The following is a 115343-nucleotide window of genomic DNA, read 5'->3' on the forward strand; positions in this document are numbered from 1 at the left end:
ACTTTTATGTAACCCATGTGGGTGACCCGTACAGATTTGCGTCGGGTCAGCAGATCAGGTCGCTTCGGTAAAGTCCACCAGCCGCACCGGGCGGCGGAAGCCGGCGGTCAGTACTGCCAGGTACGCAAGACCCAGCGCAAACCAGCACAGGCCAATCACCAAGGTAAGCGCCGACAGGCTGGTCCACAGCCACAGTGTCAGCCCCAACCCCACCAGCGGCACCAGGCCATAGCTCAGCAGCCCTTTGAGGCTGCGCTGCGAGGCATCGTCCACCAGGTGGGTCTTCACCACCGCCAGGTTCACCGCCGAAAACGCCACCAGCGCACCAAAGCTGATCAGCGAGGCAAGGGTCGCCAGGTCGATCACCAACGCCAGCAACGAGAACGCCGAAACCAGCAGAATGGCGAACACCGGCGTGCCAAAGCGTGGTGACAGGTAGCCGAACGTTCGCTGCGGCAGCACCTTGTCACGGCCCATGGTGAACAGAATGCGCGACACCGCCGCCTGCGAGGCCAGCGCCGAGCCCAGGCTGCCGGCCACATAGGCCGCAGTGAAGAAGTTGGCCAGGAACTGCCCGCCCGCCTTGAACATCACCTCGTTGGCCGCCGCATCGGCATTGGCAAAGGTGGTGCCCGGCAGTACCAGTTGGCTGACATAGGCCAGTACGGTGAACAGCACGCCGGCGAACAGGGTGGTGAGGATGATTGCCCGTGGCACATCGCGGCGGGCATCGCGGCATTCTTCGGCCAAGGTCGAGACAGCGTCAAAGCCGAGGAACGACAGGCACAGCACCGCCGCACCAGCCATCAGCGCGCCGAAGCCCGGCTGCGAACCGTCGCCCAGCAGTGGCGAAAGCAGGTCGAGCGGCTGGCCGGCCAGGGACTGGCAGGACAGGGCGACGAACACCACGATGAAGACGATCTGTGCGCCGACGATCAGGTTGCTGGTCTTGGCCACAGAGTGAATGCCGACCACATTGAGCACCGTGACCAGGGCAATAGAGGCCAGCGCGATCGACCATGCGGGGATGGCCGGGAAGGCGATGTTGAGGAACAGGCCGATCAGCAGGTAGTTGATCATCGGCAGGAACAGGTAGTCGAGCAGCAGCGACCAGCCGGCCAGGAAGCCAACGTTCGGGCCGAAGGCCATGTTGGTGTAGGAGTACGCCGAGCCCGCGACCGGGAAGCGTTTGACCATGAAGCTGTAGGAGGTGGCGGTGAACAGCATGGCCACCAAGGTGACGATATAGGCGCCGGCCGTGCGGCCACCAGTAAGTTCGGTGACGATGCCGTAAGTGGTGAAGATGGTCAGCGGGACCATGTACACCAGGCCGAAGAACACCAGGGCGGGCAGGCCGAGGACACGGCGGAGCTGGACGGGGGTGGAGCTGGGTGTGTTGGCCATCGTTCGATCCAGAGCTTTTTTGTAGTTGTGCTTTGGTCGATTTTTATCCACTTAGGTGGGGTGTGACAAAGAAGTAATCCTAATGCTGATTATTAGCCAGGTTTTTAATCGGATTCTGTAAAGCCTGTTCCGGCCTCTTCGCGGGTAAACCCGCTCCCACAGGGGACTCACAGGTCTTGAGTACTGCGCAGTACCTGTGGGAGCGGGTTTACCCGCGAAGAGGCCTGGTCAGGCAATGGAAATCTCAGCCCATCTCCACCCGCAGCTGCTCGATCCGCAAGTCCTTCTCCACCCACAACTGGTTCACCCAGGCCTGCACGGTCTGCCTGAACTCAGCATCATTCTCGTAATCCCCCGCCCACAGCATCGGGTCCAGTTCACGCACACGAATGTCGATAATCACCCGGCTGATGCTGCCATTGAGCAAATCCCAGAAACCCGGCGCCTTGTTGCCGGGGTAGACGATGGTCACGTCCAGCAAGGCATCCAGTTGCTCGCCCAATGCCGCCAGCACGAACGCCACGCCACCAGCCTTGGGCTTGAGCAGGTAGCGATACGGCGATTGCTGCTGCTGACGCTTGGCCTCGGTGAAGCGTGTGCCTTCCAGGTAGTTCACCACGGTCACCGGCTGGCGCTTGAACAGTTCACAGGCAGCCTTGGTGATTTCCAGGTCCTTGCCTTTCAGCTCGGGGTGCTTCTCCAGGAAGGCCTTGCTGTAGCGCTTCATGAACGGGTAATCCAGCCCCCACCAGGCCAGGCCCAGCAGTGGTACCCAGATCAGCTCCTTCTTCAGGAAGAACTTGAAGAACGGTGTACGGCGGTTGAGGCTCTCGATCAGCGCCGGAATATCGACCCAGGTCTGGTGGTTGCTGACGGCCAGGTACGAAGTGTCCTTGCGCAGGTTCTCGACGCCGCGGATATCCCACTGGGTAGGAATGCACAGGGCAAAGATAGCCTTGTCGATCTCCGACCAGGTCTCGGCCACCCACATCACCGCCCATGAGGCATAGTCACGCCCACGCCCCGGCAGCACCAGTTTGAGCAGGGCGAAGACCAGCAGCGGGCAGATCAACACCAGGGTGTTGAGCAGCAGCAGGGTGGTAGTGAGGATGCCGGTCAGCAGGCGACGCATAAAGAGACTCTTGTTGTGGGAGATAAACGGTTGGCAATGATAAGCAGGGCAGTGGCCTACGCCAAATTTCCAGTGCCCTGCGGCGAGGACAAATGTTTCACATTATGTTGGTTAGGCTTGTGACAGCGAACCTATCCTGCCAGTGCAGTCTAAGCACTGACCCTCCTCAAGGAAGCTTGCCTGTGAAACCTCTGCTTGCCCTGCTGTCGTTGTTGGCGCTGCCGGTCATGGCCGCCGAGCCCACAATCTATGGCCGTTACGAGAACATAGCCCTGCCCGAACTGGGCGAAACCCTGAAAGCCAAGATGGATACCGGTGCCTTCACCGCGTCGCTGTCGGCCAAGGACATCGAGCTGTTCACCCGTGATGGCGACGAGTGGGTGCGCTTCCGCCTGGCTACCAAGGACTCGGACGGCAAGGTGTACGAGCACAAGGTCTCGCGCATCAGCAAGATCAAGGGCCGTGCCGATGAAGAGGAGGAAGGCGATGCGCCGGAAATCTCCAAGCGCCCGGTGGTCGACCTGGAGCTGTGCCTGGGGGATGTGAAGCGCACCGTCGAGGTCAACCTGGTGGACCGCAGCAGCTTCAACTACCCGCTGCTGGTGGGCTCCAAGGCTTTGCGCGAGTTCAAGGCGGCGGTCAACCCGGCCAAGAAGTTCACCGCTGGCAAGCCAGGCTGCTGATCGCAAGCCACCTGTACCGGCCTCTTCGCGGGCATGCCCGCTCCCACAGGGATGGCGCGTATCCTTGTGGGCTGCGCGATACCTGTGGGAGCTGGCTTGCCTGCGATGGGCCGCATAGCGGCCCCACGATCTCAGCGCTGATGCAGAAATCGCCGGGGCCGCTCTGCGGCCCTTTCGCGACACAAGGCCGCTCCTACACAATAGTGCGTCGCCATAGATATCTGCACAGGCCCGGACGCCATGCCCCACATCCTCATCGTCGAAGACGAAGCCGCCATCGCCGACACCCTGGTCTACGCCCTGCAGGCCGACGGCCATAGCACCGAATGGGTAACCCTGGGCGGCGCCGCCCTCGACCAGCAGCGCCAGCGCCCGGCCGACCTGGTCATCCTCGACATCGGCCTGCCCGATATCAGTGGCTTCGAAACCTGCCGCCAGCTGCGCCGCTTCAGCGAAGTGCCGGTAATGTTCCTCAGCGCCCGCGACGGCGAAATCGACCGGGTGGTGGGCCTGGAAATCGGTGCAGACGACTATGTGGTCAAACCCTTCAGCCCGCGTGAAGTGGCGGCGCGGGTACGGGCGATCCTCAAGCGCATGGGTCCCAGGGTCGAGCCCGCTGTCGAGGCCACGCTGTTCCAGCTCGACACCTTGCGCATGCAGATCACCTACCGCGGCCAGCCACTCCCCCTTACCCGTCACGAATTCCGCCTGCTGCAATGCCTGCTCGAGCAACCGCAGCGGGTATTCAGCCGCGAACAGCTGCTGGACGCCGTGGGCGTGGCCTCTGACGTTGGCTACGAGCGCACCATCGACAGCCATATCAAGAGCCTGCGCGCCAAGCTGCGCCAGGTGGCCAGCGATGCCGAACCGATCCAGACCCACCGTGGCCTCGGCTACAGCTACAGCCCGGACCATGCCTGATGCGCCTGGGCATCCGGATCTTCCTGGTGTACTTCCTGTTCGTCGGGCTGGCGGGCTACTTTCTGCTCAACACGGTGCGCGAACAGATCCGACCGGTGGTGCGCCAGTCCTCGGAAGAAACGCTGGTAGACACCGCCAACCTGCTGGCCGAGATCCTGCACGATGACGTCAAGGCCGGCACCCTGAACCAGAGCCGCTTGCCCGAAGTGCTCAAGGCCTATGGTTCGCGCAGCCCGGGTGCGCAGATCTGGGGCCTGGCCAAGAACCAGGTCAGCCACCGCATCTATGTCACCGATGCCAAGGGCACCGTGCTGCTGGACTCCAGCGGCGAGGACCTGGGCAAGGACTACTCGAAGTGGAATGACGTGTACCTGACCCTGCGTGGCCAGTACGGCGCCCGCTCCACCCGCAGCGACCCCGACGATGAAAGCACTTCGGTGATGCACGTGGGCGCGCCGATCATCGACGATGGCAAGATCATCGGCGTGGTCACCGTGGCCAAGCCCAACAGCTCGCTGCAACCGTACATCGACCGCTCCGAACGGCGCTTGCTTACCCTGGGCCTGGGGCTGATTGGCCTGGGCCTGCTGATCGGTGCCGCGTTGTCGTGGTGGCTGGCGCGCTCGTTGCGCCGGCTGGCCCGCTACGCCCAGGCGGTCAGCGAGGGCGAGCGTGCCGCCCTGCCGCACTACAAGGGTGGCGAACTGGCACACCTGGCCCAGGCGGTCGAGCGCATGCGCACGCAACTGGAGGGCAAGGCCTATGTCGAGCGGTATGTGCATACCCTGACACACGAGCTGAAAAGCCCGCTGGCGGCCATTCGTGGTGCGTCCGAGCTGTTGCAGGGCGATGATATGCCGGCTGACCAGCGGGCGCGTTTTGCCGGCAACATCGAGCGCGAGAGCGAGCGTTTGCAGCAGATGATCGAACGCCTGCTCAACCTGGCCCGGGTCGAGCAGATGCAGGCGCTGGAGGATGAACAGCAGGTGGCGCTGGCGGCGTTGGTGGACGAGTTGCTGTTGGCCCATGCGGCGCGTATCGAAGGTGCCGATTTGCAGGTGCGCCAGCGGGTGCCGGCTGGCTTGCGCTTGTTGTGTGACCCATTCCTGATGCGCCAGGCGCTGGCCAACCTGCTCGACAACGCGTTGGACTTCACCCCGGAGGGAGGCGCGCTGTTGTTCGACCTGGAGCGCGATGGCGAACGGGTGGCGCTGAGTGTGTTCAACCAGGGGCAGGCGATACCGGCCTATGCCATTGGGCGGGTGAGCGAGCGGTTCTACTCGCTGCCGCGGCCGGGGAGTGGGCGCAAGAGCACCGGGTTGGGGCTTAATTTTGTGGCCGAGGTGATGCAGCTGCATGGCGGGGCGTTGGCTGTGGATAACGTCGATGGAGGGGTGCGGGTGAGGTTGTGGCTGCCGGTGCGGCGTATCAGCTGACATTGCCGGGGCTGCTGCGCAGCCCAATCGCCGGCAAGCCAGCTCCCACAGGTTTTCGCAGGCCTCAGGCAATGTGCATAACCTGTGGGAGCTGGCTTGCCGGCGATTGGGCCCTTGAAAAACACACAATCTCCACACCATCTCCCCGAAGCCTCCACGCAAGGCGCAGACACTGCGCCCACTGCCACAGGAGGCCCCATGAACAAGACCCTCGGTTTCAAACTCGGCATGATCGCCGTATTGATCTTGCTGCTGCTCGTCCCGCTACTGCTGATCAGCGGCCTGATCGGTGAACGCCAGGCCCTGCGCGACAATGTGCTCCGCGATATCGCCCAGAGCGCCAGCTTTGACCAGCAACTCAGCGGCCCGCTGCTGGTGGTGCCCTACCGCAAGTACCAGCGCCGCTGGATCGAAAAGGACGGCGAGCGCACCCAGGAAACCAGCACCATTGCCGGCCACCTGTACTTCCTGCCGGAAACCTTCCACGCCGACCTGGGCGTGGACACCGAACTGCGCGCCCGTGGCATCTACCAGGCCCGGCTGTTCCACGCCAAGGGCCGTATCAGTGGCCGCTTCAAGCTCCCGGAACGTTGGGGTATCGAAAAGGACTTCGACGACTACCGCTTCGACAAGCCGTTCCTGGTGGTAGGCATCAGCGATATCCGCGGCATCGAGAACGGCCTGGAGCTGAGCATGGGCGAGCAGAAAGTGCCGTTCGAAGCCGGCACCCGGCTCGACTGGATGCGTGGTGGCGTGCACGCCAGCCTGCCGGGGCTGGACGGCCTGCAGGCGCGTGAATTCAGCTACGGTTTCGATCTTGCACTGCAAGGCACCGGCCAGCTGCACGTGGTGCCGGTGGGCCGCACCAGTGCCGTGGACCTGCGCGCCAACTGGCCGCACCCGAGCTTCGTCGGCAACTACCTGCCCAGTCGTCGCGACATCGACGCCCAGGGCTTCAGTGCCCACTGGCAGACTTCGTTCTTTGCCACCAACCTCGAAGACGCCCTGCGCCAGTGCGCCACCGCCGGGCAGTGTGCGGACTTCAGCGAGCGCAGCTTCGGTGTCAGCTTCGTCGACCCGGTGGACCAGTACCTGAAGAGCGAGCGGGCGATCAAGTACGCCTTGCTGTTCATCGCCCTGACCTTTGCCGGCTTCTTCCTGTTCGAAGTGCTGAAGAACCTCAGCGTGCACCCGGTGCAGTACATCCTGGTGGGGGTGGCGCTGGCGTTCTTCTACCTGCTGTTGCTGTCGTTGTCCGAGCACATCGGCTTTGGTTTGGCGTATGGGCTGTCAGCTTCGGCATGTGTGCTGCTGATCGGCTTCTACCTGAGCCATGTGTTGCGCAGCCTGGGGCGTGGGGTGGGCTTTGCGGTGGGGTTGGCGGCGCTGTACGCGCTGCTCTACGGGCTGCTGAGTGCCGAGGACTATGCGCTGTTGATGGGCTCGTTGCTGTGCTTCGGCCTGCTGGGGGTATTCATGGTGCTGACCCGGCGGCTGGATTGGGCCCGGGTGGGGAGGGCGGCATGAGGGAGGACAGAGAGATCGGGCGGTGGCTGGCCCTCAGGATCGGGCAGCTGTTTCCTGTGATACCGAAGTGAGGCGGGGCTGCTTTGCAGCCCAATCGCCGGCAAGCCAGCTCCCACAGGTACAGCGCAGGATTCAAGAGCTGTGAGTACCTGTGGGAGCTGGCTTGCCGGCGATAGCGGCCCGTCAGGCTGTCGGTGCTGTTGCCACCATCGACGGCCGCTTGGCCACCTCGGCATACCACGCCGCCAATCCAGGCTGGTGTTCACGCCAGCCAAACTCTGGCTGGCGCAAATCCAGATACCCCAGCGCACAGGCCACGCCGATCGCTGCCAGGTCGAACCCGGACATCAACTCGGGCAAATGGTCCTGCTCCAGATTGGCCAGGCTACGGCGGATCTTGTCGCCCTGTGCCTGCAGCCAACCATTCCAGCGCTTGTCTTCAGGGCGCAGGAAGCTCTCATAGCGGCTCGACACCGCCGCATCCATGATGGCATCGGCCTGCGACACCAGTGTCATGCGCCGCCAGCGCGCCGAGCCTTCGCGCGGCAGCAGCGGCAGGCCGACGTGCTGCAGGTCGAGGTACTCGCAGATCACCCGGCTGTCATGCAGCACGGTGCCGTCTTCCAGGCGCAGGGCCGGGATCTTGCCGATCGGGTTGTCCTGGTTGAGCTGTGGGTCACCGCTGACCGGGCTGATGTTCACCGGCTGCAGCTGCACGCGCTCAAGCTGGCCAGTCTCGTGCAACACCACCATGACCTTGCGCACGAAAGGCGACAACGGCGAGTGGAACAGAGTCATCGTGCTCATGCTTCAGTTACCCTGCAGGCTCGGTGGCAGGCACACGCCGGTACCGCCGATACCGCAGTAGCCGTCCGGGTTCTTGGCCAGATACTGCTGGTGGTAGGCCTCGGCGAAGTACACGGTCGGTGCCTGGTCGATTTCGGTGGTGATCTCGCCGAAGCCGGCCTTGTTCAGTTCGGCCTGGAAGGCGTCGCGGCTGGCCTTGGCCTGTTCCAGCTGTTCAGGGCTGGTGCAGTAGATGGCCGAGCGGTACTGGGTGCCGATGTCGTTGCCCTGGCGCATGCCCTGGGTCGGGTTGTGCAGCTCCCAGAACATTGCCAGCAGCTCGCGGTAGCTGACCTTGTCCTTGTCGAACACCACCAGCACCACTTCGGTGTGGCCGGTCAGGCCCGAGCAGACTTCTTCGTAGGTGGGGTGGGGAGTGAAGCCGCCGGCGTAGCCGACCACTGTGCTGACCACACCTTCACGCTGCCAGAAGCGACGCTCGGCGCCCCAGAAGCAACCCAGGCCGAAGATGGCGAAGTCGATGGCGCCTTCGAAGAAAGGGCCGAGCAGCGGCGTGTCTTTGAACACGTAGTGGAACTCGGGCAGGCTCATTGGCGTTTCGCGGCCAGGCAGGGCCTGTTCCGCGGTTGGCATGACGTTTTTGTTCACCAGGATTTCCGAACGCAGGACCATGGCCGTTCCTCTGTGTTTATTCAGTTGGATAGGTGGTGGGGCCATCGCCGGCAAGCCAGCTCCCACAGGGATATCACAGATTTTGAGATATGAGCGGTCCCTGTGGGAGCTGGCTTGCCGGCGATAGGGCCCGAATGGGCTCTATAGTGCCCGAGGTTTGCGCGGCTGTCAGGCCACCGGGCCACGCGGATAGCGCTTCAGCCGTTCAGCCAGCTCGCGCCCCGGAATCGGCCGGTCGAACAGGTAGCCCTGGCCCACGTCGCAGCGGTGCCGGCGCAGGAACGCCAGCTGCTCCGGCGTCTCGATACCCTCGGCCACCACCTTCAGCTTGAGGTTGTGAGCCATGGCCACCACCGCCGAGGTGATTTCCATGTCGTCCTGGTTGTCCGGGATCTCGTTGATGAAGCTGCGGTCGATCTTGAGGATGTCGATCGGAAACTTCTTCAGGTAGCTCAGCGACGAATAACCGGTGCCGAAATCGTCCATGGCCAGGGTCAGGCCCAGTGCCTTCAGCTCATCCAGCTGGCGGTGGGTGTCTTCGGTGGCCTCCAGCAGCAGGCCTTCGGTCAGCTCCAGCTCCAGCAAGTGCGGGGGCAGGGCCTCTTCCTCGAGGATGGTGCTGATCGACGCCACCAGGTCCGGGTCGGAGAACTGCTTGGGCGACAGGTTGATGGCCACATGCAGGTTGCCCATGCCGGCCTCGCGCAGTTGCTGGCTCATGCGGCACGACTGGCGCACCACCCATTTGCCGATGGGGATGATCAGGCCGGTTTCTTCCGCCACGCTGATGAACTGGTCCGGGCGGATCATGCCGCGTTCGGGGTGGTTCCAGCGCAGCAGTGCTTCCAGCCCCAGCAGGCGGCCGCTGCGCAGGCACAGCTTGGGCTGGTAGAACACCTCCAGCTCGTTCTGGGTCAGGGCGCGACGCAGGTTGTTCTCGACGAACAGCTTGTAGCTGGCTTCGGCATTGAGCACTTCGGTAAATACTTGCACCTGGTGCTTGCCGTTGGCCTTGGCCTTGTGCAGCGCCAGGCCGGCGTTCTTCATCAGGCTGGCCGGGTCGGCGCCATGCAGTGGCGCGCAGGCCAGGCCCACCGAGGCGGTGACGTTGATCAGCTGGTTGTCGACGAACATCGGCTTGTCGAGGGTGCGCAGCAGTTGCTGGGCGACGCCCTGGCCATCTTCCAGGCTGGTGTCATCCAGCAGCACGGCGAACTCGTTACTGGCAAAGCGCGCCAGGATACCGCCGGTGTGCAGGCTGTTGCGCAGGCGCCGGGCCAGGCTGATCAGCAGCTTGTCGCCGGTCTGGTGGCCGAGGCTGTCGTTGATGCGCTTGAAGTTGTCGATGTCCACCAGCAGCAGGCACATCGAGTACTCGCCATCGCGGGCAAAGCGCTCGTCCAGGCTGCGGATGAACGCCGGGCGGTTGCCCAGGTTGGTCAGGTTGTCGGTGTAGGCCAGGCGCTCGATGCGCTGCTGGGCCAGCTTGGTCTGGGTGACGTCTTCGTAGATGCCGATGTAGTGGGTCAGCTCACGGTTGTCGCCGTATACCTTGGAAATCGACAGCTGGCCCCAGTAGGGCTCGAGGTTCTTGCGCCGGCTCTTGAACTCGCCCTGCCAGCTGTTGCCCATGGCCAGGCTCGACGGCGAGTCGAACAGCAGCTCGCTCAGGTTCTCCAGCGCCGGCAACTCGCCCAGGTGGCGGCCTTGCACTTCCTCGGTGCTGTACTGGGTGATGGCGGTAAAGCTGGGGTTGACGTACTCCACCACACCGTCGCGGTTGACCAGCAGGAAGGCGTTGGCGCTCTGCTCGACCGCACGCTGGAACAGGTGCAGGGCGCTGGCGGCGGTGCGCCGGTTGTGGTTGGTGATGACCTGGGCGAACTGGTCGGCCAGTTCGCCGGCAAAGGCGATTTCGTCCGACTGCCAGGCCCGTGTCTGGCCGGTCTGTTCCAGGCACAGCACGCCGACTACCTGGCCATCGACACGGATGCTGGCATCGAGCATGGCCTTGTTTTCCGGGCACATACTTCGCGCCAGGGCGCGGGTGCGTGGGTCGTGGCCGGCATTGTGGGCGTCGATGGCGCGGCTGGCGTGCAGCGCGTCGAGATAATCGGGGAAGTGGCTGGCATCGATGGCTTCGGGCTGGCGGTGCTCTTGCGCGTCCCGGTACCAGGCGATGATCGGCTCCAGGCGCTGGTCTTCCAGGTGCCAGATGCTGGCGCTGTCGACCTTGTAGATCTCGCAGGCGCTCTGGGTAATCAGCTGGGCGGCTTCCCGCAGCGAGTTCCCGGCGCTGTAGCGCTGGCGGGCCAGGCGCAGGATCAGGTCCTGTTGGCCACGTACCCGGTCCAGATGCTCGAGTTGTTCCTGCTGCGCGCGCTGGTTCAGTTGCAGGGCCAGTTGCAGGCGGTTGTTGCGCGATTCCAGGTCGCTGGCACCGGCTTCGCCAGTATCTTCAGCTTGGTCGTCGAGCACGCTCAGGTAGCCGCGCAACAGGTGGCGGTTGTGCTGCTTGTAAGCTTCCCCAGCTTCCAGCAGGCGTAGCGATGCAGTTGGTGTGTGCAAGGTGTAGCGCACGCGGTAGTAGCCGCGCTGGGCCAGTTGCAGCTGGATCTCGTCGTGCAGCCGGTAGCGGGCCTCGGGTTCCATCAGGCTGGCATAGGGTGCGTCTACCAGGGCGCACAGGTCGCCGGCGTGCAGGCCGAACTGGCGCTCGCAGGCCGGGTCGAGGTAGAGCATGGTCCAGCTGGCTTCGTTGAGCCTTTCGAAACGCAGCATGCCGAGCCGCGAGGGCACGGGTAACTGCGTGACGACCTCGGCCGCCACACGGCTGGCGGCATCGGGTTGGCTTTTCATCGAAGACTCGCTTGAAGAGGAAACGCGGCCTTGGGGGCGGCAGGTCTGGCAAGGTTGCATCATGTCCCGGGGGCTGGCAAGCAGCCATGCGTGATGCTGTGGACGGGTTATCGGCTGGCGGGTGGGAATCTGTAGTCTGGCTGATAGTTCCGGGGCCGCTTTGCGGCCCATCGCAGGCGATCGCGGTACCTTGTAAGAGCGGCCTTGTGTCGCGATAGGAGGGCAAAGCCCTCCCGGCTTTCTCAAGGCAAAAAAAAAGCCCCGCCAATCGACGGGGTTGAGGTACGAGCGTGGCAGCTCGAAAAGGGTACTGCCCCTCGCGGGGAGGGGCAGTGGGCTGCCTTACAGCAGCATGGTGCGGATATCGCCCAGCACGTCGCCCAGGCGCTTGGTGAAGCGCGCGGCGGCAGCGCCGTTGATCACACGGTGATCGTAGGACAGCGACAGCGGCAGCATCAGCTTCGGCTGGAATGCCTTGCCATCCCATACCGGCTGCATGGTCGCCTTGGAGACGCCCAGGATAGCCACTTCCGGCGCGTTGACGATCGGCGTGAAGCCGGTGCCGCCAATGTGGCCGAGGCTGGAGATGGTGAAGCAGGCGCCTTGCATCTCGTCGGCCGACAGCTTCTTGGTGCGGGCTTTTTCGGCCAGCGCAGCCGCTTCGGCAGCCAGTTGCAGCAGGCTCTTCTGGTCGACGTTCTTGATCACAGGGACCAGCAGGCCGTCCGGGGTGTCCACGGCAAAGCCGATGTGCACATACTTCTTGCGAATGATGGCCTTGCCGCTTGGCGCCAGCGAGCTGTTGAAGTCCGGCAGTTCCTTGAGCAGGAAGGCGCAGGCCTTGAGCAGCAGTGGCAGCACGGTCAGCTTCACGCCAGCCTTCTCGGCCACGGCCTTCTGCGCAACGCGGAAGGCTTCCAGCTCGGTGATGTCGGCGGAGTCGAACTGGGTCACGTGCGGCACGTTCAGCCAGCTGCGGTGCAGGTTGGCAGCACCGACCTGCATCAGGCGGGTCAGGGCCACTTCTTCCACTTCACCGAACTTGCTGAAGTCCACGGCAGGGATCGGCGGGATGCCGGCGCCACCGGTTGCGCCAGCGGCTGCCGGTGCTTCCTTGGCCTTCTGCATCATCGCCTTGACGTAGACCTGCACGTCTTCTTTCAGGATGCGGCCGTGCGGACCGGTCGCGGCAACCGCGCCCAGGTCGACGCCGAATTCACGGGCCAGCTGGCGAACCGCCGGGCCTGCGTGAACCTTGGCGTTGCTGCCGGCAGCCGGTGCGGTAGCAACCGGTGCAGGGGTAGCAGCCGGGGCAGCAGCGGCAGGTGCGGCGGCCGGAGCCGCCTCAGCCTTGGCCGGGGCAGCAGCAGCGGCAGGTGCCGGAGCTGCAGCCGGGGCAGCGCCCGCGACTTTCAGCTTGAAGATCAGGTCGCCGGTGCCGACTTCGTCTTCCAGCTTGCACAGGACTTCTTCGACCACGCCGGCAGCCGGCGACGGGATTTCCATGGAGGCCTTGTCGGACTCCAGGGTAATCAGCGACTGGTCGGCTTCGACGGTGTCGCCGACCTTGACCAGCACTTCGATGATCTTGGCCTTGCCCGACGAGCCGATGTCCGGCACGTGGATGTCCTGCACGCTGGCGGCAGCCGGGGCTGCTGCCGGAGCAGGGGCAGGGGCGGCTTCGGCGGCCGGAGCCGGCGCAGCAGCCTGGGCCGGGGCTGCGGCCGGGGCCTCAGGTGCCGCAGCAGCGGCGCCCTCGGCTTCCAGGACCAGCAGCTCGTCGCCTTCTTTCAGGCGGTCGCCCAGCTTGACCTTCAGCTCCTTGATGACGCCGGCTTTCGGGGCCGGGATCTCCATGGAGGCCTTGTCGGACTCCAGGGTCAGCAGGCTCTGGTCAGCCTCGATACGATCACCGACCTTGACGAACAGCTCGATGATTTCACCTTCACCGCTGCCGATGTCAGGTACGCGAATGAGTTCGCTCACTTAAAAATACTCCTCAGCAGTCCAGTGGGTTGCGCTTGTCCGGGTCGATACCGAACTTGACGATAGCGTCTGCAACAACCTTTGGTTCGATCTCGCCGCGGTCAGCCAGGGCTTCCAGGGCAGCCAGCACCACGAAGTGGCGGTCGACTTCGAAGAAGTGACGCAGCTTCTTGCGGCTGTCGCTGCGACCGTAACCGTCGGTACCCAGGACCTTGAACTCTTTGCTCGGTACCCACTGGCGAATCTGCTCGGCGAACAGCTTCATGTAGTCGGTGGAGGCGATGACCGGGCCCTTGCGACCGTTCAGGCACTGCTCGACGTAGGTCTGCTGTGGCTTCTGGCCAGGCTTCAGGCGGTTGGCGCGTTCCACGGCCAGGCCGTCGCGACGCAGTTCGTTGAAGCTGGTGACGCTCCACACGTCGGCACCGACGTTGAACTCTTCACGCAGGATCTTCGCTGCTTCGCGGACTTCGCGCAGGATGGTGCCGGAGCCCATCAGCTGTACATGGTGCGCGGCTTCGCGGGTGTCTTCTTCCAGCAGGTACATGCCCTTGATGATGCCTTCCTCGACACCGGCCGGCATGGCTGGCTGCTGGTAGGATTCGTTCATCACGGTGATGTAGTAGAAGATGTCCTGTTGCTCTTCGGTCATCTTCTTCATGCCGTCCTGGATGATCACCGCCAGCTCGTAGCCGTAGGTCGGATCGTAGGTGCGGCAGTTCGGGATGGTGCCCGCCATCATGTGGCTGTGACCGTCTTCGTGCTGCAGGCCTTCACCGTTCAGGGTGGTACGGCCGGCGGTACCGCCGATCAGGAAGCCACGGGTGCGGCTGTCGCCAGCGGCCCAGGCCAGGTCGCCAATACGCTGGAAGCCGAACATCGAGTAGAAGATGTAGAACGGCAGCATCGGCTGGTTGTGGCAGCTGTACGAGGTACCGGCAGCGATGAACGACGACATGGCGCCGGCTTCGTTGATGCCTTCCTCGAGGATCTGGCCCTTCTTGTCTTCGCGGTAGAACATCACCTGGTCTTTATCGACTGGCTCGTAGAGCTGGCCGACCGACGAGTAGATGCCCAGCTGGCGGAACATGCCTTCCATACCGAAGGTACGGGCTTCGTCCGGGATGATCGGGACGATGCGCTGGCCGATTTCCTTGTCCTTGACCAGCTGCGCCAGAATACGCACGAAGGCCATGGTGGTGGAGATTTCGCGGTCGCCCGAGCCGTCCAGGATCGCTTTCAGCGTTTCCAGTGGCGGGGTCGGTACGCTGAAGCTCTTGGCGCGGCGCTGTGGCACGAAACCGCCCAGGGCAGCACGGCGCTCGGCCAGGTACTTGGCTTCGGCAGAGCCTTCTTCCGGCTTGAAGAACGGCAGGTTCTCCAGGTCGGCATCCTTGACCGGGATGTCGAAGCGGTCACGGAAGTGACGCAGGCTGTCGACGTCGACCTTCTTGGTGTTGTGCGCGGTGTTCTTGGCTTCGCCGGCACCGGTACCGTAACCCTTGATGGTCTTGGCCAGGATGACGGTAGGCTGGTCCTTGTGGTTGACCGCCTGGTGGTACGCCGCGTAGACCTTGTACGGGTCGTGGCCGCCACGGTTGAGCTTCCAGATCTCTTCGTCGGACAGGTCTTCGACCATGGCCTTGAGCTCTGGGGTGTTGAAGAAGTTCTCACGAACGTACGCGCCGTCTTTGGCTTTGTAGTTCTGGTACTCGCCGTCGATGACTTCGTCCATGCGGCGCTGCAGGGCACCGTTGGTGTCCTTGGCGAACAGTGGGTCCCAGAAACGGCCCCAGACGACCTTGTTGACGTTCCAGCCACCGCCACGGAACACGCCTTCGAGTTCCTGGATGATCTTGCCGTTGCCGCGAACCGGGCCGTCGAGGCGCTGCAGGTTGCAGTTGATGACGAAGATCAGGTTGTCCAGCTTCTCGCGGCCGGCCAGGGCGATTGCACCCAGGGATTCCGGCTCGTCGCACTCGCCGTCGCCCATGAAGCACCAGACCTTCTGCTTGCCGGCCGGGATGAAGCCGCGGGCTTCCAGGTACTTCATGAAGCGTGCCTGGTAGATGGCCTGGATCGGGCCCAGACCCATCGAAACGGTCGGGAACTGCCAGAAGTCAGGCATCAGCCATGGGTGCGGGTACGAAGACAGGCCGTTGCCGTCCACTTCCTGACGGAAGTTGTTCATCTGGTCTTCGTTGATGCGGCCTTCCATGAACGCACGGGCGTAGACGCCTGGCGAAGCGTGGCCCTGGAAGAAGATCAGGTCGCCGCCGTGTTCTTCGGTCGGGGCCTGGAAGAAGTAGTTGAAGCCGATGTCGTACAGAGTGGCGCTGGAGGCGAAGCTGGAGATGTGTCCGCCCAGGTCCGAGTCTTTCAGGTTGGTACGCATGACCATGGCCAGGGCGTTCCAACGCACCATCGAGCGAATGCGGCGTTCCATGAACAGGTCGCCAGGCATGCGTGCTTCGTGGGTGACAGGGATGGTGTTGCGGTATGGCGTGGTGATCGCATACGGCAGCTGGGAGCCACTACGGGTGGCCAGCTCGCCCATACGGGTCATCAGGTAATGAGCGCGGTCTTCGCCTTCTTTGTCGAGGACCGACTCCAGGGCATCCAGCCATTCCTGGGTTTCGATTGGATCGAGGTCTTGCATGGCTTGCTCCAGGGCGGAAAGGCAACCAGAATCGATTGCCTGAGATTGCGACTGGCCTTATGGGCAGACGTCGTGAATTCTTGGATTACCGGGGTGTCCTCCGGCGCCGTGTAGTTTTACTACATTTGCTTTCGCATTTCATGCTTTTACACGACACGAGTAGTAGTAAAACTACATTTGTGCGACGTTTCGTCGCATGCTGGCTTGTGAGGAAAAACGTTCATGTTGGTTGGCATTGTGTCGCGAACGGGTAACTCTTGATGTTTGTTGCCAATTTTTCGTTTCTTTCAGCTATTTCCAACTTTTGTACGACAGTCCAACCGTGGTCCGGCTTCCCCTTGGCCGCTTCTTCCCCTCTATTTCACGCCGATCAAGGATAGACCATGCGCCTACCTTTGCCGTCCGATCTGCCCGCTACCCTGCAGCCGCTGGTCGCGCGCAACCAGCAATTCATCAGCGATGCGGTGGCTGCCCACCCGGAACTCGACCTCCAGGCCTGGAGCCCGCTGCACCGGCAACAGTTCGACCAGGTAGCCGCCGCCAGCGACTTCGTGCTCGGCCTGGTCCGGCGCGAGCCGGCCATGCTGTTCGGCCTGCTGGCCAGTGGCGAGCTGGATCGGCGTTACGCCGCGGGTGAACTGCGCGGGCACATCGCTGCAGCCGCCCAGGCGGCGCAGAGCGAGGACGAGCTGGCGCGCAACCTGCGCCGCGAGCGCAACCGCCAACAGCTGCGTATCATCTGGCGCGACATCACCCGCCAGGCCGCGCTGGGCGAAACCTGCCGCGACCTGTCCGACCTGGCCGACGCCGCCATCGATGAAGCCTACCAATGGCTGTACCCGCGCCACTGCCAGCAGTTCGGCACGCCTGTCGGCAACCGCAGCGGCCAGCCGCAGCACATGGTGGTGCTGGGCATGGGCAAGCTGGGCGCGGTGGAGCTGAACCTGTCGTCGGACATAGACCTGATCTTCGCCTTCCCCGAAGGCGGCGAAACCGAAGGGGTGAAGCGCTCGCTGGACAACCAGGAGTTCTTCACCCGCCTGGGCCAGCGCCTGATCAAGGCGCTGGACCCGGTCACCGTCGACGGTTTCGTGTTCCGCGTCGACATGCGCCTGCGCCCGTATGGCTCGGCCGGCGCGCTGGTGCTCAGCTTCAATGCCCTTGAACAGTACTACCAGGACCAGGGCCGTGACTGGGAACGCTACGCGATGATCAAGGCGCGGGTGGTGGCCGGCGACCAGGCGGCCGGCGCGCAGCTGCAGGAGATGCTGCGGCCGTTCGTGTACCGCCGCTACCTGGACTTTTCCGCGATCGAAGCGCTGCGCACCATGAAGCAGCTGATCCAGCAGGAAGTGCGGCGCAAGGGCATGGCCGACAACATCAAGCTGGGTGCCGGTGGCATTCGCGAGGTGGAATTCATCGCCCAGGCCTTCCAGCTGATCCACGGCGGGCGCGACCTCAGCCTGCAACAGCGGCCGCTGCTGAAAGTGCTGGCCACCCTCGAGGGGCAGGGCTACCTGCCGCCAGCCGTGGTCGCCGAGTTGCGCGAGGGTTATGAGTTCCTGCGCTATACCGAACACGCCATCCAGGCCATCGCCGACCGCCAGACGCAGATGCTGCCGGACAGCGAGACCGATAAGGCGCGGGTGGCCTACATGCTCGGTTATGCCGACTGGCAAAGCTTCCATGACCAGCTGACGCACTGGCGTGGCCGCATTGACTGGCACTTCCGCCAGGTGATCGCCGACCCGGATGATGAAGACGGCGAGGGCGAGCTGGTGGTGGGTGGCGAATGGTCGCCGCTGTGGGAGCAGGCGCAGGATGAAGATGCCGCTGGCCGTCAGCTGCAGGAGGCCGGTTTCCAGCAGCCCGCCGAAGCCCTGCGGCGCCTGGCCGCGCTGCGCTCCAGCCCGCAGCTGCGTTCGATGCAGCGGATTGGCCGTGAGCGCCTGGACGCCTTTATTCCGCGGTTGCTGGCTCAGGCTGTGGAACATGACAACCCCGACCTGGTGCTCGAGCGCGTGCTGCCGCTGGTCGAGGCCGTGGCACGCCGTTCCGCCTACCTGGTGCTGCTCACCGAAAACCCCGGCGCCTTGCGCCGCCTGCTGACCCTGTGCGCCGCCAGCCCGTGGATTGCCGAGCAGATTGCCCGCTACCCGCTGCTGCTCGACGAGCTGCTCAATGAAGGCCGCCTGTTCAGCCCGCCACTGGCGCCGGAGCTGGCCAGCGAACTGCGCGAGCGCCTGACGCGCATCCCCGAGGACGACCTGGAACAGCAAATGGAGGCGCTGCGCCACTTCAAGCTGGCCCATAGCCTGCGCGTGGCCGCCTCGGAAATCAGCGGCAACCTGCCGCTGATGAAAGTCAGCGACTACCTGACCTGGCTGGCCGAGGCCATCCTCGACCAGGTGCTGGCCCTGGCCTGGCGCCAGACCGTGGCCCGCCACGGCCAGCCCAAGCGCAGCGACGGCAGCCTGTGCGACCCGGGCTTCATCATCATCGGCTACGGCAAGGTAGGTGGCCTGGAACTGGGCCACGGTTCGGACCTGGACCTGGTATTCATCCATGACGGCGACCCGCAGGCGGAAACCGACGGCGCCAAGCCGATCGACAGTGCGCAGTTCTTCACCCGCCTGGGCCAGCGCATCATTCACCTGCTGACCACCCAGACCAACTCGGGCCAGCTGTATGACGTGGACATGCGCCTGCGCCCGTCGGGGGCCTCGGGCCTGCTGGTGAGTTCGCTGAGAGCGTTCGAGCGCTACCAGCAGAACGAGGCCTGGACCTGGGAGCATCAGGCCCTGGTGCGGGCCCGGGTGCTGGTGGGCTGCAAGCAGGTGGGCACGGCGTTCGAAGGCGTGCGCGCCAAGGTGCTGGGCCAGGCCCGCGACCTCGAAAAACTGCGCAGCGAAGTGAGCGAAATGCGCGCCAAGATGCGCGACAACCTCGGCACCAAGGCCACCGCAGCCGGTACCGCGGCAAACGCCTTCGAGGCCGGTGTGCCGTTCGATATCAAGCAGGATGCCGGCGGTATCGTCGATATCGAATTTATGGTGCAATACGCCGCTTTGGCCTGGTCCCACGACCACCCGGCCATACTCCGATGGACCGATAACATCCGCATTCTGGAAGAGCTGGAGCAGGCGGGTTTGATGCCGGCCAGTGACGCGGTGCTGTTGCGTGAAGTGTACAAGGCGTTCCGCTCGGCCTCGCACCGCCAGGCCCTGCAGAAGCAGGCCGGGGTTATCGATGCGGCGCAGTTTGCCGATGAACGCCGTGAGGTGCGGCGGATCTGGGGTGAATTGGGCCTTACCTGAAGGCCCCGCCAACCCTGTGGGAGCGGGTTCACCCGCGAAGAAGGCCACGCGATGCTTGGCACCGGCTTCGCCGGTGTTCGCGGGTAAACCCGCTCCCACAGGGTCTGCAATCAGCGACGGATATGCCTGAGTGGTACACTGTCCGCCACATAGCCTGAATATAAAGAGGGGAGGCCAGGCTGTACCGCAGCCTGTAGCCTCCCCGAGCGTTTCTGGACTAAGCATGAGAATACTGATCATTGGCCCCAGCTGGGTCGGCGACATGGTGATGGCGCAGACCCTGTTCCAGTGCCTGAAACAGCAGCACCCCGACTGCGTGATCGATGTGCTGGCCCCCGAGTGGAGCCGGCCGATCCTCGAACGCATGCCCGAGGTCCGTCAGGCCCTGAGCTTCCCGCTCGGCCACGGCGCACTGGAACTGGCCACGCGGCGACGCATCGGCAAGTCCCTGGCCGGCCAGTACGACCAGGCCATCCTGCTGCCCAACTCGCTCAAGTCGGCGCTGGTGCCGTTCTTTGCCGGTATCCCCAAGCGCACTGGCTGGCGCGGCGAAATGCGCTTCGGCCTGCTCAACGACGTGCGCAAGCTGGACAAGGCCCGCTACCCGCTGATGATCGAGCGCTTCATGGCCCTGGCCTACGCGCCCGGCGCCGAGCTGCCGCAGCCGTACCCGCGCCCCAGCCTGCAGATTGAAGCGCAAAGCCGCGACGCCGCCCTGGCCAAGTTCGGCCTGGAGCTGGACCGCCCGGTGCTGGCGCTGTGCCCTGGTGCCGAGTTCGGCGAGGCCAAGCGCTGGCCGGCCGAGCACTACGCCACCGTGGCCGATGCGATGATCCGCCAGGGCTGGCAGGTGTGGCTGTTCGGCTCGAAGAACGATCACCCGGTTGGTGAGCAGATCCGCGACCGGCTGATCCCGGGCTTGCGTGAAGAATCGTCCAACCTGGCCGGCGAAACCTCGCTGGCCGAGGCCATCGACCTGATGTCCTGCGCCCATGCCGTGGTGTCCAACGACTCGGGCCTGATGCACGTGGCCGCCGCGCTGAACCGCCCGCTGGTGGCGGTGTACGGCTCGACCTCGCCAGGCTTCACCCCGCCGCTGGCCGAGCACGTGGAAGTGGTGCGCACCGGCATCGAGTGCAGCCCGTGCTTCGACCGCACCTGCCGCTTCGGCCACTACAACTGCCTGCGCTTGCTGGAACCGGGCAAGGTCATCGCTGCCCTGCACAGCCTGACCGGGCCGGACCTGATCGATACCGTGGCCGAGGTCGACTAAGTGCGGGTACTGATCATCAAGACTTCGTCGCTGGGTGATGTGATCCACACCTTGCCGGCGCTTACCGATGCCGCCCACGCCATCCCGGGCATCCGCTTCGACTGGGTGGTGGAAGAAGGCTTCGCCGAAATCCCCAGCTGGCACCCGGCGGTCGATCAGGTGATCCCGGTGGCCATTCGCCGCTGGCGCAAGAACCTCTGGCAAACCATCAAGAGCGGCGAGTGGAAGGCGTTCAAGCAACGTGTACGCGAGCGCAAGTACGACCTGGTGATCGACGCCCAGGGCCTGGTCAAGTCTGCCTGGCTGACCCGCTACGTGAAGGCGCCGGTGGCTGGCCTGGACCGCTACTCGGCCCGCGAAGGCTGGGCCAGCCGCTTCTATGACCGGCGCCTGTCGGTTGCCACCGGCCAGCACGCGGTGGAGCGGGTGCGCCAGCTGTTCGCCATGGCCCTGGCCTACGACCTGCCGGAAGGCCTCGGCAACTACGGCCTCGACCTCGAGCGCCTGCAACTGCCGCCGGCCGCCCCCTATGTGGTGTTCCTGCATGGCACCACCTGGGCGACCAAGCACTGGCCCGAAGCCTACTGGCGCGAACTGGCCGAGCGCATGGGCCGGCGCAAGCTGGAAGTGCGCCTGCCGTGGGGCAACCCGGCCGAGAAGGCGCGGGCCGAGCGCATCGCCCAGGGCTTGAACAACTGCCAGGTGCTCCCCAAATTGAACCTTGCCGGCGTCGCACGCGTGCTGGCGGCGGCAAAAGCCTGCGTGGCGGTCGATACCGGCCTCGGCCACCTGGCGGCGGCACTCGATGTGCCCACCATTTCGCTGTTCGGCCCGACCAACCCGGGCCTGACCGGCGCCTACGGACGGACCCAGATTCACCAGGCCAGTGACTGGCCCTGCGCGCCCTGCCTGCAGAAGAAGTGCACCTACAAACCGAGCGCCGACGACCTGCGCCGGTTCGATCTGAAACGCGAGTGGCCATTGTGCTTCACTCGCCTGAATCCCGAGCATGTGGCGAGCCGCTTGAGCGCGTTGCTGCTGGCTGAGGATGTCCGTTGATGCAACTGGCTTTCGTGCTTTACAAATATTTCCCCTTCGGCGGGCTGCAGCGCGACTTCATGCGCATTGCCCTGGAATGCCAGAAGCGGGGCCACCAGATCCGTGTGTACACGTTGATCTGGGAGGGTGACATTCCGCCGGGCTTCGAAGTGCTGGTGGCGCCGGTGAAGGCGATTTTCAACCACCGCCGCAACGAGAAGCTCAGCGCCTGGATGGCCGCCGACCTGGCCAAGCGCCCGGTCGACCGCCTGATCGGCTTCAACAAGATGCCAGGGCTGGACGTGTACTACGCCGCCGACGGCTGCTTCGAGGACAAGGCGCAGACCCTGCGTGGCGGCCTGTACCGCCGCTGGGGCCGCTACCGGCACTTTGCCGAGTACGAACGTGCGGTGTTCGCCAAGGACGCCCATACCGAAGTGCTGATGATTTCCGAAGTGCAGCAGCCGCTGTTCATCAAGCACTACGGCACCCCGGTGGAGCGTTTCCACCTGCTGCCGCCGGGCATTTCCCAGGACCGCCGCGCGCCGGCCAATGCCGGCGAAATCCGCGCCGAGTTCCGCAAGGAATTCAACCTGGGCGATGAAGACCTGCTGCTGGTGCAGATTGGCTCGGGCTTCAAGACCAAGGGCGTTGACCGCAGCCTCAAGGCCCTGGCCGCACTGCCGTCGGCCCTGCGCAAGCGCACCAGGCTGATGGTGATCGGCCAGGATGACCCCAAGGTGTTCCAGCTGCAAAGCGCTACCTTGGGCCTGGGCGAGCAGGTGCAGTTCCTCAAGGGCCGCAGCGACATCCCGCGTTTCCTGCTGGGCGCCGACCTGCTGATCCACCCGGCGTACAACGAAAACACCGGCACGGTGCTGCTCGAGGCGCTGGTGGCCGGCCTGCCGGTGCTGGTCTCCAAGGTGTGCGGCTACGCCCACTACATTGCCGAGGCCGACAGCGGCCTGGTGCTGGACGAGCCATTCGAGCAGGAACAGCTCAATGGCTACCTGCAGCGCATGCTCGAAGACCAACAGGCCCGCGCCAGCTGGTCGCGCAACGGCCTGGCGTTTGCTGAAACCGCCGATCTGTACAGCATGCCGCAGCATGCCGCCGACGTGATCCTGGGGCAGGAGTCCGCATGAAGCTGATACTGGCCGAACCGTTCAAGCGCCTGTGGGCCGGGCGTGATGCCTTCGATGCCGTGGAGGCGCTGCAAGGCGAGGTCTATCGCGAACTGGAAGGGCGCCGCACGCTGCGCACCGAGGTCGCTGGCGAGGGCTTCTTCGTCAAGATCCACCGCGGCATTGGCTGGGGCGAGATCTTCAAGAACCTGCTTACCGCCAAGCTGCCGGTGCTTGGCGCCGGCCAGGAATGGCAGGCCATCCAGCGCCTGCACCAGGTTGGCGTGCCGACCATGACTGCCGTCGCCTATGGCGAGCGTGGCAGCAACCCGGCCGCGCAGCATTCGTTCATCATCACCGAAGAACTGGCGCCGACCATCAGCCTGGAAGACTTCAGCATCGACTGGGTCAGGCAGCCGCCCGAGCCGCGCCTGAAGCGCGCGCTGATCGCCGAAGTGGCGAAGATGACCGGCGGCATGCACCGCGCCGGGGTCAACCACCGCGACTGCTACATCTGCCACTTCCTGCTGCATACCGACCGCCCGGTGACGGCGGACGACTTCAAACTGTCGGTGATCGACCTGCACCGCGCGCAGACCCGGGCGAAAATCAGCCGCCGCTGGCGCGACAAGGACCTGGCCGCGCTGTACTTCTCGGCGCTGGACATCGGCCTGACCCAGCGCGACAAGCTGCGCTTCCTGCGCGGTTACTTCCAGCGCCCGCTGCGGCAGGTCCTGAAGGATGAAGCCGCGCTGCTCGCCTGGCTGGAGCGCAAGGCGCAGAAACTCTACGACCGCAAGCAACGTTATGGGGATGCACTCTGATGGCGGGGTGGACACTGGCGCCGGGCTACGAACACCTGGCGGCGGACTTCGGCAGCCTGGAAGCGGTATTTGCCCTGCAAGGCGAGCGCCTGACCCGCGACCCGATCAGCGAGGTGGTGCGTATCGAGCGTGACGGGGTCAATTACTACGTCAAGCGCTACACCGGGGCCGGCAAGCACATGCGCCGTTACCTGGGCCGGCCGCGGATCAAGGCCGAATGGCAGAACCTCAAGCAGTTCGACAAGTGGGGCATCCCCACTGCCGAAGTGGTGGCCTGGGGCCTGGAGCGCAATGGCCTGGCCTTTGGCCGGGGGGCCATGATCACCCGCGAACTGCCGCGCACCGAAGACCTGTCGGCGCTGGCCGAGCGCAACGATGCACGCCTGGCCGATCGCGCCTGGGTCGGGCATGTCAGCAGCCAGCTGGCGCGCCACACCCGGGTCATGCACCAGCACCACTTCGCCCACAACGACCTGAAATGGCGCAACCTGCTGGTCGACGACCAGGGCACGCTATTCTTCATCGACTGCCCCACCGGCGATTTCTGGCGCGGCTTCATGTGGCGGCACCGGATGATCAAGGACCTGGCGTGCCTGGACAAAGTGGCCAAATACCACCTGTCGGCAACCCAGCGCCTGCGTTTCTACCTGCAATACCGTGGCCGCGACCGGCTGAATGTGCGTGACAAGAAGCGCATTCGCCAGGTGGTGAGCTTTTTCGAGGGAAGGGAATGACCGATTACCTGGCCAGCGCGGACCTCGCGCTGCTCAAACGCCATGGCCTGGACGACTTCGAGGCGCTGTGGGCGCTGCAACTGGATGCCGTGGACGAACCGAACACCGGCCGCGGTGGCTGGAGCAGCGTGTTCCGCCTGGAGCTCGAAGGCAAGGGCTACTACCTCAAGCGCCAGAGCGACTACCTGACCCGTACCCTGCACCGGCCATTCGGCGAGCCGACCTTCGCCCGCGAATTCCGCAACATCAGCCGTTACCAGAAGCTGCAGATTCCGGCCTTGCAGGCGGTGTTCTATGGCGAGCGCAAGAAAGGTGGCACGCACCGGGCGATCCTGATGACTCGCGCCCTGGACGAATGGGCCGACCTCGACAGCCTGCTGGCCCGGTGGCCACAACTGAGCGATGCTGAACGCAATGGCGTCCTGCAGGCCTGCGGCCAGCTGGCGCGCACCCTGCACAGCGCCGGCCAGGTGCATGGCTGCTTCTACCCCAAGCACATCTTCCTGCGCCAGCGCCGCGAAGGCTGGGACGCGCAACTGATCGACCTGGAGAAGACCCGCCCCCTGCTGTTCGGCATGCGTGACCGTCTCAAGGACCTGGAGCCGCTGCTGCGTCGCGCCCCGGTCTGGAGCGAGCGTGATGTACGTACCTTGCTGGCCAGCTACCTGGCGCAGCCTGCCGATGGCACGCTGGTCGATACCTGGCTGCAACGCCTGACGCAACGCCGTCGTGAAAAAGAGGCCCGCTGATGCGTTTGTCTGAATTGAAAGAGGCCGGGCGCAGCCCCTCGTTGCCCCTGAGCATCACCCTGGCCGATGCCGCCGGCACGGCCGACCTGCAATTGCTCAGCCTGCTGCGCGTGCTGCCGGGCCAGCGCTATGTGGGCGCCGGTGTGTGGCGCGGTACCCCGGTGCTGGCCAAGCTGCTGGTCGGTGGTAACGCTGCACGGCATTTCCAGCGCGAACTGCAAGGCGTGAAGCTGCTGGCCGAGCAGGGCCTGACCACGCCCAAGCTGCTGGCCGACGGCCTCAAGGAAGGCGAGGGCGGCTGGCTGCTGTTCGAATTCCTCGACGGCGCCGAAAGCCTGGCCGATGCCTGGGCGGCAGTGGAGAGCTTGCCGGTACTGGCCGACGAGCAGCACCTGGTGCTGGGCGAGGCGCTCACCGCAGTGGCGCACATGCACGCCCGGGGCCTGTGGCAGGAAGACCTGCACCTGGACAACCTGCTGCGCCACGGCGGCAAGCTGTACCTGATCGACGGCGCCGGCATCAAGGCCGAAACGCCTGGCCAGCAGCTGTCGCGCCCACGTGTGCTGGAAAACCTGGGGGTGTTCTTCGCCCAGCTACCCAAGCGCCTGGAGCCGTTCATCGAAGAACTGCTGGTGCACTACCTGCTGGCCAACGCCGAGCATGCGCTGCCGCTGGAAGCCTTGCAGAAGCAGGTGGACAAGGTGCGCAGCTGGCGCCAGAAGGATTACCTGGAAAAGGCTGGTCGTGAATGCAGCCTGTTCAGTGTCGAGCGCAGCCTTTCGGGCTTGCGGGCAATCCGCCGCGACGAGGTCGAAGCCATGCTGCCGGTGCTGGAGCAGGCCGACGCGTTGATCGACCAGGGCCACCTGTACAAGACCGGTGGTGCGGCCAGTGTGGCGCGCATCGAGGTTGGCGGCCGCACGCTGGTGCTCAAACGGTACAACATCAAGAACACCGCGCACTGGTTCAAGCGCTTCTGGCGCCCGAGCCGGGCCTGGCATTCCTGGATCGAAGGCCACCGCCTGGAATTCCTCGACATTGCCACGCCGCGTCCACTCGCGGTGCTGGAGCAGCGGGTGATGGGGTTGCGAAGCCGTGCCTACCTGGTCACCGAGTATATCGATGGCCCGGACCTGGCCGAATGCTTCGCGCCCTATGTGGATAACGGCGATGCGCCCGAGGAGCAGGTGGATGCCCTGGTGCACGTGATGCAGCAACTGATTCGCGAGCGTATCAGCCACGGCGACTTCAAGGGCCACAACCTGTTCTGGCACAACGGCCAGTGGTCGCTGATCGACCTCGACGCCATGTGCCAGCACGCCACCCAGCTCAGCTTTGCCCCGGCCTACGCCCGTGATCGGGCGCGGCTGCTGCGCAACTGGCCGAGTGGCAGTGCCTTGCATCAGCGGCTGGACCGGCTGCTGCCCAAGCTGGCCGAGTAATCCGCCGGCAGTGCCAGCCAGTCGCTGCTGCGGCCTGGCTGGCGCACGCGAATGCGCCATTGGCCGCCCTGTTGGCGCAGTACTGCCCAGGCGTGGACTGCGCCCAGTGCCTTCTCGGGCAGCAGCAGATGGTAATGCCCGGCGAGCAGGTGCCGACGAACCGGCAACTGCTGGTCACCCAGCTGCAGATAGAGTTGCCCCCCGGCGTCGTGCAGGTCGGCTTCCCCTGCCACCGGTTCGCCCTCGAGCGGCGGTTGCAGGCGTACCTCTTCCAACAGCTGGGCTATGTCAGGTAGCCCGTCATGCCATAGCACGATGGAATCGACCACCCAATTGCCATTGCGCAGCCGTTTGATCGGCAGCTGCGCGTAGGCATCCGGCTGCCTGGGGTCGAGCACCCTCCAGCGATAGCCGTCGAAGTGGACGTTGTACAACCGCCCCTGGCTGTCCTTGACGAAGTACCGGTCCGGACCTGGCACGCTGTTGATCTGTTCGTACACTTCCTCGCCATGGACCCCGTCGATCCGGTAGCGCAGCTTGCTCACGTCCACGGCCGCTTCGTGGGTTTTCGGCAGTGGGCGCGGGGGTTGCGGTGGCAGGCCGCGCATGGCCCTGCGCATGAGGGGCGAGCCAGCGAAACTGGACAACCCGTCGGCGCTGTGGCTCAAAGCGGCCATGGCGTGGTGGAAGGTTGCTGCATAATCCTCTTTTTCCAGGGCTTCGAAGCCGTCCCACAGCGAAATCGACATACGGCCGAAGGCCAGGGCTGACATTGTCGGGGCCGGTAGCACGAGGCTGATCATGTCGAGAACCAGGCGCAGCGTCGACAGCCCGTACTCGCCGAGCAGCTCGCGGTTGCTGCGGCTGTTGGTATCGGCCTCGGCGATCATGGCGTGGACCTGGGCCTTGTAAAGGGCATCGAAGAGGTTGCCGTTGATCATTGGCCTTTGCACATATGGCCCGAGGCGGCCCTTGCGCACCAACTTGTCGAGCCGCTTGCCATCAGCCAGAGGCGCGCGCTGGATCAGGTACTTTCGCAAGGACGGCGTGCTGCGAAGGGTTCTGAGCAGCGCCCGGGTATCGGGGTATTCACGCCATGCGCGCCGGTCGGGTGCGTCCGGTGTATACAGCACCAGCGACGGGTGGTTGTCGCTCTCGGCATTGAGCAGCAGCACCCCTTGCAGCGTGTGCCCGTCGATGATCAGCTGGCGCACCGCGATACGATGCTCGTCGATGGTAGGGCGCCAATTGTTGTCGGGGTGGTCGGTGACGGCTTTGACCCAGCGATAGCCTCGCTCGTGGGTATCGTTCAGAAAGTGCCTGGCATAGCGGGCCTTGGCCGCCTCGGCGCGCATGCGGGCGCGGTTCATGTTGCCGTGGCATTGCATGCGCCAGCGTGCACCGGGAGACTCCAGCAGGTGGGTTCGCAGGTAGCGGATGTAGCCACTGCCGGCGTCAAGCTCGCGCACCAGGCGCTTTACCCCTTCTGCGGATATCGATTCCAGCGTGGAACCGTCTTCGTTGTGTATCCGGGCAGTCAGCCAGTAATCGACGTCGAACCAGCCGATGTTCAGCAGGGCCAGCTCGTCCAGGCGGTAGGTGGTGGTTACCAGTTCGATGGTGCCACCGACATGGCGACGGTTGGCAACAGCCACGTAACCTGAAGGTGCCAGCGGGTTGATCAGCGGGCCGGTGCGGTGTGCAAGCGTGACGGTTATGCAGACTTTTTCGGCAGGCAAGTCGATGGAAAATTCGCGCCGTAGCGCCTTGCCAAGGTGTTCGCGCACCCATGCCAGCAGGTGGTGGCGATTGCCGAACGCCTCCAGGGTCAAAAGGCCGGGTGCAGCAGCCTGGGTGATGGCCCCGGCGAGCTCCTGGATCGTTTGCATGATGTGCGTCAGGCTTTGCGTGGAGCTCTGGCGCAGCCAGGCGGGAAGGTGTTTTTCCAGCAGCAGCGCATAACGGGTGGACAACGCATATTGGCTGCCCATGAGATCGGTCAGTGACTGCTGTTTGGCAAGGGCGGTTTTCAGCGCCGGCAGATCCGGGTTCTGGTCAAGCGTCCAGGCGGCGTGCCAGGCGATGGTGAGCCGTTGATGCTGCGCGTCGATCACGTCAGTGGCCTGTTGTTCGACCAGGTCGCCGGTAAACCACTCGTAGCGCAGCCGGTCGGCACATCGGACCAGTTGCTGGTCCTGCAGGCGGGGTAGCAGTTGCAGCATTGGCCGGCTTTGCATGGGGTCGTCCAGGCGCTCGCACAGCTCTCTATGCAGTTCGGCCAGGTTGGCGAAGCCTTCAACGCCATGAGAAACGCTGCACAGCAGTGCCTGGCCTGTGGCTGTTGCAGGCTCGGCAACGGCCCCTTCCGGTGCGTCTGCCACCAATACCAGCACGCCGGGTAACGGCAACCGGCCATGGGGGCTTGAACGGTTGAATACCGGCCGATAAACCTGGGCCCGGTGGGCGTCTGGCAGGTGGTTGCGCTGCCAGGGTAGCGGCAGCTCCAGGGAGGTGCGCAGCAGGCTGATGTGGCTGTAGTCCAGGGTCTGGTCGGCGAGGCGCAGTTCCAGTTCGGCCAGAAGTTGCTCATGACGCAGTTCGCGCAGTTGCCGGACGCGGCTGCGGCCTGCTTCGACAGGGTCGTTCCAGAACGCTGCCAGGTCACCAAAAAAACGCTGACGCATGGCGGTCGGTTCCGTTTCGCCCGCCAGTTCGGGTTTGCCTTGCTCAAGGGCGATGAGTTGTTGATCGAGCGCTTCGAGGCGCTGCAAAGGTGTCATGGTATGGCTCCTTGGAAAATGGGAGCCAACCATGTCGTGGCAAAAGAGGGTGCGGGTATTACCCGGTTACTGCCGTGGACGAGGGTAGAAACCTTGCATGCCGAGAGCCGCCGACACCCCCAGGCCGAGCCAGGCCAGGCTGTCCCAGACCCCGTCCCCCAGCAAGGCGGCAAACAGCCCCACGGCAGTGAGCAGGGCCACGACCATCGGCCAGATGAAGATGCGCCAGGTCGGCTGTGACTTGTGGCTCATGCCCGCGCCTCCCGCTTCGTGCGTTGTTTGCCCCACCACAGGTACAAGCCGCTGCCGAGGACGATGATGGTCAGCACATCGAGTAGCGCCCACAGGATTTGCATTGGCCGGCCGCCGTAGTCGCCGAAGTGCAGTGGTTGCGACAGGCCCATGGCATCCATGTACCAGGGGCGTTCGCCGACGGCGGTCACCGCCAGTGTTCGCGCATCGATCAGCACGGGCGTGAGCAGGTGCGAGGTCAGGTGCGTGGCGCCCTTCATGAACACCGCATAGTGGTGCTCACTGGAAAAGCGTGTGCCGGGGAAGGCGATGAAGTCCGGGCGCATGCCGGGGGCGGCCTGTTCGGCGATGGTCAGCAGGTGGGTGGCCGGGGCGCGTTCGGTGAGCGGTGGGGCATCACGGTACGGGGCAACCATGGCGGCCAGGCTGTCGTTGCGCCAGGCGGCGATGACCAGGTCCGACAGCGCGCTGATGACGCCGGTCACGCCTACCGTCAGTGCCCAGGCCAAGGTGACCACGCCGATCAGGTTGTGCAGGTCGAGCCAGCGCAGGCGACGGGATTTGCCGTGGCGCACCGTGCCGAAGTCCAGGCGGCGCATGAACGGTGCATAGAGTACGGTGCCGGAGATGATCGCCACGACGAACAGCACGCCCATGAAGGCCAGCAGCAGCTTGCCGGGCAGGCCGGCGAACATGTCCACGTGCAGGCGCAGCATGGTCATCATGAAGCCGCCGTTGGCGGCGGGCATGGCCACGGCTTCACCGGTGCGGGCGTCGAGCATGAAGGTGTGCGACGAATTGGGTTCGGTGCCGGCGGTGGCGGCGGTTATGGCCACTACGCCGTTGGCTTCGTCCTCGTCGTAGCCGAAGTACTGCATGACCTCGCCGGGGCGGTGCTGCTCGGCCTTGATCACCAACTGCTGCAGGTCGAGGTGTGGCGTATCGGCCGGCATTTCCCGCAGTTCGGGGGCGTCGCCGAGCAGGTGTTCGAGTTCGTGGTGGAAGATCAGCGGCAGGCCGGTGACTGCCAGCAACAGCAGGAACAGGGTGCAGACCAGGCTGCTCCAGGTGTGGATCACCGACCAGCGGCGGATGGTTGGGCTTTTCATCACGGTACCGATTTTTGCCTGTTGGAAGCTGGGGCTGCTGCGCAGCCCTTTCGCGACACAAGGCCGCTCCTACAGGGGAGCACGTTTTCCTGTAGGAGCGGCCTTGTGTCGCGAAAGGGCCGCAAAGCGGCCCCCGTTCACTCAGAACTTGTAATTGACACTGGCCACCACGTTGCGCTCGTCGCCGTAGTAGCAGTAGTACCCGTCACAGGTAGACAAGTAGTCCTTGTTGAACAGGTTCTTCGCATCCACGGCCACGGTCACTCCCTTGAGAGTGCTGTTCAGGCGGCCCAGGTCGTAGTGCACCGATGCGTCGTAGACGGTGTAGGACCCCACATGGCCCCAATCGGTGTTAGTGGTATTACCGTAGGTGTCGCCCACGTAGCGCACGCCAACACCGACCCCAAACCCATCCAGTGGTCCGCTGTGCCAGGTGTAGTCAGCCCAGGCAGTGGCCTGGTTGCGCGGCACCTGCGCCATGCGCTTGCCTTTCTCGTCACTGGTGCCTTTGATGATTTCGCTGTCGTTGTAGGTGTACGAGCCCACCAGTTTGAGGTTCTCGGTCACATCCGAGGTAGCCTCCAGCTCCAGGCCTTTGACACGCACTTCGCCAACCTGGCGGGTTACACCACCCTCGGTCACCGACATGTTCTCCTGCGTCAGGTCGAACACAGCAGCGGTGAACAGGCTATTGCTGCCTGGAGGCTGGTACTTGATGCCCAGTTCGTATTGCTTGCCTTCGGTCGGTTTGAAGGCATCGGTGCTGTTGACGGTGGAGCCGGTGGCGGCCTGGAACGACTCGGCATAGGAGATGTAAGGCGTCAGGCCGTTATCGAATACATAGCTGAGTGCTGCGTTACCACTGAATTTCTTGTCGCGTTGGGTGTTGGTGGCGTCGCCTTTGTTGTGGAAGGTGGTGCCGGTGTGCACCCAGTCCTCACGGCCACCAAGGGTCAGGCGCCAGTTGTCCAGAGCCATCTGATCCTGGATATACAGGCCGGTCTGCTGGGTTTTCTGGTCGTAGTCGTACATGTCGAAGTACTGAACGTTCGAGAAATCCTGACCGTAGATTGGGTTGTGGATATTGCTCGGTGGCACACCAGCCGAGCCCCAGCGCCAGCGGGCATTGCTGTCCGAGCGCTGGTGGTCGAGACCCAGCAGCAGGGTATGGGCAACCTGGCCGGTCTGGAAGTCGGCCTGGAAGTTGTTGTCCAGGGCGAACTGGGAGATGTCCTCCTCGACGATACCGGCGGTGCGTTGCACGGTGCCATCGGCGCTGACAGCTTCGTCCGGGCCGGCTGGCCAGATCGAACCACCGGCGGTAATGCCCTTGAAGTCCAGTTCGTTACGCGCGTAGCGCAGGTTCTGACGGAACTGCCAGGTATCGTTCAGGCGGGTCTCGAACGCATAGCCCAGGTGGTAGTAGGTGCGGTCGTAGGACTCCCAATCCGGGTCGCCCAGGTTCTTGTGGTGCGAAATCTTGCCTGCGGGGCTATCCAGCTTGGTGCCTTGCAGTGGCAGGAACTGGCCGGTGATGCCGGTGTCATCGCGGGTGTACTGGCTGATGAAAGTCAGCTTGGTATCGTCGTTGATGTTCCAGGTCAGGCTGGGCGCGATGTTGTAGCGCTTGTCCGGGATGTGGTCTACCGGCGCACCGCTGTCACGTACGGTGCCGCTCACTCGGTACAGGAACTGGCCTGCATCGTCGAGCTTGCCGGTGCTGTCGAAGTTGATCTGCTTGTGGTTGTTGCTGCCAACCTGGGCTTCGACTTCGTGGCTGCTTTCCAATTGCGGCCGACGGCTGGTCATGTCCAGCAGGCCGCCTGGTGGAGTCTGGCCGTAGACCGAAGAAGCCGGGCCGCGCAGCACGGCGATGCGCTCCAGGTTCCAGGGTTCGATCTTTGGGGTGGCGTAGTTGCCCTTGGGCAATGGCAGGCCATCGAGGAACTGGGTAGGCTCAAAACCACGTACCAGCAACCAGTCGCTGCGCGAGTCGGAGCCATAGCCGCTGCTTTGCACGCCAGCGGTGTAGCGAAGGGCATCGTTCAGGCTGAGCACCGGCCGGTCTTCCATCTGCTGGCGGGTGATCACGCTTACCGAGCGGGGGAGTTCGGCGATGGCGGTGTCGGTCTTGGTGCCAGCTGCTGTCCGGGTCGCGGTGTAACCTTCTACCGGCCCCCAGGCGCTTTCATAGTTGGAAGTCGCATTGATCGCAGTCTCCGGCAACGCCAGTGTCCCTTCCGGCGTAGCCACCAGGCTGTAGCTGCCCACGCTGCTTTGCTGCAGCTGCAGGCCGGTGCCGCGCAGGGCGGCCTGCAGGGCACCAAGGCCATCGTACTGCCCGCTCACCGGGGCGGAGGTGCGGCCGCTGACCAGTGCCGGGTCGATGGCCAGGGCGATGCCGGCCTGGCTGGCGATCTGGTTGAGAGTGGTGGCCAGCGGGGCGCTGGGCAGGTCGTAGGCGCGCTGAGCGGATTGCTCGGCGGCGAACAGGGCAGGGCTGGCCAATGGCGCGGCCACGGCGATGGCCAAGGCCATCAGACTGGGGCGCAGGATACGATCAACAGCACGGGACATGCAGCGGCTCCTCGACGGATAAGTGCTTTCTGCTTCCTTGCCGAGCGAGATTTGAAAAGTGACAGGGCGAATCTGAAAAAAATTGAGAATTATTTGGAATTGGTTTTTGCCTGTACCGGCCCTTTCGCGGGTAAACCCGCTCCCACAGGGATCGCGGGGGCTTTGAGGCTGGTGCAATCCTGTGGGAGCGGGTTTACCCGCGAAGAGGCCGGTACAGGCCTACTTGGGAACGACGGTCACCCACCACGGCGTATGCCGCTCGACCTTCACCGGCAGTGCCGGCACCAGCGACGACAGTGCCAGGTCGGTGTCGGTCAGCGGGAAGCTGCCGGTCACCCGCAGGTCGGCGACTTGGTCGTCCACCCCGAGGTAACCGCTGCGGTACTGGCCGAGCGCGGCCAGCAGGTCAGCCAGGCGCACGTTGTCCACCACCAGCATGCCGCGGGTCCAGGCGTCGGCACCGGCTGGCACAGTGCCGATCCGGCCAAGGCCGTTGGCGTTCATCAGCACCTGCTGGCCTTCGCGCAGCACCTGTTCGTCACCGCTGTTCAGCGGCATGGCGGCGACCGAGGCCTGCAACACCTCCAGGCGCGTGCCGTCGTCCTCGCGGCGTACCAGGAAGCGCGTGCCCAATGGGCGCAGGCGGCCATCGTCGGTGCGCACCAGCAGCGGGCGCGGGTCCTGATGGCCGGTTTCGACCGAGATCTCGCCCTGGTGCAGCACGATTACCCGTTGCTCGCCGGCGTAGTCGATATCCACGGCAGTGTGGCTGTTCAGGCTCAGCAAGGTGCCGTCTTCCAGGCGCAGGGTACGCAGCTCGCCGGTGGCGGTACGCTGGTCGGCCAGCCAGTAGCTCGGTGCCAGCGATGGTGCGCCGACCCAGGCCAGCAGCGAGCCCAAAAGAAACATGCCGGCCAGCCCGCCGCCGACCTTGCCGATGCGTCGGCGCAGGCCGGCGCGCGATTGCAGCAGGGCCTGGCGTGCCGGGCCGGCAGCGGCGCTCACGCGCTGGTCCATGGCGCCGAGCTGGCGCCAGGCGCGGGCGTGCTCCTCGCTGGCGGCATGCCAGCGCATGAATTCGCTGCGCTCGTCGGGTGTGCCGCTGCCGTTGTCGAGGCTGAGTTTCCAGGCAATGGCGGCTTCCAGCACCCGGGACGAAACCGGTGCACTGCTCACGTCGGCTCCCCGTACAGGGCCACGTAGCACTGGCGCATGCCCTGGGCGATGTACTGGCGCACCCGCGACACCGAAACCCCCATGCGCTCGGCGATTTCGGCATGGCTCATACCGTCCAGGCGATTGTGCAGGAATGCTGCGCGGGCCTTGCTCGACAGCTTGCCGAGCAGGCGGTCGATGGCCTTGAGGTCCTCGAGGATCAGGTGCTGCACTTCCGGGGAAGGTTGTTCGGCTTCCGGCATCAGGGCCAGTTCGGCCAGGTAGGCCTGTTCCAGCGCGGCGCGGCGGAAGTGGTCGAACATCAGGCCCTTGGCCACGGCGGCCAGGAACGCGCGGGGTTCGCGGGGCGTATCCAGTTGCTCACGGCCGAGCAGGCGCACGAAGGTGTCCTGGCTCAGGTCTTCGGCACGTTGGCGGCAGGCCATGCTGCGTTGCAGCCAGGCGAGCAGCCAGCCGCGGTGGTCGCGGTACAGCGCACCGACCAGATCGGCGTGTGGGCTCTGTGCAGAAGACAAGCAGCGTCCCCCCGGAACGAATGCATTAACTAACGATAATTATTCGCGATTGTTGCAGAGGGGAGGGGGTGGGTGCAATGGACGCTTATCGGATGGCCATCATGGAAAAGGCAGGTGGCCAATCGCCGGCAAGCCAGCTCCCACAGGAAACGCGTTGATTCTGGAACTTGTGCAGTACCTGTGGGAGCTGGCTTGCCGGCGATTGGCCCTGTCAGGTCAATACAAATCTACAGGCCGTGGTTGTGCACCTTGCGCCTGCGCCACCCGCGCAAGCGCTGCTCCAGCTGCAGCGGGCTGTCCAGCTGCTGGCGGCGGGCCTGGCTGAACAGGATCAGCGCCAGCTCGGCGGTCACCAAGGCATCGGCGCTGGCATGATGGCGTTCCTCTACCTGCAGGCCAAACCGCGCCACCCAGTCATCCAGCCCGGCCTCGCGCAGCACTGTGTCGGGGTTGAGCATCGGTGCCAGTTCGGCAACATCCAGGAAGGGCGAGTGCAAGCGATAGCCGAGGCTTTCCTTCAGCGCACGGGCCAGCATGCGCTGGTCGAACGGCGCGTGGAATGCCAGCACCGGGCTATTGCCAATGAAGTCGAGCAGATCGAGCAAGGCCTCGGCCGGGTCACAACCGGCAGCCAGGGCACTCGGGCCCAGGCCATGGATCAGCACGCTGGCGTTGGTCTTCTGCAAAGGCCGGTGCAGGGTGCGTTCGAACTGCTGGGCAAAGTCGATGGCGCCATCTTCGATGGCCACGGCGCCAACCGACAGCACCTGGTCACGGTTGGGGTTCAGGCCGCTGGTCTCCAGGTCGAGCACCACCCAGCGCTGCTCGCGCAGGGTACACACCCCCAGGGGCGCGGCCTTGGGCAGCCGGGCCAGGCGCTGGCGCGTGGCATGGTCCAGTTCGGGCGCACTGGGGCGCAACCAGGCGAACAGGCTCATAGCTGGTACCGCAAGGCCAGGCTGCTTTGCAGGCGCTGGGCCTGGCGCAGGGACTCGCGCAGGATGCGCCGGTCCAGGTGGTTGAGGCTGTCCGGGTCCAGGCGGTTGGAGTAGGGCAGGTTGTCGCGGGTCTGGCGCTGGTGCTGCTGCATGCGGGTTTGCTGGATGAAGTGGTAGGCCTCTTCATACGCTGCGCCGTCCAGTGCCTCGATCACGCCCTTGGCCACCAGCTGGCGCAGGCGTTCCAGGGTATTGCAGGCACCGATGCCGTTGGCCAGGGCCAGCAGCCGGGCACCATCGACGAAGGGCGTCAGGCCCTGGACCTTGAGGTCGAGGGTGGCGGCCTTGTCGTTGCCCTGGCGGGTCAGCACGAACTCGCGCAGGCGGCCCACCGGCGGGCGCTGGCGCAGGGCGTTGTCAGCCATCATGCGCTGGAAGATGCGGTTGTCGGCCACCTGCTCGAGCAGACCCTGGCGCAGTTGCTCGCAACCTTGCTCGTCGCCCCACACCACGCGCAGGTCGAAATAGATGCTCGAGCCCAGCAGGTTCTCCGGGCTGGCTTCACGGACAAAACTGGCAAAACGCCGCGCCCACTCACTGCGCGACAGGCACAGCTCGGGGTTGCCGGCCATGACGTTGCCCTTGCACAGGGTGAAGCCGCACTGGGCCAGGCACTGGTTGATGTATTGCGCCAGCGGCAGCAGCCGTGCGCGGATGGCGTCGGCTTCGGCGCCGTCGGCGGCTTCGAAGAGGATGCCGTTGTCCTGGTCGGTGTGCAGGGTTTGTTCACGCCGCCCTTCGCTGCCAAAGCACAGCCAGCTGAACGGCACGCCCGGGTCACCGCGCTCGGCCAGCGCCAGTTCGATCACCCGGCACACGGTGTGGTCGTTGAGCAGGGTGATGATCTGGGTGATCTGCGTGGAGGACGCGCCATGGGCCAGCATGCGCTCGACCAGTTGGCTGATTTCGCCGCGCAGCGAGACCAGGGTATCCAGGCGTGGCGCATGGCGGATGGTGCGCGCCAGGTGCACCAGATCGACCCGTTGCAGGGAGAACAGGTCGCGCTCCGAAACCACACCGCACAGGCGTCGGTTTTCCACCAGGCATACGTGGGCGATATGCCGCTCGGTCATGGCCATGGCTGCGTCGAAGGCGCTGGCCTGGGGGCTGAGGTAGAACGGTTGGGCGGTCATGTGCCGCGCGATCGGCGCGCCCAGGTCGGCATCGGACGCAGCCACCACCTGGCGCAGGTCGCGCAGGGTGAAGATGCCGATGGGGTAGCGCTGCGGGTCGACCACCACGATGCTGCCGACCTGCTGCTCGTGCATCAGCCGCACGGCGTCGCGCAGGGGCGTGTCGGGGCTGCATACCACCGGGTGGCGCATGGCCAGTTCACCCAGTGGCGTGTTCAGCGAATACTGGGTGCCGAGGGTTTCCACTGCGCGCTGGCGTACCTGCTGGTTGACCTGGTCGAGCAGGCTGCTGACCCCGCGCAGGGCAAAATCCCGAAACACTTCCGACATCGAGAACACGCGGATGAACGCGGCCTTGTTCAGCTGCAGGCAGAAGGTGTCCTCACCGGCCAAGTGCTCGGTACGGGTCGCTCGCTCGCCGAGCAGGGCAGCCAGCGGGAAGCATTCGCCGCTGGTGATTTCGAAGGTGGTTTCCACACCAGGCTTGACCAGGTGCTGGCGCTCACCCACCACGCGACCCTGCTTGACGATGTAGAAGTGCTCGACCGGCCCGTCGGCAGGTTTGACGATGCTTTCGCCGCTGGCATAGAAGCGCAGCTGGCACTGCTCGACCAGGTAGGCCAGGTGGCTGTGTTCCATCTGGTTGAACGGCGGAAAACGCTGCAGGAACTGCAGGGTGCCCTGGATGTTCTGCAGCACTGCTGTCCTGCCCGCCTGGGTGTAGGCGTCCTTTTTGCTCATGAAACTGACCGTATCGCTATGCCGAACTATATATATCTATATATAGGTGCCGGCCATGTTGTTCTCTGCCTCCATGGTCGGCTTGCGGCGGGGTGGTGCCCATTGGACGTAAGTCTATGAGCGCCCCTGTCAAAGACCCGACGAAAGGCCAACCGGGTTACGCAAGTTCTGCGGTCCTAATGCTGAAGCGGAATTTTTTTGACGAGATGAGCATGCCTGAGCAACACGACATCCTGAGCGACGCCGAGCGCGAGGCATTGGCAGTCGTAAGTGCGCCTGTGGCAGCCAAGCCACTGGTGCTGGTGGTGGATGACAATGCAGTGAACCGTGAGGCGCTGATCCTGTACCTGAAAAGCCGGGGGATTGACTGTGTCGGAGCGGATGGGGCCGAGGAAGCCAGGCTATACCTGCACTACCAGCAACGGATTGGCTTGATGATTACGGATTTGCGCATGCAGCCCGAGGATGGCCTGGACCTGATCCGGCAGATTCGCGAGTCGGAACGGGCGGCGTTGTCGATCATCGTGGTGTCGGGCGACACCGATGTGAAAGAGGCGGTGGACGTGATGCACCTGGGGGTTGTGGATTTTCTGCTGAAGCCGGTCGATCTGGACAGGCTGCTGGAGCTGGTGAAGAAAGAACTGCAGATCGGTTAGCTGAGGAGCCTGTTCCGGCCTCATCGCCGGCAAGCCAGCTCCCACAGGGACCGCACAGCGTTTGAGGCCTGTGCAGTCCCTGTGGGAGCTGGCTTGCCGGCGATTGGGCCGCAAAGCGGCCCCCTGTCGCAGATGTCGCTTACAATCCGTTACGCGCCTTGAACTCGCGGCGACGGCGGTGCAGTACCGGCTCGGTATAGCCGTTCGGCTGCTTGCCACCTTCCACCACCAGCTCTACCGCAGCCTGGAACGCGACGTTGTCGTCGAAGTTCGGTGCCATCGGGCGATACAGAGCGTCGCCGGCGTTCTGCTGGTCGACCACCACGGCCATGCGCTTGAGGCTTTCCAGCACCTGCTCCTGGCTGACCACGCCATGGCGCAGCCAGTTGGCCAGCAGCTGGGCCGAAATGCGCAGGGTGGCGCGGTCTTCCATCAGGCCGACGTTGTTGATGTCTGGCACCTTCGAGCAACCCACACCCTGGTCGATCCAGCGCACCACGTAGCCGAGGATGCCCTGGGCGTTGTTGTCCAGTTCGTTGCGGATCTCTTCGGCCGACCAGTTGGTGTCGGCGGCCAGCGGGATGGAAAGGATATCGTCCACCGACGCCGGGGTGCGCGAAGCCAGTTCACGCTGACGCGCCTGTACGTCCACCTTGTGGTAGTGCAGGGCATGCAGGGTGGCGGCGGTCGGCGACGGCACCCAGGCGGTGTTGGCACCGGCCAGCGGGTGGGCGATCTTCTGCTCGAGCATGGCCGCCATCAGGTCGGGCATGGCCCACATGCCTTTGCCGATCTGCGCACGGCCTTGCAGGCCGGTGGCCAGGCCGACGTCGACGTTGTTGTTCTCGTAGGCACCGATCCACTTCTCGTTCTTCATGGCGCCCTTGCGCACCACGGCGCCGGCTTCCATCGAGGTGTGGATTTCATCGCCGGTGCGGTCGAGGAAGCCGGTGTTGATGAACACCACGCGCTCGGCTGCGGCCTTGATGCACGACTTGAGGTTGACCGTGGTACGGCGCTCCTCGTCCATGATGCCGACCTTGACGGTGTTACGCTTCATGCCCAGCAGGTCTTCGACCTGGCTGAAGATCTCGGCGGCGAAGGCTACTTCCTCCGGGCCGTGCATCTTCGGCTTGACGATGTACACGCTGCCGCTGCGGGTGTTCTTGCGGCTGGTGTTGCCATTGAGGTTGTGCAGGGCGATCAGGTTGGTGAACAGGCCGTCCTGGATGCCTTCGGGGATTTCGTTGCCTTGGGCGTCGAGGATCGCCGGGTTGGTCATCAGGTGGCCAACGTTGCGCACGAACAGCAGCGAACGGCCGTGCAGGGTCACGCTGCCGCCGTTGGGCGCGGCGTACTCGCGGTCCGGGTTCATGGTGCGGGTGAAGGTCTTGCCACCCTTGCTCACGCTTTCGGCCAGGTCGCCTTTCATCAGGCCCAGCCAGTTGCGGTAGACGATCACCTTGTCGTCGGCGTCGACGGCGGCAACCGAGTCTTCGCAGTCCATGATGGTGGTCAGCGCCGATTCCATCAGGATGTCTTTCACGCCGGCGGCGTCGGTGCTGCCGACCGGGGTGCTGGCATCGACCTGGATCTCGAAGTGCAGGCCGTTGTGCTTGAGCAGCACGGCAGTCGGCGCGGCGGCATCGCCATGGAAGCCGATCAGCTGGGCGTCGTCACGCAGGCCGCTGTTGCTGCCACCTTTCAGGGCAACTACCAGCTTGCCGCCTTCGATGCGGTAGCCGGTGGAGTCGACGTGCGAGCCGGCCGCCAGTGGCGCGGCTTCGTCGAGGAAGGCGCGGGCGAAGGCGATGACCTTGTCGCCACGTACCTTGTTGTAGCCTTGGCCTTTCTCGGCGCCGCCTTCATCGCTGATGGCATCGGTGCCATACAGCGCGTCGTACAGCGAACCCCAACGGGCGTTGGCGGCGTTCAGGGCGAAGCGGGCGTTCATCACCGGTACGACCAGCTGCGGGCCGGCCATGTGGGCGATTTCTTCGTCCACGTTCTGGGTGGTGGCCTGGAAATCGTCGGCTTGTGGCAGCAGGTAGCCGATTTCCTGGAGGAATGCTTTGTAGGCTACGGCGTCGTGGGCCTGGCCTTTGCGTGCCTGGTGCCAGGCGTCGATCTTGGCTTGCAGCTCGTCGCGCTTGGCGAGCAGGGCTTTGTTCTTTGGAGCGAGGTCATTGATGATCTTCTCTGCACCGGCCCAGAACTGCTCGGCGACGATGCCGGTCCCTGGGATGGCTTCGTTGTTCACGAAGTCGTACAGGACCTTGGCGACCTGAAGGCCACCGACTTGAACGTATCCAGTCATTGCTTGCCTCACTCTGCTCAGCTATTTCGCTCTTCTGTATTAAGCCTGTAGCGCTTCTCTAAACACGGCACCAGTGCATGCCCCCGAGTAAAGCCCCGAGCGCGGCTGGGTGCGGCCTGCCAGACCGGCTGGCAGACAGTGTGCGTATTTTCACAGGCGCCTTGGCAGACATCCAAACGACGTTTTGTAGTCCGCGCCACGGGATACTACATGAAGCAGTAGGCGGGGCAAAATCAGACTAAAAGCGCCGTTATGCGACCCGTTGGTCGCGTATGGTCACGCTGGGAGTGAGTATGTTCGCAAAAAACAGGTGGATTGTTCCAGATAAATCTTGAAACAGTACACGATTCGTTATGCGGATTGCCCTGCGGCAGGTTGCCGCGCCTTGCCTATACTGAGTCGATCCCCCGATTTTCTGCCGCACGGCGCGGTCCGACACGAGGAAGGGCTTGTGGATCATCTTGTACTGACTGTGATTGCCCCTGACAAGGCCGGCCAGGTCGAGCGCATTGCCCAGTGCATCGCCGACCACAGTGGCAACTGGCTGGAGAGCCGCATGTCGCGCATGGCCGGGCAGTTTGCCGGCATCCTGCGGGTGGCGGTGCCGGCGGAAAACTACGACGAGCTGGTGGCTTCGCTGCAGGGGTTGGTCCGATATGACATTCGCGTGCTGATTGCCGAGAGCGGCATCGAGCCGTCGTGTACCTGGAAGCCGATTGCCATGGAGCTGGTAGGTAATGACCGGCCGGGGATCGTGCGTGATATCACCCGCTTGCTGGCGGACCTGGGGGTGAACCTTGAGCGGTTTACCACTGAGGTGCGGCCGGCGCCCATGAGCAGCGAGCCGCTGTTCCATGCCGATGCCTTGCTGGCATTGCCGTTGACCCTGTCGCTGGAGGATTTGCAGCAGAAGCTGGAGAGCCTGGCGGACGACTTGATGGTGGAGTTGAAGCTGCGGCCGGAGGATTGATCCGAGATTGCCGGGGCCGCGTTGCGGCCTTTTCGCCGGCAAGCCAGCTCCCACCTCGACCGCATTGACCTCAAGCCATGCGCTATCCCTGTGGGAGCTGGCTTGCCGGCGAAAGGGCTGCAAAGCAGCCCCCTGCGGTTATCCCGATATCACGGGGAAGGCCCTGTGGATAACCTGGGGGTTCCCCTCTCCAGCCCAGACGGCGCGCGCCTTACACGGCTTTGATCAAAAAACACCCAAAAATCAGCAGCTTGTGCACAAAGCACGGGGACGAGGGTGTGGATAACCTTTGGAGATGTCTCTGCAGGCCACGAATCACAAGGCCGGCAGAGTTATGGTCATTTTTTGATCAGCTGCGCTTGCGCAAACTGACCCACGCATCGACGCTGTAAATCGCCAAACCTGCCCAGATGAACATGAACGCCATCAAGTTACTCGACGACAAGTGCTCATCGAACAGCAGTACCGCCTGCAGCAGCACCAGGGTCGGCGCCAGGTACTGCAGGAAGCCCAGCGTGGTGTACGGCAAGTGCCGCGCGGCAGCGTTGAAGCACACCAGCGGCACCAGTGTCACCGGCCCCGCAGCCATCAGCCACAACGCTTCGCTGCTGGTGTAGAACGCGCCCTGGGCACTTGTCGCCGCCGGGTGCAGCAACAGCCAGCCAAGGGCCAGCGGTACCAGCATCCAGGTTTCCACCACCAGGCCTGGCAGTGCCGCCACTGGTGCCTGTTTGCGAATCAGCCCATAGAAGCCGAAGCTCAGCGCCAGCACCAGCGATACCCACGGCAGGCTGCCCACCTGCCACACCTGCTGGGCCACACCCACGGCGGCCATGGCCACTGCCAGCCACTGCAGGCGCCGCAGGCGCTCGCCGAGAATCAGCATGCCCAGCAGCACATTGATCAGTGGGTTGATGTAGTAACCAAGGCTGGCCTCGAGCATGCGCCCGTTGTTCACCGACCATACGTAGGTCAGCCAGTTGCCGGCGATCAGCGCCCCGCTCAGGGCCAGGATGCCCAGCCGGCGCGGGTTGTCACGCAGTTCACGCCACCAGCCTGGGTGTTTCCATACCAGTAGCAGCAACGAGCCGAACAAAGCCGACCAGAGCACCCGGTGGACAATGATCTCCACCGCCGGGACGCTCTGGATTGCCTTGAAGTACAGGGGGAACAGCCCCCAGATGATGTAGGCGCTGAGGCCCAGTAGGTACCCGCGACGCGGGTTTGCAGCGTGCATGCAGAATCCTTGCTTAGGTAGCTAAATAAAGCGACGCCTATTGTAGACAGAGGCGGGCGTGCTTCTAGAACAATTTCAGCGGCGCTTCATCCAGTGCGGCCATTTGCTCGCGCAGGGCGAGAATCTGGTCTCCCCAGTAGCGTGGCTGGCCGAACCAGGGGAAGCTCGGCGGGAATGCCGGGTCGTCCCAGCGCCGCGCCAGCCAGGCGCTGTAGTGCAGCTGGCGCAGGGCGCGCAGGGGTTCGATCAGCGCCAGCTCGCGCGGGTCGAAGTCGTGGAACTCGTTGTAGCCGTCGATCAGTTCGGCCAGTTGCCCCAGGCGCTCCTCGCGGCTGCCGGCCAGCATCATCCACAGGTCCTGCACCGCCGGGCCCATGCGGCAGTCGTCGAGGTCGACCACGTGGTACACCTCGTCGCGGTGCATCAGGTTGCCGGGGTGCAGGTCGCCATGCAGGCGGATGAGCTGGTGCGGCGTGCGGGCATAGATGTCCTCCACCCGCTTGAGCAGGTCGCGAGCTACCGATTCGAACGCTGGCAGCAGTTCGCGGGGGACGAAGTCGCCTTCCAGCAGGGTATTCAGCGATGCATGGCCGAAGTTGTCCACAGCCAGCGCTTCGCGGTGCTCGAACGGTTTGCTGGCGCCCACGGCGTGCAGGCGGCCGAGCAACTGGCCGAGGCGGTAGAGCTGGTCGAGGTTGCCCGGCTCTGGCGCGTGGCCGCCGCGGCGGGGGAACAGGGTGAAGCGGAAGCCCTGGTGTTCGAACAGGGTGCGGTCGTCGTGCTGCAGCGGGGCGACCACCGGCACTTCGCAGTCGGCCAGTTCGGCGGTGAAGCTGTGCTCTTCGAGGATGGCCGCGTCGCTCCAGCGGCCTGGGCGGTAGAACTTGGCGATGAGCGGTTGCGCGCCCTCGATGCCCACCTGGTAGACGCGGTTTTCGTAGCTGTTCAGCGCCAGCACCCGGGCATCGCTGAGAAAGCCCAGGCTTTCCACGGCGTCCAGGACCAGGTCGGGGGTGAGGGTGTCGAAGGGGTGGGACATGGTGGCTCCGGGGGTAGGCGGCGTGGGGGCCATGGTAGCGCGTTATGCCTGTACCGGCCTCTTCGCGGGTAAACCCGCTCCCACAGGTGCATCGTTTCCCTGGCGGCCAGGCTATGCAGGAATCCCAAGCAATACATAAGAGGGATGAAATTGAACCCGCACCGAACTGCCTGCTGTCACCCGCTGGCCAGCCAACCAATCCGTCTCGGCAAACGCACACAACGTCTGCCCATTCCCCAACGCCAACCGGACCTCACCAGGCCCATCAGCCTCCGCTAGCACTTCCTCCACTGTCGCCCGCAGGCAGTTACTCCCCGCTTCGGCCTGTTCCTCGTCGGCCAGCAACCTCACCCACCCCGCCTTGAGCAGCGCCACTACCGTCGTCCCCAGCGTCAGCTCCAGCCGTGCGGTGCTGTCGTGGGTGATCAATGCCTCGATCTCCAACCCGCCACCCAACGCCAGGCTGACGCGATCATGCCGTCCCTCGCGGCGCAGGCCGCTGACCTGGCCCTGCAACTGGTTGCGCGCGCTGGTACGCAGCATCAGCCGGCCGAGCAGGTCGAGGTCGCTCGACTCCTCGGCCGCTTCGAGGATTTGCGCCTGAAGGGCCTGCAGCCTCTGATACAGGCGCAGCACCCGCTGGCCTTCTGGCGACAGACGGGCACCACCGCCGCCACGCCCGCCGGTACTGCGCTCGACGAGGGGCTGGCTGGCCAGGTTGTTGAGTTCGTCGATGGCGTCCCAGGCGGCCTTGTAGCTGATGCCCGCAGCCTTGGCGGCGCGGGTGATCGAACCTTCTTCGGCAATGTGCTGCAGCAGCGCGATGCGCTGGGGGCGGCGGGCGATGTGCTGGGTGAGGTGGGGGGGCAGGGACATGGGCATTCGGTCATTGTAAGTGGCAGCGAAGTGTAGCTTGTGTGGGAGCGGCCTTGTGTCGCGAAAGGGCTGCGTAGCAGCCCCAGCGATTTTTGCCGTGGCAGAGATCCTGGGGCTGCTACGCAGCCCTTTCGCGACACAAGGCCGCTCCCACACGTCATACATACCCCGGCTTGGGCGTGCGCGCCAGGCAATACACATCCACCCGCCGCGCACCGGCCTTGCGCAGCACTTGGGCAACCGCCTGCGCGGTCGCACCGGTGGTCAACACGTCATCGACAATGGCGACGTGTTTGCCCGTCAGCTTGCCCGTGACGGTAAACGCCAGGCGCAAGTTGCGTCGCCTGGCCTTGGCGTCCAGTTGTTGCTGCGCAGGTGTCTCCCGTGTGCGCAGCAGCAACCGCTCGTCGCAACGTACCCCCACCTGCGACGACAGCCAGCGCCCGAGCATCCCCGCCTGGTTGAACCCACGCTCCCGTAGTCGACGTCTGGCCAAGGGTACAGGCAACAACAGGTCGGGGCGCGGCAGCCCTTCGGTAAAGCGGTGCAGCAGCCCATGCGCGAGCAATTCGGCCATCAGGCGCCCCAAGGGCCACTGGCGGTTGTGCTTGAAACGGCTGATCAGCGTGTCCACCGGAAAGCCGAAATGCCACAGTGCAAGCACCTGCTCGAAGGCCGGTGCGCGGCGCTGGCACTGGGCGCAAGTCAGGCCGGCCATGGGCAACGGCAGGGCGCAGCGCAGGCAATGATCGCCCAGCCAGGGCAGTTCCTGCTCGCAGGCGACGCACAGCGGGTAGGCCTGCTCGGCAGGGTCATCGCACAGCAAACACGATTGGTTAATAAGTGAGCACTTGTAAACCAGTCTTTTCCAGTGTGGTTGACAGTTCATAGGCCTTCCATGACTATGCGAGCTATCCGTGATGCGCTGGCGGGCTTTCCTGTCCCGGCGCCTGCTTCAGCCTAAACAAGGAAACGCCAATGAGCGCCAGCACAACTGCAACAACACGTCACGACTGGTCCCTGGCCGAGGTCAAGGCGCTGTTCCAGCAACCATTCAATGACCTGCTGTTCCAGGCGCAGACCGTGCACCGGGCGCATTTCGACCCGAACCGCGTGCAGGTTTCGACCCTGCTGTCGATCAAGACCGGCGCCTGCCCGGAAGATTGCAAATATTGTCCACAGTCCGGCCACTACAACACCGGGCTGGAAAAACAGAAGCTGATGGAAGTGCAGAAGGTGCTGGAAGAAGCCGCCCGCGCCAAAGCCATCGGTTCTACCCGCTTCTGCATGGGCGCGGCGTGGAAGCACCCGTCGGCCAAAGACATGCCCTACGTGCTGGAGATGGTCAAAGGCGTCAAGGCCATGGGCCTGGAAACCTGCATGACCCTCGGCAAGCTCGACCAGGAGCAGACCAAGGCCCTGGCCCAGGCCGGCCTGGACTACTACAACCACAACCTCGATACCTCGCCGGAGTTCTACGGCAGCATCATCACCACCCGCACCTACAGCGAGCGCCTGCAGACCCTGGCCTACGTGCGCGATGCCGGGATGAAGATCTGCTCCGGCGGCATCCTCGGCATGGGTGAGTCGCTGGACGACCGCGCCGGCCTGCTGATCCAGCTGGCCAACCTGCCCGAGCACCCGGAATCGGTGCCGATCAACATGCTGGTCAAGGTGGCCGGCACGCCGCTGGCCGAGGAAGAGGACGTCGACCCGTTCGACTTCATCCGCATGCTGGCCGTGGCCCGTATCCTCATGCCCAAGTCGCACGTGCGCCTGTCCGCCGGCCGCGAGCAGATGAACGAGCAGATGCAGGCCCTGGCCTTCATGGCCGGCGCCAACTCGATCTTCTACGGCGAAAAACTGCTGACCACCGCCAACCCGCAGGCCGACAAGGACATGCAGCTGTTCGCACGCCTGGGCATCAAGCCCGAAGCGCGTGAAGAGCACGCCGACGAAGTGCACCAGGCGGCCATCGAGCAGGCGCTGGTCGAGCAGCGCAGCAGCGAGATGTTCTACAACGCCGCGACAGCCTGAAATGGCCTTCGACCTGGCGGCGCGCCTGGCCGAACGGCGCGCCGCAGACCTGTATCGGCAGCGGCCACTGCTGGAAAGCCCGCAGGGGCCGGAAGTGGTGGTCGATGGCCAGCGCTTGCTGGCCTTCTGCAGCAATGACTACCTGGGCCTGGCCAACCACCCCGAGGTGATTGCCGCCTGGCAGGCCGGCGCCGAGCGCTGGGGTGTCGGTGGCGGTGCCTCGCACCTGGTGATCGGCCACAGTACGCCGCACCACCAGGTGGAAGAGGCCTTGGCCGAACTCACCGGGCGCCCTCGTGCGCTGCTGTTCTCCACCGGCTACATGGCCAACCTGGGCGCCATCACCGCGCTGGTGGGGCAGGGCGACACGGTGCTGCAGGACCGCCTGAACCACGCTTCGCTGCTGGATGGTGGGTTGCTCAGCGGCGCCCGTTTCAACCGCTACCTGCACAACGACCCGGCCAGCCTGGCCAGCCGCCTGGACAAGGCCGTCGGCAATACCCTGGTAGTGACCGATGGCGTGTTCAGCATGGACGGCGACCTGGCCGACCTGCCGGCGCTGGCCGATGTCGCCCGCGCCCGCGGTGCCTGGCTGATGGTCGATGATGCCCATGGCCTGGGCACCCTCGGCACTCAGGGCGGCGGTATCGTCGAGCACTTCGGCCTGGGCGTTGAAGATGTGCCGGTGTTGATCGGTACGCTGGGCAAGGCCTGTGGTACCGCTGGCGCTTTTGTGGCCGGCAGCGAAGAGCTGATCGAGGCGCTGGTGCAGTTCGCCCGCCCGTACATCTACACCACCAGCCAGCCACCGGCGCTGGCCTGCGCCACCCTCAAGAGCCTGGAACTGCTGCGCCGCGAGGCCTGGCGCCGCGAGCACCTGGCCGCGCTGATCCGCCAGTTCCGTGAAGGCGCGCAGCAGATCGGCCTGGCATTGATGGACAGCCCGACGCCGATCCAGCCGATCGTCATCGGTGACAGCGCGCAGGCCCTGCGCCTGTCACGCATGTTGCGCGAGCGCGGCTTGCTGGTGACGGCCATCCGCCCGCCCACCGTGCCGGCGGGCAGCGCACGCCTGCGGGTGACATTGAGCGCCGCGCACAGCGAGGCGCAGGTGCAGCTATTGTTGAATGCATTGGCCGAGTGTTATCCACAGTTGGAGAGCGCCGATGCGTAATCGACTTGTTCTGTTGCCCGGCTGGGGCCTGGGCACTGCTTCTCTGGAGCCGCTGGCCGCCAGCCTGCGTGCCCAGGACGCTCGCCTGCAGGTAGAACTGATGCCCTTGCCGGAACTGGCCCACAGCGATGTGCAGGCCTGGGTCGACCACCTCGACCGCAAGCTGCCGAGCGATGTCTGGCTGGGCGGCTGGTCGTTAGGCGGCATGCTGGCCAGCGCGCTGGCGCACAAGCGCGGCGACCATTGCTGCGGCCTGCTGACCCTGGCCAGCAACCCCAGTTTCGTGGCTCGCCCCGACTGGCCCCACGGCATGGCCGAAGACACTTTCGGCACCTTCCTCGACGGCTGCCGCAGCCATACCCAGGTCACCCTGAAGCGCTTCCGTACCTTGTGCAGCGACGGTGCCCTGCAACCGCGCACCCTGCTGCGCCAGCTGGGTGTCGGCGTACCGGACACCGACCCGCTGTACCTGGCCACCGGCCTTGAGGTGCTGGCCAAGCTGGACACCCGCGAAGCATTGCAGGCCTACGGTGGCCCGCAGTTGCACCTGTTCGCCGGCAGCGATGCGCTGGTGCCGGCAGAGGCGGCAAAAGCGCTGAGCGAGCTGCTGCCCGATGTGGAAGTGGGCCTGGTCGAAGACAGTTCCCACGCGTTCCTGCTGGAGTACCCGCAGGAACTGGCGGCGGGCATCAAGAGTTTTCTGCATGAGAGTGGCGATGACTGACCTTTCCCGTCCGACCCTGCCCGGTGCGCTGCCCGACAAGCGCCAGGTAGCGGCCTCGTTCTCCCGCGCCGCAGCCAGTTACGACAGCGTGGCAGCCTTGCAGCGCGCGGTGGGTTCGAGCTTGCTGGAGCAGTTGCCGGAAGGCCTGCAGCCGTCGCGCTGGCTGGACCTGGGCAGCGGCACCGGCCATTTCAGCCGGGCGCTGGCCGAGCGTTTCACCCAGGCCAGCGGTGTGGCGGTGGATATCGCCGAGGGCATGTTGTGCCATGCCCGCAACGAACAGGGCGGGGCGCTCTATCACGTGGCCGGTGACGCCGAGCGTTTGCCGCTGCGTGATGCCAGCGTCGACCTGGTGTTCACCAGCCTGGCCGTGCAGTGGTGCGACCAGTTCGCCAGTGTGCTGGCAGAAGCGCTGCGAGTGCTGCGCCCGGGCGGCGTGCTGGCCTTCAGCAGCCTGTGTGTGGGTACCCTCGATGAACTGCGCGCCAGTTGGCAGGCGGTGGATGGCCTGGTGCATGTGAACCGCTTCCGCCGTTTCGAGGACTATCAGCGCCTGTGCGCAGCCAGCGGCTTCGAACAGCTTGGGCTGCAGCGCTGCCCGCACGTGCTGCACTACCCGGATGTACGCAGCCTGACCCATGAACTCAAGGCCCTCGGTGCCCACAACCTGAACCCTGGCCGACCTTCCGGGCTTACTGGTCGGGCACGCATGCAGGGCCTGCTGCAGGCTTATGAGGCATTTCGCCAGCCTGAGGGGCTGCCAGCCACCTATCAGGTGGTCTATGGTTTGTTGCGCAAGCCACAGGTGTAAGGGGAGCGAGATGAGCCAGGCCTATTTCATTGCCGGTACCGATACCGATGTTGGCAAGACCACCATCGCTGCCGGGCTGTTGCATGCGGCACGGTTGCAGGGCATGAGCACGCTGGGGGCCAAGCCGGTGGCCTCCGGTTGCACGATGACACCGAAAGGCTTGCGCAACAGTGACGCTCAGGCGCTGATCGATGAAAGCACGATCAAGCTGAACTACGAGCAGGTCAACCCGTTTGCCTTCGAACCGGCTATCGCACCCCATGTGGCAGCGCGCGAGGCGGGGGTAACGCTTGCCGTGCCGGAACTGTTGGCGGCGATGCGCAATGTGCTGCAACAAAATGCCGACTTCACCCTGATCGAGGGGGCCGGTGGCTGGCGCGTGCCGTTGTCGGGGCTGGAAAATCTTTCCGACCTTGCGGTGGCCCTGCGGTTGCCGGTGATTCTGGTGGTCGGTGTGCGGCTCGGCTGTATCAGCCATGCCTTGCTAAGTGCTGAGGCAATCGAGCGTGACGGGCTGCAATTGGCGGGATGGGTGGCGAACATCATCGAGCCGCGTACTTCGCGACTGGAAGAGAACCTGGCCAGTCTGGCCGAGCGTTTGCCAGCGCCATGTTTGGGGCGGGTGCCCAAATTGAAGCAGGCCAGTGCCGACATGGTGGCTGAACACCTTCAGCTGGATCTGCTGGATTAGCCGTTTCCAGGCTCGGCCCTTTCGCGGGTAAACCCGCTCCCACAGGATCTCCTCAGTTTTTGAGACTTGTGCAGTACCTGTGGGAGCGGGTTTACCCGCGAAGAGGCCGGTACAGGAATACCCAAGGCCTATCAAATGGCACCAGGCCATTAGGGATTTAAACGGGCCTTTTCACCCCTGGCCTGCTTTAATTGGGCCTGTTCGTCATCCAGCGTCAATGGAGTCCTGACATGGAAATCACCGGTAGCTCCGCCTACTATGCGGGCCTGAGCGCAATCCAGACCGGCCAGAACCGCGTCGATCAGGCCGCCAGCCAGATCGCCAGCACCACCGCCGAACGTAGCGCCACCAGCCAGTCCAGCGATTTTCAGGCCGAACGCCTGCGCGCGGTCGACCGCAGCCAGCAGATGGACCTGGCCACCAGCACCGTGCAGCTGGCCGTGGGCAAACTTGAAGTCGAACTTGGCGCAAAGGTCGCCAAGGCATCCGACGAAATGCTCGGCCGGATCATCGACACCTACGCCTGATACGGCGGCCTTTCCGAACCTAACGCTATCCCTGTGGGAGCGGGTTTACCCGCGAATGCGTCCGCCCGGACACCTCTGTTTTCCGGGCTGGCCCATTCGCGGGTAAACCCGCTCCCACAGGGGTACATATCATGGCTTGGCGCTTTTGCCATTTTTCGTGGCGTAAATGGCACCATAGTCCATCCTTGACATAAGGCGGAGCTAAACGTAAGTTTCAAACAACTGTTTGATCGACGGCCGCCAAGTGCGGGTCACCCCACAGAACTCACCTAGAGGTTCATCGCAATGCCTGATTACAAAGCCCCCTTGCGTGATATCCGCTTCGTTCGCGACGAGCTGCTCGGCTATGAGGCGCACTATCAGAGCCTGCCGGGTTGCCAGGACGCCACGCCCGACATGGTCGACGCGATCCTCGAAGAAGGCGCGAAGTTCTGTGAGCAGGTGCTGTCGCCGCTGAACCGCGTGGGTGACCAGGAAGGTTGCACCTGGAGCGAATCGGGCGTGAAAACCCCTACCGGCTTCAAAGAGGCCTACCAGCAGTTCGTCGAAGGCGGCTGGCCGAGCCTGGCGCATGACGTCGAGCACGGCGGCCAGGGCCTGCCGGAGTCGCTGGGCCTGGCCCTGAGCGAAATGGTCGGCGGTTCGAACTGGTCGTGGGGCATGTACCCGGGCCTGTCGCACGGCGCGATGAACACCATCTCTGCGCACGGCACCGCCGAGCAGCAGCACACCTACCTGACCAAGCTGGTATCCGGCGAGTGGACCGGCACCATGTGCCTGACCGAGCCGCACTGCGGTACCGACCTGGGCATGCTGCGCACCAAGGCCGAGCCACAGGCCGACGGCAGCTACAAGGTGTCGGGCACCAAGATCTTCATTTCGGCCGGTGAGCACGACATGGCCGACAACATTGTCCATATCGTCCTGGCCCGCCTGCCGGACGCACCGGCTGGCACCAAGGGCATCTCGCTGTTCATCGTGCCGAAGTTCCTGCCCAACGCCGAAGGCGGTGTGGGCGAGCGCAATGGCGTGAGCTGCGGCTCGATCGAACACAAGATGGGTATCCACGGCAACGCCACCTGCGTGATGAACTTCGACGGCGCTACCGGCTACCTGATCGGCCCGGCCAACAAAGGCCTGAACTGCATGTTCACCTTCATGAACACCGCTCGCCTGGGTACCGCGCTGCAAGGCCTGGCCCACGCCGAAGTAGCGTTCCAGGGTGGCCTGAAGTACGCCCGTGAGCGCCTGCAGATGCGTTCCCTGACCGGCCCGAAAGCACCGGACAAGGCTGCTGACCCGATCATCGTCCACCCGGACGTGCGTCGCATGCTGCTGACCATGAAGGCCTTCGCCGAAGGCAACCGCGCGATGGTGTACTTCACTGCCAAGCAGGTGGACATCGTCAAGTACAGCCAGGATGAAGAAGAGCGCAAGAAGGCCGATGCCCTGCTGGCGTTCCTGACCCCGATCGCCAAGGCGTTCATGACCGAGGTCGGCTTCGAAGCCGCCAACCACGGCGTGCAGATCTACGGTGGACACGGCTTCATCGCCGAATGGGGCATGGAGCAGAACGTGCGCGACAGCCGCATTTCCATGCTGTACGAAGGCACCACCGGCATTCAGGCCCTGGACCTGCTCGGCCGCAAGGTGCTGATGACCCAGGGCGAAGCGCTGAAGGGCTTCACCAAGATCGTGCACAAGTTCTGCCAGGCCCAGGAAGGCAACGAAGCGGTCAAGGAGTTCGTCGAACCGTTGGCGGCGCTGAACAAGGAATGGGGCGAGCTGACCATGAAAGTGGGTATGGCCGCCATGAAGGACCGCGAAGAAGTAGGTGCGGCCTCGGTCGATTACCTGATGTATTCCGGCTATGCCTGCCTGGCCTACTTCTGGGCCGACATCGCCCGCCTGGCGGCCGAGAAACTGGCTGCTGGCACCAGCGAAGAAGCGTTCTACACCGCCAAGCTGCAGACCGCGCGCTTCTACTTCCAGCGCATCCTGCCGCGTACCCGTACCCACGTGGCGACCATGCTGTCGGGTGCCAACAACCTGATGGCTATGGACGAAGAGCACTTCGGCCTGTCGTACTGATCCTGCCGCTGTAAACCAAACCCGCCTGCCCTCACCGGCAGGCGGGTTTTTACATTCTGGAAAGCTGAACGCTATCCCCTGTGGGAGCGGCCTTGCGTCGCGAAAGGGTTGCGTAGCAACCCCGGCAATTTCGGCTGTGATACAAAAAGCTGGGGCCGCTTCGCGCCCCTTTCGCGACGCAAGGCCGCTCCCACAATGATCGCGTGCACGCCGGAATTTCCTGTTCATTCCATCCGCATATTCAACTGTTCATGTGCACTGCCGATGAAGTAAGGGCACAATGCCACCATTGATCTGCCGGGTTGGAGATTACCCTTGTTTCGTTTTAACGCTGTTCGCGCGAGCCACTTCCTGCCTTCGCTGATTCTTTTGCTGGCAGGCCTCGCCGCGGCCTATGTGAGAGACCTCAGTGTCTTTTTCACATCGCTGTTCAACGTCCTGCCCACCTTGGTCCTGCTGCTGGGCGGAGCCTACTGTGCGGTGTACCGTCGTCAGCGCGAGCTGTTCCTGATGCTCACGGTGTACATCGCCTACTACCTGCTCGACACCCAGACCGACTTCTACCGTGACCATGGCCGCGTGCGCGAGGACGCGGCGGTGATCTTCCACCTGGTGTGCCTGCTGCTGCCCACCCTGTTCGGGCTGTATGGTGCCTGGCAGGAGCGCACCCACCTGCTGCAGGACCTGGTCGCCCGTGGCGCCGTGCTGTTTGCCGTGGGCAGCGTGGCAGTGGCCCTGGAGCAAAGCTACCCCGAAGCGCTGCTGACCTGGTTGGCGGAAATCCGCTGGCCAACCTTGCATGGCCAGTGGATGAGCCTGATCCAGATGGTCTACCCGCTGTTCCTCGGCGTATGCATCCTGCTGGTGGTGCAATACCTGCGTGCGCCACGGCCGCTGCACGCTGCGCAGGTGATGGGCCTGCTGGGCATCTTCTGGATGCTGCCGCAAACCTTCATCCTGCCGTTCACCCTGAACATCATGTGCAGCCAGGTAATGCTGATGATCGCCGCAGCGGTGGCGCACGAGGCCTACCAGATGGCCTTCCGCGACGAGCTGACCGGCCTGCCGGGGCGCCGTGCGCTGAACGAGCGCATGCAGCGCCTGGGGCGCAACTATGTGATCGCCATGACCGATGTCGACCACTTCAAGAAATTCAACGACACCCACGGCCACGACGTCGGCGACCAGGTGCTGCGCCTGGTTGCCAGCCGCCTGTCCAAGGTCACCGGGGGTGGCCGCGCCTACCGCTATGGCGGCGAGGAATTCGCCCTGGTGTTTGCCGGCAAGACCGCCGAGGAATGCGTGCCTCACGTGGAGGCTGTGCGCGAAGTGATCGCCAACTACGTGATGCACCTGCGCGACCAGCACAACCGCCCGCAGGACGATACCACCGGGCGCCAACGGCGGGCGGGCAGCAGTGGCGGCACGGTGTCGGTCACCATCAGCATCGGCGTGGCCGAGCGCCAGGCCGATCATCGTAACCCCGAAGCCGTGCTGAAATCCGCCGACCAGGCGCTGTACAGCGCCAAGGGCGCGGGGCGCAATTGTGTCATGGTGCATGGGCAACAATCGCAGCGAGGGGCAGTGCGCACGGCGTGACCAAAATAGACTGCACGGTCTAGTGATGACCCTATGTCTCGTAAAAGTTGTTCGGTTACACTGCCTGCAACCCAGTGTCGCGGTTCCCCGAGACCGCCCCGACCCGACTAGCGAGAGGTTGTCATGGCTGAATATAAAGCGCCCCTGCGCGACATGCGCTTCGTACTGAATGAAGTCTTCAACGTGGCCGAGCAGTGGGCGCAGCTGCCCGGGCTGGCCGAGGTTGTCGATGCCGACACGGCCATGGCGGTGCTGGAAGAAGCCGGCAAGGTCACTGCCAGATCCATTGCGCCGCTCAGCCGCGCCGCGGATGAAGAGGGCTGCCACTGGGACAACGGCGCAGTGCGCACACCGGCCGGTTTCATCGAGGCCTACAATACCTATGCCGAAGGCGGTTGGGTGGGCGTGGGCGGCGACCCGCTGTTCGGCGGCATGGGCATGCCCAAGGTCATCTCGGCCCAGGTCGAGGAAATGGTCAACGCCTCCAGCCTGTCCTTCGGCCTGTACCCGATGCTGACTGCCGGCGCCTGCCTGTCGATCAATGCCCACGCCAGTGAAGCGCTGAAGGAAAAGTACCTGCCGAACATGTACGCCGGCGTGTGGGCCGGTTCCATGTGCCTGACCGAGCCGCACGCCGGTACCGACCTGGGCATCATCCGCACCAAGGCCGAGCCCCAGGCCGACGGCAGCTACAAGGTCAGCGGTACCAAGATTTTCATCACCGGCGGCGAGCACGACCTGACCGAGAACATCATCCACCTGGTGCTGGCCAAGCTGCCGGACGCACCGGCGGGGCCGAAAGGCATTTCGCTGTTCCTGGTGCCGAAGTACCTGGTCAATGAAGACGGCAGCCTGGGGGCGCGCAACCCGGCCACCTGTGGCTCGATCGAGCACAAGATGGGCATCCAGGCCTCGGCCACTTGCGTGATGAACTTCGACGAAGCGGTCGGCTATATCGTCGGTGAGCCGAACAAGGGCCTGGCGGCCATGTTCACCATGATGAACTACGAGCGCCTGGGTGTTGGTATCCAGGGCCTGGCTTCGGCCGAGCGCTCCTACCAGAATGCCGTGGAGTACGCCCGCGACCGCCTGCAAAGCCGCGCCCCGACCGGGCCACAAGCCAAGGACAAGGCCGCTGACCCGATCATTGTCCACCCGGACGTGCGCCGCATGCTGCTGACCATGAAGGCGCTGATCGAGGGTGGCCGTGCCTTCTCCAGCTACGTGGCCATGCAGCTGGACAGTGCCAAGTACAGCGAAGACCCCGCCGTGCGCAAGCGCAGCGAAGAGCTGGTGGCACTGCTGACGCCGGTGGCCAAGGCTTTCCTAACCGACCTGGGCCTGGAGTGCGCGGTGCACGGCCAGCAGGTGTTCGGCGGGCATGGCTACATTCGCGAATGGGGGCAGGAGCAACTGGTGCGCGATGTGCGTATCACGCAGATCTACGAAGGCACCAACGGCATCCAGGCCCTCGACCTGATGGGGCGCAAGGTGGTGGCCAGTGGTGGGGCGTACTACCGGCTGTTCTCCGACGAGATTCGCCAGTTCATTGCCAGCGCGGATAGCGAGCTGGATGAATTTGCCAAGCCGTTGGCTGCCGGTCTCGATCAACTCGACGGGCTGACCGAGTGGGTGCTGGAACAGGCCAAGGGCAACCCGAACGAGATTGGCGCGGCTTCGGTCGAATACCTGCATGCCTTTGGTTATGTCGCCTATGCCTACATGTGGGCATTGATGGCGCGGGCGGCGAAGGCGGGTGAGGGGGATGCAGCGTTTTATTCGGGCAAGCTGGGTACGGCGCGGTTCTACTTTGCGCGGTTGCTGCCGCGGGTGGATTCGCTGGTGGCTTCGGTGAAGGCGGGGAGTGAGTCGTTGTACCTGCTGGATGCCGAGCAGTTCTGACATTTTTGGGGCTGCTACGCAGCCCTTTCGCCGGCAAGCCAGCTCCCACCTCGACCGCATTGGCTTCAAGTCATATGCAGTACCTGTGGGAGCTGGCTTGCCGGCGAAAGGGCCGGTACAGGCGACAGATTTGCCAAATTTGGGAATGAATCCCCTTTGTAAGCTTTTTCCTACACGACGCGGTGACTTTTCACCACTGTTCTCAGATTGGATCCACGGCTATTCTTTACCACATGGACGTTGCGCAGGAAGCGCAAAGGACAGATCACGGATGACGACGAAGGACCACCTGCCAGGATGGCGGGGCGATACGGATGTCACAGGGAAACAGTCTGGAAAACCCCGCTTCGGCGGGGTTTTCTTTGTGCGCGTGTTTTTCAGCCCAGCACATCCAGCGGTGATGCACCCAACAGGCGGGCGTCCGTCTCTTCCTCCAGCAGCGTGCGCAGCAGCTCCACAGAGGCCTGCTGGCGCTGGGCATCGCGGAACACCAAGCCAACCTTCAGCGGTACCCGCGGCTCGCTCAACGGCTTCCACAGCAGCCCCTGATCATCCTCGGCGGCCTCCTTGGCCCGCCCCGGCAGGATGGTGGCCAGCGCGGTATGGGCCAGGCTGTCGAGAATCCCCGCCATGTTGTTCATCTCTGCCTGCACCTGCGGCCGACGCCCCTGGCTGGCCAGCTGCGCCTGCCAGATCTGGCGGATCTGGAACTCCTCGCCCAGCATCAGCATGGGCAGCTCGGCGGCCTGGCGGATGGACACCTTCTTGAAGTCCTTCAGCGGGTGGGTAGCGGGGATGACCAGTTGCAGCTCATCTTCGTACAGCAACAGACCATGCAGCCCCGGCTGGCGTGGCGGCAGGTAGCTGATACCGATGTCCAGGCTGCCATTGAGCAAGCGCCGTTCGATCTCCAGCCCCGACAGTTCGTAGATCTGCACCACAAGGTGCGGCTGTGCCCTGCGCAGGCGTTCGAGCAGCTGCGGCACCAGACTCGGTCGCACGGTCTGCAGTACGCCGATGGCCAAAGTACGCAGCGACTGGCCCTTGAAGTTGCGCATGGCCTCGTGGGCTCGCTGCAGCCCGTCGAGCAGCGGCAGGGCGTGGTTGTACAGGGTGTGGGCGGCCAGAGTCGGCAGCAGCCGCTTGTTGCTGCGTTCGAACAGGCTCAGGTCGAGGCTGTGCTCCAGCTGGCGGATCTGCTGGGAAAGCGCTGGCTGGGACAGCGACAGGCGCTCGGCGGCGCGGCCCACGTGGCCTTCTTCATACACCGCGACGAAATAACGCAGTTGGCGGAAATCCATAAGTGACACTTATCGAAAATGCTGGAAAAACGAAATGGTCGAAAACCCTCGCGAGGCCTAGTCTATCGCCGTATTCCAACGGGTTACAGCGATGAATCGATCGATTGTTACCCCGGATGAAAAACACTTTTGATAGGCAAGGCAAAATATCGAGTGCCGGCACCCAGACCGCACCGTGGCCGCCCCTGTCGTGATTGGTTGGAGCCCTGATGAACCTGTTCAACCTGCGCCGCCCGGCCCCTGCCGCCGTCGCCGAGCCCAAGCGTGCGCCGGTGATCGTGCCGGAAGCGCCGCAGCTGTCGCGTGAGCGCCTGATGCCCAGCACCGAACGCGCAGCGCAGGTGTTCGTGCGTGGCCAGGGCTCCTGGTTGTGGGACAACGAAGGGCATGCCTACCTGGACTTCACCCAGGGTGGTGCAGTCAACAGCCTGGGCCACAGCCCCAGTGTGCTGGTGAAGGCACTGGGCAACCAGGCCCAGGCGCTGATCAACCCGGGCTCGGGCTTCCACAGCCGTGGCCTGCTGGGGCTGGTCAACCGCCTGTGCCAGAGCACCGGCAGCGACCAGGCCTACCTGCTCAACAGCGGTGCCGAGGCCTGCGAAGGTGCGATCAAGCTGGCGCGCAAGTGGGGCCAACTGCACCGCAACGGCGCCTATCACATCATTACCGCCAGCCAGGCCTGCCATGGCCGCAGCCTGGGCGCGTTGTCGGCGTCCGACCCGCTGCCATGCAACCGCTGCGAGCCGGGCCTGCCGGGCTTCAGCAAGGTGCCGTTCAACGACCTGGCGGCGCTGCACGCCGAGGTGGACTCGCGCACCGTGGCGATCATGCTCGAGCCGATCCAGGGCGAGGCAGGTGTCATCCCGGCCACGCAGGAATACCTCAAGGGTGTGGAAACGCTGTGCCGCGAACTGGGCATCCTGCTGATCCTCGACGAGGTGCAGACTGGCATCGGCCGCTGTGGCGCGCTGCTGGCCGAGGAAACCTACGGCGTGCGCGCCGACATCATCACCCTGGGCAAGGGCCTGGGCGGTGGCGTGCCGCTGGCGGCCTTGCTGGCCCGGGGCACGGCGTGCTGCGCCGAGCCTGGCGAACTGGAAGGCAGCCACCATGGCAACGCGCTGATGTGCGCCGCCGGCCTGGCCGTGCTGGATACCGTGCTGGAGCCTGGCTTCTTCGTCCACGTGCAGGACAACGGCCGCCACCTGCGTGAAGGCCTGAGCCGGCTGGCCGGGCGTTATGGCCAGGGCGAAGTGCGCGGGCAAGGCCTGCTGTGGGCCCTGCAGATGAAAGAAAACCTGGCCCGCGAGCTGGTGGCGGCAGCCCTGCACGAAGGCCTGTTGCTCAACGCACCGCAGGCGGATGTGGTGCGTTTTTCACCAGCGCTGACCGTGAGCAAGGGCAACATCGACGAAATGCTGCTGCGCCTGGCCCGTGCCTTCGCCCGCCTGCACGCCCAGCAGCAGGCCCGCCGCGAAATGCCAGCCTAGCGGCCTGGTGACATCGAGAATTCTACGAACCGTCTGGCGTTCCTGCGCATCGCCCTTGGCCTGTTTCATTCGGCCCGGGGCGTTTTTTTTGCCTGTTGAACCTCTGTGGCGGGCGGCTAGTCTCTGATGTAACCCCTTCAGGAGAGACTCGCATGGACTTTATACGCATCATCATCGCCATCATCCTGCCACCGCTGGGCGTGTTCCTGCAGGTGGGGTTTGGCGGGGCGTTCTGGCTGAATATCTTGCTGACCTTGCTGGGGTATATTCCGGGGATCGTGCATGCGGTGTATATCATCGCCAAGCGTTAGCCTAACAGGGCCTCATCGCCGGCAAGCCGGGCTCCCACAGGACTGCGCAACGCTCAAGGCCTGTGTAATACCTGTGGGAGCTGGCTTGCCGGCGATTGGGCTGCAAAGTAGCCCCAAGATGCTCAGCCCCCCAACACCCGGCAATAGAATTTCCATTCTTCTTCCAGCGCATGCGCCAGGTTCTCCGCCTTGCGGAACCCATGACGCTCCCCCGCATAGAAGTGCCCTTCGGCTTCTATCCCGTTAGCCTGCAGCGCCGCCAGCATCGACCGCGTCTGCTCCGGCACCACCACCGCATCCAGTTCGCCCTGGAAGAAAATCACCGGTACCTTGATCTGCCCCGCATGCAGCAGCGGCGTACGCTGGCGATAGCGCTCGGCATCCTGCAGCGGGTCGCCGATCAGCCAGTCCAGGTAGTCCCCTTCGAACTTGTGGGTGGCCCGGCCCAGGGCAACCGGGTCGCTGACCCCGTACAGGCTGGCGCCAGCGCGGAACACATCATGGAACGCCAGGGCGCACAGGGTGGTGTAGCCGCCCGCGCTACCGCCGCGGATGAACGCCTTGCGGCTGTCGATCAGCCCACGTCCGGCCAGGTATTCCACCGCCGCGCAAGCATCGGCCACATCGCTCTCGCCCCAGCGCAGATGCAAGGCCTGGCGGTATTCACGGCCATAGCCGGTGCTGCCCCGGTAGTTCAGGTCAGCGACGGCGAAGCCGCGTTGGGTCCAGTACTGGATGCGCGGGTCGAGCACGGGATAACAGGCCGAAGTCGGCCCGCCGTGGATGAACACCACCAGCGGCGCGGCCCCTTGTGAGCGGGCTGCTGGGTAGAAGAAGCCATGGGCGCGGTGGCCGTCACTGCCGTAGTGGATCGATTGCGGCAGGCTGATATGCCTTGCCGGCAGCACTTCGGCGCCACCAGCCAATACGTTGACCTCGTGGTTGCTGCGGGTGATGGCGATGACCGCCGGCGGGCTGATCGGCGAGGCGGCAATGGCATACAGGTGTTCGGCATCCATGGCCAGGCTGCGAAAGCGCGTGTAGGCGCTGGCGAAACGCTCCAGGCTACCATCGGCAGTACGCAGCCCCAGTTGCCCGAAGCCGTCTTCGAACCAGCTGGCCAGATAGCTTTGTGGCCCCAGCGCCAACCAGGTACCGGCGCCCAGTTGCCAGGGTGCCGCAGCGTGGTCCGCGGGCTCGGCAGGCAGGGCCTGCCAGCAGCCATCGACCTCGCCCCAGGGTTGCCAGAAGCCATTGCGGTCGGACAGGCAGTAGAGTCGGCCTTCGCTATCGAAGCGCGGCTGCTGCAGCGATTCGTCAGCGCCGGCCACACATTGCGCGGGCCCCCAGTGGCCACTTGCATCACGTGTGCGGCACATCAGCCTGGTGACGGTCCAGGGTTGTGCCGGGCGGTCCCATTCGACCCACGCCAAGCGCTGGCTGTCGGTACTCACCGTGGGCGAGGCATAGAAGTCGGCACCCTCGGCGAGCACTTCGCGGGCTTGTTCACCCAGGGCGACCAGGCGATGCTCGACCCGTTCGCCATGCTGCTCCTCGACCGCCAGCACCAGGCCGTCGTGCCACTGCACATCGCCATAGCGGCAGCTGGCATCATCGGTCAGGGCGCGCGGTACCGCGCCTTCCAGGGCCTGGGTATAGACCTGCTGGTCCTTTTCGTTGACGAACAGTAGCCCGTCACCACCCAGGCAAAAACTGCCACCGCCGTATTCGTACACCCGGCTACGCACGCTGAAGCCATCGGGGGTCAGGCAGCGGGCCTGCTGGTGCTGCCAGTGCCAGATGCGACAGGCACCATCGGCCGGGCGAAACTCGTTCCAGAACAGCCCCGCGGCGCTGACCTTGAGTTCGGCGAAGTCGGTGCCGGCGGCAACTGCCTGGGCCGCGCTGAACTCAGCCGCGGACGATGACACGGGAGTTTCGTTCATTGCGGAAGGTCATCTCTTCAATGGTGAGCTGGGCGCTTTCCGCCTCCTCGCGGGCCTTGAGGATGATGCCGTGGTCGGCCGACTTGGCGCACACCGGGTCGGCGCTGCTGGCATCGCCGGTGAGCATGAAGGCCTGGCAGCGGCAGCCGCCGAAGTCTTTTTCCTTCTCGTCGCAGGAACGGCAGGGTTCGGGCATCCACTCATAGCCGCGGAAGCGGTTGAAGCCGAACGAGTCGTACCAGATGTGGTGCAGGTCGTGGTCGCGCACGTTGGGGAACTGCACCGGCAACTGGCGCGCGCCATGGCAGGGCAGGGCGGTGCCGTCCGGAGTGATGGTGAGGAACAGGCTGCCCCAGCCATTCATGCAGGCCTTGGGGCGCTCCTCGTAGTAGTCCGGGGTGACGAAGATCAGCTTGCACGGGTTGCCCTCGGCCTTGAGCTTGTCCCGGTACTCGTTGGTGATGCGTTCGGCCCGTTCCAGCTGCGCGCGGGTCGGCAGCAGGCCCAGCCGGTTGAGGTGGGCCCAGCCGTAGAACTGGCAGGTGGCAAGCTCGACGAAGTCGGCTTCCAGGGCGATGCACAGCTCGATGATGCGGTCGATCTTGTCGATGTTGTGCCGGTGGGTGACGAAGTTGAGCACCATCGGGTAGCCATGGGCCTTCACCGCACGGGCCATTTCCAGCTTTTGCGCAAAGGCCTTCTTCGAGCCGGCCAGCAGGTTGTTGACCTGCTCGTCGCTGGCCTGGAAGCTGATCTGGATATGGTCCAGGCCGGCCTTCTTGAAGTCGGCGATGCGCGCTTCGGTCAGGCCGATGCCCGAGGTGATCAGGTTGGTGTAGTAGCCCAGCCGGCGGGCCTCGCCGATCAGTTCGGCGAGGTCCTGGCGTACCAGCGGTTCTCCGCCGGAAAAGCCGATTTGCGCGGCACCCATTTCCCGGGCTTCGGCCATCACCTTGAACCACTGCGCGGTGCTCAGCTCCTGGCCCTGGGCTGCGAAGTCCAGCGGGTTGGAGCAGTACGGGCACTGCAGCGGGCAGCGGTAGGTCAGCTCGGCCAGCAGCCACAGCGGCAGGCCGACTGCGGGCGTGGGCGATAACTCAGGCGAGGACGATCCAGTGTTCGGCACGGGCCACCTCCATGAACTGCTCGATGTCATCGGCCACTTCCGGGACACCGGGGAACTGTTGTTCGAGTTCGCTGATGATCGCGGCAACGTCGCGTTGGCCGTCGATCAGACCACCGATCAGGGCCGCGCTGTCGTTGAGCTTGATCATGCCCTCGGGGTACAGCAGCACATGGCCCTTTTGCGCCGGCTCGTACTGGAAGCGGTAGCCGGGGCGCCAGTTCGGCACTTGATTACGGTCGAAACTCATAGGGTGATCCCTTTGTGCCACACCCGTTCCTGGGTGACGGAGTGATAGGGCGGGCGGTTCAGCTCGTAGGCCATGCTCATGGCGTCGAGCATGCTCCAGAGAATATCCAGCTTGAACTGCAGTATCTCCAGCATACGCTCCTGGCCCGCGCGGGTGGTGTAGTGCTGCAAGGTAATCGCCAGGCCGTGCTCCACGTCACGCCGGGCCTGGCCCAGGCGGGTGCGGAAGTATTCGTAGCCGGCCGGGTCGATCCACGGGTAGTGCTGCGGCCAGCTGTCCAGGCGCGACTGGTGGATCTGCGGGGCGAACAGTTCGGTCAACGAGCTGCTGGCCGCTTCCTGCCAACTGGCCCGGCGGGCGAAGTTGACGTAGGCGTCCACGGCAAAGCGCACACCGGGCAGTACCAGCTCCTGGGAGCGCAGCTGGTCCGGGGCCAGGCCCACGGCCTGGCCCAGGCGCAGCCAGGCTTCGATACCACCGTCCTCGCCGGGCGCGCCATCGTGGTCGAGCAGGCGCTGGATCCACTCGCGGCGTACTTCGCGGTCCGGGCAGTTGGCCAGGATCGCGGCATCCTTCATCGGGATGTTGACCTGGTAGTAGAAGCGGTTGGCCACCCAGCCCTGGATCTGTTCGCGGGTGGCGCGACCCTGGTACATCGCCACGTGGTACGGGTGATGAATGTGATAGTAGGCGCCCTTGGCGCGCAGGGCCTGCTCGAATTCGGCAGGGGACATTGGCAGTGCGTCGCTCATTCGGCTGGCTCCTGTATAGCTGAGTCTCGGCGCGATCCCTGTGGGAGCGGGTTTACCCGCGAACACCGGCGAAGCCGGTGCCATACACTGTGTGGGATTCTTCGCGGGTGAACCCGCTCCCACAGGGCCTGTGTTGCTTGTGCAATCTGGCTGTTACAACTCGACACTCATGCCATCAAAGGCCACTTCCACACCCCGGCGCAGCACTTCGGCACGCTCGGGCGAGTCTTCGTCGAGAATCGGGTTGGTGTTGTTGATGTGGATAAGTACCTTGCGCTGGCGCGGGAAGCCATCCAGTACCTCCAGCATGCCGCCTGGGCCGTTCTGCGCCAGGTGGCCCATCTCGCGGCCGGTGCGGGTGCCCACGCCACGGCGCTGCATTTCATCATCTTCCCACAGGGTGCCGTCGACCAGCAGGCAGTCGGCGCCGTGCATCATCGTCAGCAGCTTGTCGTCCACCTGGCCCAGGCCCGGGGCGTAGAACAGCTTGCCGCCGGTGCGGGTGTCCTCGACCAGCAGGCCAAGGTTGTCGCCCGGGTGCGGGTCGAAGCGGTGCGGCGAGTAGGGCGGCGCGGCGCTGCGCAGGGGGAACGGGGTGAAGCGCAGGTTGGGGCAGGCGTCGATGATGAAGCTGCCTTCCAGCTCGATGCGGTTCCACTGCAGGCCGCCGTTCCAGTGGCTGAGCATGTTGAACAGCGGGAAGCCGGTGGTCAGGTCCTGGTGGACCATATCGGTGCACCACACCTGGTGCGGGCAGCCTTCGCGCAGGCTGAGCAGGCCGGTGGTGTGGTCGATCTGGCTGTCCAGCAGGATGATGGCGTTGATGCCGGTGTCGCGTAGGGCGCGGGCCGGCTGCATCGGCGCAAAGGCCTGGAGCTGGGCGCGAATGTCGGGCGAGGCATTGCACAGCACCCAGTGCACGCCGTCGTCGGACAGGGCGATGGACGACTGAGTGCGTGGCGTGGCCCGCAGGGTGCCGTCACGCAAGCCCTTGCAGTTGACGCAGTTGCAGTTCCACTGTGGGAACCCGCCGCCGGCGGCGGAACCGAGAACCTGGATGTACATGGCCACTCTCTCTGCAGAAACCGTAGCGAAAAAACGAAAACGCCCCGGCAGGCCGAGGCGTTGAACCGTAAGCCGGGCTTAGCGGTTGGCGAAGTACATGGTGACTTCGAAGCCGATGCGCAGATCAGTGTATGCAGGTTTGGTCCACATGGAATTACTCCTTCCGGATGAGGGGGTGGGTTTGTCAGCTACTACTTGGGTACCGCCATTGGCTGGAGGTTCCCATGGCTGGGATTGCGCTATCTTACAAGAAAAATTTGTACCGAAAGGTTAATTATTCGAAAACTCCGTTGCGGTTTTCGTAACAATCATGGGGTTGTACCCAGCCAGGAAGCATCTGGTGCGGCAGCGTTGGCAAGGCATAGCCAAGTGGAGCCTGTATCGAGCAAGTGGCTCAGCAGATGGTCCAGATCCGTCTGCCGCGTTTTCAGGATAGACCTGCGCAGCGCATCCAGCTTGCCGGGTTGTGTGGCCAGGAATGTCTGCCACGCCCATTCGGCGACTTCGGCGTTGCCCATCGCCGGTTCATCGAATTGCCCGGCCAGGGCCTGACGAGCGGCAGGGGCCAGGGTGACGCCCTCGCGCAGCAAGGTGAGCAGGTGGTCGAGGATCTGTACCTGGCTGGCATGAGGCGACTGGACCCCGAACAGCAGGCCGCCGACCCCCTCGACCTGACGAAAGGTACTGAATACCGCATAGCCGAGTTGCAATTCTACCCGCAGCCGTTGGTAAACCGGCCCTTGCAGCAAATGGGCGAGCAGGCGGCCAGCGGCTTCCATGGCCGCCGGCAGTGGGCAGAACAGCAGCAGGGCATGCTCACTGCCAGGTACTTCGGCATGTTGCCAACGGTGGTTGGCCCAGGCGGGCAGAGGGCCAGGCGCCGAGCCTTGGCCAGGGCAGTGCTGCAGCACGGTGCCCAATGCGTTCAGGGCGGCATCGTCGAAGCCGGCAGCCAGGCCGTGCCAGCGTGCTTGCTGCCACAGGCTGTCGAGATGCGTCTGTGCCAGGGGGCAGGCCGGAGCAGGTGCAGGCTCGGCGTCCAACACGGCGTCGGGCAGCTGCTTGAGCAGGGCCCGGATGGGGATCAGTGCCGGAGGCTGCGTCGAACTCGGCAGCCAGCTTCCTGCCGGGGGCTTGAGCATCAGTGCCAAGGCCTGTTCCACAGTGCGCAATACCGCTGTCGGCAGCCCGGCGCAGCGCAGTTGCCAATATTCGCCAGCGGTACTGAACTGCAGCTGCACCGATACGCGCTCGCAGCGCTCCTGCAGGGGGTGCAAGGCGCGTTCGAGCAGCGCATGCAGGCGCTGGCGCAAGGGGGACGGGACATGCCAGCGCAGGTACAGCGCCGCGTACTGACGAGCGCCAGGCAGCTGGTCGCTGACTTTCAGTGCCGCTGGCAACGGGTGCGACCTGGCATCAGGCAAGTCGGCCAGGAGCAAGGGATCGACGGCAGGCAGTTGCCAGTGCCCATGTTCGCGGCCCGGCAGGCCTTCCAGCAGGGCGCGAAGGGCCTGCAAGCCTTGTGTGTCCAAACCGCTGAACGGCTGGCCGGCGCTGTCTCGGCGGGCCAGCTCAAGCGCGCTGGCGCTGTGTTCGCGGCTTTGCTGCAGCAGTTCGAACTCGGCACTCAAATGCTCAGGGGCGGCCTGGCGGATGAAGCCGAACCAGCCCTGCAACAGGGCATCGGCTTCCTCTGGGCAGGCGTCCTCGCTCAGCTTCAGATCAATGTGCCACAGCAACTGCCCAGCGAAGGCATACAGCGCCTCGGCCTTGAAGCCTTGCAGCCAGCCACGCTGGCGAAGCGCGTGCAGCCAGGTGCCCGGGCGGCTATCGCCGAGGCAGGCGATCAGCAACTCAAGGGCCTGGTCGGCACCTGCCGGCAGGTTTTCGTGGCTGAACAACAGGTGCGTGTCGGTCGTCGATAAAGGCGGTGGCAGAGCTTGTGGCACCCGTTCACCCGTTGCGAACAGCTTGGCGTGCTGCCGGCCCAGCAATTCCAGTTCATCCAGCGATTGCGGGCCGCACAGGCTCAGGGTGACCTGGCCGCCTTGGTAGAAGCGCTGGTGAAATCCACCGAGCGCTTGCTGGAAGGCAGGATCCTGGAAGGCCAGGGTGTGCCGGTTACCGGCATGAAAAGCGCCCAATGGATGGCCGGGCGCTGCCGATTGCAGTAAGGCGAACTGCTGCTGTGCCTGAGGGTTGCGCGACCAGGCAATGAACTCGGCATGGATTACTTCGCGTTCGCGGCGTTGGCGCTCGATGCCCAGGTCTGGTTCGGCCAACATCTGGCACAGGCGCTCCAGCCCCCCGGCCAGGGCGCTGGGTGGGACCTCGAAGAAGAAGTCGGTGGTGCGTTCGCGGGTGCTGGCGTTGACCTGGCCGCCGAGGGCCTGCACGTAGCGCATCAGGCCGTCGTCCAGAGGGAAGCACGAGGTGCCGAGGAAGAACAGGTGCTCCAGAAAGTGGGCCAGGCCGGGCCAATTGGTCGGCGCGTCGTGGCTACCCGCGTGCACCCGCAGGGCCGCGGCCGAGCGCTTCAGGCGCGGGGCGTGGCGCAGGGTCAGCTGCAGGCCGTTGGCGAGGGTGAGGTGGCGGGTGGCGTCAGGCATGGGGGCTCCGGTAACTGCTGTCCATGCTAACCCATTTGTTTGCAGGCCCGGCCTCTTCGCGGGTAAACCCGCTCCCACAGGCACTGCACAGCTTTCAGGCCTGTGATTTACCCTGTGGGAGCGGGTTTACCCGCGAATGGGCCGCACAGCGGCCCCTGTCAGCCTTTACGCAGATGCAGCTCCTGGCGCAGATCGCTCAGGTAAGGAAACGCCCCCCGCCCCTGCACCACCCGCTCATGCTCCAGCTCCGCCAGCAACTGGCATTCGTCCCGCCCGGCCATGGCCAGCAGGCTGCCATCTGGGCCGATGATGCTGCTCTGCCCGCAATACTGGATCTCGCCTTCCGAGCCGCAGTAGTTGGCATACACCAGGTAGCACTGGTTCTCCTGCGCCCGCGCCCTCACGGTCACCTGGCAGATGAAGTCGTACGGCGACATGTTCGCCGTCGGCACCAGGATCAGCTCGGCGCCGTCCAGCGCCAGGCGCCGGGCATTCTCCGGGAACTCGATGTCGTAGCAGATCAGCAGGCCGACCTTCCAGCCATCCAGGTCCACCACCGGGAAGTGATCGGAACCTGCGCTGAACATCGAGCGGTCCAGCTCGCCGAACAGGTGGGTCTTGCGATAGTTGCTCAGGCTGCGGCCGTGCGCATCGATCAACTGCACACTGTTGTAGATGGCGCCATCATCGCCACGCTCCGGGTAGCCATAGACGATTGCGATGCGGTGCGCCTGGGCGATCTCCACCACCTCCATGGCCGCCGGGCCATCGACGGCCTCGGCCAGGCGCTCGACCTGGTCCAGGCCGATGTTGTAGCCGGTCAGGAACATCTCCGGGCACACCAGCAAACTGGCGCCGCGTTCGGCCGCCAGTTGCGCCTGGTGGCGCAACCGTTGCAGGTTGCCGGGCACGTCCAGTGGCTTGGGTGCGCCCTGGAACAGAGCGATGCGCATGCTGCCTCCTTGTCTCAGTCCGGCAGGGCGATCGGGCCGATTTCGTCGAACACATCGCCTGGGCCGGGGTTGTCCGGGTGGGTGCGGCCACCGAAGTGATTCATGATACCCCACACCGCATTCAGCGATGTCTGTACCGCGCCTTCCACCCAGGCCGGCGTCCACGACACATCGTCACCGGCGATGAACATGCCGCGCTGCTCGGCAGGCATGTCCTGCTGCATGAAGTGCGCGTACATGCGCTGGTTGTAGCGGTAGTGCCCAGGCAGCGCGCCCTTGAAGGCGCCGAGGAAGTGCGGGTCGGCTTCCCAGGAAACGGTGATCGGGTCGCCGATGATGTGCCCGGCGATGTCGGTCTTCGGGTAGATCTTCTTCAGTGCATCCAGGGCCAGTTGCACGCGTTTTTCCACCGGGTGCGGCAGCATCTTCAGCGCATCGCTCATCCACGAGTAGGACAGGCAGATCACCCCCGGCTTGTCGTCACCGTTGTCGAACAGGTAGGTGCCACGGGTGAGGCGATCGGTGAGGGTCATGCTCATCAGGTCGCGGCCGGTTTCCGGGTCCTTGTCCTTCCAGAACGGCCGGTCGACCATGACGAAGGTCTTCGACGACTGCATGTAGCGGGTGCGGTCCAGGGCCATCCACATCTTTTGCGAGAACAGCGATTCCTCGCAGTCGATCTGGGTGGTCAGCAGCCAGGTCTGGCAGGTGGCGAGCACGGCACTGTAGTGACGGGTGTCGCCCCAGTTGTCGGTGACCGCCAGGCGGCCATCGGCGGCGCGGGCGATGCGCTTGACCCCGGTACGCGGTGCGCCGCCATGCAGCCCGCTCAGGCTTGTGCCTTCCGGCCAATGCACGCAACGCTCCGGTACATGGCGCCAGATGCCTTGCGGTACCTGCTCCACACCGCCGACTACCAGGTGTTGGTGGTCGTCGCAGTTGGTCATCACCACGCGGAAGATTTCCAGCATCGAGTTGGGGAAGTCCGAGTCCCAGCCGCCGGTGCCGAAGCCGACCTGGCCGAACACTTCGCGGTGCTGGAAGCTCAGCTGGGCGAACGAGCGCGAGGTGGCGACGAAGTCGTAGAAGGTGCGGTCGTCCCACAGCGGTACCAGCTTGTTCCACAGCTCTTTCAGGCGCGGTACGTCACGGTCGCGGATGGCCTGCTGGATGTCGGCGAACCGGGCACCGCTTTCCAGCGCGTCGGCCCAGGCATCGGCCACTTCGTGGAACAGCTTGGGCAGGTCGGTGGGTTTTTCGGCGTAGTAGGTCTGGCCTTCCAGGTCGATCACCGTGCTGCCCGAGGCCGGGGTCAGCGGGTTGGGGAACGGTTTGGTCTCCAGGCCCAGCTTGTCCACGTAGTGGTAAAAGGCAGTGGACGACACCGGGAAGCGCATGCCACCCAGTTCGGCGATGATCCCGTCGGTGCCGTTGAAGGTTTGCGAGCGCAGCCGGCCACCCAGCTTGGATGCTTCGTATACCACCGGCTTGAGGCCCAGCTTCATCAGCTCGTAGGCTGCCACCAGGCCGGCGATACCGGCGCCCACGATTGCCACTTCCTCACCATGGCGCTCGGCCGGGATGCTGCCCAGCCCTGCGGGGTGTTCCAGCCAGTCGTCGAAGGCGAAGGGGAAATCCGGGCCGAAGATGGTGACGGGTTTTTTACCATCGGCGGGGTGGCGGTTTTTCTTGTTCATGAAGTGACCTTGCCAGAGAGGCTGCGCAGCGGGCGGAGCCTGAGTATAGGAGATGCCTGGGGGCCATTTTAGGGAGTGGGGTGTTCGTTATTAAGGTGCAGATTGTTGTCTGAATGTAGCTTGTATCGTCGAAATAGTACTATTTAGGCGCATTACGACGAAGCAGGCGATTGACTAATCCAAGAGTGGAACCGGTCTATGTGGGAGCGGGTTTACCCGCGAATGCTGCAGTGAATCTACCGACGCATTCGCGGGTAAACCCGCTCCCACAGGGGGCTGTGTTGCCCTTGCCATGCGGTCGATCAGACATTGCCTACACCCATGCCATGAAATAGGGAATTACCCTACGCCCTCTACCGCCTCGGTCTGGCATCGCGGGAATCGCTTCATCGTTAACTTCACTGGGTCGCCGGAAATTCGGCGATCGGGCGTGAGAACCCGCGGACCATTCTGGAGGCGCACTGCTATGGCAGCTGTGCGCGGGCAGGCTTTGCCTGGCCGGGTACGCGCCTCCAAGTTCGCCGGTTCTCACCTCGTGCATGGCTGCCACCCAATTCCCGTGAGAAGGATGCGATTGGCCGCCGATCACCCTTGTGATTTGGAGGCTATACCATGACCAAACGCTTACCCGACCAACCCGAAAAACTGAAACCCACCGCAGAAAAAACCTTCTGCAACTGCGAATCCAGCCACCCGCCATTATTCGCCATACGCTCCGGCATCGACGCCGCAGACGCCTTGGTCCACGCCTGCCTGCTGGCCCGTGGTCTCAATCAGATCGCCACCGACTACGCCCAGCATCACGCCCCCGAGCGCAGCCGTGACATCGTCTGGTCGATGCAGCATTCCGCCGAAAGCCTTTCGGCGATTCTGGAAGGCCTGCTCGACGGCCAGGAGGCCTGACCGCCAGCCAGGTTCAGAGCGGCTGCCCGCGGTCCACCTTGCTGCTGAGAATGATCGACGTGGTGGTCTTCTCCACCCCGTCGACACTGCCGATCTGATCAAGCAACTGGTCCAGTTGCTCGGGCGAATCCGTACGCAGCCAGGCCACATAATCGAATTCCCCGCTCACTGCGCACAGCTGCTGCACCTGGCCCATGGCACTCAGGCGCCGCACCACCTCCTTGCCCGAGCGCGGCTGCACCTTGATCCCCACATACGCCTGCAGCCCCCCACCCATCACCCGCTGGCCCAGGCGTACGCCATAGCCGGAGATGACCTTGTTCTTCTCCAACCGCTCCAGGCGCGAGTTGACGGTGGTGCGGGCGATGCCCAGCTGGCGGGCGAGGGTGGCGACGCTTTCGCGGGCGTTTATCTGCAGCAGGGCGATCAGCTGGCGATCGATTTCATCCAGCGTGATGGAGCGGGAATCCGACATGGCGAGTCTCTACGGTTGACCCGCTAGCCTAGCCAGCCAGTGCTGGCCAGAGCAAGGGCAGTCACGGCTGGCTGCGCTGACGCGGTCCAATCTGGGGCGACCTGATGATCGGGGCGATGTCGCTGGGCACGCAGGACTTTACGGCGGGTATGACCTTCTGCAATCGGCGGCAGGCTGAGACGCGGTCGAGAGGGGAATAACCAAAAGAGTTACATTTTTGGGGCTGTGAACAGATTGGTCGGATGGTACTGTTTGGTGCAACCATTGCACTATATGATGAGCTCATGCCCACGATCCATCGATTATCCAATTGCGTAATCTATCTCTACGCAAACGACCATCTACCACCGCATTTCCATCTGCGTTTCAGTGATGGCCGTCAGGCACTGATTGGGATCAATGACCTGTCCCCGCTGGCCGGTTTCGGTGGTTCACGGGTTTCCTTGCGCGAGATGAGCGAGGCGCTTGAATGGGCTTCGCGGAACAGGGCTCGACTACTAGCAATGTGGGAGGAGCTGAATCCATGACCAACAAACATTTTCAACTCACAGAGGTGGCCGTCACTGCCCCTTGCACCTTGCTACTGACTTTTGCGGATGGGCAGCAATTCACCGTGGCGCTGGATGAAATCATTGAGAAGCACGCGACTCTGGGCCCGCTTGCGGATCCCAAGGTATTTGCAACGGCTGCGATTGGTGAGTGGCAAGACACAGTCATCTGGGCCAATGACGACAGTCTTGAACTTGCTGCGGACAACCTGCGCGCACGGGCGGTGGAGCAGGCAGGGGAGTGTTCACATGAGCTCATCTGGAACTGGATGGCTAAGCATGAGCTGACATTGGATCGCGCAGCTCGGGAATTGGGCTTGAGCAGGCGCATGTTGGCTTACTATCGTAGTGGAGAAAAGCCTGTGCCGAGGACGGTCGCTTTGGCGATGAAGGGATGGGAAGCACTTCGAATGGCTGACATGGAAGTGAGCCGTGCGCCCTATCACCTGCCTGGAAGCTTCGCAAATGAGGCGGCCGGGCATGCCCCGAAGAAGCGAGCGTGATTCACCGCCTGAACACAGACAAAAAAAGCCGCGCAATCGCGCGGCTTTTTTCGCATCTGGTGGGCCCACACGGACTCGAACCGTGGACCAAAGGATTATGAGTCCTCTGCTCTAACCGACTGAGCTATAGGCCCTCAGTAAGTGGCCGGATTATAACGAGGGTTTCGCACCTGTGCCATCTGAAAGATCCGATAGTGCTATGCGAAGAAACGTCGCCGCGAAGTCGTCCGGGGGCAGGGGCAGGCTGACGATGTAGCCCTGGATCTGCTCACAGCCTTCAGCCGCCAGGAAGCGTTGCTGGGCCTGGTTTTCCACACCCTCGGCAATGATGGTCAGCTGCATGCTGCGGCCCAGGGCGATGATCGCGCGGGCGATGGCGGCGTCGTGGGGGTCGTCGGGCAGGCCGCGGATGAACGATTTGTCGATCTTGAGGATGTCCAGCGGCAGGCGCTTGAGGTAGCTCAGCGATGAATAACCTGTGCCGAAGTCGTCGATGGCCAGCTGCACGCCCAGCTTCTTCAGCTGGTACAGCACGGCCAGGGCTTCCTCTGCCTGGCTCATGATGAAGTTTTCGGTGATTTCCAGCTGCAGGTCGCCGGCCTTGAGCTGGTAGTGCTTCAGCAACTGTTCGATGCGTCGGGCAAGGTGGGGGTGGCGCAGTTGGGCGCCGGCGAGGTTTATCGACAGCGGGCCAAAGGGGTCGTAGTGCATCTTCCAGGCCTGCATCTGCCGGCAGGCCTGTTCCAGCACCCAGTCGCCGATCTGGAGGATGGTGCCGTTCTCTTCCGCCAGGTGGATGAAGTGCTCTGGCGGCACTTCACCAAAGGTCGGGTGGCTCCAGCGGATCAGCGCTTCGGCGCCGACCAGGCTCTGGGTCTTGAGGCTGAGCTTGGGCTGGAAGCACAGGCTCAGTTCGTTGCGCTCGATGGCGCGGCGCAGTTCGTGCTCCAGGGCGATGCGTTCGCTGGCCTGGGCGGTGAGGTCGAGGGTGTAGGCTTCGACGCGGTTGCGGCCCTTGGCTTTGGAGCGGTACATGGCTGCGTCGGCGTTGCGAATCAGTGTGGAAACGTCGGTGCCGTCCTGTGGATAAAGGCTGATGCCGATGCTGGCGCTGGTGAAGAACTCGTGCTCGCCGGCTTGGAACGGCGCGTTGAAGCAGGTCAGCAGCTTGTTGGCGATGGCGCTGGCGTCACTGGGTTTGTGCAAGCCGGGCAGCAGGATGATGAACTCGTCGCCGCCCAGGCGGGCCACGGTGTCGACATCACGCACCTGCTCCTTCAGGCGTTGGGCGATGCCCTTGAGCAGCAGGTCGCCGACCGGGTGGCCGAGGCTGTCGTTGATGTGCTTGAAACGGTCGAGGTCAAGGAACAGCACCGCGCCCTTGCGGTTGGACACTTGCGAGCAGGTGAGTGCGGCCTGCAGGCGGTTCTCGAACAGGGCACGATTGGGCAGGCCGGTCAGCGGGTCGTGGTGGGCCTGGTAGTCGAGCTTGGCCTGGGCGTGCTTGAGGCTGGAGATGTCGGCAAACACGGCGACGAAGTGGGTGATCTCGCGCTCTCTGTTGCGCACGGCGCTGATGGTCAGCCAGCCGGGGTACAGCTCACCGTTCTTGCGCTTGTTGTAGATCTCGCCTTGCCAGTGGCCTTCGTCGGTCAGCTGGTGCCACATGGCGACATAGAACGCGCTGTCGTGCTGGCCGGAGGCAAGCAGGCGCGGGGTCTGGCCGAGGGCTTCGATCTCGCTGTAGCCGGTGATTTCGCTGAAGGCGCGGTTGACGGCACTGATGCGCTGGTCGATGTCGGTGATCAGCACGCCTTCGGCGGTGTTTTCGAACACGGTGGCGGCCAGCTGCAGTTTTTCCTGCATCAGGTGGCGCTCGGTGATGTCGCGGGCGATGGTCAGCATGCAGTCGTCGCCAGCAATCGGCAGCGGCCGTGCAGAGAGCTCGCAGAGGCGAATCTGCCCATCGCTGCGGCGCAGGTGGCACGTGAAGTCGCGTACGAAGCCGTCGCGGTTGAGCTGTTCGACCAGGCGCTTGCGTTCGTTGAGGTCGACCCAGATGCCCAGGTCCAGCGAGGTCTGGTCGAGGGTCGGGCTGAGGTCATAGCCGGTCAGGCGACAGAAGCCCTCGTTCACTTCGAGCAGCAAGCCGTCGCTCTGGCGCGACAGCAGCAGGCCATCGGGCGAGGCATGGAAGGCCTTGGCGAATTTCTCTTCCGAGGTTTGCAGCTGCTCCTGGGTTTCCTTGAGCTGGCTGATGTCGCGTACCGCCACCACCAGCGCGAGGTTGCCGTCGAGTTCGAAGGTTTCGGCCGAGGTCAGGCCGGTGAACAGTTGGCCGTTACTGCGGCGGAAGCTCATTTCCAGGTTGCGGATACCGCCCCGGTGCAGGCGTTCGAGCAGCCGCGGGCCGGTGCCTTCGACGCCCCACAGGTTGAGCTCGGTGGCGGTGCGGCCGATTACCTGGCCCGGGGTGAGGCCGATCTGCTCTTCGAAGGCTTCGTTCACCTCCAGCAGGCAGCCGTCGCTGTGGCGGGCGATCAGCAGGATGTCGGGGCACTGCTGGAACACTGAGGCGAACTTCTGCTCGGACAGACGCAGGGCGTCCTCGGTGCGCTTGGTCTCGCTGATGTCGATCATCAGGCCACGCATCACCGGCTGGTGGCCATGCTCGATCATGCTGACGATGTTGCGTACCCACAATGGCTGGCCATCGGCCCGGATTACCCGGTAGTCGAGGCTGTGGTCGCGCCCGGCGGCGGTTTCGCTGTCGCAGTAGGCCTGGGCCCAGAGGGCATCCTCCGGGTGCAGGATGCTGCGCCAGAAGCCGGGCTTGAGCCAGTCGGCCAATGGGTAGCCGAGCAGGCCTTCGGCGTGGGGTGAGACGTAGCTGTAGGTGAAGTCGTTGGCGTCGGCCTCCCAGGCGATTGCGGACAGGCTCTCGACCAGGCTGCGATAGTGGTACTCGCTGCTGCGCAGTTCCTGTTCCAGGGCGATGCGCCGGGAAATTTCCGAACTGAGCCGGCGGTTGATGCGGATGACCACTGCCAGCACGGCCATCAATACCAGCACCGCGGGCAGACCGTATACCAGCAGGTCCGACCAGAACATCCGTTGGTCGACCACATTGCCCACCCAGCGTTGCTGGATCTGGCTGACTTCGCCGCTGCTCATGTCGGCCATCACTTTGTCGAGAATGCCGACCAGCACCTTCTTGTCGCGCGGGGCAGCCATGGCCAGCTGGTAGCGGTAGGGCGTTTCACCGCTGACGTAGAGGCCGTCGAGCTTGAGCTGGCGCAGGCTCCAGATGCTTGAAGCGAGGTCGCCGACCACCGCGTCCACTTCGTCGGTGGCCAGGGCCTGCAGGGTGGAACTGACGTTGGGCAGGGCCACCAGGTTGAGGTCCGGGTGGTGGGTGCGCAGCAGTTCGTGCGGGGCGTAGTTTTCGACCACGGCAATCTTCAGACCGTACAGGTCGTCCAGGTTGCGCGGCTGTGCGCCGCCTTTGTGGGCGAGGATGACGATGGGGAAGTCGAGGTACGGCCGGGTGAAGGCCAGGTAGCCTTGCCGTTCGGGGGTGGACATGATGCCGGGCAGTAGGTCGATGCGGCTTTCACGGGCTTGCGCCAGTACCTCGGTCCAGCTGCTGGGTTCGACCGGTTTGAGCGTCACACCCAGGCGTTGCTGGATCGTGGCGATGTAATCGGCGGCCAATCCCTGGTATCGGCCCTCCTGGTCGCGAAACTCGAACGGTGGCCAAGAGGCGTCTACACCCAGGCTCAGCTGCGGGTGGGCAGCCAACCAGGCTTTCTCCTCGTCTGTCAGGGTCAGGGCGCCGGCCGCTGTGTTCCACAAAATCAGGAGCAGCAACAGGATGGCCGGCATCAGCGGCATAGCGGCCTCACATTCAAGTGGTATGAAGTCGAGTGTAGACGGGCATTGCTGCAGGTGTGCGGTGGAGGGCGGGCTTTGTGTTGTGGCGGTCGGCAGAGGCAGGTGAAGAGGAAATGGGGCCGCTGCGCAGCCCATCGCCGGCAAGCCAGCTCCCACAGGGATCGCGCAAGGCTGAAAGGTGGCGCAGTACCTGTGGGAGCCGGCTTGCCGGCGATGAGGCCAGAACAGGCAGTGGAAGGGCCGGAAAAGAAAAACCCCGGCCTGGGCCGGGGTTTTGTCATCACTCGTCGAGGAAGGAGCGCAGATGCTCGCTGCGAGTCGGGTGGCGCAGTTTGCGCAACGCCTTCGCTTCGATCTGACGGATCCGCTCGCGGGTCACGTCGAACTGCTTGCCCACCTCTTCGAGGGTGTGGTCGGTGTTCATGTCGATACCGAAACGCATGCGCAGCACCTTGGCTTCGCGTGCGGTCAGGCCCGAGAGCACGTCACGGGTGGCTTCCTTGAGGCTTTCGACCGTGGCCACGTCGATCGGGGACTGCATGGTCGAGTCCTCGATGAAGTCGCCCAGGTGCGAATCTTCGTCGTCACCGATCGGGGTTTCCATGGAGATCGGCTCTTTGGCGATCTTCAGTACCTTGCGGATCTTGTCCTCAGGCATTTCCATGCGCTCGCCCAGCTCTTCCGGGGTCGGTTCGCGACCCATTTCCTGCAGCATCTGGCGGGAAATACGGTTGAGCTTGTTGATCGTCTCGATCATGTGCACCGGAATACGGATGGTGCGCGCCTGGTCGGCGATCGAACGGGTGATCGCCTGGCGGATCCACCAGGTGGCGTAGGTCGAGAACTTGTAGCCGCGACGGTATTCGAACTTGTCCACCGCTTTCATCAAGCCGATGTTGCCTTCCTGGATCAGGTCGAGGAACTGCAGGCCACGGTTGGTGTACTTCTTGGCGATGGAGATCACCAGACGCAGGTTCGCCTCGACCATTTCTTTCTTGGCGCGGCGGGCCTTGGCTTCACCGATCGACATGCGACGGTTGATTTCCTTGATCTCGGCAACGGTCAGGCCGGTTTCGGTCTCAAGGTCGATCAGCTTCTGCTGGCAAGCGACGATGGCAGCGTCCTTTTCACCCAGGGCGGCAGCCCACTTGGTGTTGCGCTTGGCCAGGTCACCGCTCCAGGTCTGGTCGGTTTCGTTGCTCGGGAACATGCGCAGGAAGTCGGCACGCGGCATGCGGGCGTCACGCACGCACAGCTGCATGATGGCGCGTTCCTGCTGGCGCAGGCGGTTCAGGGCGTCACGAACACGCTCTACCAGTACCTCGAACTGCTTCGGTACCAGCTTGATCGGCATGAACAGGTCGGCCAGGGCCTGCAGGGCGTCGATGCTTTCCTTGTGGGCGCGACCGTTCTTCTTCAGGACCTTGTTGGTGGCCTGAAGCTGGTCGTTTACCGCACCGAAACGCTGGCGAGCGACTTCCGGGTCCGGGCCGCTCTCGGCCTCTTCCTCGTCGTCACCGCTTTCGGATTCTTCCTCGTCGTCGTCGGACTCTTCCTTCGCGGCGGCGGCCTTGGTGCCCGGGATCGGCACTTCTTCGGTCGGCGCGGCGATATTGTCATCAGGGTCGATGTAACCGCTGAGAACGTCGGACAGACGGCCACCTTCGGTGGTGACACGGTCATATTCGCCGAGAATGTAGTCGACAGTGCCCGGGAAGTGGGCGATGGCGCCCATGACTTCACGGATGCCTTCCTCGATACGCTTGGCGATTTCGATCTCGCCTTCGCGGGTCAGCAGCTCGACGGTACCCATTTCGCGCATGTACATGCGCACCGGGTCGGTCGTGCGGCCGATATCGGTTTCAACTGCCGCCAACGCAGCAGCGGCTTCTTCGGCCGCGGCTTCGTCGGTGTCGGCTTCCGCCAACAGAAGGGCATCCGCATCCGGAGCACTCTCGAATACGTTGATCCCCATGTCGTTGATCATGCGGATGATGTCTTCCACCTGTTCCGGATCTGAAATATCCTCAGGCAGGTGGTCGTTGACCTCCGCGTAAGTCAGGTAGCCCTGCTCACGACCGCGGGTGATCAACTCTTTGATACGAGACTGCTGTTGCGCTTTTCCGGACATAACACCCTATCCACTGAAGGTCTTGGCGGGCAAAAAACAAGCCGAGGATTATACCCGAGCATGGGCCTCACGCGCCAGATGAGGTCGGCGTTTGTGCGGGAACATTCCGGCTCAGCAGGGCGAGGAGCTGGGTTTTTTCCTCGCTGGTCAATTCGCTTTGACGTGATTTCCTGAGCAGTTGTTCCAGGCTGCGCTCGCGTTGGCGGGCGGACAAGCTAGTTATAGTGTCGAAAAACTGTTGTTCAAGGTTGTCGGCCACGATCAGCCATTCCTTTTCCGCCAGGGCCCGCAGCAGGCGCCCCTGTTCGGTGCCGTGCCAACGTGCGATCAACTGCATTGAGCTTAGCCCAGGATTTTTCTGCGCGGCTTCGATCAGTGCCACCAGAAGCTGGCTGTACAGGTGTTCTTCGTCGGCGAAGTGGCTGGCATCCTCCACCTTGCCGGCCAGCAGCGGGTGGTGCAGCAGGGTGCGCAGGGCGGCCAGGGTGGGCGGCTCGACCGGGGCCGGTACGCGTGGTGGCGCTTCGTCACGTTGCTGCCATGGCTTGCCACCCTTGCGGTTCTTGTCCCAGGGTTTGTCGCTCCACTGCTTCTTGCCAGCGCCCTTGTTCGGCTTCCACTCCTGTTCCTGATGAACGGGGGCGAAGTCGTGCTGCGGCATGTCGCCGTAGTCGGGGGTGTAGCTGGCCATGGCGTCGTAGTCGTAGCCAGGGTCGTAGTCCGGCACGCTGCTGGCGGCCGGTGCGTGTTGCGCCAGTTGCTCGACCTGCTGCGGGTCGAGGCCGGTGATTTCCTTCAGGCGGTTGCGCATCAGCTGGCGCAGGTTGGCGCCGGGGATCTTTTCGATCAGCGGTGCGGCCAGGGTTGCCATATGCGCCTTGCCTTCCAGCGAGCGCGGGTCGGCTTCGACGCCTAGTTGCTCGAAGAAGTAATCGGCCAGCGGTTGGGCGTGCTGGTTGATGCGGGCCATGAAGGCATCGGTACCTTCGGCGCGCACCAGGCTGTCCGGGTCTTCGCCTTCGGGCAGGAACAGGAAGCGCGCGCGGCGGCCGTCCTGCAGGTTCGACAGGGTCGACTCCAGGGCGCGCCAGGCGGCCTTGCGCCCGGCCTGGTCACCGTCGAAGCAGAACAGCACGCTGGGTACCACGCGGAACAGGCGCTTGAGGTGCTCTTCGCTGGTGGCGGTGCCGAGGGTGGCCACGGCGTTGCGCAGGCCCTGCTGGGCCAGGGCAATCACGTCCATGTAGCCCTCGACAACGATGATTTCGTCGAGGTTGCGGTTGTGCTTGCGTGCCTCGTACAGGCCGTAGAGTTCCTGGCCCTTGTGGAACACCGGGGTTTCCGGGGAGTTCAGGTACTTGGGTTTGTCGTCGCCAAGCACCCGGCCACCGAAGGCGATGATGCGCCCGCGGCTGTCGCGGATCGGGAACATCACCCGGTCGCGGAAGCGGTCGTAGCGCTTGCCGCTTTCGGCGTTCTCGATCAGCAGGCCGGCATCGATCATCACCTTCTGCTGCAGGGTGTCGGCACCCAGGTGCTTGAGCAGGTTGTCCCAGCCTGGCGGGGCGAAGCCCAGGCCGAAGTCGCGGGCGATTTCCCCGGACAGGCCGCGGCCCTTGAGGTAATCCACCGCCGCCTTGCGGGTCGGGTGGCTGCGCAGGGCCTGGCGGTAGAACTCCGAGGCAGCGTCCAGCAGCGGGTACAGTGGCGAGTCGGTTGGCTGGCGCGGCTTGTGGTCGCGGCGGCCTTGCTCGCGGGGCACTTCCATGCCGGCGGCGCGGGCCAGCTCCTCGACGGCCTGGGGGAAGTCCAGGTTGTCGTGGTCCATGACGAAGCCCAGGGCGTTGCCGCCGGCACCGCAGCCGAAGCAGTAGTAGAACTGCTTGTCGGGGCTGACCGTGAAGGAAGGGGTCTTTTCCTTGTGGAACGGGCAGCAGGCGGAGTAGTTCTTGCCGGTTTTTTTCAGCTGGACGCGCGAACTCACCACGTCGACGATGTCGAGGCGGTTGATAAGGTCGTCGATGAAACTCTGGGGAATCAGCCCGGCCATGGCAGTCTCGTCATCTGGCAGCTGGCAAGTCTAATCGCTCACGCGCCGGATGGGGCGAGTGCCGCTTGGGAAAGTGCGAGGGAATGTGTGCTCGTCGCCGGCCCCTGAGGGCCCGTCAGTCGGACGTGCACGTCTGGTCATACAACAAGGAGGACCAGCTCTGACGTTTCAGGCAGGTTGCCCATGTGCAGTTCGCATGAAGCTTGTGCGGGGCCTTGAGCTAGCTGCTCAAGTTTGAAGCGACCACTGCCATCGCCCGGCGGTTAGCCGGGCAGGGCAGAAGCTTTGCGTAGAACGTCTGTATTAGTACAGACGAACGGCGCGGCGCTGTTCGCGCTGAACTTTCTTGGCGTGACGCTTAACAGCAGCAGCTGCTTTGCGCTTACGCTCGGCGGTCGGCTTCTCGTAAAACTCGCGGCTACGAACTTCAGCCAGTACACCGGCTTTTTCGCAGGAGCGCTTGAAACGACGCAGAGCTACGTCGAAGGGTTCGTTCTCTTTAACTTTGACGGCTGGCATCCAGGGCTACCTTAATTCATTACCGGGGTAGACGTGCTCCTGGCAAAACAAAGGTGTGCTGGAGAACGTCGGTTTTCAAGGGTTGCGGATGTTAACCCTTAGCAAGCCGGAATGCAAAGCCTCTGATCGAAAACCGCTGGTCGGCATCCGACACGGGGACTATCATGCGCGGCTTCGAATTCAGCCCCCACAAGGGACGAACCCATGCTAGTACTGGGATTGGAAACATCCTGCGACGAAACTGGCGTCGCATTATACGACAGCGAACGCGGTTTGTTGGCCGACGCGCTGTTCAGCCAGATCGACCTGCACCGCGTGTTCGGCGGTGTGGTGCCAGAGCTTGCCTCGCGTGACCACGTCAAGCGCATGCTGCCACTCATCCGCCAGGTGCTGGATGAGGCCGGCTGCGTCGCCACCGAGATCGACGCCATCGCCTACACCGCGGGCCCTGGCCTGGTCGGTGCCCTGCTGGTGGGGGCCTCCTGCGCCCAGGCGCTGGCCTTTGCCTGGGACATCCCGGCGATTGGCGTACACCACATGGAAGGCCACCTGCTGGCACCCATGCTGGAAGAAAACCCGCCGGAGTTTCCGTTCGTCGCTTTGTTGGTTTCCGGTGGCCACACGCAGTTGGTGCGGGTCGATGGCATCGGCCAGTACGAGCTGCTGGGCGAGAGCCTGGATGACGCCGCTGGCGAAGCGTTCGACAAGACCGCCAAGCTGATCGGCCTGAACTACCCCGGTGGCCCGGAAATCGCCCGCCTGGCCGAGCGCGGCGTGCCTGGCCGCTTCGTGTTCCCGCGGCCGATGACCGACCGCCCGGGCCTGGAGTTCAGCTTCAGCGGCCTGAAAACCTTTGCCCTGAACACCTGGCAGCAGTGCCGCGATGCCGGCGACGACAGTGAGCAAACCCGTTGCGACCTGTCCCTGGCATTCCAGCAGGCGGTGGTGGAGACTTTGACCATCAAGTGCAAGCGGGCGTTGAAGCAGACTGGCCTCAAGCGTCTGGTCATTGCTGGTGGCGTCAGCGCCAACAAGGCCTTGCGTGCGTCCCTCGAGGACATGCTCGGCAGCATCAAGGGCAACGTGTACTACGCGCGCCCGCAGTTCTGCACCGACAACGGCGCGATGATCGCCTATGCCGGTTGCCAGCGGTTGTTGGCCGGGCAAAAGCAGGACCTGGCAATCAGCGTGCAGGCACGCTGGCCGATGGAGCAGTTGCCGCCGGTTTAAGCGTTAGAAGTGCCGTTCGCGGCCTGCGAACAGGTCGCGCAGGTTGCTGCGGTGGCGCCATACGATCATCGCCGTCAGCACAGTGATCGGCAGCAGGGCCTCTGGCTCGCGCCAGGCCAGCAATGGCAAGGTCAGCGGTGTGGCTATCAGCGCCGCCAGCGAGCTGGTGCGGGTGAGGTAGAAGGTCAGCAACCAGGCACCGATGGCCAGCAGCGCGGCCGGGAAGTACAGGGCCATGAGCATGCCGGCGGCGGTTGCCACGCCCTTGCCGCCCTGGAAGCGGAAGTACAGCGGGAACAGGTGGCCCAGCACTGCGCACACGCCAACCCAGGCCTGCGCGTGCAGGTCCAGCCCGGCACCGCGGGCGAGCAATACCGGCAACAGGCCCTTGCACAGGTCGCCAAGCAGGGTCAGGATCGCCAGTTTGCGGCCTGCCAGGCGTAGCATGTTGGTGGCGCCGGCATTGCCTGAACCGCTGGAACGCGGGTCCGGGCTGCCCGTAAGGCGGCTGAGGACGATGGCGAAGGACAGCGAGCCGAGCAGGTAGGCGAGCAACGCCAGTAACCAAAACATGCTAACTATTCCGGGCGAGGACGCCCTGATTCTAACGGCGCCAGTCGCCCTTGTCGTGCTGTGGAGAGAAGTGCTTGGACAGAGTGTTCATCGAAGGCCTGGAAGTCGATACCGTCATCGGTGCCTATGACTGGGAGCGGGATATTCGCCAGTGCTTGCGCCTGGACCTGAGCTTTGCCTGGGACAACCGCCCGGCTGCGGCCGGTGACGACCTGAACCTGGCACTGGACTATGCCAGTGTGTCGGCGCGCATCCAGGCATTTGCCGAACAGGCCCGTTTCGAGTTGGTGGAAACCTTCGCCGAGCGCCTGGTGGCGACGTTGATGGAAGAGTTCCACATCCCGTGGGTGCGGTTGAAACTGACCAAGCCGGGTGCGGTGCCGGCGGCCCGTGGTGGTGTTGGCGTGGAGATCGAGCGCGGATGTCTCTGAGCACGGTTTACCTGGGCCTTGGCAGCAACATCGACCGGGAGGTGCATTTGTGCGCCGGGCTCGATGCGTTGGCGGGCATCCTGACCGACATGCGCTTTTCGCCGGCGTTCGAAAGCCAGGCAGTGGGGATCAAGAGCGGGCCGTTCATCAACTTCGTGGTGACCGGGCAGACTGCGTTGCCGTTGATCGAACTGGACCGCCGGTTGAAGTTCATCGAGGCCGACAATGGCCGCTATGCGCCGGACCGCAAGGGCCTGCCGCTGGATATCGACGTGCTGATGTATGACGGCCTGCACGGCACGTTCGACGGGCTGGTATTGCCTCGGGCCGAGATCCTGAAGAACGCCTTTGTGCTGTGGCCGCTGTCGCTGCTGGCGCCGGAGCTGGTGCATCCGGGGGTAGGCAAGACAATGGCGCAGTTGTGGCAGGAGGCGCGGATTGATCAGGTGTTGGCCCCGGTTGCCTTTGAGTGGCGTGGGCTGCAGCTGACTCCCGCGTAAGCCTGTACCGGCCCTTTCGCGGCTAAAGCCGCTCCCACAGGTACAGCGACAACCTCGAGAGCAACGCTGTACCTGTGGGAGCGGCTTTAGCCGCGAAGGGGCCGGTATGTTCAGCCTAGCTTGTAAGCCTCGAGCGCTTTCAGCCGCTCACCTTTGAGCGCTTCACCCAAGGCCTGGCCAGTCAGCCCAGCCTGCACCAACGGCTTGACATCCACTGCCCGCGCCGCCGCCGCTGCTCCTCGCAGGTAGTCTGCCTGTGGATAACCCGCTTTGCCCTCGCCCAGCGCTGTCATCTCGCAAGCGATCAGGAAGTCTTCGAACCGCTGTGGCCGCCGGTACACATCGAACTTCTGCAACAGCTCCAGCAGTGCCGTGGCAGGCAGCTCCTGCGCCTGGTTGCCCAGCTTCAGGCACTCACCCGTCAGCAGCGCCAGCTCCTGGCACTCCCGCGGCGCCTTCAGGCGCTGGTTGATGGCTTTGATCGCGGCCGGTGCCAGCGACTGCAGCAGGCAGGCCCAGCGTACATGCAGGGGCTGTTCGTGCATTGCCGCCTGTTCCAGCGCCGCCAGGGCCTGGGGGGCGTCATCAAGCTCTGGCAGCAGCTCCTGCAGGGCCCCACAAGCATGCAGCACCTGGAAAAACACCTGCGGCTGCGCCTCCATCAGTGCCCGCTCGATTTCCTTCCAGCTGCGCTCGGCGGTCAGTGCCTGCAGTTCGCCCGAGGCGCTGATCTGGCGCATCAGCTCAAGCGTCTCGTCGGCAACCCGGAAACCCAGCGGCGCATAACGGGCAGCAAAGCGCGCAACACGCAGCACACGCAATGGATCTTCGGCGAATGCCGGGGAAACATGGCGTAAAAGGCGCTGGTCGAGATCACTCTGGCCGTGATAGGGGTCGTACACCGTACCCGTCTCGTCCTCGGCCATCGCATTGATGGTCAGGTCACGGCGGATCAGGTCTTCTTCCAGGGTCACATCGGGGCTGGCGTGGAAGGTGAAGCCGCCGTAGCCGCGCCCGCTCTTGCGCTCGGTGCGGGCCAGGGCATATTCCTCGCCGGTTTTCGGGTGCAGGAACACCGGGAAATCAGCGCCGACCGGGCGAAAGCCCTTGGCGTGCATTTCCTCGACCGTGGCGCCGACCACCAGCCAGTCGATATCGCTGACAGGGCGGCCGAGCAGGCGGTCGCGCACGGCGCCGCCAACTTTGTAGATGTGCATGTGCAGCTCTCCATAACTGCCGACAGGATACCCTGTCGGCACTCATGGCGTGGCACTAGAGGTGGTGGATGACGGCCAGGTCCATGCGGCCGTAGTCGGCACTTTCGCCGTGCTCGCCGCGTGGTGGCATGTGGTGGGTCTTCATCACCTGCTCGCCCTGGACGGTCTCCAGGTGGATGTCGAAGCCCCACAGGCGGTGCAGGTGCTTGAGCACTTCGTCCGTAGAGTCGCCCAGCGGTTTGCGGTTGTGTTGCTGGTGACGCAAGGTCAGCGAGCGGTCGCCGCGACGGTCGACGCTCCAGATCTGCACGTTCGGTTCGCGGTTGCCCAGGTTGTACTGCGCCGCCAGTAGTTCGCGAATGGTCCGGTAGCCGGCCTCGTCGTGGATGGCAGGTACATACAGGTCGTCGCGCTGGTCGTCATCGAGGATGCTGAACAGCTTCAGATCGCGCATGACCTTCGGCGACAGGTACTGCAGGATGAAGCTCTCGTCCTTGAAGCTGCTCATAGCGAACTTGATGGTAGAAAGCCAGTCACTGCCGGCAATGTCGGGGAACCAGCGGCGATCTTCTTCAGTCGGGCTTTCGCACATGCGGCGGATGTCGGTGTACATCGCAAAACCCAGTGCGTAAGGGTTGATGCCGTTGTAGTAGGGGCTGTCGAAGCCGGGCTGGAACACCACGCTGGTGTGCGACTGCAGGAACTCCATCATGAAGCCTTCGGTGATCAGCCCCTCGTCGTACAGGTCGTTCATCAGCGTGTAGTGCCAGAACGTCGCCCAGCCTTCGTTCATCACCTGGGTCTGGCGCTGCGGGTAGAAATACTGGGCGATCTTGCGCACGATGCGCACCACTTCACGTTGCCAGGGCTCCAGCAGTGGGGCGTTCTTCTCGATGAAATACAGGATGTTTTCCTGCGGTTCGGCGGGGAAGCGCGCATCATCGCGCTCGTTACCCTTGTCGGCACTCTTCGGAATGGTCCGCCACAGGTCATTGATCTGCCGCTGCAGGTGCTCCTCGCGCTCCTTCTGCCGCCGCCGCTCCTCTTCGGCGGAAATCGGATAAGGCCGCTTGTAACGGTCGACGCCGTAGTTCATCAGGGCGTGGCAGGAGTCGATCAGGTCTTCCACGGCATCGATGCCATGGCGCTCTTCGCACTGGGCGATGTACTGCTTGGCGAACACCAGATAGTCGATGATCGAGCTGGCGTCGGTCCAGGTGCGGAACAGGTAGTTGCCCTTGAAGAAACTGTTATGGCCGTAGCAGGCATGGGCGATCACCAGTGCCTGCATGCACATGGTGTTTTCTTCCATCAGGTAGGCGATGCACGGGTCGGAGTTGATCACGATCTCGTAGGCCAGGCCCATCTGGCCACGGCTGTAGGACTTCTCCGTGCTGAGGAACTGCTTGCCGTAGGACCAGTGGTGATAACCCAGCGGCATGCCGACCGAGGCGTAGGCGTCCATCATCTGCTCGGCGGTAATCACCTCGATCTGGTTGGGGTAGGTGTCCAAGGCGTAACGCTCGGCCAGGCGGCTGATTTCCCGGTCGTAGGTCTGGATCAGTTCGAACGTCCACTCGGACCCGGTGGAAATAGGTTGGCGTCTCTGTGCTCTGGCGGTCATGTGGCTAACCTGCGCTGGAAGAGTTCACGGAAGACCGGGTAGATATCGCCGGCCGATACCAACTGCTGCTGGGCGAACGTGTCGGGGAAGGCTTCGCCGATGCGCTCGTATTCGTACCACAGCGCCTGGTGTTCACGCGGGGTTATTTCAACGTAAGTGTAGTACTGCACATGCGGCATGATCTGCTTGGCCAGGATGTCGCGGCAGATCGGCGAGTCGTCGTTCCAGTTGTCGCCGTCGGAAGCCTGGGCGGCGTAGATGTTCCAGTCGCTGGCCGGGTAGCGTTCGGCCATGACCTCCTGCATCAGTTTGAGTGCGCTGGAAACGATGGTGCCGCCGGTTTCCCGCGAATAGAAGAATTCTTCCTCGTCGACTTCACGGGCGCTGGTGTGGTGGCGGATGAACACCACTTCGATGCGGTCGTAGTTACGCTTGAGGAACAGGTACAGCAGGATGAAGAAGCGCTTGGCGATGTCCTTGGTGGCCTGGGTCATCGAGCCGGACACGTCCATCAGGCAGAACATCACCGCCTTGGAGCTGGGGTTGGGCTGCTTGACCAGCAGGTTGTACTTGAGGTCGAAGGTGTCGAGGAAGGGCAGGCGGTTGATGCGTGCCTTCAGGCGTTCGATTTCGTGTTCGACTTCCTGGATATCGGTGAAGTTGTCGGGTTCCTCGACCTTCAGGCGGGCGAGTTCCTTCTGCGCTTCGCGCAGCAGTGCGCGGCTGCTGCCGGTCAGGGCGATGCGCCGGGCATGGGCCGAACGCAGGGTGCGCACGATGTTGATGCGGGACGGGTTGCCTTCGTTGGCGATACCGGCGCGCACGGTCTTGAAGGTGTCGGCCCCGGTCAGGTGACGTTTGACCAGGTTGGGCAGCTCGAGGTCCTCGAACATGAACTCGAGGAATTCTTCCTGGGTGATCTGGAAGACGAAGTCGTCCATGCCTTCGCCGGAGTTGCCGGCCTTGCCTCGGCCGCTGCCACCGCCACCGCCTTGTGGCCTGGGGATGTGTTCACCGGCGGTGAATTCCTTGTTGCCTGGGTGCACGATGGTCTGCTTGCCCCCGCGACCATGGTGCAGCACCGGTTCGTCGATGTCGCGCCCCGGAATGCTGATCTGCTCGCCATGTTCCATGTCCATGATGGAACGGCGGCTTACCGCCTCTTCGACGGCTTTCTTGATGTGTTCGCGGTACCGCCGCAGGAAGCGCTGGCGGTTCACCGTGCTCTTGTTCTTGCCGTTCAGGCGTCGATCTATAACGTAGCTCATGGTCCCTCCGGTAGCTGGGAACAGCTGCACGCTTCAAGCTACGAGCTGCTGCACGTAAAGGCAGCAAAGCAGCTGCCGCCGCCCAGGGCTGGCATAGCAGCCCTGGGCGCGCGGTAGGTAGCTTGTCGCTTTATTGCGATTTCCTGACCCGCAGGTACCATTCCGACAGCAGACGAACCTGTTTGTCGGTGTAGCCACGCTCCACCATCCGTGTGACGAAGTCGTTGTGTTTCTGTTGGTCCTCCTTGCTTGCCTTGGCGTTGAAGCTGATGACCGGCAGCAGGTCCTCGGTGTTGGAGAACATTTTCTTCTCGATCACCACCCGCAGCTTTTCGTAGCTCAGCCAGCTCGGGTTCTTGCCATTGTTGTTGGCCCGGGCACGCAGCACGAAGTTGACGATTTCGTTGCGGAAATCTTTCGGGTTGCTGATGCCGGCCGGCTTCTCGATCTTCTCCAGTTCTTCGTTGAGGGCGATACGGTTGAGGATTTCGCCGGTTTCCGGGTCGCGGTATTCCTGGTCCTGGATCCAGAAGTCTGCGTACAGCACGTAGCGGTCGAAGATGTTCTGGCCGTATTCGCTGTAGGACTCCAGGTAGGCGGTCTGGATTTCCTTGCCGATGAACTCGATGTAGCGCGGGGCCAGGTACTCCTTCAGGTAGCGCAGGTAGCGTTCGCGCACCTCGGCCGGGAACTGTTCCTGCTCGATCTGCTGCTCCAGCACATACAGCAGGTGCACCGGGTTGGCGGCCACTTCATGCGGGTCGAAGTTGAACACCTTGGACAGGATCTTGAAGGCGAAGCGGGTCGACAGGCCGTTCATGCCTTCATCGACGCCGGCGGCATCGCGGTACTCCTGGATCGACTTGGCCTTCGGATCGGTGTCCTTGAGGTTTTCCCCATCGTACACCCGCATCTTCGAATAGATGTTGGAGTTTTCCGGCTCTTTCAGGCGCGATAGTACGGTGAACTGGGCGAGCATCTTCAGCGTGTCTGGTGCGCAGTGGGCCTTGGCCAGCGAACTGTTGATCAGCAGCTTGTCGTAGATCTTGATTTCGTCGCTGACGCGCAGGCAGTACGGCACCTTGACGATGTAGATCCGGTCGATGAACGCCTCGTTGTTCTTGTTGTTACGGAAGGTGTGCCACTCCGATTCGTTGGAGTGGGCCAGCAGAATCCCGGAGTAGGGGATGGCGCCGAGGCCTTCGGTACTGTTGTAGTTGCCTTCCTGGGTGGCGGTGAGCAACGGGTGCAGGACCTTGATCGGTGCCTTGAACATCTCGACGAATTCCATCAGGCCCTGGTTGGCCCGGCACAGCGCGCCCGAATAGGCATAGGCGTCGGCGTCGTTCTGCGGGAATTCCTCGAGCTTGCGGATATCCACCTTGCCGACCAGCGCCGAAATGTCCTGGTTGTTTTCGTCGCCGGGTTCGGTCTTGGCGATGGCGATCTGGTTGAGGATCGACGGGTACAGCTTCACTACCTTGAACTTGCTGATGTCGCCGCCGAACTCCTGCAGGCGCTTGGTGGCCCAGGGCGACATGATGGTGTTCAGGTAGCGCCGCGGGATGCCGAACTCTTCCTCGAGAATGGCCCCGTCTTCGGTGGCGTTGAACAAGCCCAGGGGCGACTCGAATACCGGCGAGCCCTTGATGGCGTAGAACGGCACCTTTTCCATCAGCTGCTTGAGTTTCTCGGCCAGCGACGACTTACCGCCGCCCACCGGGCCCAGCAGATAGAGGATCTGTTTCTTTTCCTCCAGGCCTTGGGCGGCGTGGCGGAAGTAGGACACGATCTGGTCGATGCACTCTTCCATGCCATGGAAGTCGGCAAAGGCCGGATAGCGGCGGATAACCTTGTTGGAGAAGATTCGCGACAGTCTGGAGTTGGTTGAGGTGTCGATCAGCTCCGGCTCACCGATGGCCAGCAACAGCCGTTCGGCCGCCGATGCGTAGGCACTGCGATCCTCTTTGCACAGCTCGAGGTACTCCTGCAGCGAGAGTTCTTCCTGGCGCGTAGACTCGAAACGTTGTTGGAAGTGGCTAAAAATACTCATGACGTCACCTCGCTCGATACGTGGAGACGACGCCGGATCAGTCAGCTGATGCTGGCATGCAACCGGGGTTGCCGATTGCTGTATACCCCCCAGAACACCCTGTAACGCTACCGATGACCCGCACGCCGGTGTACCGGCTCTCCCCTTTTTCTGGATGGCCTGCGCTTAAGAATAGTTGGTTATCCGCAAGGTCAAGGGCGAGGGGCGGAGAAGTTGCGAACGACCGTTCGTCAGATAAGCCGCAAGCCCGCATGGGGCGCGGGCTGCAGTAAAAATGAAAAAATTATTCGGCAGTGCCCTGGGCGGTTTCGGCCGGGTAGGTGGCGCGCCACAGCTCAAAGCCGCCGTCGACGCTGTATACGTCCGAGAAGCCTTGTCCCACCAGATAGGCCGCAGCGCTCTGGCTGGAATTGCCGTGGTAGCACACCACCAGGGTTGGGGCATCGAGGTCGGCATTGCGGATGAACTCGGCGACCGAATGGTTATCCAGATGCTTGGCACCGGTGATGTGGCCGGCGGCAAAGGCCTGCGGGTCGCGAATGTCGACGACTACCGCACCTTGCGCGCGCAGGGCCAGGGCCTGTTCGGGAGGGATGCGCTTGAATTCGCTCATGGGTACGGCTTCCTTCAGGATTGATCGTTCAGTGTAGGCGTTTGGGTGGGGTGGCGTAAGTTGCCGTCGTCGCTGCAGTCACAACGGTGGTATTCGCCGCTGTCGACGTTGTACAGGGTCATGGCACCGCCCCACACGCAACCGGTGTCCAGGGCGATGATGCCGGGCTCGTCGACCTGCCCCTGCAAGGCGGCCCAGTGGCCGAAGATGATCTTCACGTGGCGTGAGCGGCGGCCTTTGTGTGCGTACCAGGGCTTGTAGCCCTTGGGGGCGGTATCCAGGCCTTCCTTGCTCTTGAGGTCGAGCTTGCCCTCGGCGGTGCAGAAGCGCATGCGTGTGAGGCAGTTGGTGATGACCCGCAGGCGTTCGATGCCGCTGAGGTTCTTGCTCCACTTGTTCGGCTCGTTGCCGTACATGCCGTCCAGGTACAGTTTCAGGCGCTCGTCGTCGCGCAGCACTTCCTCGACCTCGGCGGCCAGCTCCAGGGCTTTGCCCAAGGTCCATTGCGGTGGAATGCCGGCGTGAACCAGGGCAATGCCACGGGGTTCGTCGTAATGCAGCAGCTTTTGCTGGCGCAGCCAGTCGAACAGCTGGTCGGCGTCCGGCGCTTCGATGATCTCGCGCAGGGTGTCGCTTTTCTTCAGGCGTTCGACGTTGTGCCAGGCGGCCAGCAGGTGCAGGTCATGGTTGCCCAGCACGCACACCAGCGACTGGCGGATCGAATAAAGGAAGCGCAGGGTTTCCAGTGACTCGGGGCCGCGGTTGACCAGGTCGCCGACCAGCCACAGGCGGTCGACGGCGGGGTTGAAGTTGACCCGTTCGAGCAGGCACTTGAGTGGCTGCAGGCAGCCCTGCAGGTCACCGACGGCGTAGGTAGCCATCAGTGCAGCGCCCCGGGCACCGCCAGGCGGAAGGGGGCGATCTCGGCATCGAAGCGTTTGCCGTCTTCGGCGAACATCTGGTAGCTGCCCTGCATGGTGCCCACGCGGGTGCTGATGACCGCGCCGCTGCTGTAGGTATGGCTCTGGCCCGGGTCGATATTGGGCTGCTGGCCGACCACGCCGGCGCCACGCACCTCCTCGACCTCGCCGTCACCGTTGGTGATCAGCCAGTGGCGCGACAGCAGCTTGGCCTTGAGCGAGCCATTGTTTTGCACGGTGATGGTGTAGGCGAAAGCGAAACGACTGTTTTCGGGGTCGGATTGTTCTTTGAGGTAGCGGGTCACGACGCTGACGTCGATCTGATAGCGGGGGTCGGACATGCAAGGGCCTTGGGCGAACTGACGCAATAATGCAGTCTAGGCCATTGGGAGGGGGGAGGGCCAGCGGTGGAAGGGCTTGGGGATCTGTGCTGTCAGTGCTGGCCCTATCGCCGGCAAGCCGGCTCCCACAGGTGAAGCACAGGCCTCGAGTGCTGTGGAGTACCTGTGGGAGCCGGCTTGCCGGCGATAGGGCCGGTACAGGAGATATCAGGCTTGTAGGTCAGCCAACTGGTCAGCCAGGCGCACGAAGGCGGCCAGGTCCAGCTGTTCAGGGCGCAGGCTGCCGTCCACGCCGGCAGCTTCGATGGCGGCGCTGTCGAGCAGGCCTTTCATGGTGTTGCGCAGGGTCTTGCGGCGCTGGTTGAAGGCTTCGCGTACCACCTGCTCCAGCAGCTTTGCGTCCTTGGCCGGGTACGGCAGCACTTCGTGCGGCACCAGGCGGACGATGGCCGAGTCCACTTTCGGCGGCGGGTTGAAGGCGCCAGGGCCAACGTTGAACAGGTGCTCGACCCGGCAGTGGTACTGCACCATGATCGACAAACGCCCCCAGTCACCACCGCCAGGGCCGGCGGCCATGCGCTCGACCACTTCCTTCTGCAGCATGAAGTGCATGTCGCGTATCAGCCCGGCATGGCTGAGCAGGTGGAAGATCAGTGGAGTGGAGATGTTGTAGGGCAGGTTGCCCACCACCTTGAGGCTGCGCGGTGGCACGCCCAGCTGGTTGAAGTCGAACTTCAGGGCGTCGCCCTGGTGCAGGCGGAAATTGTTGCGACCGGCGAACTTGTGCTGCAGGATCGGCACCAGGTCCTTGTCCAGTTCCACCACGTCCAGCTGTGCCCCGCTGCCCAGCAGGCCTTCGGTCAGGGCGCCCTGGCCGGGGCCGATTTCCAGCAGATGTTCGCCGGCCTTGGCGTTGATGGCACGCAGGATGCGGTCGATGATGCCGGCGTCGTGCAGGAAGTTCTGGCCGAAGCGCTTGCGCGCCCGGTGTTGGTATTGCTCGTTCATGGTCGGTTCTCGGCCATCTGGTAGGCGGTTTCCAGCGCGACGCGCAGGCTGCCGGTGTCGACCTTGCCGGTGCCGGCCAGGTCCAGGGCGGTGCCGTGGTCGACCGATGTGCGGATGATCGGCAGGCCCAGGGTCACGTTGACTGCAGCGCCGAAGCCTTTGTACTTGAGTACAGGCAGGCCCTGGTCGTGGTACATCGCCAGCACCGCATCGCAGTGCTCCAGATATTTGGGGGTAAACAGGGTATCGGCCGGCAGCGGCCCGCGCAGGTCCATGCCTTCGGTGCGCAGGCGGGCCAGGGTCGGCTCGATGATGTCGATTTCCTCGCGGCCCAGGTGGCCGCCCTCGCCCGCGTGCGGGTTGAGGCCGCACACCAGGATACGCGGGTTGGCAATGCCGAACTTGTCGCGCATGTCGGCATGCAGGATACGGGTTACACGCTCGACGCGCTCGGCAGTGATGGCGTCGGCAATGTCGCGCAGCGGCAGGTGTGTGGTCACCAGGGCCACGCGCAGGCCACGGGTGGCCAGCATCATCACCACTTGCGCGGTGTGGGTCAGCTCGGCAAGGAATTCGGTATGCCCGGAGAAGGCGATACCGCTTTCGTTGATCACGCCCTTGTGTACAGGAGCGGTGATCATCCCGGCGAAGTGCCCGTCCAGGCAGCCTTGCCCGGCACGGGTCAGGGTTTCCAGCACGAACGCGGCATTCGCCTTGTCGAGCTGGCCCGGTACTACCGGGGCCGCCAGGGGGGTATCCCAGACGTACAGGCTACCCGCTGGCGCCGGCTGCTCGGGCCATAGGCCCGGGGCTACCGGCAGCAGGTTGACGGCCAGCCCCAGCTGCGTGGCCCGCTCGGCGAGCAGGTCACGGCTGGTGATGGCGATCAGGGGGTGGGGCTGGGCGTCTGCGGCGAGCAGCAGGCACAGGTCGGGGCCTATGCCGGCTGGCTCGCCGGGAGTGACGGCGAAGCGCAGGGGCTTCACTGGGCGGCCTGGTCAGCGCCAGGCAGCTTGATTTCAACGTAGGCCTCGTCGCGGATCTGGCGCAGCCAGGTCTGCAGCTCTTCGTCGTACTTGCGGTTGCGCAGTACGTTCATGGCCTGCTGCTCACGAGCCTGCTCGGTGCTGTCGGTGGCGCGACGGCCCAGCACTTCCAGGACATGCCAGCCGTACTGGGTCTTGAACGGACGGGTGACTTCGCCTTGGGCGGCGTTGGCCATCTGCTCGCGGAACTCCGGTACCAGGCTGTTCGGGTCAACCCAGTTGAGGTCGCCGCCGTTAAGCGCCGAACCCGGGTCTTCCGAGAAGCTCTTGGCCAGCTCGCCGAAGTCTTCGCCGTTCTTGATGCGCTCGTACAGGCGCTCGGCCAGTTGCTCGGTAGCAGCCTCGCTGCGGATCTCGCTAGGCTTGATCAGGATGTGGCGAACGTGCACTTCGTCACGCAGCACGTTCTCGCTGCCACCGCGCTTCTCCTCGAGCTTGAGAATGATGAAGCCGTTGGGGATGCGGATAGGCTGGGTAATTTCGCCAACCGGCATGCTGCTGAGCATCTTGGCGAAATCTGGTGGCAGCTGGCCGGCTTTACGCCAGCCCATCTCGCCGCCTTCCAGGGCGTTTTCGCTGGCGGAGCGGGCAATGGCCATCTGGCCGAAGTCCGCGCCCTGCTTGAGCTGCTGGTACACATCGCCAACCTGGCGCGCGGCGGCCTGGATGGCTTCCGAGTTGGCCGCTTCCGGGGTCGGGATCAGGATGTTGGCCAGGCGGTACTCTTCCGACATCTGCATCTTGCCAAGGTCGGAGTTGAGGAAGTTCTTCACTTCCTGCTCGGACACCTGGATGCGCTCGGCCACGCGGCGCTGGCGCACGCGGCTGATGATCATCTCGCGCTTGACCTGCTCGCGGGCGTCGTCGAACGACATGCCGTCACGGGCCAGAGCGGCGCGGAACTGGTCAAGCGACATGCCGTTGCGCTGGGCAATGGTGCCCATGGCCTGGTTCAGCTCTTCGTCGGTGATGCGGATGCCGGAGCGTTCGCCGATCTGCAGTTGCAGGTTCTCGACGATCAGGCGTTCCAGTACCTGCTGGTCCAGAGCACCGGCAGGCGGCATGCCGCCGCCGCGCTTGGCGATGGTTTGCTGGACCTCGCGGACACGCTGGTCCAGTTGGCTTTGCATGACCACGTCGTTGTCGACGATGGCGACCACGCGATCAAGAGGTTGCACCGCGGCATGCACCGCGCCACTCAGCAATGCAACGCCCAGCAACGCCGGGCGCAGTCGATCAATAAGCTTGGTCTTCACGTTCACGGTAACCTTGAATGCCTTGGTCGAGGAAAGACTCGACCTTGTTGCCGACTACACCACCGAGGCCTTTCAGGACGATCTGAAGGAAGATGCCGTGGTCGCCTTTTTCGTTCGTCGGGAGTGCTTGGCTGAAGTCGTCGTAATCGATCCAGTAGCGGTTGATCAGGCGCAGCTTCCAGCAGCAGTTGTCGTACTCGAAACCGCCCATGGCTTCCAGGGTGCGGTTGCGGTTGTAGTCATGCTGCCAGCGAGCGATGACGCTCCACTGCGGAACGATCGGCCAGATGACCGAGAAGTCATGCTGCTGGATCTTGTAGTAGTCCTTCACGTAGTTAGGGCTGCCCGGGGTGCCATAGTCGCCGCCGCCTACTTTCCAGGTACCGGTCGTGGAGTCGTAGGCGATGGTGTCGTTACGGTAGCGATAACCGAGGTTGACCACCTTGTTCGGGTTGTCTTCAGGCTGGTAGTGGAACATCGCGCTGCCCGAGCGCGGGCTGCGGGTGTCCGGGTCCCAGTTGTAGGTTGAATTGAAGCGCCAGTCGCGGTTGAAGTAGTAGTTGTACAGCAGCGCGTAAGGCGACACATCGGACTGCGAGTCGGCGCGGGTGCGGTAGTCGATACCCGGCAGCTGGACTTTACGATCCTTGAAGTAGAACGCCTGGCCGATGCTGAAGTTCTGACGCTCGAAGCCGTTTTCTTCGATCCAGCGAGTAGTCACGCCCAGCGACAGCTTGTTTTCGTCGCCGACACGGTCGGTGCCACTGAAGCGATTTTCTCGGAACAAGGAGTCGTAGCTGAACAACGTTTCACCCGTGTCGAACAGCGGGATGTCCATCTGGTCCTTGTACGGGACGTAGAGATAGAACAGGCGCGGTTCGAGGGTCTGCTTGTAGTTCGTGCCGAACAGGGAGGTGTTGCGGTCGAAGTACAGGCCGCTGTCGACGCTGAAGATCGGGATATCGCGGTTCTGGGTGCTCGAGAAGTCGCCACGCAGGTCGCGGGTGGCTTGCGTAGCGCGGGCTAGGTCCCCCTTGCCTTCGCTGTCCAAGTCCAGGTCGTAATTGGTGTACATGTAGGTCAGCTTGGGCGTGACGTAGCCGTAGCTGGCGTTCATCGGCAGGCTGATGGACGGCGCGAGGTTCAGACGGGTACCGTTCGCCCTTGCGAGGCCAAAGATGTTCTCGTCAAGACGCTGGCCGTTGGCCCCGGCAGTGGTGTCAAGGTCTCCGTTTTCGTTGAAGACGGGACCTGTTTTCAAGTCGCGGTCAAAGCGCACAGCTTCGGTCTTGTAGCTGAAGTCGAAGCCTCCCGGATGGTACGGCAACATACCATTGAAGGTAACCTGCGGCAGACGATCATACGGCGTGATCTTCGAGATGGTCGCCATCTCGTAGGCATGTACGTTCAATCGCGCGGTGTAGCTGTCACCACGGTAGGTCAATGCACCTTGCTGATTGAGCAGGTCCTTGGACTCAACACCAATCTGGTCGGACTCGAGATCCTGGAAGTAGAACGGATCGCTGATGTCGGTGTAGTCCACTTCAGCCATCAGGCGCTCGTCCAAGCCACCCTTGTGCTGCCAGTTGACCATCCAGCGCTGTTCTTTGTAGTCAGTCTGGTCTTTGCGGTCGTCGTTCTTGTCGTTGAGGTACGCGCCACCGAACTGGCCTTCGCTGGAAGGCGTCAGGTAGCGGAACTCGCCTTCCATCAGCAGGCCGCGCTTGGTCATGTAGCGCGGGTACAACGTGGCGTCGTAGTTCGGCGCCAGGTTGAAGTAGTACGGCGTGACCAGCATGAAGCCGGTGTCGCTGGTGCTGCTGAACGATGGCGGCAGGAAGCCGGACTGGCGACGGTCGTCGATCGGGAAGTAGATGTACGGTGTGTAGAACACCGGGAAATCCTTGACCCGCAGCGTAACGTTGGTCGCGGTACCGAAACCGGTGGCCGGGTTCAGGGTGATGTTGTTGCCCTTCAGCTGCCAGGCGTTGCTGCCCGGTTCGCAGGTGGTGTACGTACCGTCCTTTAGACGGATGATGGCGTTCTCGCCACGCTTGGCGTACAGGGCACTGCCGCGGATGTGCGACTTGTGCATCACGTATTCGGCGTTGTCGACCTGGGCTTCGCCCGTGTCGAGCTGGATCTGTGCCTCGTCACCGACCACCAGCGAACCGTTGTCACGGATCTTGACGTTGCCCTTGAGCTCGCCACGGTTTTCGGTCTGGTAGAGGTTGGCCTCGTCGGCCTCGGCCTGCATGCTGCCCTGGCGCATCACCACGTCACCGGCGAGGGTAGCGATCTGCTGCTCCTGCTGGTACTTGGATACCTTGGCGTTGATGTAGGTCGGCGACTCGTCCTTCGGCGTGGTGTCGGCCATGCCCGGGCGGGTTGGCTCGATGTAGGCGCCACCGCAGTACGGGCCGGTTTCGGCCAGCTGTGCGGCAGTGAGCTTTTCACGCGGAACCCAGTCCAGGTGGCTGTAGTCTTCGCTACGCGACTTCAGGCCACGGCCCTTGGCCTCGGTGACCAGCATCGGCCGGTCCGCGGTTTCGCCTTCGCTCGCGGCTTCGGTGCCGGTGCTGACGGCAGCACCCTCGTGCACCGGGCGCGGCGGCAGGTTGTTGGCTGGGGTCTTGGGCTTGCAGTCCCAACCACCGGAGGCGGACACTTGGCAGTCGAACTGTTCGGCTGCCACCACGTAAGACGTGGCCAGAGGTTGCAGGGCCAGCAAACCGCCGGTTACCAGCAACGGAAACTTTCTACGAAACGCGGGGGATTTCAATGCCATCTTATTAGTCCGGGCTTCCTGCGTGCCATCTGCCCGCGTGTGGGGCCGCACGCCTCTCGATGGTCTGAAAAAGATGCTGGATAATAAAGCATGACCCGCTTGACGGCTAGGGCCGTCGGAGACCCTTGTAATGCCTGAACACGATGTACGCCTGCAACAACTGACGGTCTGGCTCGATGAGCAGCTCAATGATCTTTTCCGGAAAAACGCCTGGGGCGAAGTGCCCGCAGGCAGCCTGACCGCGGCCAGCAGCGATGCCAGCTTCCGTCGTTATTTCCGCTGGCAGGGCGCCGGCCACAGCTTCGTGATCATGGATGCACCACCTCCGCAGGAAAACTGCCGACCGTTCGTCGCCATCGACCACTTGTTGGCCAGCGCCGGCGTGCACGTGCCGCTGATCCATGCCCAGGACCTGGAGCGTGGCTTCCTGCTGCTGGGTGACCTGGGCCACCAGACATACCTTGATATCATTGATGCGGACAACGCCGACGGCCTGTTCGCTGATGCCATCGACGCGTTGCTGGCGTTCCAGCGCCTGCCGATGGACGCGCCGTTGCCCAGCTACGACGATGCGCTGCTGCGCCGTGAAGTCGAGTTGTTCCCGGAGTGGTACGTGGGCCGTGAGCTTGGCCTGGCCTTCAGCGATGCCCAGAAAGCCGCCTGGCAACGAATCAGCCAGTTGCTGATCGACAGCGCACTCACCCAGCCCAAGGTACTGGTGCACCGCGACTACATGCCGCGCAACCTGATGCAGAGCACGCCCAACCCCGGCGTGCTGGACTTCCAGGATGCCGTGTACGGCCCGGTCACCTACGACATCACCTGCCTGTTCAAGGACGCCTTCCTCAGTTGGCCGCAGGCGCGGGTCGAAGGCTGGCTGCGCGACTACTGGCAGAAGGCACAGGCTGCCGGCATCCCGGTGCAGGCCGACTTCGAGGCGTTCCAGCGTGCCAGCGACCTGATGGGTGTTCAGCGCCACCTGAAGGTGATCGGTATCTTCGCCCGTATCTGCCACCGCGACGGCAAACCCCGTTACCTGGGCGACGTGCCGCGCTTCTTCGCCTATATAGAAGAAGTGATCAGTCGCCGGCCCGAATTGGCGGAGCTGGGTGAGCTGATTGCCGAGCTGCAGGCCGGAGCGCGTGCATGAAGGCAATGATATTGGCAGCGGGCAAAGGCGAGCGCATGCGCCCGCTGACCCTGCACACCCCCAAGCCGCTGGTCCCGGTCGCCGGCCAGCCACTGATCGAGTATCACCTGCGGGCCCTGGCTGCGGCGGGCGTCACCGAGGTGGTGATCAACCATGCCTGGCTCGGCCAGCAGATCGAGGACCACCTGGGTGACGGCAGCCGTTTCGGCCTGAGCATCCGCTATTCGCCCGAAGGAGAGCCGCTGGAAACCGGCGGTGGCATCTTCAAGGCCCTGCCATTGCTGGGTGACGCGCCGTTCCTGTTGGTGAACGGCGATGTCTGGACCGACTACGACTTCGCGCGCCTGCAGGCTCCCCTGCAAGGCCTGGCCCATTTGGTGCTGGTCGATAACCCAGGCCATCACGGCCGCGGCGACTTCCGCCTGGTGGGCGAGCGGGTGGTCGATGGTGATGATGCCCCTGGCACGCTGACCTTCAGCGGCCTTTCGGTGCTGCACCCGGCGCTGTTCGAAGGCTGCCAGCCTGGCGCCTTCAAGCTGGCGCCGTTGCTGCGCCAGGCCATGGCTGCGGGCCAGGTCAGTGGCGAGCACTACCGTGGGCACTGGGTTGATGTCGGTACTATCGAGCGCCTGGCCGAGGCCGAGCGCCTGATCGGCGAGCGCGCCTGACATGTGGTGGCCAAGCACGGTGATTGGTGCCGGTGCCGGCTTTGCCGTTGCCAGCATCCCCGGGGCCTTGCTCGGCGCGTTGCTCGGCCAGGCCATGGACCGCCGCCTGCGATTGCAGGGCTGGGAGGACATGCGTGAGCGCCTGGGCGGGCGCCCGGCCTTGCAGGACGACGAGTTACTGTTCGTGATGCTCGGGCGCCTGGCCAAGTGCGATGGCCGGGTGGGCGAGCAGCATATCCAGCAGGCGCGCCAGGAGATGGTGCGCCTGGACCTGGCCGAAGCGGCCCGGCTGCGCGCGATTGCCGCGTTCAACCGTGGCAAGGCGGGCAAGGACAGGCTGAGTGGGCACCTGCGGCGCATTCGCCAGCAGCCGCATGCGGCCGAAGGCACCCTGCGTGCCTGTTGGCGCATGGTCTGGGCCGACGGCAAGATGGGCAACAAGGAGCGTGAACTGCTGCTGGACTGGGGGCAGAAACTGGGCCTGAGCCGGCGGCAGGTGCAAGCCATGTCGCTGGAGTACGAACCACGCAAGGCGGCGGGGCCGGAAGGGGTCGCCATGACCTATGCGGCGGCGTTGCGCTTGCTGGCGGTCGAGGCGGATACCGATGCCGACAAGGTCAAGCAGGCGTATCGTCGGCTGGTCAGCCGGCACCACCCGGACAAGCTGGCGGGCACTGGTGCCAGTGAGGCGCAGGTGCGTGAAGCGACCGAGCGGACCCGGGAGTTGCATCAGGCCTATGCAATGATCCGCAAGCGGCGCGGCCTTTGATGGCCCTATCGCCGGCAAGCCAGCTCCCACAGGTATTGCACTGACCCTGAACACTGTGGGGTACCTGTGGGAGCTGGCTTGCCGGCGATGGGGCCATCATGGCAAACCTTACCCCTGTGGGCTCATCCACCCCCGCACCCGGCGGAACAGTTGCTCCTGCTCGGCCACCTTGTTCCCCGGCATGGCAATCAGCGACAACTGCCGGTACTGGCTGTCCTTCTGCCGCTTGCTGGCCTGCAGGCGCTGCGCGGCTGCATTGCGGTCACTGCTGCGGGTGGCGTAGTAGATGTCGGCAGTCGGCACTTTCAAGGTCGGCGCCAGGCTTTCCAGGTCATGCTCCACCCGCGCCGGTGTCTGCGCGGCAACCATCACCAGTTTCTGCACCTGCGGTGGCTGTTTCTCGCTCAGGTAGCGGGCCGCCCAATACGCGCCGCTGCCATGGCCGATCAGCACGATGCTGCGGGCGTTGTGCTGCTGGGCAAAGGCCACCGCAGCATCCAGGCGGGCGAAAATGCGCTCGGCATCGGCCGGGTCGGTTTGCTCGCTGGCCTGTTTGGCGTCAGTGCTCTCTGCGGTGTCGGCATCGGCTGCGGTAGCCTGGGCGACGTTGGCATTGGCATCGGCCGGCATGTCCTTGGCCGGGGCGCTTTCGCCCTTGTCTGGCTGCGGCTCGGCAGCCGGCTTGGCCTCGACCCGCGCCTGTGGGCTGTCGGCGAGCAGGTCGGGCAGGCTGATGCTCAGGCTGTGCCAGCCGATATCGGGGAACTTCTGCCGCAGCGGGCCGACCGCATTTGGCCAGTCAGCCGTTTCGCCAGCCCCCGGGACGATGATGACCGCCCCCTGCGGGTCGCTGTCGTTGGCCGGTTTCCATAGGGCCAGGAAGCTGTCGGCACCGGCCTGCAGGGTCTGCTGTTCGGCCTTGGGCACCAGCCGCTCCAGCGCCTGGGCGTCCTCCTGGCTGCGCTCCAGCAGCGGCGGGCGAGGGGCTTGGGCAGCGGGTGCCTCGGTGGTGGTGGATGGTTTTTCGGCATCGGCGGCCAGGGCGCCGAGTGGAAGGATCGAGGCCAGGCAGCACATTGCCAGCGTCGTGCGATAAAGTGTGGACATGAGTCAACCCAGGGCCAGAATGATACCGGCAGCCTAATAGTATTTGCCCGTGACGGCCATGCTGCATGGCCGCCTTGCCAAGACGAGCGTGTAGATGAAGCGAGTGCGTCGCCTGTTGGTTATCGGCTGCTTTTGGCTGCCCTTGATTGCATTGGCCAGTCCCGAAGCGGTGCCCACGGTTGCCCTGGAACCGGCCCAGCAGCAATGGCTGGATACGCACCGCAGCCTACGTGTCGGCCTGGTGTTGCAGGCGCCCTACGCTCAGTTCGACCGGCGCCTGCAGCAGCTGTACGGGGCCAACGTGGAACTGGTGAGCAGCCTGGCGCAGGCGCTGCGGCTGGACCTTACCTGGCGCAACTTCGCCGACCAGGCCAGCCTCGAACATGCCCTGCAGGCCGGCGAAATCGACTTTGCCCCGGGGCTTACCCAGACCCCTGCCAGCCTGCGTCTGTGGCTGTTCAGCGACCCTTACATGCGCGTGCCGCAACTGGTGGTTGGGCCGCGCACCGGGACCATGGCCGTGGAACTGGAAACGCTCGAGGCCGAGCAGCGGGTGGCGGTACGCATGCCCAGCCAGCTGGCGGACTACCTGCGTGGCAACTACAGCAACCTCAACCTGCAAGGGGTGCCCAACGAGCGCGAGGCCCTGCAACTGGTGGTGGGCGGCCAGGCCAGTTTCGCAGTGCTGGACGAAGCCCAGCTCAGCCGCCTGTCGCGCGAGAGCGAGTTCGGCGAGCTGGCGGTGGTCGGCGATATCGGCCTGCCGCAGCTGTTGCGCATTGGTTCGCGGCGCGACTGGCCGCTGCTGGCCGATGTGCTCGAGCGTGGCCTGCAGGCGCTGCCCGCCAAGGAACTAGAGCAACTGCACCAGCGTTGGCTGCAGCCAAAGTACCCACGCCTGAGCGAGTCGACGGGGTTCTGGCAGAACCTGGCCCTGCTGTTCGGCATGCTGCTGTTGTGCGCGCTGGCCACCCTGGTGTGGCAGCGTCGGCAGCAGCGCCAGCTGGAGCGCAGCCTGCTGGCCACGCGCGAAAGCCTGGTGGAGCGGCAGGTGCGCGAAGAAGCGTTGCGCCTGAGCCAGTTCGCCATCGACCAGAGCACGGTGGGCATCCTCTGGGTCAACTGGGACAGCCACGTACGCTACGCCAACCATGCCGCCGAGCGCATGCTGGGCTACGGCGAAGGCGCGCTGCTGGAGCGTCCGCTGAGCGACTTTGAACCCAGCCTGACCATGGACCGCTGGCTGGAGCTGTGGAAGGGCGCGCGCACCGGGGCGGGTGGTGTCGGCCAGTTCGAGACGCAGTGCCGCCGGGCTGACCACAGCCTGCTGCCGGTCGAGCTGTCGCTGAGTTTTCTGCGCTTTCGTGACTCTGAGTACCTGGTGGTGTACCTCGCCGATGTCACCGAGCGCCACCGCGCCCTGGCTGCCCTGCGCGAAAGCGAGGCGCGGCTCAAGGGCATTGCCGGCAACGTGCCGGGGTTGGTGTTCCGCCTGGAGCGCGACCCGGCCGAGGGCGACCTGGAATTCCCCTACATCAGCGAGGGCAGCGAGGCCTTGGTGGGCTATTCGCCCAGCGAGATCCAGCACCCGCAGATGGGCCTGCGCAACCTGGTACATCCCGAGGACCGCGCCGATTACCACCGAGTGCAGGACCTGGCCCTGGCCAGTGACCAGGACTGGTCCTGGCAGGGGCGCATTCTCACCCGCCAGGGTGAACAGCGCTGGGCCGACATCAAGGCCAGCACCCGGCGCCTGGGCAACGGCCAGGTGGTGTGGGACGGCGTGGTGTGGGACATCACCCAGGGCAAGCGGGCCGAGTTGGCGCTGGCCAGGTCCCAGGAGCAGCTGCGCGAACTGTCGGCCCACCTGGAAAGCGTGCGTGAGGAAGAAAAGGCCCGCATTGCCCGGGAAGTGCACGATGAACTGGGGCAGATGCTGACCGTGCTCAAGCTGGAAGTGTCGATGTGCGAGCTGGCCTTCGCCGAGCTGGACCCGGGCCTGAACGAGCGCCTGACCAGCATGAAACGCCTGATCGCCCAACTGTTCCAGCTGGTGCGCGATGTGGCCACCGCCTTGCGCCCGCCGATTCTCGATGCCGGCATCGCCTCGGCCATCGAATGGCAGGCGCGGCGTTTTGAAGCACGCACGCAGATCCCCTGCCTGGTGCAAGTACCGGATAATCTGCCAGCATTGAGCGACGCCAAGGCCACCGGGCTGTTCCGTATCCTCCAGGAGGCACTGACCAACGTGATGCGCCATGCCCAGGCGCACAGCGTGGAGATCGAACTGGTGCGTGAGCACGGGCAATTGCGCATGACTGTCAGCGATGACGGCCAGGGCTTTTGCCGCGACCAGCCACGGCCCACCTCGTTCGGCCTGGTAGGGGTGCGTGAGCGGGTGCTGATGCTGGGCGGCAGCATGGCGCTGGACAGTGAACCGGGCGAAGGCACCAGCCTGAGCGTGGCCATACCGTTGGAGTAGGAGAGCGATCGTGATTCGAGTGCTGGTGGCCGAAGACCACACCATTGTCCGTGAGGGCATCAAGCAGTTGATTGGCCTGGCCAAGGACATGCAGGTGGCGGGGGAGGCCGGTAACGGTGAGCAGCTGCTGGAAACCCTGCGCCACACGCCGTGCGAGGTGGTACTGCTGGATATCTCGATGCCGGGTGTGAATGGCCTGGAGGCGATCCCGCGGATCCGCGCGTTGCACGACGCCCCGGCGATCCTGATGCTGTCGATGCACGATGAAGCGCAGATGGCGGCGCGGGCGCTGAAGGCCGGGGCGGCGGGCTATGCCACCAAGGACAGCGACCCGGCGCTGTTGCTGACCGCGATTCGCCGGGTTGCCGCTGGCGGGCGTTATATCGACCCGGCGCTGGCCGACCGCATGGTCTTCGAAGTGGGCCTGACGGAGTCGCGGCCGTTGCACACGCTGCTGTCCGAGCGGGAGTTTTCGGTGTTCGAACGCCTGGCCCAGGGCGCCAACGTCAACGACATCGCCCAACAGCTGGCGCTGTCGAGCAAGACCATCAGCACCCACAAGGCGCGCCTGATGCAGAAGCTGAAAGTGAACTCGCTGGCTGAGCTGGTGAAGTACGCGATGGAGCACAAGCTGGTCTGAATGCGACATGCGCTTCCTGCCGCCTGTAGCGAATCCCTGTGGGAGCGGGTTTACCCGCGAAAGGGCCTGACCTGCCATCTGCGGTGCCTGGGCCGGCCTCTTCGCGGGTGAACCCGCTCCCACAGGGGCGCCCTGGAGGGCTGAGGAAAATATTCCAAACCCGCCATCTTTGTAGGGGAATCCCTACAGCAAATCTTCCATCCGGATGATGGCATTCTCTCAGCACCCCCGATTTTCCGGCGCTTGCCGCTTGTCTAGTCTTTGCCTACGCAGTCATCCAACAAGAAGGTGCAGGCATGAGCGAGGCGAAGTCGAACGCTGCAACCAGCGAAACGCTGGTCAGCTTCCGTGGTGTGCAGAAGAGCTACGACGGCGAGTTGCTGATCGTCAAAGACCTCAACCTGGATATTCGCAAGGGCGAGTTCCTCACCCTGCTTGGCCCGTCCGGCTCGGGCAAGACCACCAGCCTGATGATGCTGGCCGGCTTCGAAACCCCCACAGCCGGTGAAATCCAGCTGGCCGGGCGTTCGATCAACAATGTGCCGCCGCACAAGCGTGACATCGGCATGGTGTTCCAGAACTACGCGCTGTTCCCGCACATGACCGTGGCCGAGAACCTGGCCTTCCCGCTGACCGTGCGCAACCTGAGCAAGACCGACATCAGCGAGCGGGTCAAGCGGGTGCTGAACATGGTCCAGCTCGATGCCTTCGCCAAGCGTTACCCCGGCCAGCTGTCCGGCGGCCAGCAGCAGCGTGTAGCCCTGGCCCGCGCACTGGTGTTCGAGCCGCAGCTGGTACTGATGGACGAACCGCTGGGCGCGCTGGACAAGCAGCTGCGCGAGCACATGCAGATGGAGATCAAGCACATCCACCAGCGCCTGGGCGTGACCGTGGTGTACGTGACCCACGACCAGGGCGAAGCGCTGACCATGTCCGACCGGGTGGCCGTGTTCCACCAGGGTGAAATCCAGCAGATCGCCGACCCGCGCACGCTGTACGAAGAACCCTGCAACACCTTCGTCGCCAACTTCATCGGCGAGAACAACCGCATCAACGGCACCTTGCTGGCCAGTGATGGCAAGCGCTGCCAGGTGCAGTTGCCGCGCGGCGAGCGGGTCGAGGCGCTGGCGGTGAATGTCGGCCAGGCCGGCGAGCCGGTGACCCTGTCGATCCGCCCGGAGCGCGTGCGCCTGAACGGCCACAGCGAAAGCTGCGTGAACCGCTTCTCGGGCCGGGTGGCCGAATTCATTTACCTGGGCGACCACGTGCGGGTGCGCCTGGAAGTTTGCGGCAAGGGCGACTTCTTCGTGAAACAGCCGATTGCCGAGCTCGACCCGGCCCTGGCTGTGGGCGATGTGGTACCGCTGGGCTGGGAGGTGGAGCACGCCCGCGCGCTCGATCCGATTGCCGAAGCCCATTGATGGATTGCTTCACCAACCCTGTACTGTGGAGAGAATAATAATGCGCAAGCAGTTGAAACTGACCGCCCTGGCCCTGGGGCTGTTCGCCGCTGGCCAGGCCATGGCCGCAGACCTCACCGTGGTCTCGTTCGGCGGTGCCAACAAGGCGGCCCAGGTCAAGGCGTTCTACGAACCGTGGGAGAAGGCCGGCAAGGGCAAGATCGTTGCAGGCGAGTACAACGGCGAGATGGCCAAGGTCAAAGCCATGGTCGACACCAAGAGCGTGTCCTGGAACCTGGTGGAAGTCGAGTCGCCAGAATTGGCCCGCGGCTGTGACGAGGGCATGTTCGAAGAACTCGACCCGGCCCTGTTCGGTAATGAGGCCGACTATGTGCCGGGTGCCATCCAGCCATGCGGCGTGGGCTTCTTCGTATGGTCCACGGTGCTGGCCTACAACGCCGACAAGCTGAAGACCGCACCGACCAGCTGGGCCGATTTCTGGGATACCAAGAAATTCCCGGGCAAGCGCGGCCTGCGCAAGGGCGCCAAGTACACCCTGGAATTCGCCCTGATGGCCGACGGTGTGGCGCCGAAGGACGTGTACCAGGTGCTGGGCACCAAAGAGGGCGTGGACCGCGCCTTCAAGAAACTCGACGAACTCAAGCCAAGCATCCAGTGGTGGGAAGCTGGCGCCCAGCCGCCGCAGTACCTGGCCTCAGGTGACGTAGTCATGAGCTCTGCCTACAACGGCCGCATCGCTGCGGTGCAGAAAGAGAGCAACCTGAAGGTGGTGTGGAACGGCGGCATCTACGACTTCGACGCCTGGGCTATTCCGAAAGGCGCCAAGGATGCCGAGGAAGCGAAGAAATTCATCGCCTTCAGCGTGCAGCCCGAGCAGCAGAAGACCTACTCCGAGAACATCGCCTACGGCCCGGCCAATTCCAAGGCCGTGAGCCTGCTGTCGGACGCGGTGAAGAAGGACATGCCGACCACGCCTGAAAACATCGCCAACCAGGTGCAGATCGACGTGGCCTTCTGGGCTGACAACAGCGAGCAGCTGGAGCAACGCTTCAACGCCTGGGCGGCGAAGAAGTAAACGACCAGCGTAGGGGGCCGCTTTGCGGCCCATCGCCGGCAAGCCAGCTCCCACAGGGGGCCGCTGCCCTGGAGCCAGCGGAGTATCTGTAGGAGCTGGCTTGCCTGCGATGGGCTGCGCAGCAGCCCCATTTTCAGTTCGTATCGCGGAGTTCGCCATGGCCATTGCAGTGCCCCTCAAAGAAGGCGCAGGTCCAAGTCTCAAGCAGCGCCTCAAGCACGCCGAGCGGGTCAACCGCTGGAAGGCGCAGGCGTTGATCGCGCCGCTGGCGCTGTTTCTCCTGCTGGTGTTCCTGGTGCCGATCGCGGCGCTGCTGTACAAGAGCGTCGGCAACCCGGAAGTGGTTGGTGGCCTGCCGCGCACCGTGGGCGTCATCACCCAGTGGGATGGCAAGAGCCTGCCGGGCGAGGACGTGTACAAGGCGTTGAGCCAGGACCTGGCCGAGTCGCGCAAGAACCAGACCCTGGGCGACCTTTCCAAGCGCCTGAACATGGAGCTGGCCGGTTACCGCAGCCTGTTGGCCAAGACCGCGCGGGCGCTGCCGTTCAAGAGCGAACCCGCTTCCTATAAAGATGCCTTGCAGGCCCTCGACGAGCGTTGGGGCGACCCGGCCTACTGGCAGGCGATCCGCCGCAACACCAGTACGGTCACCTCGTTCTACCTGCTGGCTTCGCTCGACCACCGTATCGATGACCTTGGCGAACTGGCCAAGGCCACCCCGGACCAGGCCATCTACCTGGATATCTTCGCCCGCACCCTGTGGATGGGTGTGGTGATTACCGCCATCTGCCTGGTGCTGGCCTACCCGCTGGCCTACCTGCTGGCCAACCTGCCGACCCGGCAGAGCAACCTGCTGATGATCCTGGTGCTGCTGCCGTTCTGGACCTCGATCCTGGTGCGGGTGGCGGCGTGGATCGTGCTGCTGCAGTCGGGTGGCCTGATCAACAGCGCGCTGATGGCCATGGGCATCATCGACCAGCCGCTGGAACTGGTGTTCAACCGCACCGGCGTGTACATCTCGATGGTGCACATCCTGTTGCCGTTCATGATCCTGCCGCTGTACAGCGTGATGAAGGGCATTTCGCCAAGTTACATGCGTGCGGCGATCTCGCTGGGCTGCCACCCGTTCGCCAGTTTCTGGCGGGTCTACTTCCCGCAGACCTACGCCGGGGTTGGCGCTGGTTGCCTGCTGGTGTTCATCCTGGCCATCGGCTACTACATCACCCCGGCACTGCTGGGCAGCCCGAATGACCAGATGGTCAGCTACTTCGTGGCCTTCTACACCAACACCAGCATCAACTGGGGCATGGCCACCGCACTGGGCGGGCTGTTGCTGCTGGCGACCGTGCTGTTGTACCTGATCTATAGCTGGCTGGTCGGCGCCAGCCGCCTGCGCCTGAGCTGAGGAGCCTTGTCATGCTGAGCCCTTACATGTCGCCCGTGGAGCGGGTGTGGTTCTACAGCCTGCGCATTCTTTGCGGCTTGATCCTGCTGTTCCTCATATTGCCGGTGCTGGTGATCGTGCCGCTGTCGTTCAACAGTGGCAGTTTCCTGGTGTACCCGCTGCAGGGCTTCTCGCTGCAGTGGTACCAGGACTTCTTCGGCTCGGCCGAGTGGATGCGGGCCTTGAAGAACAGCATCATCGTCGCCCCGGCAGCCACAGTGCTGGCCATGGTGTTCGGCACCCTGGCGGCCATCGGCCTGACCCGTGGCGACTTCCCGGGCAAGTCGCTGGTGATGGCGCTGGTGATTTCGCCGATGGTAGTGCCGGTGGTGATCATCGGTGTGGCCAGCTACCTGTTCTTCGCCCCGCTGGGCATGGGCAATAGCTTCACCTCGCTGATTCTGGTGCATGCGGTACTGGGCGTGCCGTTCGTCATCATTACCGTGTCGGCGACCTTGCAGGGCTTCAACTACAACCTGGTGCGCGCGGCAGCCAGCCTGGGCGCCTCGCCGCTGCTGACTTTCCGCCGGGTGACCCTGCCGCTGATCGCGCCTGGGGTGATTTCGGGGGCATTGTTCGCCTTTGCCACATCGTTTGACGAAGTAGTGGTGACCCTGTTCCTGGCCGGGCCGGAGCAGGCGACCCTGCCGCGGCAGATGTTCAGTGGTATTCGCGAGAACCTGAGCCCGACCATTGCCGCGGCGGCGACCTTGCTGATTGCTTTCTCGGTGGTGTTGCTGCTGACCCTGGAGTGGTTGCGTGGGCGTAGCGAGAAGCTGAGGACCCAGCAGCCTGGTTGAAGGTATGTTGCCTGTGCTGGCCTCTTCGCGGCTAAAGCCGCTCCCACAGGATTTGCGCAGCTTTCGATGCCTGCGCGGTCCCTGTGGGAGCGGCTTTAGCCGCGAAGGGGCCGGTACAGGTTGATGCTAATCAGCCTTCATCCGCTTCCCTGGGTTACAATGCGCGCCACCGTGATTCTGCCAACAGGTGCGCCATGCAGCCCTACGCTATTGCCCCCTCCATTCTCTCCGCCGATTTCGCCCGACTGGGCGAGGACGTCGACAAGGTATTGGCCGCGGGTGCCGACATCGTCCACTTCGATGTCATGGACAACCACTACGTCCCCAACCTGACCATCGGCCCGATGGTCTGCACCGCCCTGCGCAAGTACGGCGTCACCGCCCCGATCGACGTGCACCTGATGGTCAGCCCGGTCGACCGCATCATCGGCGACTTCATCGAAGCTGGTGCCACCTACATCACCTTCCACCCGGAAGCCTCGCAGCACATCGACCGTTCGCTGCAGTTGATCAAGGACGGTGGCTGCAAGGCCGGCCTGGTGTTCAACCCGGCCACCAGCCTGGACGCGCTGAAGTACGTGATGGACAAGGTCGACATGGTGCTGCTGATGAGCGTCAACCCGGGCTTCGGCGGGCAGAAGTTCATCCCTGGCACCCTCGACAAGCTGCGCGAGGCGCGTGCGCTGATCGACGCCAGCGGCCGTGATATCCGCCTGGAAATCGACGGTGGCGTCAACGTCAACAACATCCGCGAGATCGCTGCCGCTGGCGCCGACACCTTCGTGGCCGGCTCGGCAATCTTCAACGCCCCGGACTACCAGGAAGTCATCGCCAGGATGCGTGCAGAACTGGCTCAGGCCCGCCCATGAGCGGCTTCGAGCAGCTGTTCCCGGGGACGCTGCCCAGGCTGGTGATGTTCGATCTGGACGGTACCCTGATCGATTCCGTGCCAGACCTGGCCGCCGCCGTGGACCGCATGCTGCTCGAACTGGGGCGCCCGCCTGCCGGCCTGGAGGCGGTGCGCCACTGGGTGGGCAACGGTGCCCAGGTGCTGGTGCGCCGGGCGCTGGCCGGTGGCATCGACCACGCTGCCGTGGACGATGCGCTGGCCGAGCAGGCGTTGGCGCTATTCATGGACGCCTATGCCGAAAGCCACGAACTGACCGTGGTCTACCCCGGTGTGCAGGACACCCTGCGCTGGCTGCGCAAGCAGGGCGTGGAAATGGCGCTGATCACCAACAAGCCCGAGCGCTTCGTTGGCCCGCTGCTGGACCAGATGAAGATCGGCAACTACTTCCGCTGGATCATCGGCGGTGACACCCTGCCGCAGAAAAAGCCCGACCCTGCGGCGCTGCTGTTCGTCATGCAGATGGCCGGTGTCACCCCGCAGCAGTCGCTGTTTGTCGGCGATTCACGCAGTGACGTGCTGGCGGCCAAGGCGGCTGGCGTGCAGTGCGTGGGCCTGACCTACGGCTACAACCACGGCCGACCGATCCACGACGAAGCCCCCAGTCTGGTGATCGACGACCTGCGCGCATTGCTGCCCGGTTGCGCAGACCCGGCCACTGGGATAACGTTGGCGGACCTTCAAGCCTCACAAGACAGAGAGTCCACCGTGGCGGTTACCGGCAAATTCTGGATGAAAGTCATCAAGGCCCTGGCCCGTTGGCGTTGGCGCGCCTGACTTCAGCCTGCCGGCGCGTGCCGGCCCGTCCGTTTGCCTGACCTATTGCTGCTTGCCACGAGGCTACCCATGACCCGCGAAGAATTCCTGCGCCTGGCCGCTGCCGGCTACAACCGCATTCCCCTGGCCTGCGAAACCCTGGCCGACTTCGACACGCCGCTGTCGATCTACCTGAAACTGGCCGACCAGCCCAACTCGTACCTGCTCGAATCGGTGCAGGGCGGCGAGAAATGGGGCCGTTACTCGATGATCGGCCTGCCATCGCGCACGGTGATGCGTGTGCACGGCTACCACGTGAGCATCCTGCAGGATGGCGTGGAGGTGGAAAGCCACGATGTCGAAGACCCGCTGGCCTTTGTCGAAACCTTCAAGGACCGTTACAAGGTCGCCGATATCCCTGGCCTGCCGCGCTTCAACGGCGGCCTGGTCGGCTACTTCGGCTACGACTGCGTGCGCTATGTGGAAAAGCGCCTGGGCGCCAGCCCCAACCCGGATCCGCTGGGTGTGCCGGATATCCTGCTGATGGTGTCCGATGCGGTGGTGGTGTTCGACAACCTGGCGGGCAAGATGCACGCGATCGTGCTGGTCGACCCGGCTGAAGAGCAGGCTTTCGAACAGGGCCAGGCACGCCTGCAAGGCCTGCTGGAAACCCTGCGTCAGCCGATCACCCCACGCCGTGGCCTGGACCTGAGTGGCCCGCAGGCTGCCGAGCCGGAATTCCGCTCCAGCTATACCCGCGAGGATTACGAGAACGCCGTCGGCCGCATCAAGGAATACATCCTGGCCGGTGACTGCATGCAGGTGGTGCCGTCGCAGCGCATGTCGATCGACTTCAAGGCTGCGCCAATCGACCTGTACCGCGCGCTGCGCTGCTTCAACCCGACGCCGTACATGTACTTCTTCAACTTTGGCGACTTCCATGTGGTCGGCAGCTCGCCCGAGGTGCTGGTACGCGTCGAGGACAACCTGGTCACCGTACGCCCGATTGCCGGCACCCGCCCGCGTGGCGCTACCGAAGAGGCCGACCGCGCGCTGGAAGACGACCTGCTGTCGGACGACAAGGAAATTGCCGAGCACCTGATGCTGATCGACCTGGGCCGTAACGACGTCGGTCGCGTGTCCTCGACCGGCAGCGTGCGCCTGACCGAGAAGATGGTGATCGAGCGTTACTCCAACGTGATGCACATTGTGTCCAACGTCACTGGCCAGCTGCGCGAAGGGCTGACGGCGATGGACGCACTGCGGGCGATCCTGCCGGCCGGTACGCTTTCGGGTGCGCCGAAGATTCGCGCGATGGAGATCATCGACGAGCTGGAGCCGGTCAAGCGTGGGGTTTACGGTGGTGCCGTCGGTTACTTCGCATGGAACGGCAACATGGATACCGCCATTGCCATCCGTACCGCGGTAATCAAGGACGGTGAGCTGCATGTGCAGGCCGGGGGCGGCATCGTTGCCGACTCGGTGCCGGCGCTGGAGTGGGAAGAAACCATCAACAAGCGCCGGGCGATGTTCCGCGCGGTGGCGTTGGCTGAGCAGACTTCGGCCAAATAAGTTGATCGGGGCTGCGTTGCAGCCCTTCGCGGGCTCGCCCGCTCCCACAGGGAAATCACATGCTGCAAGGCCTGTGCAATACCTGTGGGAGCGGGCGAGCCCGCGAAGGGCCGCAAAGCGGCCCCATCAATTCAAAAGTCGACGCTGACGCCCAAACTCACTCCCTGCTGCGTCAATTCATCACTCTTGCGCCAGTTATAGTTGCCGCGCAAATGCACCCCCGCCACCACTTCATGGCTCACCCCCAGGCTCGCCCGGGTCAGGTCGCTGTGCGGCGTATACCCGGTCAGGGTGAAGTCATTCGCCGGCAGGCTGGTCAGGTGCATCGTCACATCCTGCTGGTCATCCTCGAACTCATGTTCCTGCGCCACCTCGGCGAACAGCCGGGTACTCGGCAGCACCTGCACACTGCCCAGCAACCCCACGCCCAAACGGCGTGATGTGCGTTCCTGGTCATCGAAGCCCAGCGCCGTCGAGCGCCCGCTTTTCTCGTCATAGCCATCCACCTTCACCCGCGCATAATCGGCGCTGATGAACGGCGCCAGCTGCCAGCTGCTGCTCTCGGCCGCCAGGTTGTAGCCCAGCCGCCCCGACACCGCCCAGGCCTCGCCATCGGTATCGCCCTTTTCGCTGCGGTCGTTCACGCCAAGGGCGAAGGTGCGCTTGAGGTCGCTGTAGTCCAGGTGCCCGGCGGTCAGCGCCGCGTCGGCCCACCAGCGGTCCTGGCGGTATTGGGCGAAGGCGCTGGCAAGGTAGCTGTCCAGCTTGTAGTCCGAGTCCTGCGCGCCGGCTTCCAGCTTCTGCCGGTACACGCCGCCGGCCAGGCCCAGGCGCCATGCATCGTTCAGGCGATAGCTGCCGCCAAGGGTCAGGTTGTAGCCGCGGCCGTCGCCGCTGGCCGCGCTGCGCTGGCCGTCGAAGTCCAGGTCCTGGGCGCCGGTGGCAACGAAGGCTTGCCACTGGCCAACTGCCTGCCAGGGTGTCTGCCACTGGTTGCGCAGTTCGTCCTGGTGGGCACGCAGGCTGGCGTGGGCCATTTCCGGGAGCAGGGTCAGTTCCCAGGGGGCGGCGATAATCGAATAGGCGTAGTCGGCAATCAGTTGCTGGCCGGCGATGGTCGGGTGCACCGAGTCGTTGAACAGCAGTTTGGTCGGGTCTGGCGTGGCGCCGTTGATGCCATACACCGGGTTTTCCACGCAGCCTTCGCCGCTGTAGCAGGTGCCGACCAGGTTCTGGCCGCTGGCCAGGCCGAACTGCTCGGGGCTGGCCAGCGCTTCGCTCAGCAGCACAGGGATGTTCAGCGGAATGATTTCGGCATCGATCTGCCCCAGCTGGCTGAGCAGGGACTGGTTGAACGCGCCGGATAGCAGCGACAGCGGGTTTTGTTGCGGCGTACCGCTGAAGTTCGGTGTCTGCCCGAGGTCGGGCAGCAGCCAGACCATGATGTAACGGGCGCCGCCTTGCTGCAGGGCCTGGGCGCTGGCGGCCAGCCGGGCGCCAGCGGCCACGGCATCGGCCGGGCTGTTGACCAGGCCTTGCAGGAAGTCATTGCCGCCGCCAGTCAGGTAATACAACGCGTTGGGGTCGGCGCGCAGGCCGTTGGCCAGGTAGCCCGGTTTATCACGCAGTACCTGCCCGGCGTCGGGGCGCCCTGGCGGGATGACGGTCTCGGAGGTAGTGGTGATCGAATCCAGGATCTGCTGGGTGGTGTAGCCACCGACTGCCCAGTTGTTGCCGTCGGGGAGGCCCAGCACCGGATTGACCGGGGAGGTGGAAGGGCCAAGCTCGGTCGGGCTCACACCGAGCCGCCCGCCCAGGATCATCGGTGACACTGGCGCATAATTGCCATTGGCATCGCGGTTGGTGAAGCGCACCCCGCCAAACTGCCCGGCGTCGCTGAGGCTGTCACCAAACACGATCATGCTGGAGTAGGGCGAGGGTGCCGCGAAGGCCTGGCTGCAGGCTAACGTCAATGAGGCGAGGGTAAAGCGCAATAACGGTGCTTTTCGCATCAGGGAACATCCTTTTCTTTGTTTTTATCAGGACAACCCCACCGACCTTAGCAAATCGCAGTGCATCCCTCCCAAGTCCATTCGTTTCCCCGTGTTTACAGGCATATTGCGCCCGCCGTCCCGGTAGGCTACTGTGCCGGGACGTATGAGCGAGACCTATCCTGTGTTGATCGTCAGCAAACTCTTGATGCGCGTAATCAAGGCCCACGCCCGTTGGCGTTGGCGCGCCTGACTTTATCCCCTGCCGGCCCGTCCGGCCCGCCCCCGTTTGCCTTCCTGTCTACCGCCCCTTGTGGCAAAGCCGCGCCTGTTGGCTGGTGCAGAAAGGTTCGAATTCTGAAGTCAGTAGATTCAAGAGGTTTAACCCGATGTTACTGATGATCGACAATTACGACTCATTCACTTACAACGTCGTTCAGTACCTTGGCGAGCTGGGTGCCGAGGTAAAGGTCATTCGCAATGACGAAATGACCATCGCCCAGATCGAAGCCCTCAACCCTGAGCGCATCGTCGTATCTCCAGGCCCGTGCACGCCGAGCGAGGCGGGCGTGTCCATCGAGGCCATCCTGCACTTTGCCGGCAAGCTGCCGATCCTTGGCGTATGCCTGGGCCACCAGTCCATCGGCCAGGCCT

The 115343-nt window shown here is 64.0% G+C and carries 93 protein-coding genes and 1 tRNA gene (1 of these 94 running past the window's edge); 44 read left to right on the plus strand and 50 right to left on the minus strand.

Annotated elements, in window-relative coordinates; genetic code table 11:
• Positions 1 to 54: 54 nt before the first annotated feature.
• Both RYH74_RS17770 and RYH74_RS17775 read right to left on the minus strand, forming a co-directional pair.
• On the minus strand, positions 55 to 1404 hold the full coding sequence (locus tag RYH74_RS17770) for an APC family permease (protein WP_075044366.1): 1350 nt from the start codon (positions 1402 to 1404) through the stop codon (positions 55 to 57).
• Between the two features lie 244 nt (positions 1405 to 1648).
• Positions 1649 to 2536, minus strand: coding sequence for an acyltransferase (locus RYH74_RS17775; RefSeq protein ID WP_025337401.1), 888 nt, complete (start codon positions 2534 to 2536; stop codon positions 1649 to 1651).
• 182 nt (positions 2537 to 2718) lie between these two features.
• Here RYH74_RS17775 and RYH74_RS17780 point away from each other — a divergent pair, with 182 nt between their 5' ends.
• The 4 genes from RYH74_RS17780 to creD all read left to right on the plus strand — a co-directional run bounded on the left by RYH74_RS17780 (position 2719) and on the right by creD (position 7103).
• On the plus strand, positions 2719 to 3219 hold the full coding sequence (locus tag RYH74_RS17780) for an ATP-dependent zinc protease (RefSeq protein ID WP_015268670.1): 501 nt from the start codon (positions 2719 to 2721) through the stop codon (positions 3217 to 3219).
• Between the two features lie 240 nt (positions 3220 to 3459).
• Complete coding sequence (creB, locus tag RYH74_RS17785; protein WP_317409836.1) at positions 3460 to 4140, plus strand: two-component system response regulator CreB; 681 nt, start codon at positions 3460 to 3462, stop codon at positions 4138 to 4140.
• Entirely contained in the window at positions 4140 to 5576 is a 1437-nt protein-coding gene (gene creC, locus RYH74_RS17790; protein ID WP_013970529.1) for a two-component system sensor histidine kinase CreC, read from the plus strand. The genes creB and creC overlap by 1 nt, the downstream gene beginning before the upstream one ends.
• A 198-nt stretch (positions 5577 to 5774) precedes the next feature.
• Positions 5775 to 7103, plus strand: a complete 1329-nt coding sequence (gene creD, locus RYH74_RS17795; protein WP_317409837.1) for a cell envelope integrity protein CreD — start codon at positions 5775 to 5777, stop codon at positions 7101 to 7103.
• A 183-nt stretch (positions 7104 to 7286) separates the two neighbouring features.
• Here the strand turns inward: creD and RYH74_RS17800 are convergent, their stop codons facing one another.
• From RYH74_RS17800 to aceE, 5 genes are all read right to left on the minus strand, one after another.
• Positions 7287 to 7910: a glutathione S-transferase gene (locus RYH74_RS17800; RefSeq protein WP_317409838.1), complete on the minus strand. Its 624-nt coding sequence runs from the start codon at positions 7908 to 7910 to the stop codon at positions 7287 to 7289.
• A gap of 3 nt (positions 7911 to 7913) precedes the next feature.
• A complete protein-coding gene (gene msrA / locus RYH74_RS17805) occupies positions 7914 to 8582 on the minus strand; it encodes a peptide-methionine (S)-S-oxide reductase MsrA (RefSeq protein WP_085664115.1) in 669 nt (222 codons plus the stop codon).
• Between the two features lie 168 nt (positions 8583 to 8750).
• A complete protein-coding gene (locus tag RYH74_RS17810; RefSeq protein WP_317409839.1) occupies positions 8751 to 11441 on the minus strand; it encodes a putative bifunctional diguanylate cyclase/phosphodiesterase in 2691 nt (896 codons plus the stop codon).
• Between the two features lie 342 nt (positions 11442 to 11783).
• Positions 11784 to 13427 carry a dihydrolipoyllysine-residue acetyltransferase gene (aceF, locus tag RYH74_RS17815; RefSeq protein ID WP_317409840.1) on the minus strand — a complete coding sequence of 548 codons (1644 nt, stop codon included), beginning with the start codon at positions 13425 to 13427 and terminating at the stop codon, positions 11784 to 11786.
• A gap of 13 nt (positions 13428 to 13440) precedes the next feature.
• Complete coding sequence (aceE, locus tag RYH74_RS17820) at positions 13441 to 16086, minus strand: pyruvate dehydrogenase (acetyl-transferring), homodimeric type (protein WP_025337408.1); 2646 nt, start codon at positions 16084 to 16086, stop codon at positions 13441 to 13443.
• 383 nt (positions 16087 to 16469) lie between these two features.
• Here aceE and glnE point away from each other — a divergent pair, with 383 nt between their 5' ends.
• The 8 genes from glnE (at position 16470) to RYH74_RS17860 (ending at position 26587) form a co-directional block, all read left to right on the plus strand.
• Positions 16470 to 19403 (plus strand): bifunctional [glutamate--ammonia ligase]-adenylyl-L-tyrosine phosphorylase/[glutamate--ammonia-ligase] adenylyltransferase, encoded by a 2934-nt coding sequence (gene glnE, locus RYH74_RS17825; protein ID WP_317409841.1) that lies wholly within the window; start codon positions 16470 to 16472, stop codon positions 19401 to 19403.
• A gap of 223 nt (positions 19404 to 19626) precedes the next feature.
• Complete coding sequence (gene waaF / locus RYH74_RS17830; protein ID WP_013970536.1) at positions 19627 to 20676, plus strand: lipopolysaccharide heptosyltransferase II; 1050 nt, start codon at positions 19627 to 19629, stop codon at positions 20674 to 20676.
• Positions 20677 to 21735, plus strand: coding sequence for a lipopolysaccharide heptosyltransferase I (waaC, locus tag RYH74_RS17835; RefSeq protein ID WP_317409842.1), 1059 nt, complete (start codon positions 20677 to 20679; stop codon positions 21733 to 21735). It abuts the gene before it with no gap.
• Entirely contained in the window at positions 21735 to 22859 is a 1125-nt protein-coding gene (locus tag RYH74_RS17840) for a glycosyltransferase family 4 protein (RefSeq protein WP_317409843.1), read from the plus strand. The genes waaC and RYH74_RS17840 overlap by 1 nt, the downstream gene beginning before the upstream one ends.
• The gene (gene rfaP, locus RYH74_RS17845) at positions 22856 to 23662 is read left to right on the plus strand and encodes a lipopolysaccharide core heptose(I) kinase RfaP (protein ID WP_025337411.1); all 807 of its coding nucleotides are present in this window, start codon (positions 22856 to 22858) and stop codon (positions 23660 to 23662) included. The genes RYH74_RS17840 and rfaP overlap by 4 nt, the downstream gene beginning before the upstream one ends.
• A complete protein-coding gene (locus tag RYH74_RS17850; RefSeq protein ID WP_025337412.1) occupies positions 23662 to 24396 on the plus strand; it encodes a lipopolysaccharide kinase InaA family protein in 735 nt (244 codons plus the stop codon). Before rfaP ends, RYH74_RS17850 begins: the two co-directional genes overlap by 1 nt.
• Positions 24393 to 25145: a lipopolysaccharide kinase InaA family protein gene (locus RYH74_RS17855; RefSeq protein WP_085600038.1), complete on the plus strand. Its 753-nt coding sequence runs from the start codon at positions 24393 to 24395 to the stop codon at positions 25143 to 25145. The genes RYH74_RS17850 and RYH74_RS17855 overlap by 4 nt, the downstream gene beginning before the upstream one ends.
• Positions 25145 to 26587, plus strand: a complete 1443-nt coding sequence (locus RYH74_RS17860; RefSeq protein ID WP_013970541.1) for a lipopolysaccharide kinase InaA family protein — start codon at positions 25145 to 25147, stop codon at positions 26585 to 26587. The genes RYH74_RS17855 and RYH74_RS17860 overlap by 1 nt, the downstream gene beginning before the upstream one ends.
• Here the strand turns inward: RYH74_RS17860 and RYH74_RS17865 are convergent.
• From RYH74_RS17865 to RYH74_RS17900, 8 genes are all read right to left on the minus strand, one after another.
• Positions 26548 to 29367, minus strand: coding sequence for a dermonecrotic toxin domain-containing protein (locus RYH74_RS17865; RefSeq protein ID WP_317409844.1), 2820 nt, complete (start codon positions 29365 to 29367; stop codon positions 26548 to 26550). The genes RYH74_RS17860 and RYH74_RS17865 overlap by 40 nt on opposite strands.
• A gap of 66 nt (positions 29368 to 29433) precedes the next feature.
• The gene (locus RYH74_RS17870; protein ID WP_274078775.1) at positions 29434 to 29619 is read right to left on the minus strand and encodes a hypothetical protein; all 186 of its coding nucleotides are present in this window, start codon (positions 29617 to 29619) and stop codon (positions 29434 to 29436) included.
• Positions 29616 to 30728, minus strand: a complete 1113-nt coding sequence (locus tag RYH74_RS17875; protein ID WP_085618454.1) for a PepSY-associated TM helix domain-containing protein — start codon at positions 30726 to 30728, stop codon at positions 29616 to 29618. The genes RYH74_RS17870 and RYH74_RS17875 overlap by 4 nt, the downstream gene beginning before the upstream one ends.
• 141 nt (positions 30729 to 30869) lie before the next feature.
• Positions 30870 to 33305: a TonB-dependent siderophore receptor gene (locus RYH74_RS17880; RefSeq protein ID WP_317409845.1), complete on the minus strand. Its 2436-nt coding sequence runs from the start codon at positions 33303 to 33305 to the stop codon at positions 30870 to 30872.
• Between the two features lie 219 nt (positions 33306 to 33524).
• The gene (locus RYH74_RS17885; protein ID WP_025337419.1) at positions 33525 to 34481 is read right to left on the minus strand and encodes a FecR domain-containing protein; all 957 of its coding nucleotides are present in this window, start codon (positions 34479 to 34481) and stop codon (positions 33525 to 33527) included.
• Positions 34478 to 34996: an RNA polymerase sigma factor gene (locus RYH74_RS17890; RefSeq protein WP_025337420.1), complete on the minus strand. Its 519-nt coding sequence runs from the start codon at positions 34994 to 34996 to the stop codon at positions 34478 to 34480. The genes RYH74_RS17885 and RYH74_RS17890 overlap by 4 nt, the downstream gene beginning before the upstream one ends.
• Before the next feature lie 227 nt (positions 34997 to 35223).
• Entirely contained in the window at positions 35224 to 35934 is a 711-nt protein-coding gene (locus tag RYH74_RS17895) for a PolC-type DNA polymerase III (RefSeq protein ID WP_075044380.1), read from the minus strand.
• Entirely contained in the window at positions 35931 to 37868 is a 1938-nt protein-coding gene (locus RYH74_RS17900; RefSeq protein ID WP_317409846.1) for a DUF294 nucleotidyltransferase-like domain-containing protein, read from the minus strand. The genes RYH74_RS17895 and RYH74_RS17900 overlap by 4 nt, the downstream gene beginning before the upstream one ends.
• Positions 37869 to 37984: 116 nt before the next feature.
• On the opposite strand from RYH74_RS17900, the gene RYH74_RS17905 reads away from it, so the two are divergent.
• Positions 37985 to 38524, plus strand: coding sequence for a response regulator (locus tag RYH74_RS17905; protein WP_286100890.1), 540 nt, complete (start codon positions 37985 to 37987; stop codon positions 38522 to 38524).
• 139 nt (positions 38525 to 38663) lie between these two features.
• Here RYH74_RS17905 and RYH74_RS17910 read toward each other — a convergent pair whose 3' ends face one another.
• A complete protein-coding gene (locus tag RYH74_RS17910; RefSeq protein WP_085618463.1) occupies positions 38664 to 40841 on the minus strand; it encodes a malate synthase G in 2178 nt (725 codons plus the stop codon).
• Between the two features lie 451 nt (positions 40842 to 41292).
• On the opposite strand from RYH74_RS17910, the gene RYH74_RS17915 reads away from it, so the two are divergent.
• Positions 41293 to 41811, plus strand: coding sequence for a glycine cleavage system protein R (locus RYH74_RS17915; protein WP_085591348.1), 519 nt, complete (start codon positions 41293 to 41295; stop codon positions 41809 to 41811).
• 349 nt (positions 41812 to 42160) lie between these two features.
• On the opposite strand, the gene rarD is transcribed toward RYH74_RS17915, so the two are convergent.
• The 4 genes from rarD to RYH74_RS17935 all read right to left on the minus strand — a co-directional run bounded on the left by rarD (position 42161) and on the right by RYH74_RS17935 (position 45852).
• Complete coding sequence (gene rarD / locus RYH74_RS17920; protein WP_075044385.1) at positions 42161 to 43048, minus strand: EamA family transporter RarD; 888 nt, start codon at positions 43046 to 43048, stop codon at positions 42161 to 42163.
• Between the two features lie 64 nt (positions 43049 to 43112).
• Positions 43113 to 44087: a serine/threonine protein kinase gene (locus RYH74_RS17925; protein ID WP_317409847.1), complete on the minus strand. Its 975-nt coding sequence runs from the start codon at positions 44085 to 44087 to the stop codon at positions 43113 to 43115.
• A 111-nt stretch (positions 44088 to 44198) separates the two neighbouring features.
• Positions 44199 to 44963, minus strand: coding sequence for a TOBE domain-containing protein (locus RYH74_RS17930; protein ID WP_317409848.1), 765 nt, complete (start codon positions 44961 to 44963; stop codon positions 44199 to 44201).
• 157 nt (positions 44964 to 45120) lie between these two features.
• A complete protein-coding gene (locus RYH74_RS17935) occupies positions 45121 to 45852 on the minus strand; it encodes a ComF family protein (RefSeq protein WP_317409849.1) in 732 nt (243 codons plus the stop codon).
• Positions 45853 to 45941: 89 nt separating this feature from the next.
• On the opposite strand from RYH74_RS17935, the gene bioB reads away from it, so the two are divergent.
• The 9 genes from bioB (at position 45942) to RYH74_RS17980 (ending at position 56519) form a co-directional block, all read left to right on the plus strand.
• On the plus strand, positions 45942 to 47000 hold the full coding sequence (gene bioB / locus RYH74_RS17940) for a biotin synthase BioB (protein ID WP_013970556.1): 1059 nt from the start codon (positions 45942 to 45944) through the stop codon (positions 46998 to 47000).
• 1 nt (position 47001) lies between these two features.
• Positions 47002 to 48174, plus strand: coding sequence for an 8-amino-7-oxononanoate synthase (bioF, locus tag RYH74_RS17945; protein WP_196179157.1), 1173 nt, complete (start codon positions 47002 to 47004; stop codon positions 48172 to 48174).
• Positions 48167 to 48898 (plus strand): alpha/beta fold hydrolase, encoded by a 732-nt coding sequence (locus RYH74_RS17950; RefSeq protein WP_054573687.1) that lies wholly within the window; start codon positions 48167 to 48169, stop codon positions 48896 to 48898. Before bioF ends, RYH74_RS17950 begins: the two co-directional genes overlap by 8 nt.
• The gene (bioC, locus tag RYH74_RS17955; RefSeq protein WP_075044392.1) at positions 48891 to 49709 is read left to right on the plus strand and encodes a malonyl-ACP O-methyltransferase BioC; all 819 of its coding nucleotides are present in this window, start codon (positions 48891 to 48893) and stop codon (positions 49707 to 49709) included. Before RYH74_RS17950 ends, bioC begins: the two co-directional genes overlap by 8 nt.
• Before the next feature lie 10 nt (positions 49710 to 49719).
• Positions 49720 to 50400, plus strand: coding sequence for a dethiobiotin synthase (gene bioD, locus RYH74_RS17960; protein WP_286100899.1), 681 nt, complete (start codon positions 49720 to 49722; stop codon positions 50398 to 50400).
• A 230-nt stretch (positions 50401 to 50630) separates the two neighbouring features.
• Positions 50631 to 50927 (plus strand): hypothetical protein, encoded by a 297-nt coding sequence (locus tag RYH74_RS17965; protein WP_003258614.1) that lies wholly within the window; start codon positions 50631 to 50633, stop codon positions 50925 to 50927.
• Between the two features lie 285 nt (positions 50928 to 51212).
• On the plus strand, positions 51213 to 53018 hold the full coding sequence (locus RYH74_RS17970; RefSeq protein ID WP_025337435.1) for a phenylacyl-CoA dehydrogenase: 1806 nt from the start codon (positions 51213 to 51215) through the stop codon (positions 53016 to 53018).
• 315 nt (positions 53019 to 53333) lie between these two features.
• Positions 53334 to 54617 carry a GGDEF domain-containing protein gene (locus RYH74_RS17975; RefSeq protein WP_317409850.1) on the plus strand — a complete coding sequence of 428 codons (1284 nt, stop codon included), beginning with the start codon at positions 53334 to 53336 and terminating at the stop codon, positions 54615 to 54617.
• Between the two features lie 123 nt (positions 54618 to 54740).
• Positions 54741 to 56519: an acyl-CoA dehydrogenase C-terminal domain-containing protein gene (locus RYH74_RS17980; RefSeq protein WP_317409851.1), complete on the plus strand. Its 1779-nt coding sequence runs from the start codon at positions 54741 to 54743 to the stop codon at positions 56517 to 56519.
• A 377-nt stretch (positions 56520 to 56896) separates the two neighbouring features.
• On the opposite strand, the gene RYH74_RS17985 is transcribed toward RYH74_RS17980, so the two are convergent.
• Entirely contained in the window at positions 56897 to 57820 is a 924-nt protein-coding gene (locus RYH74_RS17985; RefSeq protein ID WP_004375209.1) for a LysR family transcriptional regulator, read from the minus strand.
• A 209-nt stretch (positions 57821 to 58029) separates the two neighbouring features.
• Here RYH74_RS17985 and RYH74_RS17990 point away from each other — a divergent pair, with 209 nt between their 5' ends.
• Positions 58030 to 59310 (plus strand): aspartate aminotransferase family protein, encoded by a 1281-nt coding sequence (locus tag RYH74_RS17990; RefSeq protein ID WP_317409852.1) that lies wholly within the window; start codon positions 58030 to 58032, stop codon positions 59308 to 59310.
• A gap of 152 nt (positions 59311 to 59462) precedes the next feature.
• Complete coding sequence (locus RYH74_RS17995; RefSeq protein WP_009681539.1) at positions 59463 to 59621, plus strand: YqaE/Pmp3 family membrane protein; 159 nt, start codon at positions 59463 to 59465, stop codon at positions 59619 to 59621.
• A 122-nt stretch (positions 59622 to 59743) separates the two neighbouring features.
• Here RYH74_RS17995 and RYH74_RS18000 read toward each other — a convergent pair whose 3' ends face one another.
• The 9 genes from RYH74_RS18000 to RYH74_RS18040 form a co-directional block, all read right to left on the minus strand.
• Positions 59744 to 61567: a S9 family peptidase gene (locus tag RYH74_RS18000; RefSeq protein WP_317409853.1), complete on the minus strand. Its 1824-nt coding sequence runs from the start codon at positions 61565 to 61567 to the stop codon at positions 59744 to 59746.
• A complete protein-coding gene (gene pqqE / locus RYH74_RS18005) occupies positions 61533 to 62693 on the minus strand; it encodes a pyrroloquinoline quinone biosynthesis protein PqqE (RefSeq protein WP_317409854.1) in 1161 nt (386 codons plus the stop codon). Before pqqE ends, RYH74_RS18000 begins: the two co-directional genes overlap by 35 nt.
• Positions 62665 to 62940, minus strand: a complete 276-nt coding sequence (gene pqqD / locus RYH74_RS18010) for a pyrroloquinoline quinone biosynthesis peptide chaperone PqqD (RefSeq protein ID WP_046614433.1) — start codon at positions 62938 to 62940, stop codon at positions 62665 to 62667. Before pqqD ends, pqqE begins: the two co-directional genes overlap by 29 nt.
• On the minus strand, positions 62937 to 63692 hold the full coding sequence (gene pqqC, locus RYH74_RS18015) for a pyrroloquinoline-quinone synthase PqqC (RefSeq protein ID WP_085600080.1): 756 nt from the start codon (positions 63690 to 63692) through the stop codon (positions 62937 to 62939). Before pqqC ends, pqqD begins: the two co-directional genes overlap by 4 nt.
• A gap of 153 nt (positions 63693 to 63845) precedes the next feature.
• The gene (pqqB, locus tag RYH74_RS18020; RefSeq protein WP_317409855.1) at positions 63846 to 64757 is read right to left on the minus strand and encodes a pyrroloquinoline quinone biosynthesis protein PqqB; all 912 of its coding nucleotides are present in this window, start codon (positions 64755 to 64757) and stop codon (positions 63846 to 63848) included.
• Between the two features lie 78 nt (positions 64758 to 64835).
• A complete protein-coding gene (gene pqqA / locus RYH74_RS18025) occupies positions 64836 to 64907 on the minus strand; it encodes a pyrroloquinoline quinone precursor peptide PqqA (RefSeq protein ID WP_003243383.1) in 72 nt (23 codons plus the stop codon).
• A 158-nt stretch (positions 64908 to 65065) separates the two neighbouring features.
• Complete coding sequence (gene pqqF, locus RYH74_RS18030) at positions 65066 to 67366, minus strand: pyrroloquinoline quinone biosynthesis protein PqqF (RefSeq protein WP_317409856.1); 2301 nt, start codon at positions 67364 to 67366, stop codon at positions 65066 to 65068.
• A 158-nt stretch (positions 67367 to 67524) separates the two neighbouring features.
• The gene (locus RYH74_RS18035; protein WP_317409857.1) at positions 67525 to 68319 is read right to left on the minus strand and encodes a carbon-nitrogen hydrolase family protein; all 795 of its coding nucleotides are present in this window, start codon (positions 68317 to 68319) and stop codon (positions 67525 to 67527) included.
• Between the two features lie 14 nt (positions 68320 to 68333).
• Complete coding sequence (locus RYH74_RS18040) at positions 68334 to 70016, minus strand: flavin monoamine oxidase family protein (protein WP_013970572.1); 1683 nt, start codon at positions 70014 to 70016, stop codon at positions 68334 to 68336.
• Positions 70017 to 70628: 612 nt separating this feature from the next.
• On the opposite strand from RYH74_RS18040, the gene RYH74_RS18045 reads away from it, so the two are divergent.
• A complete protein-coding gene (locus tag RYH74_RS18045) occupies positions 70629 to 70919 on the plus strand; it encodes a hypothetical protein (protein WP_075044400.1) in 291 nt (96 codons plus the stop codon).
• A 13-nt stretch (positions 70920 to 70932) separates the two neighbouring features.
• Here the strand turns inward: RYH74_RS18045 and RYH74_RS18050 are convergent, their stop codons facing one another.
• Positions 70933 to 71394 carry an Lrp/AsnC family transcriptional regulator gene (locus RYH74_RS18050; protein WP_015268712.1) on the minus strand — a complete coding sequence of 154 codons (462 nt, stop codon included), beginning with the start codon at positions 71392 to 71394 and terminating at the stop codon, positions 70933 to 70935.
• Between the two features lie 284 nt (positions 71395 to 71678).
• On the opposite strand from RYH74_RS18050, the gene RYH74_RS18055 reads away from it, so the two are divergent.
• Both RYH74_RS18055 and RYH74_RS18060 read left to right on the plus strand, forming a co-directional pair.
• Positions 71679 to 71921: a DUF4160 domain-containing protein gene (locus RYH74_RS18055; protein ID WP_075046929.1), complete on the plus strand. Its 243-nt coding sequence runs from the start codon at positions 71679 to 71681 to the stop codon at positions 71919 to 71921.
• On the plus strand, positions 71918 to 72445 hold the full coding sequence (locus tag RYH74_RS18060) for a DUF2442 domain-containing protein (RefSeq protein ID WP_075044401.1): 528 nt from the start codon (positions 71918 to 71920) through the stop codon (positions 72443 to 72445). The genes RYH74_RS18055 and RYH74_RS18060 overlap by 4 nt, the downstream gene beginning before the upstream one ends.
• A 57-nt stretch (positions 72446 to 72502) precedes the next feature.
• Here RYH74_RS18060 and RYH74_RS18065 read toward each other — a convergent pair.
• The 5 genes from RYH74_RS18065 to rpsU form a co-directional block, all read right to left on the minus strand.
• A tRNA-Ile gene (locus tag RYH74_RS18065) sits at positions 72503 to 72579 on the minus strand.
• Positions 72580 to 72595: 16 nt separating this feature from the next.
• The gene (locus tag RYH74_RS18070) at positions 72596 to 76339 is read right to left on the minus strand and encodes an EAL domain-containing protein (RefSeq protein WP_317409858.1); all 3744 of its coding nucleotides are present in this window, start codon (positions 76337 to 76339) and stop codon (positions 72596 to 72598) included.
• 280 nt (positions 76340 to 76619) lie between these two features.
• Positions 76620 to 78470 carry an RNA polymerase sigma factor RpoD gene (rpoD, locus tag RYH74_RS18075; protein WP_025337450.1) on the minus strand — a complete coding sequence of 617 codons (1851 nt, stop codon included), beginning with the start codon at positions 78468 to 78470 and terminating at the stop codon, positions 76620 to 76622.
• Positions 78471 to 78537: 67 nt separating this feature from the next.
• Positions 78538 to 80520 carry a DNA primase gene (gene dnaG, locus RYH74_RS18080; protein WP_025337451.1) on the minus strand — a complete coding sequence of 661 codons (1983 nt, stop codon included), beginning with the start codon at positions 80518 to 80520 and terminating at the stop codon, positions 78538 to 78540.
• 303 nt (positions 80521 to 80823) lie between these two features.
• Positions 80824 to 81039: a 30S ribosomal protein S21 gene (rpsU, locus tag RYH74_RS18085; RefSeq protein WP_003255575.1), complete on the minus strand. Its 216-nt coding sequence runs from the start codon at positions 81037 to 81039 to the stop codon at positions 80824 to 80826.
• Between the two features lie 204 nt (positions 81040 to 81243).
• On the opposite strand from rpsU, the gene tsaD reads away from it, so the two are divergent.
• Positions 81244 to 82269 (plus strand): tRNA (adenosine(37)-N6)-threonylcarbamoyltransferase complex transferase subunit TsaD, encoded by a 1026-nt coding sequence (gene tsaD / locus RYH74_RS18090; protein ID WP_025337452.1) that lies wholly within the window; start codon positions 81244 to 81246, stop codon positions 82267 to 82269.
• A gap of 3 nt (positions 82270 to 82272) precedes the next feature.
• On the opposite strand, the gene plsY is transcribed toward tsaD, so the two are convergent.
• Positions 82273 to 82842 carry a glycerol-3-phosphate 1-O-acyltransferase PlsY gene (plsY, locus tag RYH74_RS18095; RefSeq protein WP_013970581.1) on the minus strand — a complete coding sequence of 190 codons (570 nt, stop codon included), beginning with the start codon at positions 82840 to 82842 and terminating at the stop codon, positions 82273 to 82275.
• Positions 82843 to 82916: 74 nt separating this feature from the next.
• Between plsY and folB the strand changes: the two genes are divergently transcribed.
• Both folB and folK read left to right on the plus strand, forming a co-directional pair.
• On the plus strand, positions 82917 to 83273 hold the full coding sequence (gene folB, locus RYH74_RS18100; protein ID WP_004375185.1) for a dihydroneopterin aldolase: 357 nt from the start codon (positions 82917 to 82919) through the stop codon (positions 83271 to 83273).
• Positions 83264 to 83773, plus strand: a complete 510-nt coding sequence (gene folK, locus RYH74_RS18105; RefSeq protein ID WP_286100911.1) for a 2-amino-4-hydroxy-6-hydroxymethyldihydropteridine diphosphokinase — start codon at positions 83264 to 83266, stop codon at positions 83771 to 83773. Before folB ends, folK begins: the two co-directional genes overlap by 10 nt.
• 110 nt (positions 83774 to 83883) lie before the next feature.
• Here folK and RYH74_RS18110 read toward each other — a convergent pair whose 3' ends face one another.
• From RYH74_RS18110 to RYH74_RS18160, 11 genes are all read right to left on the minus strand, one after another.
• Positions 83884 to 84990, minus strand: coding sequence for a multifunctional CCA addition/repair protein (locus tag RYH74_RS18110; RefSeq protein ID WP_286100912.1), 1107 nt, complete (start codon positions 84988 to 84990; stop codon positions 83884 to 83886).
• Positions 84991 to 85045: 55 nt separating this feature from the next.
• Positions 85046 to 86614, minus strand: coding sequence for a SpoVR family protein (locus tag RYH74_RS18115; protein ID WP_317409859.1), 1569 nt, complete (start codon positions 86612 to 86614; stop codon positions 85046 to 85048).
• Positions 86611 to 87882, minus strand: a complete 1272-nt coding sequence (locus tag RYH74_RS18120; RefSeq protein ID WP_013970586.1) for a YeaH/YhbH family protein — start codon at positions 87880 to 87882, stop codon at positions 86611 to 86613. The genes RYH74_RS18115 and RYH74_RS18120 overlap by 4 nt, the downstream gene beginning before the upstream one ends.
• Before the next feature lie 130 nt (positions 87883 to 88012).
• Positions 88013 to 89935: a PrkA family serine protein kinase gene (locus RYH74_RS18125; RefSeq protein WP_015268718.1), complete on the minus strand. Its 1923-nt coding sequence runs from the start codon at positions 89933 to 89935 to the stop codon at positions 88013 to 88015.
• A gap of 283 nt (positions 89936 to 90218) precedes the next feature.
• Entirely contained in the window at positions 90219 to 90548 is a 330-nt protein-coding gene (gene glpE / locus RYH74_RS18130) for a thiosulfate sulfurtransferase GlpE (protein WP_025337456.1), read from the minus strand.
• Between the two features lie 14 nt (positions 90549 to 90562).
• Positions 90563 to 91429, minus strand: coding sequence for a symmetrical bis(5'-nucleosyl)-tetraphosphatase (locus RYH74_RS18135; protein ID WP_317409860.1), 867 nt, complete (start codon positions 91427 to 91429; stop codon positions 90563 to 90565).
• Positions 91429 to 91809: a Co2+/Mg2+ efflux protein ApaG gene (apaG, locus tag RYH74_RS18140; RefSeq protein WP_012270198.1), complete on the minus strand. Its 381-nt coding sequence runs from the start codon at positions 91807 to 91809 to the stop codon at positions 91429 to 91431. The genes RYH74_RS18135 and apaG overlap by 1 nt, the downstream gene beginning before the upstream one ends.
• Before the next feature lie 207 nt (positions 91810 to 92016).
• On the minus strand, positions 92017 to 92817 hold the full coding sequence (gene rsmA / locus RYH74_RS18145) for a 16S rRNA (adenine(1518)-N(6)/adenine(1519)-N(6))-dimethyltransferase RsmA (RefSeq protein ID WP_075044407.1): 801 nt from the start codon (positions 92815 to 92817) through the stop codon (positions 92017 to 92019).
• Complete coding sequence (gene pdxA / locus RYH74_RS18150; RefSeq protein WP_075044408.1) at positions 92814 to 93803, minus strand: 4-hydroxythreonine-4-phosphate dehydrogenase PdxA; 990 nt, start codon at positions 93801 to 93803, stop codon at positions 92814 to 92816. Before pdxA ends, rsmA begins: the two co-directional genes overlap by 4 nt.
• Positions 93800 to 95119, minus strand: coding sequence for a peptidylprolyl isomerase (locus tag RYH74_RS18155; RefSeq protein WP_015268722.1), 1320 nt, complete (start codon positions 95117 to 95119; stop codon positions 93800 to 93802). The genes pdxA and RYH74_RS18155 overlap by 4 nt, the downstream gene beginning before the upstream one ends.
• Positions 95100 to 97907, minus strand: coding sequence for an LPS-assembly protein LptD (locus tag RYH74_RS18160; protein WP_317409861.1), 2808 nt, complete (start codon positions 97905 to 97907; stop codon positions 95100 to 95102). Before RYH74_RS18160 ends, RYH74_RS18155 begins: the two co-directional genes overlap by 20 nt.
• Positions 97908 to 98037: 130 nt before the next feature.
• On the opposite strand from RYH74_RS18160, the gene RYH74_RS18165 reads away from it, so the two are divergent.
• The 3 genes from RYH74_RS18165 to RYH74_RS18175 are packed head-to-tail and all read left to right on the plus strand — an operon-like array spanning position 98038 to position 100494.
• Positions 98038 to 99057, plus strand: coding sequence for an aminoglycoside phosphotransferase family protein (locus RYH74_RS18165; RefSeq protein WP_286100916.1), 1020 nt, complete (start codon positions 98038 to 98040; stop codon positions 99055 to 99057).
• The gene (gene murU / locus RYH74_RS18170; RefSeq protein WP_286100917.1) at positions 99054 to 99725 is read left to right on the plus strand and encodes an N-acetylmuramate alpha-1-phosphate uridylyltransferase MurU; all 672 of its coding nucleotides are present in this window, start codon (positions 99054 to 99056) and stop codon (positions 99723 to 99725) included. The genes RYH74_RS18165 and murU overlap by 4 nt, the downstream gene beginning before the upstream one ends.
• A 1-nt stretch (position 99726) precedes the next feature.
• Positions 99727 to 100494 (plus strand): TerB family tellurite resistance protein, encoded by a 768-nt coding sequence (locus RYH74_RS18175; protein ID WP_025337464.1) that lies wholly within the window; start codon positions 99727 to 99729, stop codon positions 100492 to 100494.
• A 108-nt stretch (positions 100495 to 100602) separates the two neighbouring features.
• Here RYH74_RS18175 and RYH74_RS18180 read toward each other — a convergent pair whose 3' ends face one another.
• The gene (locus RYH74_RS18180; protein WP_286100918.1) at positions 100603 to 101601 is read right to left on the minus strand and encodes an alpha/beta hydrolase family protein; all 999 of its coding nucleotides are present in this window, start codon (positions 101599 to 101601) and stop codon (positions 100603 to 100605) included.
• A 94-nt stretch (positions 101602 to 101695) separates the two neighbouring features.
• On the opposite strand from RYH74_RS18180, the gene RYH74_RS18185 reads away from it, so the two are divergent.
• From RYH74_RS18185 to trpE, 9 genes are all read left to right on the plus strand, one after another.
• Positions 101696 to 104083: a PAS domain S-box protein gene (locus RYH74_RS18185; RefSeq protein WP_286100919.1), complete on the plus strand. Its 2388-nt coding sequence runs from the start codon at positions 101696 to 101698 to the stop codon at positions 104081 to 104083.
• Between the two features lie 7 nt (positions 104084 to 104090).
• A complete protein-coding gene (locus tag RYH74_RS18190; protein ID WP_170929296.1) occupies positions 104091 to 104723 on the plus strand; it encodes a response regulator transcription factor in 633 nt (210 codons plus the stop codon).
• 296 nt (positions 104724 to 105019) lie between these two features.
• A complete protein-coding gene (locus tag RYH74_RS18195; RefSeq protein ID WP_317409862.1) occupies positions 105020 to 106144 on the plus strand; it encodes an ABC transporter ATP-binding protein in 1125 nt (374 codons plus the stop codon).
• A 40-nt stretch (positions 106145 to 106184) separates the two neighbouring features.
• Positions 106185 to 107219 carry an ABC transporter substrate-binding protein gene (locus tag RYH74_RS18200; RefSeq protein WP_075044415.1) on the plus strand — a complete coding sequence of 345 codons (1035 nt, stop codon included), beginning with the start codon at positions 106185 to 106187 and terminating at the stop codon, positions 107217 to 107219.
• Between the two features lie 157 nt (positions 107220 to 107376).
• Positions 107377 to 108624: an ABC transporter permease gene (locus RYH74_RS18205; protein ID WP_013970602.1), complete on the plus strand. Its 1248-nt coding sequence runs from the start codon at positions 107377 to 107379 to the stop codon at positions 108622 to 108624.
• Positions 108625 to 108635: 11 nt separating this feature from the next.
• Entirely contained in the window at positions 108636 to 109463 is an 828-nt protein-coding gene (locus tag RYH74_RS18210; protein ID WP_013970603.1) for an ABC transporter permease, read from the plus strand.
• Positions 109464 to 109657: 194 nt separating this feature from the next.
• Positions 109658 to 110332: a ribulose-phosphate 3-epimerase gene (gene rpe, locus RYH74_RS18215; protein WP_038408593.1), complete on the plus strand. Its 675-nt coding sequence runs from the start codon at positions 109658 to 109660 to the stop codon at positions 110330 to 110332.
• Entirely contained in the window at positions 110329 to 111147 is an 819-nt protein-coding gene (locus RYH74_RS18220) for a phosphoglycolate phosphatase (RefSeq protein ID WP_075044417.1), read from the plus strand. The genes rpe and RYH74_RS18220 overlap by 4 nt, the downstream gene beginning before the upstream one ends.
• Positions 111148 to 111216: 69 nt before the next feature.
• Positions 111217 to 112698, plus strand: a complete 1482-nt coding sequence (gene trpE / locus RYH74_RS18225) for an anthranilate synthase component I (protein WP_013970606.1) — start codon at positions 111217 to 111219, stop codon at positions 112696 to 112698.
• 131 nt (positions 112699 to 112829) lie between these two features.
• On the opposite strand, the gene estP is transcribed toward trpE, so the two are convergent.
• Positions 112830 to 114710 (minus strand): esterase EstP, encoded by a 1881-nt coding sequence (gene estP / locus RYH74_RS18230; RefSeq protein WP_286100924.1) that lies wholly within the window; start codon positions 114708 to 114710, stop codon positions 112830 to 112832.
• Between the two features lie 368 nt (positions 114711 to 115078).
• Here estP and RYH74_RS18235 point away from each other — a divergent pair, with 368 nt between their 5' ends.
• Positions 115079 to 115343, plus strand: the 5' end (the start) of a protein-coding gene (locus tag RYH74_RS18235; protein WP_003259809.1) for an aminodeoxychorismate/anthranilate synthase component II. The gene runs 329 nt beyond the window's last position; the window shows 265 of its 594 coding nt (coding positions 1–265); the start codon lies at positions 115079 to 115081; the stop codon falls past the right edge of the window.

Origin of the sequence: Pseudomonas sp. LSJ-87, from assembly GCF_032971465.1 — a bacterium.
Classification (GTDB): Bacteria; Pseudomonadota; Gammaproteobacteria; order Pseudomonadales; family Pseudomonadaceae; genus Aquipseudomonas; species Aquipseudomonas putida_Z.

What these genes read in the sequence shown, in the direction of transcription:
- RYH74_RS18125 (WP_015268718.1), bottom strand. Translation starts at nt 89,935, where the DNA reads ATGAGTATTTTTAGCCACTTCCAACAACGTTTCGAGTCTACGCGCCAG.
- RYH74_RS18160 (WP_317409861.1), bottom strand. Translation starts at nt 97,907, where the DNA reads ATGGCATTGAAATCCCCCGCGTTTCGTAGAAAGTTTCCGTTGCTGGTA.
- glpE (WP_025337456.1), bottom strand. Translation starts at nt 90,548, where the DNA reads ATGAGCGAATTCAAGCGCATCCCTCCCGAACAGGCCCTGGCCCTGCGC.
- aceE (WP_025337408.1), bottom strand. Translation starts at nt 16,086, where the DNA reads ATGCAAGACCTCGATCCAATCGAAACCCAGGAATGGCTGGATGCCCTG.
- RYH74_RS17995 (WP_009681539.1), top strand. Translation starts at nt 59,463, where the DNA reads ATGGACTTTATACGCATCATCATCGCCATCATCCTGCCACCGCTGGGC.
- RYH74_RS18045 (WP_075044400.1), top strand. Translation starts at nt 70,629, where the DNA reads ATGACCAAACGCTTACCCGACCAACCCGAAAAACTGAAACCCACCGCA.
- pqqB (WP_317409855.1), bottom strand. Translation starts at nt 64,757, where the DNA reads ATGTACATCCAGGTTCTCGGTTCCGCCGCCGGCGGCGGGTTCCCACAG.
- creC (WP_013970529.1), top strand. Translation starts at nt 4,140, where the DNA reads ATGCGCCTGGGCATCCGGATCTTCCTGGTGTACTTCCTGTTCGTCGGG.
- RYH74_RS17855 (WP_085600038.1), top strand. Translation starts at nt 24,393, where the DNA reads ATGACCGATTACCTGGCCAGCGCGGACCTCGCGCTGCTCAAACGCCAT.
- RYH74_RS17910 (WP_085618463.1), bottom strand. Translation starts at nt 40,841, where the DNA reads ATGACTGGATACGTTCAAGTCGGTGGCCTTCAGGTCGCCAAGGTCCTG.
- RYH74_RS17840 (WP_317409843.1), top strand. Translation starts at nt 21,735, where the DNA reads ATGCAACTGGCTTTCGTGCTTTACAAATATTTCCCCTTCGGCGGGCTG.
- RYH74_RS17965 (WP_003258614.1), top strand. Translation starts at nt 50,631, where the DNA reads ATGGAAATCACCGGTAGCTCCGCCTACTATGCGGGCCTGAGCGCAATC.
- pqqC (WP_085600080.1), bottom strand. Translation starts at nt 63,692, where the DNA reads ATGAGCGACGCACTGCCAATGTCCCCTGCCGAATTCGAGCAGGCCCTG.
- glnE (WP_317409841.1), top strand. Translation starts at nt 16,470, where the DNA reads ATGCGCCTACCTTTGCCGTCCGATCTGCCCGCTACCCTGCAGCCGCTG.
- RYH74_RS18055 (WP_075046929.1), top strand. Translation starts at nt 71,679, where the DNA reads ATGCCCACGATCCATCGATTATCCAATTGCGTAATCTATCTCTACGCA.
- RYH74_RS17950 (WP_054573687.1), top strand. Translation starts at nt 48,167, where the DNA reads ATGCGTAATCGACTTGTTCTGTTGCCCGGCTGGGGCCTGGGCACTGCT.
- rarD (WP_075044385.1), bottom strand. Translation starts at nt 43,048, where the DNA reads ATGCACGCTGCAAACCCGCGTCGCGGGTACCTACTGGGCCTCAGCGCC.
- RYH74_RS17980 (WP_317409851.1), top strand. Translation starts at nt 54,741, where the DNA reads ATGGCTGAATATAAAGCGCCCCTGCGCGACATGCGCTTCGTACTGAAT.
- apaG (WP_012270198.1), bottom strand. Translation starts at nt 91,809, where the DNA reads ATGTCCGACCCCCGCTATCAGATCGACGTCAGCGTCGTGACCCGCTAC.
- RYH74_RS18060 (WP_075044401.1), top strand. Translation starts at nt 71,918, where the DNA reads ATGACCAACAAACATTTTCAACTCACAGAGGTGGCCGTCACTGCCCCT.
- RYH74_RS18205 (WP_013970602.1), top strand. Translation starts at nt 107,377, where the DNA reads ATGGCCATTGCAGTGCCCCTCAAAGAAGGCGCAGGTCCAAGTCTCAAG.
- RYH74_RS18040 (WP_013970572.1), bottom strand. Translation starts at nt 70,016, where the DNA reads ATGAACAAGAAAAACCGCCACCCCGCCGATGGTAAAAAACCCGTCACC.
- dnaG (WP_025337451.1), bottom strand. Translation starts at nt 80,520, where the DNA reads ATGGCCGGGCTGATTCCCCAGAGTTTCATCGACGACCTTATCAACCGC.
- RYH74_RS18210 (WP_013970603.1), top strand. Translation starts at nt 108,636, where the DNA reads ATGCTGAGCCCTTACATGTCGCCCGTGGAGCGGGTGTGGTTCTACAGC.
- RYH74_RS17895 (WP_075044380.1), bottom strand. Translation starts at nt 35,934, where the DNA reads ATGAGCCTGTTCGCCTGGTTGCGCCCCAGTGCGCCCGAACTGGACCAT.
- rpsU (WP_003255575.1), bottom strand. Translation starts at nt 81,039, where the DNA reads ATGCCAGCCGTCAAAGTTAAAGAGAACGAACCCTTCGACGTAGCTCTG.
- RYH74_RS18175 (WP_025337464.1), top strand. Translation starts at nt 99,727, where the DNA reads ATGTGGTGGCCAAGCACGGTGATTGGTGCCGGTGCCGGCTTTGCCGTT.
- bioC (WP_075044392.1), top strand. Translation starts at nt 48,891, where the DNA reads ATGACTGACCTTTCCCGTCCGACCCTGCCCGGTGCGCTGCCCGACAAG.
- murU (WP_286100917.1), top strand. Translation starts at nt 99,054, where the DNA reads ATGAAGGCAATGATATTGGCAGCGGGCAAAGGCGAGCGCATGCGCCCG.
- rfaP (WP_025337411.1), top strand. Translation starts at nt 22,856, where the DNA reads ATGAAGCTGATACTGGCCGAACCGTTCAAGCGCCTGTGGGCCGGGCGT.
- pqqD (WP_046614433.1), bottom strand. Translation starts at nt 62,940, where the DNA reads ATGAGTTTCGACCGTAATCAAGTGCCGAACTGGCGCCCCGGCTACCGC.
- tsaD (WP_025337452.1), top strand. Translation starts at nt 81,244, where the DNA reads ATGCTAGTACTGGGATTGGAAACATCCTGCGACGAAACTGGCGTCGCA.
- RYH74_RS17880 (WP_317409845.1), bottom strand. Translation starts at nt 33,305, where the DNA reads ATGTCCCGTGCTGTTGATCGTATCCTGCGCCCCAGTCTGATGGCCTTG.
- RYH74_RS17870 (WP_274078775.1), bottom strand. Translation starts at nt 29,619, where the DNA reads ATGAGCCACAAGTCACAGCCGACCTGGCGCATCTTCATCTGGCCGATG.
- RYH74_RS18050 (WP_015268712.1), bottom strand. Translation starts at nt 71,394, where the DNA reads ATGTCGGATTCCCGCTCCATCACGCTGGATGAAATCGATCGCCAGCTG.
- trpE (WP_013970606.1), top strand. Translation starts at nt 111,217, where the DNA reads ATGACCCGCGAAGAATTCCTGCGCCTGGCCGCTGCCGGCTACAACCGC.
- RYH74_RS17800 (WP_317409838.1), bottom strand. Translation starts at nt 7,910, where the DNA reads ATGAGCACGATGACTCTGTTCCACTCGCCGTTGTCGCCTTTCGTGCGC.
- RYH74_RS18220 (WP_075044417.1), top strand. Translation starts at nt 110,329, where the DNA reads ATGAGCGGCTTCGAGCAGCTGTTCCCGGGGACGCTGCCCAGGCTGGTG.
- RYH74_RS18200 (WP_075044415.1), top strand. Translation starts at nt 106,185, where the DNA reads ATGCGCAAGCAGTTGAAACTGACCGCCCTGGCCCTGGGGCTGTTCGCC.
- RYH74_RS18035 (WP_317409857.1), bottom strand. Translation starts at nt 68,319, where the DNA reads ATGCGCATCGCTCTGTTCCAGGGCGCACCCAAGCCACTGGACGTGCCC.
- RYH74_RS18110 (WP_286100912.1), bottom strand. Translation starts at nt 84,990, where the DNA reads ATGCACATCTACAAAGTTGGCGGCGCCGTGCGCGACCGCCTGCTCGGC.
- RYH74_RS18120 (WP_013970586.1), bottom strand. Translation starts at nt 87,882, where the DNA reads ATGAGCTACGTTATAGATCGACGCCTGAACGGCAAGAACAAGAGCACG.
- creB (WP_317409836.1), top strand. Translation starts at nt 3,460, where the DNA reads ATGCCCCACATCCTCATCGTCGAAGACGAAGCCGCCATCGCCGACACC.
- RYH74_RS17850 (WP_025337412.1), top strand. Translation starts at nt 23,662, where the DNA reads ATGGCGGGGTGGACACTGGCGCCGGGCTACGAACACCTGGCGGCGGAC.
- RYH74_RS17935 (WP_317409849.1), bottom strand. Translation starts at nt 45,852, where the DNA reads ATGAACTGTCAACCACACTGGAAAAGACTGGTTTACAAGTGCTCACTT.
- msrA (WP_085664115.1), bottom strand. Translation starts at nt 8,582, where the DNA reads ATGGTCCTGCGTTCGGAAATCCTGGTGAACAAAAACGTCATGCCAACC.
- bioB (WP_013970556.1), top strand. Translation starts at nt 45,942, where the DNA reads ATGAGCGCCAGCACAACTGCAACAACACGTCACGACTGGTCCCTGGCC.
- RYH74_RS18165 (WP_286100916.1), top strand. Translation starts at nt 98,038, where the DNA reads ATGCCTGAACACGATGTACGCCTGCAACAACTGACGGTCTGGCTCGAT.
- RYH74_RS18185 (WP_286100919.1), top strand. Translation starts at nt 101,696, where the DNA reads ATGAAGCGAGTGCGTCGCCTGTTGGTTATCGGCTGCTTTTGGCTGCCC.
- bioD (WP_286100899.1), top strand. Translation starts at nt 49,720, where the DNA reads ATGAGCCAGGCCTATTTCATTGCCGGTACCGATACCGATGTTGGCAAG.
- estP (WP_286100924.1), bottom strand. Translation starts at nt 114,710, where the DNA reads ATGCGAAAAGCACCGTTATTGCGCTTTACCCTCGCCTCATTGACGTTA.
- rpe (WP_038408593.1), top strand. Translation starts at nt 109,658, where the DNA reads ATGCAGCCCTACGCTATTGCCCCCTCCATTCTCTCCGCCGATTTCGCC.
- folK (WP_286100911.1), top strand. Translation starts at nt 83,264, where the DNA reads ATGTCTCTGAGCACGGTTTACCTGGGCCTTGGCAGCAACATCGACCGG.
- RYH74_RS17925 (WP_317409847.1), bottom strand. Translation starts at nt 44,087, where the DNA reads ATGTCCCACCCCTTCGACACCCTCACCCCCGACCTGGTCCTGGACGCC.
- RYH74_RS17770 (WP_075044366.1), bottom strand. Translation starts at nt 1,404, where the DNA reads ATGGCCAACACACCCAGCTCCACCCCCGTCCAGCTCCGCCGTGTCCTC.
- RYH74_RS17930 (WP_317409848.1), bottom strand. Translation starts at nt 44,963, where the DNA reads ATGTCCCTGCCCCCCCACCTCACCCAGCACATCGCCCGCCGCCCCCAG.
- RYH74_RS17860 (WP_013970541.1), top strand. Translation starts at nt 25,145, where the DNA reads ATGCGTTTGTCTGAATTGAAAGAGGCCGGGCGCAGCCCCTCGTTGCCC.
- rpoD (WP_025337450.1), bottom strand. Translation starts at nt 78,470, where the DNA reads ATGTCCGGAAAAGCGCAACAGCAGTCTCGTATCAAAGAGTTGATCACC.
- RYH74_RS17875 (WP_085618454.1), bottom strand. Translation starts at nt 30,728, where the DNA reads ATGAAAAGCCCAACCATCCGCCGCTGGTCGGTGATCCACACCTGGAGC.
- RYH74_RS17900 (WP_317409846.1), bottom strand. Translation starts at nt 37,868, where the DNA reads ATGAGCAAAAAGGACGCCTACACCCAGGCGGGCAGGACAGCAGTGCTG.
- pqqF (WP_317409856.1), bottom strand. Translation starts at nt 67,366, where the DNA reads ATGCCTGACGCCACCCGCCACCTCACCCTCGCCAACGGCCTGCAGCTG.
- RYH74_RS17810 (WP_317409839.1), bottom strand. Translation starts at nt 11,441, where the DNA reads ATGAAAAGCCAACCCGATGCCGCCAGCCGTGTGGCGGCCGAGGTCGTC.
- RYH74_RS17990 (WP_317409852.1), top strand. Translation starts at nt 58,030, where the DNA reads ATGAACCTGTTCAACCTGCGCCGCCCGGCCCCTGCCGCCGTCGCCGAG.
- RYH74_RS17905 (WP_286100890.1), top strand. Translation starts at nt 37,985, where the DNA reads ATGAGCGCCCCTGTCAAAGACCCGACGAAAGGCCAACCGGGTTACGCA.
- rsmA (WP_075044407.1), bottom strand. Translation starts at nt 92,817, where the DNA reads ATGAACGAGCAATACCAACACCGGGCGCGCAAGCGCTTCGGCCAGAAC.
- RYH74_RS18135 (WP_317409860.1), bottom strand. Translation starts at nt 91,429, where the DNA reads ATGGCTACCTACGCCGTCGGTGACCTGCAGGGCTGCCTGCAGCCACTC.
- bioF (WP_196179157.1), top strand. Translation starts at nt 47,002, where the DNA reads ATGGCCTTCGACCTGGCGGCGCGCCTGGCCGAACGGCGCGCCGCAGAC.
- RYH74_RS18115 (WP_317409859.1), bottom strand. Translation starts at nt 86,614, where the DNA reads ATGACCGCCAGAGCACAGAGACGCCAACCTATTTCCACCGGGTCCGAG.
- RYH74_RS18195 (WP_317409862.1), top strand. Translation starts at nt 105,020, where the DNA reads ATGAGCGAGGCGAAGTCGAACGCTGCAACCAGCGAAACGCTGGTCAGC.
- waaF (WP_013970536.1), top strand. Translation starts at nt 19,627, where the DNA reads ATGAGAATACTGATCATTGGCCCCAGCTGGGTCGGCGACATGGTGATG.
- RYH74_RS17970 (WP_025337435.1), top strand. Translation starts at nt 51,213, where the DNA reads ATGCCTGATTACAAAGCCCCCTTGCGTGATATCCGCTTCGTTCGCGAC.
- plsY (WP_013970581.1), bottom strand. Translation starts at nt 82,842, where the DNA reads ATGTTTTGGTTACTGGCGTTGCTCGCCTACCTGCTCGGCTCGCTGTCC.
- RYH74_RS17985 (WP_004375209.1), bottom strand. Translation starts at nt 57,820, where the DNA reads ATGGATTTCCGCCAACTGCGTTATTTCGTCGCGGTGTATGAAGAAGGC.
- RYH74_RS18070 (WP_317409858.1), bottom strand. Translation starts at nt 76,339, where the DNA reads ATGCCGCTGATGCCGGCCATCCTGTTGCTGCTCCTGATTTTGTGGAAC.
- RYH74_RS17865 (WP_317409844.1), bottom strand. Translation starts at nt 29,367, where the DNA reads ATGACACCTTTGCAGCGCCTCGAAGCGCTCGATCAACAACTCATCGCC.
- RYH74_RS18000 (WP_317409853.1), bottom strand. Translation starts at nt 61,567, where the DNA reads ATGAACGAAACTCCCGTGTCATCGTCCGCGGCTGAGTTCAGCGCGGCC.
- creD (WP_317409837.1), top strand. Translation starts at nt 5,775, where the DNA reads ATGAACAAGACCCTCGGTTTCAAACTCGGCATGATCGCCGTATTGATC.
- RYH74_RS18180 (WP_286100918.1), bottom strand. Translation starts at nt 101,601, where the DNA reads ATGTCCACACTTTATCGCACGACGCTGGCAATGTGCTGCCTGGCCTCG.
- RYH74_RS17775 (WP_025337401.1), bottom strand. Translation starts at nt 2,536, where the DNA reads ATGCGTCGCCTGCTGACCGGCATCCTCACTACCACCCTGCTGCTGCTC.